The organism is Citrobacter sp. JUb117 (assembly GCF_024809055.1).
In the GTDB taxonomy this organism is placed as follows: Bacteria; Pseudomonadota; Gammaproteobacteria; order Enterobacterales; family Enterobacteriaceae; genus Citrobacter; species Citrobacter gillenii.
Map to the genome: position 1 here is coordinate 1 of NZ_JANUFB010000007.1, position 115,343 is coordinate 115,343.

Consider the following 115,343-nt stretch of genomic DNA (forward strand, 5'->3'; position numbering starts at 1 on the left):
TGACCCCATGCCGAACTCAGAAGTGAAACGCCGTAGCGCCGATGGTAGTGTGGGGTCTCCCCATGCGAGAGTAGGGAACTGCCAGGCATCAAATTGCAGTAAACCGGGATGAAAAATCCGGGTAGTGACAAAGAAATTCGGTGGAGCGGTAGTTCAGTTGGTTAGAATACCTGCCTGTCACGCAGGGGGTCGCGGGTTCGAGTCCCGTCCGTTCCGCCACTTATTGAAAGCCCTGAGTTAACGCTCAGGGCTTTTTCTTTTGCTGTCATTCAATTATTGCTAAATCTGCAAAAATCCTCTGCGTTATACGCTCTTTTTATCTACACGTTAGAAGGCCATACTCCTCCGACTAACGAAGACTGTGATTAAAAAGAGGAAATTTATGACTATCCCTGCATTCGGTTTAGGTACTTTTCGCCTGAAAGACGACGTCGTTATCGCTTCTGTTAAAACAGCTCTGGAACTGGGCTATCGGGCCGTCGACACCGCACAAATCTATGATAACGAAGCCGCGGTTGGTCAGGCGATTGCTGAAAGTGGTGTGCCGCGCAGTGAGCTGTATATCACCACCAAGATTTGGATTGAGAATCTCAGCGAAGAAAAACTGATCCCGAGCCTGAAAGAGAGTTTGAAGAAACTGCGTACCAATTACGTTGACCTGACGCTGATCCATTGGCCTTCACCAAACGATGCGGTTTCTGTTGAAGAATTTATGCATGCATTACTGGAAGCTAAAGCACAGGGCCTGACTCGCGAAATTGGTATCTCTAACTTTACCATTCCGCTAATGGAAAGAGCCATTGCTGCAGTGGGCGTAGAGAACATCGCGACCAACCAGATTGAGCTGTCCCCGTATCTGCAAAGCCGTCAGGTGGTTGACTGGGCCAAAGCGCACGGTATTCACATCACGTCTTACATGACGCTGGCATACGGTAAGGCACTGAAAGATGAAGTCATTGCCGGTATTGCCGCGAAACATAATGCGACACCGGCTCAGGTGATTCTGGCATGGGCGATGGGTGAGGGATACTCGGTGATCCCTTCTTCGACCAAGCGAGAAAACCTGGCCAGTAACCTGCTGGCGCTGGATCTGCGTCTGGATGCTGAAGACAACGCGGCGATCGCGGTGCTGGACTGCAACGATCGTCTGGTTAGCCCGGAAGGTCTGGCACCCGAGTGGGACTAATGACCTGACCCTGCGACCCCCTGTGCCCTTTAACCCTCTTTCACAGCTCCTGCGGGAGCTGTTCTTATATGTTCACTCAAAAAGTCGATAAATGCCCGAATGCGAGTACTTACTGCCCGATCGCTGTAGTAAACAGCGCTGAACGGCATCTCTACTGGCAGGCGTTTATCCGCCAACAATTCGACCAGTTCACCTCGTGCGATCTCCTTATCAATCATATAATCTGAAAGACAGGCAATACCGTTTCCGCTCAGACAAAGTTGTTTTAGCGTTTCGCCGCTGTTAGAAGATAGTCCGCATTCAGCCTCATGAAGCTGCCCATCGCTGCATGCAATCGGCCAGGTATTGAGTGAAACCGGTTCAGAAAAACCGAGACACAGGTGCTGCTTAAGCGCTTCGACGCTCTCTGGAACACCAAATTTCGCAATATAGTCAGGCGAAGCAATAATCTTACGATAGCTGGTAAACAATGGACGTGCGCGTAGGCTCGAGTCAGTCAGCGTGCCTGCACGTATAGCTACATCCACTTTTCGTTCAATAAGATTGATGAACGTTTCTGAAGAGACCAGCGACAGCGTCATCTCAGGATAGCGTTCGCGGAAGGGCTTGATGAGCGGAATCAGGAAATGCAGCATAACCGGCGTAGCGGCGTCAATGCGCAGCAAGCCACGCGGCGTATTGCGAGACTCCATAATTTCCGTCTCTGCGGCGGCCATTTCCTGCAAGATTAGCTGTACGCGCCTGAAGTAACGTTCACCTTCCTCGGTCAGGCTTAGCTGCCGGGTGGTCCGATTGAGCAAGCTGACGCCCAGTTTCATCTCCAGTTTTTTTACGGCCCGACTGACGGCAGAATTGGCCTGTCCCAACTGCTCTGCGGCGCGGCTAAAGCTACCGCTTTCCACAACAGCCACAAAAATCGCCAGTTCTTCTGAGGTTGCTTTCATTTTTGCACCTGAAGCAAAATTATATTGAGATTTTGAATATTTTTGTTATTAAAGCATCCCGGCATACTGCATGTCATCTGATTACTGATGATATGGAGTTTATTTATGCCACTCGCTTTATTCGCACTGACTATAAGTGCCTTCGCCATTGGCACGACCGAATTTGTGATTGTCGGCCTGGTACCGACTATTGCTGAACAACTGGCCATCTCTTTGCCTTCTGCGGGGATGCTGGTTTCAATTTATGCGCTGGGGGTGGCGATTGGCGCACCAGTGCTGACCGCTCTGACAGGGAGCCTGCCGCGTAAACAGCTGCTGGTTGCGCTGATGGTGCTGTTTACTGCCGGTAATTTGCTGGCTTGGCAGGCTCCGGGCTATATGACCTTAATTGTCGCCCGTCTGTTGACCGGTCTTGCACACGGCGTGTTCTTCTCGATTGGTTCAACCATTGCAACAAGTCTGGTGCCTAAAGAGAAAGCGGCTTCGGCCATCGCCATTATGTTTGGCGGTTTAACGGTGGCCCTGGTGACGGGCGTTCCGCTGGGCACATTTATCGGTCAGCATTTTGGTTGGCGTGAAACCTTCCTCGCAGTCTCAATGCTGGGCGTCATTGCGCTAATTAGCAGCCAGTTGCTGATCCCGGCGAATATTCCAGGTCGGGCTGCCGCCAGCATCCGCGATCAGGTGAAAGTCTTAACCCATCCTCGTCTGCTGTTGATTTATGCGGTTACGGCGCTGGGCTATGGTGGTGTCTTTACGGCGTTTACCTTCCTTGCACCGATGATGCAGGATCTGGCCGGATTCTCCCCGACAGCGGTAAGTTGGATCTTATTGGGATACGGCGTCTCTGTGGCTATCGGTAATATCTGGGGCGGTAAACTGGCGGATAAACATGGTGCAGTCCCTGCATTGAAGTTCATTTTTGCTGCACTGTTTGTTCTGCTGATGCTATTCCAGTTAACGGCATCCACGCAGTACGCGGCGCTGGCAACGATATTAGTGATGGGGATCTTTGCCTTCGGTAACGTACCGGGATTACAGGTTTATGTTGTGCAAAAAGCGGAACAATTTACCCCCAATGCAGTTGATGTCGCGTCCGGACTGAACATTGCGGCGTTTAACGTCGGTATTGCACTGGGTTCGGTGATTGGCGGGCAAACGGTAGAGCATTATGGCTTAGCGCAGACGCCGTGGATTGGCGCGCTTATCGTACTGGCTGCTTTCTTACTGATGGGCATCAGCGGTCGTCTTGATAAACCTGCGCGGATCACGCTGGGATAACTCATTGATGTAAGTACCCACTTACAAAACAAACTGCAATTGCTCGTTGAAAGTAAGCCCTAAAGTCCCTATAACTGAAGAACCAGTCCGGCTGCGGACTGGTTGACGTTACAGAGGTTTGAAAGTCTACAGTGCGAAAAAACACCTATGCTATGCGCTATGTTGCCGGACAACCCGTTGAGCGGATCTTACCGCCACGGTCGTTTGCGCATATTGGTCAGGCATTACCCGCCGGCGTTCCCTTAAGCAGTGAAGACCGTATTCGCGTGCTGGTGTGGAATATTTTTAAACAGCAGCGGGCAGAATGGTTGTCGGTGCTGAAGAACTTTGGCAAAGACGCGCATCTGGTGTTATTGCAGGAAGCCCAAACCACGCCGGAACTGGTGCAGTTTGCGACCGCTAACTATCTTGCTGCCGATCAGGTTCCCGCCTTTGTGCTGCCTCAGCACCCCTCTGGCGTCATGACGCTGTCGGCGGCACATCCTGTTTACTGCTGCCCTCTACGCGAACGTGAGCCTATTTTACGGCTGGCAAAGTCGGCGCTGGTGACGGTATATCCCCTGCCAGACTCACGTTTATTGATGGTGGTGAACATCCACGCGGTTAACTTCAGCCTCGGGGTGGATGTCTATAGTAAGCAGTTACTTCCCATTGGCGATCAGATTGCTCATCACAGCGGCCCGGTGATTATGGCCGGTGATTTCAACGCCTGGAGCCGTCGACGGATGAATGCGTTGTACCGTTTCGCCCGTGAAATGTCGCTACGCCAGGTGCGCTTTACCGACGATCAGCGCCGACGCGCGTTTGGCCGCCCGCTCGATTTTGTGTTCTATCGTGGTTTGAACGTCAGTGAAGCCTCTGTGCTGGTGACGCGCGCATCCGATCACAATCCACTACTCGTTGAATTTAGTCCCGGCAAGCCTGAACAATAAAGGTGTGTCAGGTCTGCCGTGGGGCAGGCCTGTTAGGGTGCTGTCCTTTATCTTTCACCACAACCGAAGGACAACACAATGACTACACGCTCTCATCATGACAACGTCGAAAAGCAGTTTGGCTCGCAAGCGAATGCCTATTTAACCAGCACGGTACACGCCTCTGGCCGTGATTTACAACGGCTGGCGGAAAGGCTGTCGGCATTTCCACAGGCCAGCGTTCTCGACATGGGATGCGGTGCGGGACACGCCAGCTTTGCGGCGGCACATCAGGTAAAACAGGTCGTGGCGTATGATTTATCGGCGCAGATGCTCGACGTGGTCGCGCTGGCGGCAAAAGAGAAGGGATTAGACAATATCGCTACCCGGCAAGGATATGCCGAAAGCCTGCCGTTTGAGGATGGCTCTTTTGATGTGGTGATTAGCCGCTATTCTGCGCATCACTGGCATGATGTCGGACGCGCGCTGCGAGAAGTGAATCGTGTATTGAAACCTGGCGGTGTGGTGATTGTGATGGATGTCATGTCACCTGGGCACCCGGTGCGGGACATCTGGCTGCAAACCGTTGAAGCGTTACGCGATACCTCACATGTGCGCAACTATTCCAGCGGTGAGTGGCTGTCATTGATGAATGATGCCAATCTGATTGCCGATACGGTGTTGACGGACCGCCTGCCGCTGGCGTTTAGCTCATGGGTCGCGCGGATGCGTACCCCGCAGGTGTTGATTGACGCGGTTCGTTTATATCAGCAGAGTGCGTCTGCCGAAGTGCAGGCCTACTTCGCGTTACAGCAGGACGGGTCGTTCACCAGTGACACGATTATGGTTGAGGCACATAAAGCGGCATAAATAAAAAAGGCACTGGGGGGAAACCAGTGCCTTAATGTTTAAGCTGCTATCAGGAGTCCGGCATACCGTTGTTTTTCACAAACAACGTCAGCTGATCGCCCGGCTGCAGATTGTCGGTATCGTTATTCCAGCGCATCACATCCTTGATGTTGACCCCGTGACGTTTAGCAATGCTCGAAAGCGAATCGCCCTTACGTACACGATAGGTAATGCTATCGCTGTTTTTAGCCAGTCGCTGCGCGCTGGTGCCTGCACCTACGGTCAAGCTTTGGCCCACTTTCAGAGTCGAACTACGCAGATTATTCCACTGCTTTAGCTCATTCGCATTCACGCCAAGACGTGAAGCGATGCCGGAAAGCGTATCGCCAGAGCGAACCTTGTAGCTACGGCTGTTCAGCGGCGTGTTATCCGCGACCAGCGTTGACTGTACGGCTGCAATTTCGCCTGACGCCAGGGACTCACGCAGTTTCTCCGCGTGCTTCTTTGGCACCATCACATATTGCGGGCCGCTGACACCCAACGTGGAGCCCTTCACGCCAGCATTGAAGGTCTTCAGCTTGCTGACGGAAATACCCGCCATATCGGCAACCTGAGCCATCTCAACCGGGCTGTTCAAGCGAACACGTGCCAACGCGCGGCTTTCGTCTGTGGTTGGCAGACGCACGCCATAACGCTTGCTGTTCTTGAGAATATCACTCAATGCCAGCATTTTGGGCACATACTGCTTCGTTTCCTGAGGCAGAGGAAGTGACCAAAAATCGGTGGGCTTGCCACGAGATTTGTTCGCTTTCATTGCCTTCATCACGCGACCTTCACCGCTATTATAAGCAGCAACGGTCAGCAGCCAGTCGCCATCAAACATCTTGTTCAGACGCTGCATCATGTCCAACGCGGCAGTGGTGGAAGCCACAATGTCGCGACGTGCATCATAATTGCGGGTCTGCTTTAAACCATAATTGCGCCCCGTGCTCGGAATGATCTGCCAAATGCCTGCGGCATTGGCGCCAGACGTTGCGTGAGGATCAAAAGCGCTCTCCACTATGGGTAGGAGTACCAGCTCCATCGGCATGTTACGTTTCTTAACTTGCCCGGCTATCCAGTACATATACGGCTCTGCCCGTAACGTTACATCGTGGAGATAGCTCTTATTGCGTAAATACTTCTGTTTCTGTTCGCGAATCCGGTTGTTTTCCGGAATTCCCATCTTTAGCTCGTCACCAATGAAAGCCCACAAATCCTGATCGGCGGCGATAGATGTCCCATCGTCCATCCAGCGCGCCTGGCTTGTAAACTTTCCTGCTTCCCCTTGACCAGCTGCAGAAAGGCTCTGTGCGTGTTGTTGGACGTTACCAGTATTCTGGCACCCAACAAGCAGGACAGAGGCGAGTAATATCGCTTTTGCCTTCATGTGTGTGTCAATAGTTGCTTAAAAGACGACCGATCATAACGGCGAAGTTTTCAAAAGGCAACCCGGAATTGTCAGAACGTATCTTTCTTTGACCTTAACCACGCAAAACGCGCTTCAGGTTGTTGCAATATTGTTTCTTTGTTGATTTCATTAATTAAATCAATATCTTCCGTTCTTAAAAAAATATTATTTCTGCGCTCATTTTTCAGAATTACGGGTAGTGTCATTTGGTTTTTTACGCGTAACTCATTAACTTTACGATAATAATCATTTATAGACGGATCGTGCGGGAGAATGCTTAAGGCAAACTTCATATTTGCTAAAGTGTACTCATGTGCGCAACAAATTAACGTATCATCCGGAAGGGCACTTATTTTTTTAAGTGATTGATACATTTGTAATGCTGTGCCTTCAAAAAGCCGGCCGCAGCCGCCGGAAAACAGCGTATCGCCGCAAAACAGATAAGGGTGGCTGAAGTAACAGATATGTCCTAAAGTGTGACCCGGCGTGGCAAATACGCCAAATTCATGCCCTAAAACGAGTGCGATATCACCCTCTTCGACTACACGTGTGGTTCCCTTATCTTGTGTTTCAGCAGGTCCATAGACCACTATTTGTGGAAAGCGCTGCACAAGTTCTTTCACGCCGCCAACGTGATCATGATGGTGGTGGGTAAGTAAAATAGCCTCTGGCACCCAGTTGTGCTCAGCAATGGCTTGTAGCACCGGAGCCGCCTCGCCAGGATCGACAATCAGGCAATGATTCTCATTATTGGTCAGGACCCAGATGTAATTGTCATCAAAGGCGGGAATACTGTTAAGATTCATAAATTACCTCTCAATGCGAAACGGAAGGTTGTGATGAAACCGGCAAGGCTCCCTCAAACTGTCGTAGCGCCCGTGAGCTGGGATGATTTACCCTGGGGCGAACACTATCGTGAGGCGCTGGAGTATCAGCTTAACCCGTGGTTTGCAAAAATGTACGGTTTTCATCTGCTTAAGATTGGTAATTTAAGCGCAGAAATCAATTCCGAAGCGTGCGCGGTTTCTCATCAGGTCAATGTTTCTTCGCAAGGCTCGCCGATGCAGGTGCTGGCGGATCCTCTGCATCTTCCCTTTGCCGATAAATCTGTTGATGTGTGCCTGCTGGCGCATACGCTGCCGTGGTGCTCCGATCCGCATCGCTTACTGCGCGAGGCCGATCGTGTGCTTATCGATGACGGCTGGTTAATACTGAGCGGATTCAACCCGGTCAGCCTGATGGGCCTGCGCAAGCTGGTACCGGTATTACGTAAAACATCACCTTACAACAGCCGGATGTTTACGCTGATGCGCCAGCTGGACTGGCTTTCGTTGCTGAATTTCGAAGTGCTGCACGTCAGCCGTTTTCACGTTTTGCCCTGGAAGAAGCACGGGGGAAAAATGTTAAGTGCGCATATTCCGGCGTTGGGATGTATGCAACTGGTGGTCGCGCGCAAGCGAACTATCCCGCTTACGCTTAACCCAATGAAACAAAACAAAAGCAAAGCGCGTATACGTCAGGCCGTTGGTGCAACCCGGCAATACCGTAAACCGGACGCTTAAGCTTCGGGTTGATACCCAACATCATCCTGTGTAGGACTCATCGCCGCGGCGCGGGCAAGCTCGTCGCAGCGTTCGTTTTCCGGGTGGCCAGCGTGGCCTTTGACCCATTCCCACTTGATTTGGTGCTGACCCAGCGCCGCATCCAGGCGTTTCCAGAGATCGACATTCTTGACCGGTTTTTTGTCTGCGGTTTTCCAGCCGCGTTTTTTCCAGTTGTGGATCCACTGGGTAATACCCTGGCGCACATACTGGCTGTCGGTACTGAGCACCACTTCACATTGTTCTTTAAGTGCTTCCAGCGCGACGATGGCCGCCATTAGCTCCATGCGATTATTGGTGGTGAGGTTGTATCCTTCGCTAAAGGTTTTTTCTCGCCCGCGAAAGCGTAAAATTGCCCCGTAGCCGCCTGGCCCTGGATTTCCCAGGCAAGAACCGTCGGTGAAAATTTCTACCTGTTTAAGCATCTCTGGTAGACTTCCTGTTTTAGAGATCGATATAAACGATAAGTCTGACATAAATGACCGCTATGAGCACTGGAATTACACGGCAGATCGTCCTCGATACCGAAACCACCGGTATGAACCAGATCGGTGCCCACTACGAAGGCCACAAGATTATTGAGATCGGTGCGGTTGAAGTGGTGAACCGACGCCTGACCGGCAATAACTTTCACGTTTACCTGAAGCCCGATCGGCTGGTGGACCCGGAAGCGTTTGGCGTACACGGCATCGCGGATGAATTCCTGCTCGATAAGCCCACTTTTGCTGATGTTGCCGATGAGTTTCTTGACTACATCCGCGGTGCGGAGCTGGTCATCCATAACGCATCGTTTGATATCGGCTTTATGGATTATGAGTTTGCAAAGCTCCATCGCGATATCCCGAAAACGAACACCTTCTGTAAAGTGACCGATAGCCTGGCGCTGGCGAGGAAGATGTTTCCTGGCAAGCGTAACAGCCTTGATGCACTATGCTCGCGTTATGAGATAGACAACAGCAAGCGTACCTTGCACGGCGCATTGCTCGATGCTCAGATTCTGGCCGACGTTTATCTGATGATGACCGGTGGGCAGACCACGATGGCATTTTCCATGGAAGGTGACAGCCAGCAGCAGAATGATACCGGGATCCAACGGATTGTGCGTCAGTCCGGCAAGTTACGTGTTGTTTTCGCCACTGATGAAGAGTTAGCGGCCCATGAGTCGCGCCTTGACCTGGTTCAGAAGAAGGGCGGAAGTTGCCTCTGGCGGGCATAGTTTGCGCGTTTACCGTGCAGAAATGGCTATTCGGGTGATTTTTGCAGCAAACGATTAAAAACGTGAGAAAAAGCGTTGACGAGGGGCGAGGCAATCCGTAATATTCGCCTCGTTCCCAAGCGGAACACAACGCGGAGTGGTAGTTCAGTTGGTTAGAATACCTGCCTGTCACGCAGGGGGTCGCGGGTTCGAGTCCCGTCCATTCCGCCACTATTCAGAAAGCCTGAATCAGCAATGATTCAGGCTTTCGTCGTTTTAATCCGCCCAAAATATCCATCCCCCCCTGGCTGGCTATCAGTCTCCCTGTCCTGTCGATTCCGGCAGCACATCAGGTCATCCTTAACCTGATGAATAGCGCAGTGTGCTTAACTGGAGAAGCGATTCATTACGCAGGCAAAGCGGGGTGAAAAATTATCGCCAATCAGAACCGTCTCTTTATTCAGGTGCTTCAACATATACAGTTTGTCAGTACGTTCGTAGGCATCGAAGAAGAGATAATCAACAGCATCCGTTGCGTTATCATCAGGCGATTTCTCACGTCCCTCGGGCGTTAGCATGAAGACCCCCGCGGTATGGCCGAGCGGCCGTACGTAACGGAAGAACAGTTTGCGGTTAACGCTGAACTCGCTTTCATCACTTTTTAATTTCCCTTGTACGGACAATGAGAGATGCCCGGAATTGTAGCTGGTTATCAGCAGGATCCCATTGAGCTCCTTTTTTGTATTATGGATGTCGAGTATCGACGTGAATTCCGAGGAACAGGAAAAACTGATTTCCTTTTTCTTGGCATCTCCGGCGACGACGAGAAAAGCGATAGCCGCCAGTCCGCAAATGGCAATCATGACGGACCACAATAATGGAGAGCGATCGCTTTCCTGTTTCATATTATTCCTCATGATGGCGATACTGGCTGATGCAATGGTAGTAGCCGAGGTTGAGCCCGCATTCTGCCGCAAACGACCAGTCAACCAGATTATGGTTGCTCGACCAGGTATTGAGATACAGCTCTTTTGGGGTTGAACAGTTCGGGTTAATGCCGACGGATTTAAAAATATCCAGCGCCTTCTTTTCAGTAATGGTGTCTGTGAGGGCATTCCCTAATATATGTACCCGGCATTGCTCGTAATCGATGGTACGCAAAATAGATGCATCGGTCATGGCAATTTCATTTGGTATCCACGTTAACCAGGCTGTTGCCAGTACGGCGATGCCGGTAATTAATGCGGTGATTGCTATAGGCCATCGGTTTTGTTTTTTTGTCTTTCGTACCGATGTAAAAGAAGCGGTACTGGTGAGGGGCTTTTTTTCTTCTTGCTGCTGAATATTGATATTGACGTCACCCATGCGAAATCCCGTACGCGGAATCGTTACGATATATTCTGCCGGGTGCCCCGTCGACGTTATTGCTTTGCGCAGAAATGAAATGTGCTGATTGAGATTAGCATCTGTCGCTCTGGCGCCATTATGCTGGAATACATTGAGTAGAATCTCGTCGCGCGTGGAGATATCTTTACCATTTTGCAACAAATACATCAGTAATTGTACTGCTACATTATTCAATGTGGCTATCTCACCAGATGAGATATCTTTTAGCGTATTTTTATGTGGTTTAAATACTAATCCATCACCAATAATTACGGATTTAATCTTATTTATTGGTATATGAGAAATCACGGATATCTCCTTTGATGCAACAAAGCATGGAATCTCACAGTCGAGTGGTTGAAGCAATAGCATAACATAATTTATTTATGAAAAATGACTGTGTTATTGAACGTTTTATTAATGTTTTTATAACAATATTTCAATGTTTATCTGAACGTGCGCTATTATCCTTTCCCATTTCTCCTATCTTATTGTCATTCCTCGTTTTTGATATCCATTGGCATTTTTACAAAACTTTCATAAATACATTGCTCCTCCTTTTTAAGCTAAATAAAAAAATATCCAATAGATAAAAACACTGTAAAAGATATAAATGATAGGTATTAACACTGGTTTTATTGCGATTTTAGGCGGTTTTTGCGCGATAGATCGGTGTGATAGCGGGGAGGCAACATGATTCCCTGAGTTTGATTGAAAGCACGATTTTTCGTTGTCTCATTTTATTGCCGATTTAATATAAGCCCCGAAACAGCGTGAACGGCTGCGGAGGGTATTTCGGATGAAATGCCAGTAACGTTCAAAATCAAGGGTGGTTCGAGAAGGAATGTTTGCAAGGTAATGCGCGTCTACCACCTGAAGACCCATATTTCCCAGGAAAAGTAGCCTGTGGAAATAGCACGTCAAAATAACCAGAACAGAAATAAGGTTTAGAAGTAATATGAAAATGAAAAATGTGGCCGTCGTCTGTGCACTGATGGCAGGAATGACTTTTACTGCCTCTTCTGCTTTCGCTGCAAAAAGTGTAGAGCCGACCAACGGTAAAATTCATTTCACCGGTTCACTGGTGAATTCAGCATGTGGCCTGGCACCGGAATCCAGCCCGGTACAGGTAAACTTTGGTGAAATCCCAACGTCTCAGTTAAAAGACAACCAGCGTGCTGGTGTTAAACACGCCAAAATCGTTCTGCAGGGCTGTGATACCACTGTCGCCAAAACCGCAACCGTAACATATACCCCAGCAACAATTGACCAGGACAATAGCGCGCTGGCTGCATTTACTTCAGGTACTGCACAGGGTGCGGGCATCGGTATGATTGATAGCGGCAACCAGGATGTAAAATGGGGTGAAGCTGCCTCTCAGGTTAATATTACCGATGGTGAAAGTGACATCGATTTTGTGGCTTACCTGCAGGCAAATAATGCCTCCGCAGCGGTCACACCGGGTGATTTTGAATCTACCGTTAATTTCCAGATTGACTACCAGTAATGGTCTGCAGCAGGCGCATTAATGCGCCTGCTTACGCCTTCCCGCGAATAAATGAAAGGAAATGCGGTTATGCCTGAATGGCGAACGTTACTGCTTTTTATCTTTATCTCGCCTGCGTGGGTCATGGCTGGCACTGCGCCTGTCGCCAGCACGCCCGGCAAAATGCGCATGCGGGGACATATTATTGAGGCTGCTTGCTATGTCGATCCGCGCGATCGTTCGTTGTTGGTTGAATTTAATGATATCTCCGCTCGGGATATATCCGGGAGACCAGAAAAAGTCTCTGCGCATGGTTTCAGTATTCATTTGCTGGGATGTTCATTAGGGGATTCTCGACATTCAGAGAATGTGTTTCAGCGCGCAAATATCACTTTTTCCGGCATGCCCGATCGCGACAACCCTGATTATCTGAGCGTGCAGTCGACGACTGAAGATTTAGCGATAGAAATATTTGATAGCACCGGACAGCAAATTCATCTGGGGGAGCCTTCTCCGGATTATGTCCTAAACCCTGGAAAAAATACGCTCAATTTTACAGCTTATTTAATCTCCCGCGACGGACGAATGACATCCGGCGAATTTACTGCGGTTACGCATTTTGTTGTGAATTATCTCTGAGCTGCTCCGGCAATTTGGGTATCTGAAGGTTTGCGAACGAAAATGATTACGCTGAAAACAGATAAAAAACGTCTGGCGCTTATTATTGCTCTGGTCTGCAGCGCTTCATGGGCTGAGGCGGATGAGGCTATTGAATTTAATACCGACGTCCTGGATGCCAGCGACAGGCAAAACGTAGATTTGCAGCGCTTTTCTGAAGGCAACTTTGTCACCCCCGGGGAATATTTGCTGGATGTTCGTATTAACGGGCAGGAGATCCCACAGCAGTCGATTCGCTATATCACCGATCCTGACAATAAACATAAATCTCTGGCGTGCCTGTCACCACTACAGCTCGAATTACTTGCGCTCAAAGAAGACGCATTGGCGCATATTCATCCGATTACCGCGACCTGTCATGACATATCCCGCCTGCCGGGCGTGGTGTTGAATAACAGTGCCGGACTTCTGGACATTACCGTGCCGCAGGCATGGATGAAATATACCGATCCTGACTGGACGCCGCCGGAACGTTGGGATAATGGCGTCGCGGGGCTGATTTTTGATTACAGCGTGTCGGGTCAGGCCACTCACTACGAACAAGGCGGAGGTCATTACCGCTCGCTGTCGGGCTATGGGCAAACGGGGTTCAACCTTGGTGGCTGGCGTTTTCGCGGGCAGTATCAGGCCGATTACTCTTCTGATAATCAGCACGGGCAGATTAACTGGGATCAGATCTACGCCTATCGTCCATTGCCCATGCAGGCTGCGAAGCTGACGGTGGGTGAAATCTATCTGAATTCTCAGGTCTTTGATTCTGTTCGCTTTACCGGGGTTAACCTCGCCAGCGACGAGCGTATGCTACCGCCAAATTTGCAAGGCTACGCGCCTGAAGTTCACGGCATTGCCCGCAGTAACGCCAAAGTGACCGTCAGCCAGCAGAAGCGCGTGATCTACCAAACGACCGTTCCTGCGGGGCCGTTTAATATTCAGGATCTGCATGCTTCGGTACGCGGCACGCTGGATGTGCGGGTAGAAGAGCAAGATGGCAGCGTGCAAACTTTTCAGGTCAATACCGCTGATATTCCTTACCTGACACGTCCGGGCTATGTTCGCTACAACACCGCCGTCGGTAAGCCTTCACTCTATAACCATGATGTCCAGGGGCCGGCATTTTACAGCGGTGATTTTTCATGGGGAGTGAGTAATGCCTGGTCCCTGTACGGCGGGGCACTGCTAACAGGTGAACGCTACAACGCTTGGTCGATGGGCATCGGGCGGGATCTGAGCTGGCTGGGTGCGTTGTCGGCTGATGCGACGCAATCCGTCAGCCGGGTGAAGCATCAGGACGAACAAAAAGGCATGTCCTTTAAGCTGAGCTATGCCAAAACCTTCGATGAATACAACAGCGCCATCACTTTTGCCGGTTATCGTTTTTCACAGCGTAGCTTCCGTTCTTTCTCGCAGTTTCTCGATGAGCAATATAAAAATAATAACAGCGCCGGGAACGAGAAAGAGATGTACACCATCACCGGTAATAAGACCTTCTTTGCAGACGATCCGCGCCTCTCCACGACGCTGTATCTGACCTATACCCACCAGAACTACTGGGATCGCCGTTCGCAGGATCGCTATGGGCTGTCGGTGGGTCATAGCTTTTCATTTGCAGGCATTCAGGGGATCAGCACCAACCTTGCCGCATATCGCTCCGAGTACCAGGGAAAACGGGATGACAGCCTCTCGCTCTCGCTGTCTATTCCGTGGAGCGATAGCCGCTCAATGGACTATGAGCTGCAGAACAACGGCAACCAAACCAGCCAGATGGTTTCGTATTCCGATAACCGTGACCGAAATAATCCGTGGCGCCTGCGCGCCGGACTCTCCGGCGAAGGCCATACCGCCTTTGACGGCTACTACCAGCACCGGAGCATGATGGCCGAGCTGGAATCTAATGTCAGCTGGCAGCAGTCACGCTACTTCTCCGTGGGCGGCACCTTGCGTGGTGGTTTTACTGCAACCCGTCACGGCGCGGCGCTCCACAATAGCCAGGCATCGATGAATACCGCCCGCGTAATGGTTGACACCGACGGCGTCGCTAACGTGCCGCTGAACGGCGAACAGGCACACTCGAACCGCTTTGGCATTGCCGTGGTACCGGATGTCGTGAGTTACCACAGCTTTGATACCCGTATCGACGTGGACACAATGGATGAGGATATTTCCGCAGCCAAAGCCATCGTCACCAACACCCTGACCGAAGGAGCGATTGGCTATCAGCGCTTTGCCGTCGCACAGGGGCTAAAAATGATGGCCCAACTGCGTATGAAAGATGGCTCGGTACCACCGTTTGGCGCCGAGGTGTTTAACGCCAACGGCGTGAGTGTCGCCATGGTGATGGAAAACGGTGAGGCCTGGATTGCTGGTGTGAAACCTGCCGAACGCCTTTCCGTTGCCTGGGGAGGGCGCGCGCAGTGCTATCTGGCGGTGCCTTTGCAACCTAACCCGGAAGGTAACGTCCTGTTGCCTTGTGAATAATATTAACTACCTGAATGAAGCGAACCATGAATAACCAAGCTATTTACTCCGTGCAGCGCTGGCTGAAGCCGGTCGCCTGCGGTTTGCTGTTTGCCGCGGACATCCATTCCGCGTGGGCGGGCATTGCGCTTGACCGTACCCGGCTGATCATCACCGGCGATGCGCGCTCTGTTAGTGCGAACTTAAGCAATACGAGCCCGAGCATTCCATTCCTCGCGCAGTCATGGGTGGAGGACGCGAGCGGGACAAAAATCACCTCGCCGCTGATGGTTTTGCCGCCGTTGCAGCGCATTAATGGCGGGCAAAAGGGCATTGCCCGGGTAACAAAAACCGGCGGCATTAATGCATTGCCGCAGGATCGCGAAAGCCTGTTCTATCTGAATGTTCGTGAGATTCCACCTAAGCCAGATAAGCCAAACGTGCTGCAACTGGCGATGCAGTCACGCATCAAACTGTTTTACCGTCCGTCGGCAATTGTGCCTGAAACACCCGGAGCGGTATGGCAAAACCAGCTGGTGTTCCACAAGCAGGGTGCCCGCTGGACCGTGAATAACCCGACGCCTTACTTCGTGACCTTAATTGGCTTGAGCCGCAAGCCGGAAGCGCAGGGCGGCGGCAGGCTGACTGACTTCCCCGGAATAATGATCTCGCCTAAGTCGTCTCTCGATTTCAGCGTGAAAGAGGGCGATGTCAGCCAGTTCAGCATGATGTACGTGAACGATTTTGGCGGCCATCCCGAACTGAAATACCGCTGTACAGGCAATGTGTGTCAGGCATTGCCGATGGAGCAACAGCCCCGGTAACAGGACTCGGTAAATGAAAAAAATGCTTTGCGCCCTGCTGATGCTGGGAGTGGCCGGGATGGTTCAGGCCAAAAGCGGCCGTCAGGATATGAGCCATGTGTCCGGCGAGTATGGCAACGTTCGCTTTCACGGTCGTGTTTATGTCTCACCGTGCGTGCTGGATATGGCATCGCGCGATCAAACCATCAACCTTGGCGATATTTCTGCCCGCCGGTTTCACCAGGGAGGCGATCGTAGCGATTCGGTGTTGGTCACGCTGTATCTGAACGACTGCTTAAAGGGCTCAGGTCATGCCCTGCAGGATTTTCCCGGGCAGGCCAGCGAAATGCCTAAGCTGGCGCACAGCACGGTGGAGCGTGGCGTCTCGCTGACGCTGATGGCCGACAGTTCTCCGGGAAACAGCGATCTGGCCCGGATCCATGGCAATGTGCGAGGAGCAGGCATTCGGCTGATGACCGAACGTCAGCAACCGATCCATCTAAGCCAACCGCAGCGCATGTGGATCCTCAAACCTGGAGATAACGCTATTCACTTTCTTGCCGCGCTGGAGTCTATCGGGCGCGAGGTCAGCGCTGGTGAATTTCGCGGTCTGGTGAGACTTAAGCTGGAGTATCTATGAGCGTTTGGCATAAAACGTTGTTCTGGACAGCGCTGGCTTGCTGTCCGCTGACGGCGCACGCATTTAGCCAGGGAGAGGGTGAACCAGAGGGCGGGGCACCGCATCAGTACGATATTGAACTGAGTTCGCTGGATGTCAGCAAAAACCACGTTGGTGGTCGAACGGAGCCGTTTCCATGGAATCTGGGGAGCTGGTATGTAGTGAATTTTTATTGCCAGCAGGCCGATATCTCACGAGAACCTATTTACTACACCACCACCACCACGATGCCACCTTCAAGTCAGGGGGCGAACCGTTTCCGACTCAATGAGTATCTGGATGTCGATGTTCAGGTATGGGTCGCCGGGGGCTATAAGAAATATGTCCAGGCTCCCTTTACCAATGTTTCAAACCGCAACAACAGCAACACCTGCAAAAAGCGAAAGGGCTACGTGCGCGCCAGTAATGTTGAAAGTGGTTCGAAAGGGAAAGTGACGTTTATTGTCACCAAACCCATTATTAACGGTATCAGTATCACTTCTCAGTCGTTGCTGGAGGTCGCCGGGCGCATGGGAAGCGGTGGACCCACACCCACAACGGCGATTTCCCGCGTGGTGATTAAATCCGGGCTGATTACCGTGCCGGATAAATGCACCTTTAACCGGGGCGATAAAATCAGTATCGAATTTGGCGATTTGCCCGGTTCTGCCGCCCGGCTCAATGGTTCCAATTTCAGCAAGTCGATCCCGATTCATGTGTCCTGCGAAGGCGGCAGTTTTGATCAAGGGGCGCTGAACATCAATTTGGGCGTACAAACCACCACGGCTTCAGGCACGGCGGGGTTTAACGATCATTTCCTCGGCACCCTCAGCAGCGGAGAAAAACGCGACGACCTCGGTATTGTCCTGAAGGATGAGAGTGGAAGCATTGTGGTGCCGAATCAGTTCTATAACGTCAAGGGCTTTTACCAGAATCAGGGCGACTGGAACCTCACCGCCGCGCCGGTAGCGAAGCCAGGCGTGGGTAGCGTTAAGGTGGGGGAGTTTGAAGCTTCGGCCACCGTTGTTGCGCAGTTTCAGTAAGGTAATGCCATGATATTCAGGACGTTAATCACGCTCAGCGCGCTGCTGATCGGCGGTACGGTGCAGGCCGACACCAAACTGGTCGGCGGCGATATGCACTTCCACGGCACCATCAGGGCGCTGGCCTGTAGTATTGCGCCGGGTGGCGACAAAATCGAGGTCGATTTCGGGCAAATCGCGACCCAGGATCTTTATCTTGCCGGGCGCGGTAAGCCGGAAAAATTCAGTATTCAGCTCCGTGATTGCGATCCTGATGTCTTTCGTGGGATCTCCGTGACCTTCGGCGGCACTGAAGATGCGGAACTGCCCGATCATCTGGCACTGGATAGTCACGAGCAGGGGGGCGCATCAGGGATCGGCATAGGGATGAGCGAAGAAGACGGCGCGGCAATCCGGCTTGATGAGAGTACGTCAGTGACAGACATTACCAAAGGATCGATGACGCTGAATTTTCTGGCGTGGGTCGAGGCCCAGCCGACAGCGTTGAAAAATCAGTCCCTTGAGTACGGTCCTTTTAGCGCCAGTGGGACCTGGACGCTGAACTATCAATAGTATGAAAAATACACTGAATCGCCTTGCCCCGCTGCCTGCGCAGAGAGTATTTCTCGGGCTCAGCCTGTTTTACTGGTGCGGGGCAATGCACCTTTACTGGCCGAATAATGGCGGCAGCGGCCTGTCGTTACCGCTCAATATTTTGGCCTGGATCTACGCAGTTGTATTAGCCGGCTGCGTATCCGTACGACCCCCTCGCCAGGTCTGGCGCGTCACCTTGCCTGCCGTCGGGTTTATCGCAGGCTCACTCATTCTGACGTTGCTCTGTCTGATGACGCCCGCAGTCTGGCAACCTGAGTCACTGTTGGTGGCTGGGGCGCTGTTGGGCGGTGTGCTGGTTTATCTGGTGGTGCTGCAAATTCCGCTGGCGGCGAACACCCTGACGACATTACTGGCGCTGTTATGGGGAGCCAGCCTTATCGAGTGCCTCGTCTTCGTCTATCAGTATTGGCATCTACCGGGCGTGGGCTACTGGGAGTTTGCCTGGTGGCGCAGTACGCGGCCCTACGGCATTTTTCAGCAGGTTAACCTGATGGCCAGCTTCACCGCCTGCGGCACCCTGCTGTCGGTAGTGTTGGCCCTGCGACTACGCGGCAGAAAGATAATCGCCATGGTGTTTGCCCTTGGTGTGATGGGGTTTGTGCTGCATGAATCACAGTCGCAAACCGGGTATTTGTCACTGGTCGTCGGTGAAGCGCTGCTGCTGATGATTTTCCCCGCCCGGCGGCGGACGTTACTGCTTCTTGTGCTGCCGCTGGTGGTCGGAATGCTAGCAGGAGCGGCCGCGCGCCATGTTATGTCCGTTGCGACGGTCGAGCACTTGACGTCATCGCAGGTGCGCTGGACGGTATTGAAAACGTCGCTGGCCCTGTTTATGGCGCGACCGTGGACGGGCTGGGGCATCGGCAGCTTTCCCGCTCTGTTTCTTGACCGCGCGGGCCATCTGGGACTGAGCAGCATGTCGCACCCGCACAACGAGCTGGTGCTATGGATGGTCGAAGGCGGCATGGTCGGACTGGCGGGCACGCTCTGTTTTATTGCCGGAGGGTTCTGGCTCTGGCGGCGTGGCGATCGCTGGCACCGCGCCTGCATGGTGGCGGCGCTGCCGGTGGCGATTCATATGCTGACTGAATATCCCGTCAGGCAGTCGACGCCTCACTGGCTGCTGCTGATCCTGCTGCTACGTTGTGCGGATCGCACGGAAAACGCGTATCGGCTGGCGCTGTCGGTGACGAAAGGGATGTGCGTGACCGCGTTTATTACATTTTTGCTTTTAACACCGGTATTGCTCCTCACGCTACAAACGCAGCAGCAGTTGACGATGGTGGAGCGGCGGGCAGAGCAGTGGCGACTGGCCAAATCGATCCCGGTAGGGGGCTGGTTGCTGGTCAGTCGCTACCGGTTTGATGTTGCAATGGGCGATGTGCAACGTTATCAGCGAACCCGGGATACCCGCTGGCTGGCGCACGTTCAACGCTGGGCGCCTGACTATGTACGTGTTCATCCTGACCCGAACGTCTCCTACATCCAAATCTTGCTGGCGCTCAAGCAGCGCGACATGCCCGCAGCACGTCGTCTGGCGGCACGCTTTTATCGTGAATACCCGAACGATCGCCGTATCCCCTGGCTGCAGGATGCCCGACGTCCTTTTAATCAAAAAATGGAATGACATGAACAGACCAAACGAACAGGCTCAATATCTACCCGCACGTCCCCGCAATGCCGAGCTGCTGCGGATAACCGGGATCCGTTTACAGCACATTCATTTTTTTGATGACGCCTCGCTGGATGTCCGTGAGGTGTTGAGTCAGGTTCGGACGTCGTTACCGCTGGATCTTTTTTTCAAGCACCTTTCCACAACCGCGAAGCAGCAACTCTTTCTTTGGCAAATGCAGCGGGTACTGGCGCTGCCGGGAAGCTACTCCCTGAATGTGTCTGTCCGGATGCTGACCTGCATGTCGTGGGTGACACGATTGATTAAACGGGCGCATCAAGGGCGTATTGTGATCGAAATTCAGGACCCAGGCACCATGATGCGTCTGGAAAAGTCAGAACAGCAGGCGGTGTGTATTGCGATAAGATCCCTGGTGCGCCACGGGTTCCGCGTCTGGCTGGATGATGTATCGCCCGAGCTATTTTTTGTCTGGCGACTGTCTGGGGTTCGGTTCGATGCCATCAAAATTGAAAGCGGAATGTTTCATCAGTTCAGAGAATCGGAGTGGCAGCTGAGAGTTCTCATCAACCAGTTTCGCGGGCTGGGCGAGCGGGTGGTGATCGAGGGGGTGGAAACGCCGGAGGATTATGCCATCTGTCGCGTAAGCGGTGCCGATGCCGTGCAGGGATTTCTGTTTGCGCAAGAAATAATGCCTGAGCTGACAGCCTGAACCATTGCTGGTTCAGGCTTATGCCATTACTCGCCCAGCGTCTGTGCGATATCTTTTTGCACCAGCTTACGCTGCTCTGGTGTGAGGACTTTGCTCAGGTCAAAGTAGTATTTCACGCGGTAGTAACGTGCCTGCTGTTCGATGTTGCTGAACGCGGCAAGCTGTTTCTTAACAGCGGCATCATCCCATTTTCCGGACTTGATCACGTCAATCAGCACGCCGTCTTTAACGTCGTTCACCGAAATCTGGCTGACATTGGTTTCCAGCTGTTGGTGCAGCTTTTTAATCTGCGCCACCTGGTCATTGCTCAGTTTCAGGTGCTGTACCACTGGATCCTGGGCCGGGGCCGGAACGTTGGATACGTTTGCTGCAAGTGTGCTAAAGGAGGCACCCGCTAGGGTAGCAGCCAGCAAAGTCATGCGTACAAATTTCTTCATTTTGATATCCTGATAAGGGAATTTACGTGTGATTATCATTTTCAGAATACGTTGCCTGAGGCATGTCGCCACGCGAATTTGTTTTGCGGTTAGTTACGGAGTGAAACAATCCCGCCACGAGGAAACCGTTCCGTAACGGGCGAGAAGAGATATCTCTATAGCGTAAACGGGTCGGCATCCTGCCAGGCCGGAAACTTCTCGCGATACTCCCGCAATGCTGTAAGCGACAGCTCAGCATCAATCCGCGTGGCCTGGTGCGCCTCGGCGGTGGCAATAATTTCCCCTTGCGGGTTAATTACCCGGCTGTCCCCGCGATAATGATGGCCATTGCCATCGCTACCAACCCGGTTACATCCTGCTACATAAGCCTGGTTCTCAATTGCCCGGGCGACCAGCAGCGCCTGCCAGTGCAGTGAGCGTGGTGCAGGCCAGTTTGCGACATATAATGCCAGGTCATAATCCTCGCGATTGCGTGACCATACCGGAAACCGCAGGTCATAACAGACCAGCGGTAAAATACGCCAGCCGCGCCATTGAACAATGACGCGTTCTTCTCCAGCCTGATAATACTGGTGCTCGTTCGCCATGCGGAACAGGTGGCGTTTATCATAAAAATGAACGCATCCTTCGGGTTCTACCAGTAAAAAACGATTTACCGGGCCACGTTCTGACTGTAACGCGGCGCTGCCGGCGATTAGCGCATTTGTCTGCTGCGCTTTGGCGTGCATCCAGCGAACAACCTCTTCCTGCGTAAGCGACGTGCTGGCCGCTTCCATCGCAAAGCCGCTGGTAAACATCTCGGGCAATACAATGACGTCTCGTCCGGTGATTGTTTCAAGCTGTCGGTCGAAATGGCGCAGGTTAGCCGGGCCATCCATCCAGATCAGTGGTTGTTGCAGTAGGGTAATTTTCAAACCAGGCACAATCGAGGCTCCTCGTTGAACAGCATTTTGACACTGTAGCATGAGCATTACCGAAAATGTGGCAATAAAAAGCCCCGCGTTAAGCGGGGCTGGAAGTCGTGCGCGATCGCTATGCCGCTTCGACTTTACGCACTTTCTCTGGCAACTTTACCGGTTGGGTCGCCAGCTCCTCAGGGTCAAAATCATCCACGTTGATGCTGCGCAGACGGCTCTCTTCCGCTTTCACCAGAATCGCGGCTTCGTCTTTATCAATCAACCCTTTTGCCAGCGCGTTACGCGCCAGTTCATCCAGGCGGGTAAACGGCAGGTTTTTACCCAGCTCTTTGCAGATACGCTGGTGGATAGGGTCGGCGGCAATCACGTCCAGCAACGCTTCTTCCAACAAGCCGACCGGATTGTATTGGCTTGGCGTCAGATACTGACCGCGACCGATGCGTGAACGGGTTGCGCTCGGCACCTGCAAAATCTTGGCAACTTTATGATCCAGTTTGTCAGAAGGCGCATGGTAGTGGCGACCGGTCGGGAAGATAACCACATTCAGCAGCCCGGAAACGAAACGGTTCGGGAAGTTTTGTAGCAGATCGTCCATCGCCTGTTCCGCTTTATACAACGCATCCTGTACGCCCCAGTGAACCAGCGGCAGGTCGGCTTCATGGCGGCCTTCGTCGTCATAACGCTTCAGCACGGCGGAAGCCAGATACAGCTGACTTAATACATCGCCCAGACGCGCGGAGATACGCTCGCGACGCTTCAGACTACCGCCCAGCACGGCCATGGAGACATCTGAGAGTAATGCCAGGTTGGCGCTCAGACGGTTCAGGTGCTGGTAGTAACGTTTGGTGGCATCACCGGTTGGCGTGCTGCTGGTAAGCCCGCGCGTCAGACCGAGCCAGAAACTGCGTACCTTATTGCTGCCGACGTGACCAATGTGCTTAAACAGCAGCTTATCGAACGCATTCACATCGTTGTTCTGCGCCGCCGCCATCTCTTCCAGCACGTACGGATGGCAACGAATTGCCCCCTGGCCGAAGATCATCATGCTACGGGTCAGAATATTGGCACCTTCAACGGTGATGGCGATCGGGGCGCCCTGGTAAGCACGCGCCAGGAAGTTGCTTTCGCCCAGCATAATGCCTTTACCGCCAGTGATATCCATCGCATCGATGATTGACTGCTGCCCGCGGTGGGTACAGTGATATTTCACGATGGCGGAAAGTACCGCTGGTTTTTCGCCGAGCATAATACCGTAGGTAATCAGCGACGCCGCGGCGTCCATCACGTAGGCGTTACCGGCAATACGCGCCAGCGGTTCTTCAATACCTTCCATCTTGCCGATAGAGATTTTGAACTGGCGACGAATATGCGCATAGGCACCTGTTGCCATGGCAACCGATTTCACGCCACCTGTCGAGTTAGATGGCAGCGTAATGCCGCGCCCCACAGACAGACATTCCACCAGCATACGCCAGCCCTGACCGGCCATCTTCGGGCCACCGATAATGTAATCAATCGGTACAAAAACATCTTTACCCAGCGTCGGACCGTTCTGGAACGGGACGTTCAGCGGGAAGTGGCGACGACCAATTTCTACACCCGGTGTTGAGGTGGGGATCAGCGCGCAGGTAATGCCCAGATCTTCTTCGCCGCCCAGCAGTTTTTCCGGGTCGGAGAGTTTAAACGCCAGGCCCAGCACGGTGGCGATAGGGGCCAGCGTGATATAGCGTTTGTTCCAGGTCAGGCGCATACCCAGCACCTGCTGACCCTGCCATTCACCCATGCAAACTACGCCGGTATCCGGAATCGCCCCTGCATCGGAGCCCGCTTCCGGGCTGGTCAGCGCAAAGCAAGGGATTTCCTGACCACGCGCCAGACGCGGCAAATAATGGTTTTTCTGTTCTTCGGTGCCGTAATGTTGCAGCAGTTCACCCGGGCCTAATGAGTTAGGTACGCCAACGGTGATCGCCAGGATCCCGGAGACGCCGGAGAGTTTTTGCAGTACGCGAGCCTGTGCATAAGCAGAGAATTCCAGACCGCCATACTCTTTCTTGATGATCATCGCGAAAAAGCGGTGCTCTTTCAGATACGCCCACAGTTCTGGCGGCAGATCCGCTAATTCATGGGTGATCTGGAAGTCGTTTGCCATGCGGCACGCTTCTTCGACCGGACCGTCAATAAAGGCCTGCTCTTCTGCCGTCAGGCGTGGCTGCGGATAGCTGTGCAATTTCTTCCAGTCCGGTTTGCCCTGGAACAGATCGCCTTCCCACCAGGTGGTACCGGCATCAATTGCTTCTTTCTCGGTGCGCGACATCGGCGGCATAACCTTACGGAAGCCGCGGAACACTGGCGCAGAGATCATGGATTTACGCATCGGCGTAAAGTTAAACGGCACCAGAATAATGGCCAGAGGAACCAGCAGCCAGACCGACCACAGGCCAGCTACGCCGAGCGCAGCCGTCCATGCGAGCAAAATTACGCTGCTGAGAAACAAGCTCACGCGGTGATAAAACAATACGCCGAGCAGAACAATCGTTGCGAGAATACTCAAAATCATCATATCGAAAAGCTCCCTTGCTTGTAGGAGGTCTGACCACTTGTGATGATATGGTTGTAGTGGATGTAAATTCTTTTAGCAATGTGTTTACAAAATAATTACAACAAAGCTCACATTGTTGTTGTTTTCACCGGCACAAAAAATCAAAAGCCACAGCCATTCCTGTGGCTTATGCTTCTCGCCTGTAGTGCTATCCGGTACACTGCATCTTGTCATTTACATTCATGCTGAAGGATATCCTCATGTACCAGGATCTTATTCGTAACGAACTGAGCGAAGCGGCGGAAACGCTGGCTAATTTTTTAAAAGATGACGCCAATATTCACGCTATTCAGCGCGCGGCGGTCCTGCTGGCAGACAGTTTTAAAGCGGGTGGCAAGGTACTTTCCTGCGGTAACGGCGGCTCCCATTGCGACGCAATGCACTTTGCTGAAGAGCTGACCGGGCGCTACCGTGAAAACCGTCCGGGCTATCCGGCGATCGCTATCTCTGATGTCAGCCATATCTCCTGCGTCAGCAATGATTTCGGTTACGATTATATTTTCTCTCGCTATGTTGAAGCGGTAGGGCGTGAAGGGGATGTCCTGTTAGGCATTTCGACCTCCGGTAACTCGGCAAACGTGATTAAAGCCATTGCCGCTGCGCGTGAGAAAGGAATGAAAGTCATCACCCTGACCGGGAAAGATGGCGGCAAAATGGCCGGCAGCGCCGACATTGAAATTCGCGTCCCGCACTTTGGCTATGCTGACCGTATTCAGGAAATTCACATTAAAGTGATTCATATTCTGATTCAGCTGATCGAAAAAGAGATGGTTAAGTAAGAAGGCTATTGCCGGATGGCGGCTGAAGCCTTATCCGGCCTACTTGCGTTTTGCGTAGGCCTGATAAGCGTAACGCCATCAGGCAGTTCAGCGTTTTAAGGTAGGTGATATATGTGCGAACTGCTCGGGATGAGCGCCAATGTGCCAACCGATATTTGCTTTAGCTTCACCGGGCTGGTTCAGCGCGGGGGAGGTACCGGGCCGCACAAAGACGGCTGGGGGATTACGTTTTATGAAGGTAAGGGTTGCCGTACATTTAAAGATCCGCAACCCAGCTTTAATTCGCCTATCGCCAAACTGGTACAAGACTATCCCATCAAATCCTGTTCCGTGATTGCTCATATTCGTCAGGCGAATCGGGGAGAAGTGGCGCTGGAAAATACCCATCCGTTCACGCGTGAACTGTGGGGGCGCAACTGGACCTATGCCCATAACGGACAGCTAAGCGGTTATAAATCGCTGGAAACCGGTAATTTTCGTCCGGTCGGAGAAACCGACAGCGAAAAAGCGTTCTGCTGGCTGCTACATAAGCTGGTTGAACGTTATCCGCGTACGCCGGGCAACATGACTGCGGTGTTTAAATATATTGCCGTCCTGGCCGGGGAACTGCGTGAGAAGGGCGTTTTCAACATGTTGTTGTCCGACGGGCGCTATGTGATGGCGTTCTGTTCGACCAATCTGTTCTGGATCACCCGCCGCGCACCTTTCGGCGTGGCGACGTTATTGGATCAGGATGTAGAAATCGACTTTAGCTCCGAGACCACACCCAATGATGTGGTCACCGTGATCGCGACGCAGCCGCTGACGGGCAATGAAACCTGGCAAAAGATTATGCCAGGTGAATGGGCGCTATTTTGTCTCGGGGAGCGTGTAGTTTGACGCCAGCTGTGGCTGAATCACTTCATGGCTCAACGGTTTGCTAACGACGTAACGACCATCGACCACGGAAACAGTCGGTGGCTTACGCGTCTGTTCAAAATAGTCGTATCCCGGTTTTAGCTGTGACCAGAACTCTTTGTAATACGAGTTCTGGTGGCGCTTCATGTTGGCATCGGTCATGCGGAACGGGTAAATGCTGACCTGCACGCTGGACTGGCCAAATACTAACGCCCCAGTGACAAACTGGAAAATCTCATCAATGCCGTTGTCGGTCATGGCATAGCAGCCGACAGAAACGCAGGCGCCGTGGATCATCAGGTATTTACCTTCGTACCCGTGCGCGCGGTCATAGGCGTTGGGAAAGCCAATATTAATCGCTTTATAGAAGCGGCTATCCGGTTTGAGCTGACCGCGCTGTACGCTGTAAAACCCTTCCGGGCTTTTAAAATCGCCCTGACGTTGCTTGGGTCCTAACCCGCCGGAATAGTTACAGATCTTGTAGCTGTCGAGCAATTGATACTGTTCGCCCATCTTGACGTACAGATCCAGCGTGCGTTCTTCTTTAAAGATCTGAATATAGACAGGAGATCCCATCAATTGCTGCTTATATTCTTTGCTGACAGGTGCAGTTGGACTGCTACTGCTCAGCAAACCGGCAAATGAAACGCACGGTAATAAAAGCATCGCAAGAAAAAATGCGATTTTACGCATACTGCTTATTCCTTGATAAAACGGTTACACACGCCAGGACGGCAAATAGAGTCGCCAAATCGGATAAATCTGGATTTGGAGCGCTCACATTAGCACCAAGAAAGTTTTTCGCAAGTCTCTCGTGCTGCGTTTACACTTTAGTTTCTCTTTATACGCAAAATTGGACTTAAAGGCAGTCAGACAGCGGCGTAATTTGTCGCTGCTATCCGTCCATTGCATAAGATTAATACTGACTTTCTAATCTATTGAATTTAAAAAATTAATCTATTAATAATCAAATATTAAAAAAGATATCCCGCCAATAGCAGTACACTGCGCCGAACGTGTTTGACCAGGTATTCTTTTTTCATGTCTTTTGCCACTGCACCCCGACGCCTTTTGCCGGGCCTGCTGTCTTTGTGTGTCGTGTTGTCATTACCGTGTATCGCCAAAGTTCAGCCTGTCTTATCAAATACCCCCTTAAACTATGCGGCGCAGTTGCGTATGCGTAATCGTGCCCGGTTACTAAAGCAGTATCATGTGCAGGTTAAAAAGCAGGCCAGCTACGTGGTAGAAGGTAATGCGGAAAGTAAAAAGGCACTGCGCCAGCAGAATCGCGTGCAGATTAAACAGCACCCGGAGTGGTTCCCAGGTCCGCTTAAAGCCAGCGATCATCGCTGGCAGGAACTCGCCGAAAATCCTCATTTTCTCAGTAGCGATCACCTGCACAACATCACCGAAGTGGCGATTCATCGCCTTGAGCAACAGTTAGGTAAACCGTATCTGTGGGGGGGAACCCGTCCGGATGAAGGCTTTGACTGCAGCGGGCTCGTTTTCTATGCCTACAATAAAATTCTGGCGGCGAAACTGCCCCGTACTGCCAATGAAATGTATCACTATCGGCGGGCGACAATTGTCTCTAATCGCGATTTACGTCGTGGTGATTTACTGTTTTTCCATATTCACAGCCGGGATATTGCCGATCATATGGGGGTCTATTTGGGGCAGGGGCAATTTATTGAGTCGCCACGTACCGGCGAAACGATCCGGGTCAGCACCTTGTCCGAACCTTTCTGGCAGGATCATTATCTCGGTGCCCGACGAATTCTGACGGAAAATACAATTCTGTAATAGTCAGGCGGTACTTTCAGCACCGCCTCATCACGCGTTAGCTCAACGCGCCCATAATTTTTAATTCCAGCTCATCCGGCACTTCATTATAAGACAGCACCTGTAGCCCTGGCGCGAACAGACGAGCATAGCGAGCGAGCAGCGGACGTAACTGTGGAGCGACCAACAATATCGGTTCTTTCCCCGCGGCTTTCATTTGTTCTTTTATCTGCGGCATATTGGTCTGGAACTGATTAAGCATATTCGGATCGACCGGTACGCTGTCGAGCATCACTTTGCCACTTTGCTGTGCCTGATTGACCACGTTTGCCAGTAAATTCTCCAGTTCACTATTGAGCGTGTAGACCGCCAGCTCATCTTTGCGTACAAACGGGTGAGTAATACTGCGACGCAGCGCAAGACGGACATCTGCCGTCAGCAGAATGGGATCTTTGGTGGTCGCGCTGCTGGCAACCAGCACGGTGGCAATGGTAACGATATCGCGTAATGAAACGCCTTCGATAAGCAGCGTCCGGTAAACCTTCAATAACTGGCTGTAATTCAGCGCTGCACTGAGATCTTCCGCCAGACGCGGTGCCATGGACGACAGGCGGTTATGTAACTGCGTAATATCATCGTAATTAAACAGATCGGGAATATAGCGACGAATAATCTTATTCACGTGCGTGGCAATGACGCTGGCGCTGTCAATAACCTGATACCCCATATTTAATGCCTTGGCTTTTTGCGCCGGCACAATCCAGGTAACGGGCATCCCGTAGGCCGGGTCGTTCCCTAACACGCCATCTATTTCGCCGTAAGTTTCGCTGGAGGGTAGCGCCATCAGCTTATCTGAGGGGATATCCGCCTCATCCGCTTTAATCCCATTGATGAAAATGGCGTACTGCGTGGGTTTCAGTCTGAAGTTTTCGCGGATACGAATTTCAGGCAGCAACACGCCGTTGCCGTCAGAAATCACCTGCCGCACGCCACGAATACGCTGGGTCAGCGGATTACCTTTCGATTTATCGACCAGCGCCACCAGCTTATAGCCCAGACTCAGGCTAATGGGCTCAATTAACGGAATGGTTTCCCAACTGACCTGCTGCTCGGTGGTTTCGGTGATGGTTTTGGTCAGCGTTTCGAGATTTTTCTCTTCAGTCTCGGCGACTTTCGGACGCTTGCTCATGCGCCAGGCGGTGAACCCTAACAGCGCCGTAAAAGCCAGGAACGGGAAATGTGGCATGCCCGGCACAACGGCCAGCACGAACATAATGCTGGTGGCGGTATAGAGCACCGAAGGGCTGGCCAGCAGCTGGCTACGTACGTCGGTAGCAATATCGCCGCTGTCGCTGACGCGCGTGACGATAATCGCCGCCGCCGTCGACAGCAGCAAAGACGGGATTTGCGCGACCAGGCCGTCACCGATGGTCATCAGCACGTATTGCTGGAACGCGGCCTCAGCGCTTAAATCGTATTTAAAGATCCCAATACAGACGCCGCCGATCAGGTTGATGGCCAGGATCATCATCCCGGCGATGGCGTCCCCACGCACGAACTTTGAAGCACCATCCATCGCACCGTAGAAATCTGCCTCACCCGCCACGTCTTTGCGTCGTGTTTGCGCCTGCGCCTGGTTGATCAACCCGGCATTCAGATCGGCATCAATCGCCATCTGTTTACCGGGCATCGCGTCCAGCGTAAAGCGGGCAGACACCTCGGAGATACGTTCAGCACCTTTAGTGACCACGATAAAGTTGATTGTCAACAGCGTCAGTAAATCCGATCGCGAAAATATCGTTGCGGCGCTGCACGGCCAGTCCATCTTCAACGGGGGAGGGCTCGCACCGTTAAATAAAATTGGCAAACAGCCGATTGCACCGGGGGCCAGCAGTAAAAATGTCACTCGCAGCAAGTCAGATAAACAAGCGCTACCGCAGGAAACGGCTAAAGTGACGGAAGAAACGGCCAAAAAAGTCATGGATGTGAATGAGAAGACGGCGTTGCTGAAGAAAAAGTCCGCGACTGAACTGGGAGAGCTGGCGACTAACATCAACACCATCGCTCGCAATGCGCATATGGAAACTAACCTGGAGATGGAGATCGTCCCTCAAGGGTTACGCGTGCTGATTAAAGATGACCAGAACCGCAATATGTTTGAACGCGGTAGCGCGCGGATCATGCCATTCTTCCGATCGTTACTGGTTGAACTGGCACCGGTTTTTGACACGCTGGACAATAAGATCATCATCACCGGTCACACGGATGCGATGGGCTATAAAAATAATATTTATAACAACTGGAATCTGTCTGGTGACAGGGCGCTCTCCGCCCGCCGCGTGCTGGAAGAAGCGGGGATGCCGCAGGATAAAGTCATGCAGGTCAGCGCCATGGCGGACCAGATGCTGCTGGATGCGAAAAATCCAGAGAGCGCGGGTAACCGCCGCATTGAGATTATGGTGTTGACGCAAAGTGCGTCTGACACGCTGTATCAATACTTTGGTCAGCACGGCGAGAAGGTCGTGCAGCCGTTGGTGGATAAGCTGGATAAACAAAAGCAGGTGACTTCCTTACGTCAACCCCCCGTTGTTGTGCCTCATTAATTCTGTTCTCTCGTCCCCCACGCAACGTGGGGGCATATTATTGCTAAGGAAGGTAATGTGATAGCTGTAACTCAAATTATTCCACTGAATATTCAATCAGATAATGTTACAGATGTGGCCTGTCAGGGCGCGCATTTCGATAATGTATCAGGGATCTGGTACACCGAGCCTGATGGGTTAAAGGAGGGGCTTTTGGACTATGCCTACATTATGGATAGTTACAACATCATTGCGCCCTACTATCTGGTCATTACCTCAAAGATGCACTGCTGGAACTGCCATCAAATCACCCGAATCCATGGGGTTATGTTTACCCGTTATATTAAAAAAATACAGGATGGTGAAGGCTGGCTGTCCGTCAGGCGGAATACGTTTCTGTTCCATATTAATGCGCTGCCAGAAGAGATAATGAAGAACATCAAGGCCAGCAATTACTACCTGGATAAGAGTAAAACCACCGGACTACGCTACTGGATGAACCATTGTGAAATTTGCGGCGAGCGTTTGGGAGACTATGAACTTTTCTGCGTTGAAAATGATGCCTTTCGCCGGATGACCATTGAAAATCTGCTTAAGGCGAATGTGCGAAAAGTGAATAAGCTGTTTGTCAGTACGGCGGGTAACCCTGCAGAGCATGCGTCAAAAGAGGTTGTGCGTTATCTGTGTGATGCCCGTTTCGTCATGAATGGACCCGCAGTACCGTAATACGTGTTCAGACTTCTCATTACATAAAGATACTGTATACTTAAACAGTGTTATGGGAGGGGCGATGCGTAAAATTATACATGTCGATATGGACTGCTTTTTCGCGGCGGTGGAAATGCGTGATAACCCCGCGCTGCGTGATATCCCGATCGCTATCGGTGGCAGCCGTGAACGCCGGGGGGTGATCAGCACCGCCAATTACCCGGCGCGGAAATTTGGCGTACGCAGCGCGATGCCCACGGGGATGGCGCTAAAACTGTGCCCGCATCTCACCTTATTACCCGGTCGTTATGAGGCGTATAAAGAAGCGTCTCGCCAGATTCAGGCGATCTTCGCACGCTACACCTCGCTTATCGAACCCCTTTCGCTGGATGAAGCCTATCTGGACGTCACCGACAGCACGCACTGTCACGGATCGGCCACACTGATTGCCCAGCAAATTCGCCAGACGATTTTTGACGAGCTACAGCTCACCGCCTCCGCGGGGATTGCACCGGTCAAGTTTCTGGCCAAGATCGCCTCCGATCTCAATAAGCCCAACGGGCAATATGTGATCACACCGGATGATGTGCCGGAATTTATCAGAACGCTCCCGCTGGGGAAAATCCCCGGCGTCGGCAAAGTTTCCGCCGCCAAGCTGGAATCCATGGGATTACGTACCTGTGAAGATGTACAACAGTGCGACCTGGCGATATTGCTTAAGCGTTTTGGTAAATTTGGTCGCGTGCTGTGGGAGCGCAGCCAGGGTATTGACGAGCGGGATGTGAATAACGACAGAATGCGCAAATCCGTCGGTGTTGAACGCACGCTGGCAGAGGATATTCATGAGTGGTCAGAATGTGAGGCGATTATCGAGCGGCTTTATCCGGAGCTGGAGCGGCGTCTGGCAAAGGTAAAACCGGATTTATGTATTGCTCGCCAGGGCATTAAATTAAAGTTTAATGACTTTCAGCAGACCACTCAGGAGCACGTCTGGCCGCGCTTAAGTAAAGACGATTTGATTACCACGGCGCGAAAAACCTGGGATGAGCGTCGGGGAGGACGTGGGGTCAGGCTGGTAGGATTACACGTCACGCTGCTGGATCCACAGCTGGAAAGGCAGTTGGTACTGGGGCTTTGAGTTGGATGTATTGCCGGATAGCGGCATAAATACCTTATCCGGCTTACCTACGCGATCGTAGGCCGGATAAGCAGCAGCGCCATCCGGCATTTATTGCTGGGACTTACTTCGCCGGAATAGACTTCAGCAGTTCAGTCAGCAGCGTCCAGTAATGGCCAACGCTTTCGATATGAACCTGCTCATCCGGGGAGTGCGGACCCGTGATGGTTGGCCCGATGGAAACCATGTCCATTTCCGGATACGGCTTCTTAAACAGACCGCATTCCAGACCCGCGTGGATAATCTGGATGTTTGGCGTCTTGTTGAACAGACGCTGATAGGTTTCGCGCACCAGGTGCATGACCGGCGAGTTCGCGTCCGGCTGCCAGCCCGGATACGCGCCTTTGGCTTCGGTTTTAGCGCCTGCCAGCTTGCCCAGAGAATCCAGCATGCTCACCACATAGTCTTTACCGCTGTCGATCAGCGAGCGAACCAGGCAGTGAATCTGCACGTTGTCGTCAGTCATGGTGACAACACCGACGTTCAGGGAGGTTTCCACCACGCCTTTTGCCACGTCTGAATTGCGGATCACGCCGTTTGGTGTCGCGTTCAGCAGACGAACAAAGGTATCGCGGGACTGAGCGGTCAGTGCGGCTTTGTCGTTAGAGACGGTATCCAGCAGCAGTGCCAGATTTTTCTCTTTTGCTGCCAGCTCGTTTTTCAGGATTTCCTGATAAGTGCTGACCAGCGCTTTTAACGCATCGACTTTATCTGCGGCAACAGCAAGGGTAGCAAAGGCTTCACGTGGGATCGCGTTACGCAGCGTACCACCGTTGAAATCAACCAGACGCAGATCCAGTTCTTCGGCGTGGCCAGCCAGGAAGCGTACCAGCAGCTTGTTGGCATTACCGAGGCCAACATGGATTTCGCCGCCGGAGTGACCGCCTTTCAGGCCTTTCAGCGTCAGCTTAAAGGTCTGGAAACCTGCAGGAATGGCTTCACGAGACAGCGGCAGATTGGCGGTGAAGTCGATCCCCCCAGCGCAACCCATGTAGATTTCACCTTCTTCTTCGGAGTCGGTGTTGATCAGAATATCTGCCTGCAGCCAGTTAGCCTGCAGACCAAACGCACCGTCCATGCCCGCTTCTTCGGTCATGGTCAGCAGAACTTCCAGCGGGCCGTGAACCACGCTGTCATCCGCCAGAACGGCCAGCGCAGAGGCCATACCGATACCGTTATCCGCACCCAGCGTGGTGCCACGGGCTTTCACCCATTCGCCGTCAATATAAGGCTGGATCGGATCTTTGGTGAAGTCGTGAACGGTATCGTTGTTTTTTTGCGGCACCATATCCAGGTGCGCCTGCAGAACAACCGGCTTGCGGTTTTCCATTCCTGCGGTAGCGGGTTTGCGAATCAGGATATTACCCACCTGATCGCGCTCGACGTGGAAACCTTTCTCTTGGGCCCAACTCAGAATATGTTCAGCGAGTTGCTCTTCATGGTAGGACGGATGAGGAATAGAACAGATTTTGGCAAAAATATCCCACAGCGGCTGCGGGGATAATTGAGACAGTTCAGACACGTTGAGTCTCCTTGGCGATGCCCTGCAAAATTGACTTACAGGCCACGGGGTTAGCAGAATTAAAAACACCACAAGTCAGGCTTGCGCGATGCAATTGAGAATACCACTTTCTCTGCTCACGGCTAGCAAAAAGCATGCAAAAAGAGGCCTGGATTCCGCTTAACACTGGTTTTTAGCGCGTCAGATCTCTATAATCTCGCGCAACCTATTTCCCCCTCGAACACTTTTTAAGCCGTAGATAAACAGGCTGGGACAACTTCACATGAGCGAAAAATACGTCGTCACCTGGGACATGTTGCAGATCCATGCACGTAAACTGGCAAGCCGCTTGATGCCTTCTGAACAATGGAAAGGCATCATTGCCGTTAGCCGTGGTGGTCTGGTGCCAGGCGCGCTGCTGGCGCGTGAATTGGGTATTCGTCATGTCGATACCGTATGCATCTCCAGCTACGATCACGACAATCAGCGCGAACTGACCGTTCTGAAACGTGCCGAAGGTGACGGTGAAGGTTTCATCGTAATCGATGACCTGGTTGACACCGGTGGTACCGCGGTTGCGATTCGCGAAATGTACCCTAAAGCGCATTTCGTCACCATCTTCGCTAAACCGGCAGGCCGTCCGCTGGTGAATGATTATGTTGTTGATATCCCTCAGGATACCTGGATCGAGCAGCCGTGGGATATGGGCGTCGTGTTCGTCCCGCCGATTTCAGGCCGCTAATCTAAATCGTTTTCAACGCCTGGCTATGCCGGGCGTTGTTCTTTTTGTGCCGTGTCAGGTTACACTATGCCTTAGTGAGTACTCATGGAGGCCGTAATTATGTCACAGGCTAACCTCAGCGAAGTCCTGTTTAAACCCCGCTTCAAACACCCTGAAACGTCAACGCTGGTTCGTCGATTTAATCACGGCGCGCAGCCGTCTGTGCAATCTGCCCTGGATGGCACAACCATCCCGCACTGGTACCGCATGGTGAATCGCCTGATGTGGATCTGGCGCGGCGTCGATCCGCGCGAAATCCTTGAGGTGCAGGCGCGTATCGTCATGAGCGAAGCAGAGCGCACGGATAAAGAGCTCTATGACACGGTTATTGGCTATCGTGGCGGGAACTGGATCTACGAGTGGGCGAAGCAGGCAATGGACTGGCAACAGAAGGCCATGGCAGAACAGGACCCACAAATTAGCGGACGCCACTGGCTGCACGCCTCTACGCTGTACAATATTGCGGCGTATCCGCATCTGAAAGGCGACGAGCTGGCTGAACAGGCGCAGGCTCTGGCGAATCGCGCGTATGAAGAGGCGGCTCAGCGCTTGCCCGGTAAGCTGCGCGAACTGGAATTCACGGTTCCCGGCGGTGCGCCGATCACCGGTTTTTTGCATATGCCAAAAGGTGACGGCCCGTTCCCGACGGTGCTGATGTGCGGGGGGCTGGATTCCATGCAAACGGATTACTACACCCTGTATGAACGCTATTTTGCCCCGCGTGGTATTGCCATGCTGACGCTGGACATGCCCTCGGTCGGTTTTTCGTCGAAATGGAAACTGACCCAGGATTCCAGCCTGCTGCATCAGCACGTATTAAAAGCACTGCCCAACATTCCCTGGGTCGATCACACCCGCGTGGCGGCATTTGGTTTTCGCTTTGGCGCCAACGTGGCGGTACGGTTGGCGTATCTCGAATCTTCGCGCCTGAAAGCGGTGGCGTGTCTGGGGCCGGTAGTGCATGCGCTGCTCAGCGACCCGCAGCGGCAGGCAAGCGTCCCGGAAATGTATCTTGATGTACTGGCCAGCCGTCTGGGTATGCACGACGCCTCCGATGACGCGCTGCGTGTCGAGCTCAATCGCTATTCATTAAAGGTACAAGGCCTGCTGGGCCGACGTTGTCCAACGCCGATGCTGTCGGGCTTCTGGAAAAACGATCCGTTTAGTCCGGAAGAGGAGTCTCGCTTAATCACATCGTCATCTTCTGACGGTAAGCTGATGGAGATCCCGTTCAACCCGGTGTATCGCAATTTTGATAAAGCGCTGCAAGAAATAACCGGATGGATCAATCATAGATTGTGTTAATAGATTGCTAAATTTTATTGATTTGGTAAAACAGTTGCTTCACCTAAGGAGATCGCAATGACGTTACCGAGTGGACACCCGAAAAGCAGATTGATCAAGAAATTCACCGCGCTTGGCCCCTACATCCGGGAAGGGCAGTGCGAAGATAATCGATTTTTTTTCGATTGTCTGGCTGTTTGCGTCAACGTGAAACCCGCGCCGGAGAAGCGTGAATTCTGGGGCTGGTGGATGGAGTTAGAAGCACAGGAAAAACGCTTCACGTACAGCTACCAGTTTGGTTTGTTTGATCAAGACGGCAACTGGACCGCCGTGCCCATCAAAGAGACTGAAGTGGTAGATCGACTGGAGTACACCTTACGTGAGTTTCATGAAAAATTGCGTGGGTTGCTAACGTCGCTGAATCTGGCGCTGGAACCTGCGGACGACTTTAAAGATCAGCCGGTTAAATTAACGGCATAGTGAACAGCAAAATGCCGGATGGCGGCGCAACCCCATCCGGCATTTTTTATGTTAGATCAGAACTGGTAGGTCATCCCCACTGCGACGATATCATCATTGTTGATGGCCAGCTTATTATCGCTATCCAACTGGTTGATTTTATAATCAACAAATGCTGACATATTCTTGTTGAAATAATAGGTCGCGCCAACGTCGATATAATTCACCAGATCTTCATTACCGATACCTTCAATATCTTTGCCTTTCGACAGCACATATCCCAGGGACGGACGCAGACCAAAATCAAACTGGTACTGAACCACTGCTTCGACGTTCTGTGTTTTATTGGCGAAGCCACCGGATATAGGCGTCATTTTGCGCGTTTCAGAGTACATCGTGGCAATATAAATATCGTTGGCATCGTATTTTAAACCGGTTGCCCAGGCTTCGGCTTTATCGCCCGCGCCACGGTTTTGCAGATTCTGCTGATTGGTACGATCGGAATTGGTATAGGCGCCGCTGATGGCGAAATCGCTGCCGCCAAAGTCATAGGTCACCGACGTACCAAAACCGTCGCCATTCTGTTTTTTCACATCGCGGTCTTCGTTTTTACCCTGGTATTGCAAGGTGAGATCCAGGCCATCAACGACGCCGAAGAAGTCGGTGTTACGGTACGTCGCCAGACCGCTGGCGCGTTTGGTCATGAAGTTATCGGTCTGCGCGGAAGAGTCCCCGCCGAACTCCGGGAACATATCGGTCCACGCTTCAACGTCGTACAGCGCACCCAGGTTACGACCGTAGTCGAAGGAACCGAGGTTTTTCAATTTCAGACCCGCGAAGGCCAGACGTGTTTTTTGCTGGTTAGAATCGCTTTCGGCTTTATTGCCTGCGAACTCTGCTTCCCAACGACCATAACCGGTCAGCTGATCGTTAATTTGAGTTTCGCCTTTAAAACCAAAACGGATATAGCTTTGGTCGCCGTCTTTGCTGTCATTATCGGTCATGTAGTGCATGGCTTTAACTTTGCCGTACACATCCAGTTTATTTCCGTTCTTATTATACACTTCCGCTGCCTGTATGGATGCCGATGCCATAATACCCATCACCACTAATGCCAGAGTGCTCTTTTTCATTTTCATTCCTGATTTAAAGTACGCGCGAATATTTACTGGGTGTGTTCCCCGTTCAAAGACAGGAGGGTTTTTAACGTCTGGCAATGAACGTTTTATGACAAAGTAAGAATATTTTTAAAAAAGAATGTTTATTTGTTTCTGTCATAAAAACGTCAAAACTTGCCGCTACGCTTGCTGATCCTGCGCAATAAAATTTCATGCTTTGTGCGCTGGCTGTTGGCAACCGGGGCCAGTCCTGCTAAAACGTTCGTTTGATATCATTTCCCCAATCTTGAATGGCAGAGAATCATGAGTGACAGCCAGACGCTGGTGGTAAAACTTGGCACCAGTGTGCTAACGGGCGGATCGCGCCGCCTGAACCGTGCCCACATCGTAGAACTGGTCCGCCAGTGCGCGCAGCTCCATGCCGCAGGGCATCGCATTGTTATTGTTACATCGGGCGCGATTGCCGCCGGGCGTGAGCATCTTGGTTACCCTGAACTCCCGGCAACGATCGCCTCTAAACAGCTGCTGGCGGCGGTAGGGCAGAGCCGACTGATTCAACTCTGGGAACAGTTGTTCTCCATTTATGGCATTCATGTCGGGCAGATGCTGCTGACGCGTGCGGATATGGAAGACAGAGAACGTTTCCTTAACGCTCGCGACACGTTACGTGCGCTGCTGGATAACAACATCGTTCCTGTCATCAATGAGAACGACGCGGTGGCAACCGCCGAAATCAAAGTCGGTGATAACGACAACCTGTCGGCGCTGGCGGCGATTCTGGCCGGGGCCGATAAGCTGCTGCTGCTCACCGATCAGCAGGGCCTGTTCACCGCTGACCCGCGTACCAATCCGCAGGCTGAGCTGATTAAAGATGTCTACGGGATTGATGACGCGCTGCGGTCTATCGCCGGAGACAGCGTCTCTGGCCTCGGCACCGGCGGTATGGGCACCAAACTGCAGGCGGCAGACGTGGCCTGCCGCGCCGGTATCGACACCATTATTGCCGCAGGCAGCAAGCCTGGCGTGATTGGTGATGTAATGGAAGGCGTGTCCGTGGGGACGCGTTTTCATGCTCAGGCTTCTCCGCTGGAGAACCGCAAACGCTGGATCTTCGGCGCACCGCCCGCCGGGGAAATCACCGTCGATGAAGGCGCAACCTCAGCCATTCTGGAACGCGGCAGTTCGTTATTGCCCAAAGGCATTAAAAGCGTGACAGGCAACTTCTCTCGTGGTGAAGTGATTCGTATCTGCAATCTTGAAGGGCGCGATATTGCCCACGGCGTCACTCGCTATAACAGCGACGCGCTGCGCCGTATTGCCGGACACCACTCTCAACAGATTGACGCGATCCTCGGCTATGAATATGGCCCGGTTGCCGTCCATCGCGATGACATGATCACCCGTTAAGGAGCAGGCATATGCTGGAAAAAATGGGCATTGCTGCCAAAGCAGCGTCGTATAAGCTGGCGCTACTCTCCAGCCGCGAAAAAAACCGTGTGCTGGAAAAGATTGCCGATGAACTGGAAGCACAAACCGAAAGCATCCTCAGCGCTAACGCACAAGACGTTGAGCAGGCGCGGGAAAACGGTCTGAGTGAAGCAATGCTTGACCGTCTGGCGCTGACCCCGGCACGTTTGAAAGCCATCGCCGACGACGTACGTCAGGTGTGCAACCTCGCCGACCCGGTCGGGCAGGTGATTGACGGCGGTCTGCTGGATAGCGGCCTGCGTCTGGAGCGTCGTCGCGTCCCGCTGGGCGTGATTGGCGTGATTTATGAAGCGCGTCCTAACGTCACCGTTGATGTCGCCTCCCTGTGCCTGAAAACCGGCAATGCGGCGATCCTGCGCGGGGGCAAAGAGACGTACCGGACAAATGCGGCAACCGTGGCAGTGATTCAGCAGGCGCTGGAGGCCTGTGGTTTACCGGCGGCCGCCGTTCAGTCGATTGATAATCCGGACCGCGCACTGGTCAGCGAAATGCTGCGCATGGATAAGTACATCGATATGCTGATCCCGCGCGGCGGCGCAGGCCTGCACAAACTGTGTCGCGAACAGTCGACTATTCCGGTGATCACCGGCGGTATTGGCGTTTGTCATATCTATGTGGATGAAAGCGCAGATATCATCGCCGCACTCCGGATTATCGTTAACGCCAAAACCCAACGCCCGAGCACCTGTAATACAGTCGAGACGCTGCTGGTGCACCAGAATATCGCCGGACGCTTCCTGCCCGTGCTGAGCCAGCAGATGGCGCAAAGCGGCGTCACGCTGCATGCTGATGAGGCCGCGCTGACTCAATTGCAGGCCGGTCCGGCCAACGTGGTGGCGGTAAAAGCACAAGAGTACGACGATGAGTTTCTGTCGCTGGATCTGAACGTAAAAATTGTCAGCGACTTGGATGAGGCCATCGGCCATATTCGCGAACATGGCACCCAGCATTCCGACGCGATCCTGACGCGCGATATGCACAACGCCAACCGCTTCGTTAACGAGGTGGATTCGTCTGCGGTGTACGTTAACGCCTCCACCCGTTTTACCGACGGCGGCCAGTTTGGACTGGGTGCGGAAGTGGCAGTCAGTACGCAGAAATTACACGCACGCGGACCGATGGGGCTGGAAGCACTGACCACGTACAAGTGGATCGGCTTCGGTGACGACACGATTCGTGCGTAATTGAAACCGGGTGATGCAAAAATAGGCGTTTGATTCGCAAGGCCATTGACGCGTCGCCCGGTTAGTTTTAACCTTCTACCCCGTGTTCACAATCGTGGGCATGTCTTTATCAGTGCCGATATAGCTCAGTTGGTAGAGCAGCGCATTCGTAATGCGAAGGTCGTAGGTTCGACTCCTATTATCGGCACCATTTCAAACTCTTCCCAGGTCTACCGAAATCAACTCAAAGTCCGTGTTTTTCCGCTTCTGACATGTTTCTAAAACTCCAGCGTTAATCGGCCTCAGCCGACATCACGTTCCTGTTGGTGGCATCAATGGGGGCATTCTGTGTTCGGTTCAGAAAGATGCCCCCAATGAAGATAAACGCACGCCTTTGCCGCTATTTCTCGTTCCTCTCTGGCCTATGACTCAGGGTGCCCGTCGATCGCGGCTTTAAGGTCGCGATATTCTTCGCATTGAGTGCCGCAGAGGGTTTTAATGGTGGCCAGTTCCGCTTTTGCCAGATCGGGGCGACCCTTAACCATCCATGCCTCACCGAGGTATTCGCGTACTTTGGCATAATGCGGATCAAGGGCAATCGAGCGTTGATAATAGCCAATCCCTTCATCCGTACGACCCAGTTTGCGGGTGGCATAACCCCGATAGTTCCAGGCCTCACGCGTATTGGGTTGCTGTAAGGTATCGAGTAAATTGATAGCGTCCTGATAGTGACCGGTTTTCGCCAGGTGATACGCATACTGTGTTTTATCCTGATCGTCGATCATACTGCTTTTTTCTGGTAAACAGTTTTTGGTTTTGTTGTCGTAAACTTGGCCCTTCGGGCAGGTTGGCGTCGTGGTATCGTCATTTCCCATGGCGTTTACCGAAGCTGAATAGAGCAGCCCGCTTGAGACCAGACAAATCAGCGGCAGATATTTTGTAGCGAATTGCATTTTCATGATCCCGTCCTGTGCGTGTGTGAAGGGAGATTCCGGCATGCCGGAACAGTACAGGGCATGCTTTTATTGATTATTGATGTCAAAAAATGACCTGCCGTTTATTTTTGTAGTACTTCACGAACGTTGCCCATCACCGTGTTCCAGAAATAAAAAAACGCACAGGGGGATCGCCCTGTGCGTCGGGTTTACAGCCCAAGAACTTAAACCCCAAGGCGATCGCGTAAGCTGTAATACGCCGCCCCCATGGCGGTAAACGGAATACGCAGGCTGCGTCCGCCCGGGAACGGGTAGTGGGGCAGTCTGGCGAATGCGTCAAAACGCTCGGCATCGCCGCGCAGCAGTTCGGAAATCAGGCGTCCTGCCAGATGGGTACAGGTCACGCCGTGACCGCTGTAACCCTGCATATAATAAATATTGTTATTGAGGCGGCCGAACTGCGGCATGCGCGATAGCGTCAACAAGAAATTCCCGGTCCAACGATAATCAATTTTCACCCCTTTCAATTGCGGGAAGGTCTTCAGCAGCTTCGGCATTAGCAGGCGTTCAATATCGTCCGGGTCGCGTGCGCCGTAGACCACGCCGCCACCGTACAGCAGGCGGTTATCGCCGGTCAGACGGTAGTAATCCAGCAGGTAGTTACAGTCTTCCACGCAGTAGTTTTTCGGGATCAGCGAGCGCGCCATCTCGGCGGACAGCGGTTCGGTGGTTAATACCTGCGTGCCGCACGGCATACTGCTTTTGGCAAGCGTCGGTTCCAGTTTGTCACCCAGATAGGCGTTGCCGGCAACAATTACATAGCGTGCCGTGACCTGACCTTGCTCTGTGCTGACCACCGCCGGGCTGGTGTGCTGAATACGGGTAACCGGTGACAGCTCGAAGACGCGTCCACCGTTTAAGCGGATGGCGTCGGCTTCACCAATCGCCAGGTTCAGCGGATGAATGTGGCCGCCGCTGTGGTCGAGCAGCGCGCCGACATAACAATCGCTGTTAACCTCACGACGAATTTCGCTGCTGTCCAGCAACTCGAGTTGCGTATTGCCGTAGCGCTCCCAGTTAGACTTCTGCTCCTCCAGCGTCTCCATCTGCTTGTGGTTTAGCGCTACAAACAGCCCACCGGGACGGTAGTCGCAGTCGATCTGATAGCGTTTGATCCGTTCGCGGATGATGTTACCGCCTTCAAACATCATGCTGCCGAGCATTTTGGCGGTGTCCGGGCCGTAGGTACGTTCGATGACGTCGATATCGCGACTGTAGGAGTTCACCAATTGGCCGCCGTTGCGCCCGCTGGCACCGAAACCAATCCGCGCGGACTCCAGCAGCACCACGTCATAGCCCATCTCGGCTAAATGTAGGGCAGAAGAGAGCCCGGTATAACCGCCTCCCACGACACAAACATCACAGCTGACCGACTCGGTGAGGGTAGGAAATGGTTCGTATTGATTGGCGCTTGCGGCGTAATAACTGCGAGTATGTTCAGTCATGATTAAGGCTCCAGGGAGATCCAAATAGTTTTCAGTTCGCTAAATTTTTCCAGTGCATGCAGGGATTTATCGCGCCCGTTGCCGCTTTGCTTGTAGCCACCAAACGGCACGGTCATATCACCGTCGTTGTAGTTGTTGACGAATACGGAGCCGGCTTTCAGGCGACGACTCATGCGGTGCGCGCGCGACAGATCCCGGGTCCAGACCGCCGCGCCAAGGCCGTAGTCGCTATCGTTGGCCAGCGCCAGAGCTTCGGCTTCGGTCTTGAAACGGGTGATGACCAGCACTGGACCGAAGATCTCATCGCGGCTGACATGGGCCTGTGCTGGGGTGTCGATAAAAATGGTTGGGCCAATAGCCGCAGGATGAACGTGACTGCGGCCATCCAGTGCAAGCGTTCCCTGCGTTTCACCGTCGCGAATAAAATTGTGCACGGTATCGGCATGTGCATTGTCGATAAGCGTTCCCATCGTGGTATCGGGATCAAGCGGGTTGCCTGGCTGCCAGTTTTTTGCCTGCTCTTTTAGCAGTGCAATGAACGCGTCGGCAATACTTTCCTCCAGCAGCAGACGCGTACCGGCGATACACACCTGGCCCTGGTTATAGAAGATACCTGCTGCCGTGGCGGCGGCGGCTTTCGCCAGATCCGGGCAGTCAGCAAATACGATGTTGGCGCTTTTGCCGCCGGCTTCCAGCCAGACGCGTTTCATGTTGCTGTCGCCAGCGTCTTTAAGTAGTTGCTTGCCGGTGCGGGTGGAACCGGTAAACGTAAGTACATCGACATCCGGATGTTGCGACAGCGCCTGGCCTGCTTCATGGCCGTACCCGCTAATGACGTTGAGGACGCCATCGGGTAAGCCCGCTTTTTTTGCCAGCGCGGCAAGGCGAATAGCAGTCAGCGGTGATTTCTCCGAAGGTTTCAGAATCACGCTGTTCCCCGCTGCCAGCGCCGGGCCGAGTTTCCAGCAGGCCAGCAGCAGGGGGAAATTCCATGGCACGATGGCGGCAATCACTCCTACCGGCTCGCGCACGATCAGCGCCAGATCGTTCACCGAGGTGGCGGCCACTTCGCCATACACTTTATCAATAGCTTCGGCGTACCAGCGGATGGCGCGTGCCGCACCGGGAATATCATCACGCAGGCTATGGCGAATAGGCTTACCGGTATCAAGTGTTTCCAGTAGCGCCAGCTCCTCGTGATGCTGCTCCATTAAATCCGCGAGCGTGTTCAGTACCGCCTTGCGCTGAGCAGGCGATGCCTGTGACCAGTCGCCGCGTTCAAATACCGTGCGGGCGGCGGTGACGGCGCGCTCCACATCCGCATGTTTACCGCGGGCGACTTTGGCAAGCGGGCGCTGTCCTGCCGGATCAAGCGTAATAAAGGTTTCGTTATCGGCGGCAGCGCAATATTCACCGTTAATAAATAAACGGGTTTCCGGTGAATAATGGCTGGCTTTCTCACGCCAATATTTTAAATTCTGAAAGTTCATAGCTACTCCTTTTATTTCAATAAGATAAAGTTCGTTGCTGATCTTTTTCAGGCAAAATCAGGCTGCACGATGCCCCAGGGATTAACCCTGTTAATACGCGTTATTTAAGAAGGCCTGAGAAACTCAGGCCGTAACTCTTTTAGAACGTGGTGGGCGTGTGGGCACTGATAATGCGGCAGATCCCCGCCGAGGTGTTGCTGAAGCTGTGGGGTATGCCGGTGTTAATGGCATAACTTTGTCCTTCAACAAGATGATACGTTTGACCGTTGATGGTCAGTATCACTTCACCTTCCAGTATTGTCCCAATCTCTTCACCCTGGTGTTTAATTCTCTCCCCGGTCGTCGTGCCTGGCTGATAGGTTTCAAAAATCATCGCCAGCGTACGATTAGGATTGCCGTTGTGAATCAGTTTCATGGATACCCCCTGACTGCCGATCTCAATCAGATCATCCTGATTGATAACCACCTGCGGTTCGTCAGGTTTTTCCGGGTCCGCGAAGAACTCGGAGAGCGACAGCCCATAGACTTTCAATAGCTTTTGCAGCGTACTGATAGCAGGACTGACTTTATCCTGCTCTATGGTGCTGATGGCGCTATGCGTTAATCCAGACAGTTCGGCGGCACGACGCTGCGAAAGACCCAATTGCTGGCGGATCTCTGACAGACGTTTACCCGGCGCCAGGCCGTCATCGCTCATAATTGCATTTCCTTAACAGTAGTGGTCAGAGACGCTGTTTTTCAGCGAGATGGTTCTGACATGCGGTGATAAAACCTTCAAGCAACAAACGCGACAGGGCGTATTCGCTACTGTTCCATTCCGGGTGCCACTGCACGCCGAGCGCGAAAGGATGGTCGTGAGCGCTAACGGCTTCGACCAGTCCATCCTGCGATCGTGCTTCTATACGTAGCTGCGGACCAAGGGTTTTTGCGCCCTGGCCATGTAAGGAGTTAACCCAAAACGTGTTGCAACCTGGTATTAACTGAGACAGCAATCCTCCCTGCTGAACCTGGACTTCATGAGATGGCGCATATTGCTGCTCCACCGGGAGTTCCGCGTCTTCACGATGCTCCAGGAACTGTGCGTGATCGCACAGGCGACGATACAGAGTCCCGCCGGTGGCGACAACTAATTCCTGTAAGCCCCGGCAGATGGCGAAAATGGGAATGCGCCTTTCGAGTCCGGCGGTAATTAGCGCCATGCTCAGAAGATCACGCCCAGGATCGGCGTCAGGCTCATCGCCATTTTCACCATACAGGTGCGGCTGCATATTGCTCGGGCTCCCTGGCAGAAAAATACCGTCCAGTTTAGGTAATAAAGCATTCAGTAACTCTGGCTCCGCCAGTGCATGCGGCAGGGCAATCGGTAATCCACCGGCATTCAATACCGCATTCAGGTACTTTTCTTGCAGAGTCTGGGTCTCATGACCCTTAAGCCTGTTCCTACACATCACGACACCAATAACTGGCTTGTCAAATATATTGCCCATGATCGACCTCACGTTTTGGAATAAATTATTGCCAAACGGTTCCTTGTTGTGCAATTTCGTTCAATATTTTCTCAATCTAGCAGCGGAATAACCTTCTAGCAAACTTAATTTAACATTTGACAAACAAATCCTTTGCATCCAGAGTCGAAGAGTGGACATTATATTTAACATTAAAAACGCAGATCAGCATCCATAGCAACGGCGGTGAATCATGGAAACCAATATCGTAGAAGTTGAGAATTTTGTGCAGCATTCTGAAGAGAGACGAAGTAGCGCGTTTGCGCGTGAAGTTAAGCAGTATCTGGAGCGTTATCCCAACACGCAGTTTGTCGATGTGCTGTTAACTGACCTGAACGGCAGCTTTCGCGGCAAACGTATCCCGGTATCGGGCTTGCATAAGCTGGAGAAGGGCTGTTATTTCCCGGCATCCGTGTTTGCGATGGATATTCTGGGCAATGTAGTAGAAGAAGCAGGATTAGGGCAGGAGCTGGGGGAGCCGGATCGCACGTGTGTGCCGGTGCCCGGTACGTTAACCCCATCGGCTGCCGATCCGGAATATATCGGGCAGATGATGCTGACGATGCTGGATGAAGATGGCGCTCCCTTTGACGTTGAGCCGCGGAACGTGCTGAACCGACTCTGGCAGAAACTTCGCCAGCGCGGCCTGTTCCCCGTCGTAGCGGTAGAGCTGGAGTTCTATTTACTCGATCGTCAGCGTGATTCCGAAGGCTATCTTCAGCCGCCCTGTGCGCCGGGCACTGGCGATCGCAACACCCAAAGCCAGGTTTACTCCGTAGATAACCTCAACCACTTTGCCGATGTACTGAATGATATTGATGAACTCGCCAAACTGCAGCTGATCCCGGCCGACGGCGCGGTGGCCGAGGCTTCTCCCGGACAGTTTGAAATCAACCTCTACCACACTGATAACGTGCTTGACGCCTGCGACGATGCGCTGGCGCTAAAACGCCTGGTGCGACTGGTGGCAGAGAAGCATAAGATGCACGCCACCTTTATGGCCAAACCTTATGAAGAGCATGCCGGCAGCGGGATGCATATCCACATCAGTATCCTGAATAATAAAGGCGAGAACGTGCTGGCCGAGGCGGACGGCGAAGATTCCGCGTTATTAAAGCGTGTGCTGGCCGGGATGATCGATCTGATGCCCGCGTCGATGGCGTTACTGGCACCGAATATGAACTCGTATCGCCGTTTCCAGCCGGGCATGTATGTGCCGACCCAAGCCTCCTGGGGGCATAACAATCGTACGGTGGCGTTGCGCATTCCGTGTGGCGATCGTGACAGCCACCGGGTTGAGTATCGTGTGGCCGGGGCGGACGCCAATCCGTATCTGGTTATGTCGACCATTCTTGCCGGGATCCTCCACGGTCTGGATAACGAGCTGCCGTTACAGGAAGAAGTGGAAGGCAACGGGCTGGAGCAGGACGGCGTGCCGTTCCCGATCCGCCAAAGCGATGCCCTGTGGGAGTTTATGCAAAACGACCCTTTGCGTGAATTACTCGGTGAGCGTTTTAGCCATGTTTATCACGCCTGTAAAAACGATGAGCTTATCCAGTTTGAACGTCTGATCACTGACACCGAAATTGAGTGGATGTTGAAAAACGCCTGATGATGTTGCTACTGCCCGGGGGACTATGTTGTCCGGGCCTGCAGCAATCGTGCGTGATTAAAAAATAGATGTCGCATCATGCGGTCTGCGCGGAGCCAGCCCGTACATATTGCAGGAATACTGCCATTTCCCGGCTGTCGCGTAATGGAGCGGATTGCGACAACGGGTCTTCAGATAACCGACAGAGTTTGTGACGAGGAAATGAGATGATGCCAATGTTTACACATCAGCCCGGCGCGAGCATCCAAGGCTCCCGCAGTCAGTACGGACCGCAGTTGTGCCGTGCCGCCGTATTGACACCTTTCTTGATGGGATCCACCCCGACGCGCCCCAGGTTTGCTGTACCGACGTTCCGAACGCAGACCTGGGCCCGTGTCGGGGAGGATCGTCATGACGACTAATTCCGCCGAGAATCTTTCTGCTCAGACGGGCAAAACACAGCTGCGTAAATCCCTCAAGCTGTGGCAAGTTGTGGTGATGGGGCTGGCCTATCTCACGCCAATGACAGTGTTTGATACCTTTGGTATTGTGTCGGGCATCAGCGATGGCCATGTTCCAGCCTCTTATCTGCTGGCGCTGGCGGGGGTATTGTTTACCGCGATCAGTTACGGCAAGCTGGTGCGCCAGTTTCCGCAGGCCGGTTCGGCCTATACTTACGCGCAAAAGGCGATTAACCCGCATGTCGGGTTTATGGTCGGCTGGTCGTCGCTACTTGACTACCTTTTCCTGCCGATGATTAACGTCCTGCTGGCCAAAATTTACCTGTCCGCCTTGTTTCCGGAGGTCGCCCCCTGGATTTGGGTGGTGATGTTCGTTGTTATCCTCACCGCGGCCAATTTAAAAAGTGTTAACCTGGTGGCGAACTTCAACGCGCTGTTCGTGCTGGTGCAGGTAGCGATTATTGCGGTGTTTATTTTTCTGGTGGTACAGGGGCTGCATAAAGGCGAAGGGGTAGGGACCGTCTGGTCGCTGCAACCGTTTATCAGCCAGAATGCGCATCTGATCCCGATTATCACCGGGGCGACCATTGTCTGTTTCTCGTTTCTCGGGTTTGATGCGGTGACCACGCTGTCTGAAGAGACACCGGATGCTGCACGTACCATCCCGAAAGCCATTTTCCTCACCGCCCTGTACGGTGGGCTAATCTTTATTTCGGCCTCGTTCTTTATGCAGCTGTTCTTCCCGGATATTAGCCGTTTTAAAGACCCTGACGCGGCGCTGCCGGAGATTGCGCTGTACGTCGGCGGTAAGCTGTTCCAGTCTATTTTTCTGTGTACGACCTTTGTGAATACGCTGGCGTCAGGCCTGGCGTCGCACGCCAGCGTCTCTCGTCTGCTGTATGTGATGGGGCGCGATAACGTCTTCCCGGAGAAATATTTCGGCTACGTGCATCCGAAATGGCGCACGCCTGCGCTGAACGTCATTATGGTCGGGATTGTGGCGCTGTCGGCGTTGTTTTTTGACCTGGTGACCGCCACGGCGCTGATTAACTTTGGTGCGCTGGTGGCATTTACCTTCGTCAATCTGTCGGTGTACAACCACTTTTGGCGGCGTGAAGGGCGTAAGCACACCTGGCAGGAAAAACTGCATTATTTGGTATTGCCCATGGTTGGCGCAGCGACGGTTGCCGTGCTGTGGATAAACCTGGAGGCGACGTCGCTGACGTTGGGGCTGGTGTGGGCAGGGTTAGGGCTGGTGTGGGCAGGGTTAGGGCTGGTGTATCTCGCGTACTTGACCCGGCGCTTTCGTAAGCCGCCGCCGCAGTTCGACGCCGCGAAAACCGAACGTGCCTGGGAGTGATGTTCCCTCTGATGGGGACCAACGGACAGCGTTGTAACATGCACTTGTTATAACAGGGGCGCGTCGTGAAGATGCGCCCCTGTTGCTGCATTTCTGTTGTCGGACAGAACACCTGGCAGGTAGGATTGGTCGTGTTATTTGTTGATTAAGTCGATAATACGATCGCCATCGGTATCTTCTTGTGACACCCGACTGAAAATACTGCTATCACTTTGCGTGCCTATCTTAATCGGTTCTTTACAGTCTTTGTGGAATACTTTTTTGCCATTTTTTGTGACGACAACGCCAGACATGTCACCGTGTTGTTCCTTGTTATAGACAATATATTCGTATGCTCCTTTTACGATTCGAATCCAGTATAAAGAACCTCCGGCGATCATTCCTGCGCTGTAATAGGCTGTGACCCCAGGCTGATTAGTCACAAGATTGAGTTCCGCCGTAGGGGATGCGTTGGTTCCCAACGCGTATCCTGCAGCATCCTGGGCAATAAAAGCGCTGGCGAATTTATTATTGGTTAATAAGCATTCAAGCGTTAATTGTTCCTGATCTTCTGCAGTATAAGATTCTGCAGAAACATTCTGGGCGGTGGCAAGATAGCATAAGGTAATTGCCGCTATTTTTAAGCTTAATTTCACGTTCTTCATTCCTTAATAAACATGTGTGTTTAATCACCGGTGTGAATTAGTTACCACTTTTAATTTGTTTGCAGGTTTCCAGCCAACCCGCGGTATCAATTTTTCCGTTTGCCAGGTATTTTTGCTGATTCTGCCAATGTGCGGCGAGGAAGGGCTTAAGCCCAGAGAGGCGTTTATTCAGGGTGAGCATTTGATCGAAAACGGTCACTTCCTGTTTTAGACCCTCTTGGCCATAAAGCGTGGCGGAGTCAACCAGACTGCTAGCGTAGTAACTGGTTAATTGCTGTAAGCGGTCAGTTTGTTCACCGAGTTTGGTTTTTCGGATTGCACAGTTTTTGTCACTACTGTCTTTGTCCTTGCACAGCAATTCATAGTTATGGTTCAGGAAGTCCAGGAAGCGGCCATCATCCTGCAACTTTGTGCACAGGAAGGAGCCTAAATTAAGGCTGGCACGAATCGATTGTGCACGCTCTTCTTGCTGCTGTTGATTGCTGGCGCGAAGCTGGTTTTCCAGATCCTTAAGTTTCTTTTTGAGCTCAGTATCTTCAACGCCGGATGCCAGGCTTCCCAGTGCTTTCGCGGTGTCTTTTGATTCGTCATTTTTCTTATTTACTCCCGGCTTTTCTTCACCGAGTGCGGCCCAGTTTTTCTCCAGCAACTTCACGCGGTCTGTCGATGTAACGACCGGGGACACCATGACCAGTCGCAGGCCAGTCGTTTTGCTGGTGAAAGGATGGGCATCATCGTAGTAGTTAATTTCTTTACGGGTGGCGCTACGGATATCAGACTCATTTGACATAACGCTGCCTCCACGCACGACAAAACCACCTGCCTGGCCGTGCAGCCGGTTGATCTTATTGAGATAAAATGGAGTAAACATCATCTCAGAAACGTTACCCAACATATCATACAGGCCGAGGGGGTTAGGGTTTAACAGGCCAACCAGCTGTACTTTGCTATTCGAGGACTGTGAGCCGGAATACCACTCGTAATTTTTCATATCATCCATCGGATAGTGAGAGTCGCGAAACTCTGCACTATTCACTTTCAGGCCGCCACGTGCCGCAAATTCCCATTCGACTTCTGTGGGCAGACGCAAAAATCCTGGATTACTCTCTTCCTTCGGCAGCTTGTCGAGAGCATTACTACGTAGCCATTGGTTATATTTATCGGCGAGGTTTACTGCATCAAACCAACTGATATTGGTTTGCGCGATGCTCAGCTTGCGTGATGGGGTCGGGCAGTTACTGCTGGTTAATGCTTGATATTGCAACGCCGTCAATTCATATTTGGCCATCAAATAGTAACGACCCTTACTTTTTTTTGATTCAGTAAAGCTACCGGCAATAAAAGTTGGATAACTGTGTTCGACAAAGCCCCATTCCCCGCCATCTTCCCCTAAAGTAACAGGAATATCATCAAGAGGGCCTGATACCGGGATCTCGACCCGACGGAATACCATCGAACCTTCGCAGGGCATTGGTAAAATAATGTCTTCGCTGTCGGGTTTAGGATTATAGGTTTTATCCGCCCACGGCTCTGCCAGCACGGGTGACATCTTCACAAGCAGGGCAAGCGCCAGCCAGCGAGATAATGTGGAAGGGGTAAGGGCCATGAACGATCTCCGCAAATGATAAATAGGGTTATACCTCGCGCAGGCTTTGCGCAGGCTCAATATTGATGGCGCGATAAGCGCCGATGCTGGCGACCAGTATGGCTACAACAAGAGTCAGTAACAGGGCCACGAGGCCGTGTAATGGCGTGATCTTGCAAAGCATCTGATCTGTTGCTTGTCCCCCGGCTAACGCCTGGTTAAATACCTGGCTGGCTAACAGATAAAGGCCAAAGCCGCCGACATAAGCCATCAGGCTGAGTAGACAGCCCTGGACAATGACATAGCCACCCACTGCCGGGCGAGTGAAACCAAGCAGACGGAGTACGGCAATATGCTTACGCTTACGATCGACATTCGCGATAAATGAGCCGACAAGCGAGGTTATACAGCCAACCAGTGCAGTAGCAGCGATGGTATTAAAAATAATGCCCAATACCCGGTTGATGCTTTTGACATTTTCAATATCCGCCAGGCGACTGGTTGTCTCGATACGCTGTGCCCTGAGATCGCGTTCCAGGCTAGCCACCTGGTCAATATCATGGGCATACAATCTGGCGCGGGCATAGCGCGGCGGTTTGCTATTGAGTTGAGCACCACTTATGCTTCCGAGTTCAGTTACCGCATAACCATCGCGGAAATGTTCAATAGCCAGTAATAATGAAGGCTGAGTAAAGATGGCGGCGCGGTTGAAATAGGTCGCAGGTAAAATGCCCACGATAGTGACGCTTTTACGACCCCATTCCCGGCGTTCGTCAAGCAACCGACTCACCCGTATATTGATGGTATCGCCCACCCTCGCTGCCAACTTTCGCGCGGCTTCCTGGGTAACGATCACGTCACTTTCCTGATGAATCTCCAACTTACCCAGTAAAGGATCACCTACGGATGTGGGAATAACTTCTGCATTTTCAATAAAGTGAGAGATATCAGTTTGCAAATCGGCGAGTGTGTTCAGCGATCGTGTTTGTCCGATAGCGAAGCCTACATCGGGACGTTGTTGCAGCTGTGTAATCCAGTTCTGATCATAGCTACCGCTACTCAGCATACGAATCTCAAGGTTGCGAGGGTCACGGGTGAGATCTTCTTGTAACTGGTCCACAATCCCAAAACGTAGGCCAAAAAGGAGGAGTAAAGGCGCAATGACGGCGACAAGAGAAGAAACGATGCAAAATGAGATGATGCGATCGTGCCACAGATCTTGCATGGCCAGGCGGCCTACTAGTCTGGCTCGGTTAAAAGACAAAGTAGGTTCCTCCCTGCTCATGTGTCGACGATGCTGTTAAAGGTTCTGACTGGGCGGTTAAACAGGGTAAATCGAAATGTTGCACCAGCGGCCAGTCATGGCAAACAACCAGCGCCATCATGCTTTCCTGGCGGACTAATTCAATAAACAGACTAAACAGATTCTGTGCATTGTGAGGGTCGAGTGCCGCAGTTGGTTCATCGGCAAGTACCAGCCCAGGGCGGTGTAATATGGCGCGAGCAAATGCCGTTCTCTGTCTTTCACCAAATGAGAGTTGGGTTGGATATTTAGCTAACAACGGCGAGAGTTTTAGTGCGTCAAGCACCCTGTTCAGCATGGATTTATCAGGTGTGATATCCAATAACTGGCAGGGCAGGAGAATGTTATCTTTAACGCTCAGATAGGGAAGAAGACCGCCATTTTGCAGTACAAAACCGAGCTGGCGGGCACGAATGTCCGCTAGCTCGCTATGTCGTTCGCCGTTCAGTAGCGTTGCAATATCACATTTCTGCGCGTTGTCGGTAAGCTCGAAGCGCCCAATATGGCTGGGCTGCAACAGTAACCCAATGGATTCCAGTAAGGTACTTTTTCCACATCCACTTTCCCCGGTTACCGCGACCACCTGACCTGGCTGCAGCGTGAGCTGCGGCAGATAAACCCGATGTGCCTGGCTTCCCTGACCTCGAATAACGCACAGCTCTTCAATGTGCAGCATCAGGGCATCATTTCCAACGGGATAGGATAAACACGATCGCGCGGATCGCTTCCTTTCGCCAGTTCGACCCAGCGATCAACGTCGGCATTGTATTTTTGGTAATGGCGTAGTTTGGACGACAGTGTGCGGATAAACTTCTCCTGCGACAGTCCATCCCAGCTTTTCCATGTCTCTTCGTCGAGGTTCAGGACATCGCTCTTGTAAGGAAGGTCGGTCAGGTATTCTCCGAGTACGCCAAGATCGCCAATGCGGGCATTATCCTGCTGCTTCAGTTGATTTGGATCTGTACCCATCGTTGCAGCAACGGTACGCAGTTGTTCAAACATCTTGGTCGGCGAGATCATCCCCTCATTTGCCGCTTTTAGGATCTGGCCGACAGCATCGCTTAAATCGCTAAGCTGCCCCTTGGTCAGAAGAACACGCACATCGGTGGTGGGAATATTTTGTTTAATCAGATCGCGATCGCTGATCCAGGCCTGGAAAACTAACGGTGCTTGGGTGCTGTTGCGTTTACCGAGATAGGCTAATTGCATGGCATGCCCAATCAACGCGGTGTCCTGAAGTAGCTTTTGTTCCGGCGTCAGTTTCTTTCCATCTTCCTTCGCATACAGGGCGCTACCAATTGCAGCATCCCCCATATAAGCCGACTTAACCTGCTCAGTAATGGCGGAAGCAAGGGCGTCAACTTGTTGACCGAATGTCTTGATATCACCGGCATTGACGGCCTGGTAAAGATTGGAATGGGTGCTATCAAAGTTGGAGAGATCGCGATATTGGCTCTCCGCTTTGGCATGGTTATCTTTACCGCCCGATGTTTTCAGGTGCAAGGTGTAAATAGCGATACCGCGGTTACCGGCCTCAAGACGAAGCTGGCTGGCATCAAGGCCAGAACCTGAAAGCTTATTGCTGCCGTCAATGGCACCTGCATCGGTAATCAGAACCATGTAACGTGCGCCGAATGGGCTCCAGTCAATATCATCAATGGCTGACAGTACGCCGGAATAGGCATCCTCGTCGTACAAGGAACTGGAAACCTTTGCCTCTTTAAGATCGGCTACCTTTTTCAGGAAATCTGCGCCATCTTTGACATGGTTAGGATCAGCGTAAATTTTTGTACGGTACTCAAGTCCCGGTACGGCTTTGGTGTTCGAACGATATGAGACCAGACCAAACTTGACCTGACCATCAAGGTGTTCTTGTTTGATCTTGTCATAGATCTTATTAACCGCTTCTTTGGTGCGTTCGATGTAAGGCCCCATTGAAATGGTTGAGTCAATGACGAAGACCACCGAAGCGTTAAAGCCTTTCAGTTGGTTGACGCTATCTTCTTGTTTTGGTTCTGCGTCGACTTTGCTAACAGAGGCGACGTTAAGCAGACGTGTGTAGAAGCCATCTTCGGTCATGACCTCTTCACCGCTCAGGATAGGCAGCAGATAGAACTGCTTTTGCAGATCGACAAAATATTCAGGTTCTTGCGCCTGAATGCCGTCAGCATGGCCGTCCCGTTTCAATTTGGCACGCAGTGGGGCGACCAATGAGACCGGGTCGGGGGCCGAGAGAATATCATCGAGACTTTTTTTCTCTTTGAAAAAGAGTAAGCGATCGCGGTTCGCTGGGTTGGTGAATGCCAGCGTTAGCTGCATTTTCCAGTCGACGGTGCATGACGTTGGTAACCAGCCGATGGTTTTACCGTAGCTGTCAGGTCCGACTTTGAGCCAACTTTGACCCTTCGCATCTTCCTTTTTATAAACGTACAGGCTGCTAAAGGCGGGTTGTATCTGTCCTTTATCATCACCTGCAGTTTCCGCGAGTTTACAGCCTGGTGTGGTGAGAACACGCTGATACAACGTTTTTTTCCCTTCCTGAAGCAGCGGTTTCTCGGCATCAGCGGCAAAAACATGCCCGCTGAGTACCAGACCACATAAAGGCAGGGCCAGACGGCTAAGGGTATTCCAGGTCATTTTCCTAACTCCTCAAGGCGTTGCTTGGCCGTTTGGTTGTTAGGTTCTGTTTGCAATACGGTTTCGTACCAATAGGCCGCGGTATCTTTATCCGCTTCTTTGAAGCATTCACTTGGTTGGTGGCCTTTAGGATCGTATTCACTGGCATAGGCGAGTGCGATTTTGGTGTCTCCCCCTTGTGCACGGTTCGCGTACAGGCGTTGCGCAACCCCACATTTCTTCGCCTCTTTTGCCGTCTGAATAATGGCCAGTAGTTTGTCGCTGTCGAGTTTTTCCTGTACGCAGCTTTGAACAAAATCAAGCTCGTTAAGGGTGTTTAAGCTTTCCTCTGAGCAACCGTTATGTGCAGGCGTCTGCGGCGCGGCGGCAGGCGTTTCTTGCTGCGCCTGAACAGCAGGAACAACGTCCGGCGCTTTATCCCGCCCTAAGAACCACCAAAGTGCGCCAGCAATGACCACCAGGGCCAGCGCTGCTGCGCCAATTAAGGGAAGGCGTGATGAGGTCGATTTCTGCTGTGGCCTCTCCTCGGCATGCATTATCGGCGCAACGGGTTCCGGTTCTGATTCAGCCACGGTTTCTGCCACCGAGACCGGCGCGGCGGGCGCTTCTGGGGTAGCCAGCAAGCTGCTGCCGCTGTAGCTCCCCGTCTCACCTCGTGCTTCTGAGGAGAGGAGTTCATCACGCACCAACTGCAGCGTAGTGTTACGTGTTTCCCCAGATGCCAGTTTGATCTGAATTTGCACCTGGCTTGCGGTTGCCAGCAGCGGGTCAAGCAAGGTTGAGCCAATACGAAAACCGCTGCCGTTAGCCAGTGGGTAACCGCCGTTTACGGTAAACCAATGCTGTGCCGGACTCCAGCTGCCATCGGGCTGCAGATAGTTCTGCTCATTATTGCAAAGAATAAAGGTCAAATTAGCGAGCAGTGCATTATCGCCGCGCAGGCGGACCATCAATTGTGCAGCGCCTGGCTCTGCGGGTTGGCAGGCGATGATTTTGGCTAGCATGGCATGTTCTCTTGTTTCAATTGGCTGATAATCTGGCCAAGTTGTCGATTATGTTCGAAGGAAATATCCCGCGTGGCGCTATGACCTGCGTTGTTCAGCACGACACTCATTAATGCGGAAAGCCAGTCTCCCAGATAGGAGACGCCTGGCTGTGGCGCGACGGCGGAGAGCTGAGGCAACTCATCGTTAGCGAGCGGTGCCTGGCGTAAAAACACTTTGTTTTTCTCACCAACATAGCTGTTGGGAACTTTTTCTGGCGGTAAAGTGAGATAGCCAAACCAGGCGATAAAATCCCGTATTGTCAGATGGGCGCGTAAAACCTGGCGTGCCATCAGATGTTCACGACGAGTCCCCGCCTGCTCCTGTCCTGCAAGGGCACGCTTCAATGAGCCTTCAAGATCCAAACGCGTGGCGGCGGTGATCAGTTCTTCACTGAGTTGATTAATCAGTTCAGTGCTCATGCCGAGTTGACGCCACGGTGATGTCTGTTGAGACAGTTCTCTCAGGTGTGCAACCCAGGCTTTAAAGATCTGATGAGCGAAATCATCATCCTGACCGACTCGTTCTGGCGATGAGGAGGAAGGGGCTTCGACAGCTGTCGCTTCAACCGGGGTGGTCGCGAAAGGATCGCTGGCAAAAGGATTATCGGCAAACGGGTTACCGCCAAATGGATTCGCAGCGAAGGCGTTTGAAGCCTGGTTTTCGCCGTCTGTTAGTGGCTCCTGATCGTGCTCACGAATACTCAGGTAGATGTTATTGAGTTCGCGGGTGGGCAGATCCAATCGATCGATCATCTCCCCCATGCTGTGGGAACATGCAGACAGCCCTTGCCATAATTCTTTAGCAATAGCCTGTTTTTTCACGATCTGCCCGTCACCATCTTTTTCGTACCAGCGGCCGAGGTGCCGATCGCCGGTTTCCAGACGGCACTGCAGAAGTTGTTGCTGTAAACGCTTTAGTTTGAAGTCAAGATGAGCGACCCCTCGCAGCGCCTTCGTCAAACGCGACATTCCGCCATCGTTGAGTTCGAGCATGGCTTGCCAGGCTGTTCTTGGCTCAGCAACGTGGGTATTCACGTTTTTACCGCAGACGAAAGTATTGCCCATGGTATCAAGCACGCTACGATAGCGATCGGCAATTTCCACTTCGTTGAGCCGTTCCTGACCAGCTTCACCTTCCAGTTTCAGGAAGGGGTTATCGAGACCAGGTTTGCGTACCAGAAAGCAGTTATTGAATGGCTGATTCGGCGCCCACTGTTGAAGCCATTCGTATTGCGAAAAACGCTCCAGCAGGGTCATATGCAGCATGCCTTCCCAGCCTTCTTTTAACTGATTTTCCGTATGTTGCAGACTGTTGTTGATACGCATATCACACATGGTGATTGCCCAGAAGAGTCCTGGTTTGCTGAGCCCGCGTTCTTCGGCGCTCTTACCCTGTGTTTTTTCTACCCATCGGTTCAATACTGGCCCAACATCGGCAACGTCACTCTGTTTGGCTGAGCTGGCGCATACCACAAGGGCATTCATCTCTTGGTTATCGGTGTAACGCTCAAATAAGTAGGCCACTTTTCCGCGAAGCAGTAGCTGTGAAATCGCGTTAAGTCCGTCTCTACCGGCTTGTTCGAGGGCAGTAATCTTGAGACGACCGCGATAGCCAGGAAAGTCGAGCAGATCGACTTGTTCCACGACGCTGTTGTCCTCGACTTCCGCTAAGGGAAAAATAAGCTCGGTGGTTAATGCCGCCAGCTCAGCCTGAGATAAGCTGGCACTGCCGATTTGTTGATCTTCTTTCCAGTAACGGATCTCGACGTTACGATCCTGACTGGAACCCAGCCGGTTAAGGCTGTCTACATTCATGATGCTGCCACTGCTGTGGTCGGTAAGCGTTTCCAGAGGGGCAAACACCATCCGGGCATGATTTAGCTTTGCCAGCACGTTGGCTAATGAACGATAGGTTTCAGTGAGGGCTGGTTGCTCTCCCCACAGCAGGGAAAAAAGCTCCGCACGTTCAGTTGGGCTTAATGCTGGGGCGATTTTCAGTACCTGCGGCCAATAAGCGTGTTCAAGTTTCTCAACCGACTTTTTAAACGAGGCGTTAAGGTAGTCCCACAGGGCAACGACATCTTCCTGGCTAACGCCGTTATACCCTTGGTTTTGTACGGTACGCTGAAGGAAAGGGCGCAGGCGTTCTTCAATCCGACTTTGATCGAGCTGATAGCTCAATTGTTCATGGTTAAAATCGTTGAACCAGGCATTTGCCAGAATCTTAGCCAGGTCAATTTCACTGAACAAGCGCAGCGGCACCGGGTAACCGGCGGGGGCGGCCGGAGCCTGACGGGTAAAGCGGGTGACTAACCCGGTGGCCTCCTTACCGCCGCCTACCGGGTTAACCTCTTTGATAAAATCGACGCGCTGCTCGCCGTACATTGCTTCCAGCGAACCGTTACTGCCCGCCGCCAACGCTGAAATGAGATACGATTTTCCGGCTTGAGAAATACCGAAAAAACCAACGGTCATCGGCGTTCTGGCAACTTGAGTCAGACTATTTGCCAGATTACGTGTGCGCAGTAAAGCCAGACTGAGTTTGTCGGCTTCGTTGTCCAGACGACGTGAGCCGGGGCGTACGTTATCGACCCAACCGAGCGCGTCAAGACAACCTTGAGCGATAGCTGCCCAACCCTGGGTGAGAGATTTTTGCTCGCTATTCATTATTTTTTAACACTCCCGCTATCGAGCCAGTGTCGGCTATCAATAAGCCCGGTATCCGGCATGGTATTGAGTTCCAGGTCTAAATCACGTTTGCTAAAGGACTTATCGGTGTTGCTGCTGACATCGGCGATCGTCAGGCGATCGCTAATCAAACCGAGCTGGCGCGCCCGGTTTCCCTTGTCGATAGTCAATCTGACTTTAAGGTATGGAGAGCCGCTGTCCGTAGAGGTTGCCGCGGAGAATTTCTTACGCCCCTCTTCGCTAAAACGGAGGGTGTAGAGTGGTGCCGCCGCCCAGCGTTCGGCATCCAGTTGGCGATAACCCAGACGCAGATCGCCGCGCATAATGATACTTTGCGTGGTTTTCTCGCCGTTTTCATCGGTGATTGCCGGGAGTTTGATCTGCCCATTCTCCGATTCTATGTGGCGGTAAACGATATCGGCGTCACGGATCAGGTTGTCCATATCAATTGTGCCGATATGACGAATGGTGGAGTAGGGTTTCAGCGCCGAGGTTCGGAAATGGAAGTTCGGGATACTGTGGTTTGCGCACAACTGCGTCAGCATAGCACCGACGGAAGCTGTGCTTTTTGGATCGTCAATATGACCGTTTTTATGGAACGGATACCAGGTTCCGGTCTGATAACCATGTAACGGTAAAATACGTCCTGGGGGGAGCGGAAGATTGCGGCGAATTATCGCCTGAATCCCCGGTAGCTGAGAAGGGCGACCGGTCAGCAGCAGTAGATCGCAATGATAACAAGACAGTACTTCACATAATGCGGTAAGCACTTTATCGATGTTGAATTTACCGGAGCAGAGATCGCTATGCAGTTTGGTCAGCGGAAGATTAAGCAAAATATCCGCCAACTTGAAATCGGTTGGCCCCCCGGCTTTTTGGACTTCACGGCGGACAAACCCCTCAACTTCATCTCGAATACAGCCAGCCGGTAGCAGCTCGCCGACACGCTGATTAATCAGGGTGTGTGTTTGTTCATCCAGCGGATCGTATTGCTCGTATTCACCCAGGATATGCAGCGCGAGTGGGACGAACAGTTGCAAGCTGAGTTGCTGGCGAAGAACAGCTTCAGCAGCGCTAATATTCTGGGAACCACACAGTTGAGACATCAGTGTTTCAACGGACATCACACCCGCTTCCCGTAGCGTCTGTTCAAACGCAGGGAGGACATAAGACTGAATCACATCCAGCAGAATGTCATCGCCGGCGATCTTAAAGCTGTCGCGGAAACGTTGGTGGGGGATGATATGCGCGTTGGCGCCGCCACCGGAAAGGCCATTTCGGTCGAGATGGTAATCGGTGATTACCAGGTCTGTGGTACCGCCGCCAATATCGATAGAGGCAATGGTTATGCTTTCACGATCGGTGCGGTCAGGCCGGCCAATGGCATCGAAAAATTCTTCCGGATGACCGGCAAAATTCTGATTAATCTCGGTATAGAGATACACCAGTTGAGCGCAGGAAGCTTCATCCCATTCAACCCTGATTTTGGGCAGAGGGATCTTGATATTGCTCTGACTGTGTTCCTCTTGCTCGTCCTCATACGGATCGTTCTCTCCGTTGTGCCAGCGCAGTGATTTCCAGACCAGGCCAACCGCCTGACGCATCCGCTCATCAAGCACGCAGCGTTCAGCCATTGGCATACCGGGTGGCACAGTGAGAATAATATGACGTAGCTGGCGTGGGATCCCCGCATGCCCCTGACGGATCCGCTGCTCTGGGCTGTTGATCTGGCTGATAGCCTGGGTTAACACTTCGGCGAGCATGAAGGTCATCAGCGAGCTACGTGAGTAGCGCGGCGTAAAGACAGGGATGCGATCCATCTCATCTTCAATAGTGTGCAGCGCCTCGCCTCTTTCATCAATGAGGTTGGCAAATGGCGCAGCAGTCGCTAAGGGGTTGCTGTCCTGCACGTAGCTGCCATTAAAACGCCAGCCCTGACCATAAAATTTCTCATCCCAAAGATAACGTTTAGGGCTGGATAATCCGGTTGATCCTTCGCTACCTTTCCGACGCGCAGCTAAGCGACTGGCTTCGCCGCCAATACGGGCAATAGTCGGCCATTGAAATGCGTCGTGGCGACCACTGCGCACTGAGCAGTGATCTTTGCCAAAGAAGGCTTGTGAAAATTCGACCCTACTTTCAAAGGGATCAATATATACATGCTCCGGCGCGCTGAGATCGCGGAGTTTGAGGACATAGTTTTGCCTCATGCCTGAACCAGATTGGCCATGGTCCTCAATAAGAATACCGCAGGTACGTGAATTGCCGACGTCCAGGATCAGATCGACCGCAATAGGCTTGATGGCGTTGGTTTCCCGATTGGCAATCACCCTGAACTGCGGCAATTCAATGACTGGAGCGGTCTGGCTTTGCAGACCTTCTACCGGAATAGCCATCAAAGAAAGAAGGTTGAGGTAATGCGCCAGGGGATATTGTTGCGCAAGCTCTTGTTCACGCTCATCAATGTCCCGGCCTTTGCTTGCCTCTTTAAACACTTCCTTGAGCCAATCTGTTATCCACTCCTGTGTGAGGTACCAGTTGAGGGCATAGGTGGCCGTTGCGACGGCAAAGGTCGCCCCTGCATTCACATCTTCCTGGTTTGGGCTAAGATCGGCGGCAGCTTGCTGTTTAGCCATTACGCGCGTGTCGATAGCCAATGTCATGCGATGACTATGCCCATCCATATCCGGCTCAGCCAGTTTGACTAGACGAAAACGCGCCCAGTTCAGAGGCCCTTCCTGGTACACATTGGGCGGGCTAAAACGAAGCAGGGGAAGCGGTAGCCAGACACCGTCAAACAACTTAAGGCTTTGCTCCACGGGAATATCATACTGGCTTTTTGCCTTTTCAATATTCTCGGGGGTCGGCTGATAGAAATAATAGTCGCGCTGTTCGTTATAGATTAAACGGGTCAGGACACCGTTCGCGAGTTTGACAAACTCGCCAGCAGGTAAGCGACCAAGGGATAAACCAAAATCCATAAACTGGATCCCGGAGTCGCCCACCAGGGTAATTTGACGATCGAAAGATACAATCTCAGGTAACATAGTTATCTCGTCCCTGTTCAGGAATTAGGTTGAAGCATGCGAATAGGGAACGTTTTTTCCCCATTATTGCTGCCAAGACAATCGGCGTGGCCAGCTGCCGGGGATTTGCACTCGATTGTCGGCACAATAAAGTTTGAACCGTCGCTACATTTCATTTGCTCTGGATTGGTAATGCTAAGGGCGCCCTGTTGCACATTGCCGCTGGCCGGGCCGCTGCAGGTTACGCCGTTAGATTGGCGGACGCTGACAGTGCCATTGCCTTGGGCAAAGTTGTATTGCAACTGCAGAGGACGCCCGGAAAGTTTGTCCTGAATACCACCGTTCACGCGCCATTCACCGTTGAGAAACTGCGCCGGACCATTGGGGAGGGTGGCAGGGAGCGTCAACGGTTCACCCTGTGCTGGAATAGCCGGTGGTGTGGTGACGGGTTCAACAGCAGGCAGCGTTTGGGCATCTACCGCGTCGGGTACGGCAGGAGGAACCTGAGCTGATGGCTGGCCAACGGCTGTGTCGTTGGCGACAGGCTGCGGGAGCTTGGCGTCACTGCCTACCTCTGTAGTTGGTATGTCTGACGGGCGGGTTGATGGAGTTGATTCCAGAGTTTGATGCTCACCTACAGCAGCCCTTTCCGTGATGCCGGGGACGGCACGCGTTCCGACGACGGTATCTGTCGTTGCCCGGGAAACCTGAGTGACTACGCCTGAGGTATTTACCGATGGCCGTTCGGCCACAGGATCCGTCACGACGGCAGTTTTATCCGAGGAAAAAGTGGGGAGGCCGGGGAGCGAAAGAGAAGGTACGCATCCGCGCAGCAACCCTAATAACAGCGCTAACAACAGTAACGCCAGCAGCAACCATAGTAGCCAACGCCAACTCCAGCGTCGGGTTCGACCTACGGTTTCGACAACAGGCGCGATCGCCGGAGTCACGATAGTGTCAGCTTGCGCCAGTGGCGTTGTGGCCGCGAGGGATGTTGCAGGTACTGATGACGGGCTCAGCCAATGCATCGGATTGCGCTGTTCACCTTCAGAGTGAACAAATCCCCAAAAGGTGATCACGAGGATCCCATTAACGAGATAAACAAAATCGTAATCGGGGAAATTCACCACGGATTTCAGAAGTTGGGCAAAGACGCGGCGGTCGCCGCCGGTTCCACTTTGCTCTGCGTTAAGCAACTGTTCGCTGAGTGACTGCACCGCCATCTGAAACGCAGTAAACTGTTGGCGTGCTGATTCTCGCTCTGCCTCGCTTGCACCGCTCCATGGAATAACATCGCCAGGGAAGCTGCTGTACCAGTCGGTTCGGTCTCCACCCTGATCGTTTTGTGGAATCGCCAAATGTCGGGCCAGATCGCGTCCGGCATCAAGGCGATAGATAGCTTCGCGTAACTGGAAGGCCATCTTGAAAACCGGGTAGCCGGTTTCACCCAGCGCCTTAAATGAGGAGTTATGCCCGGAACGCAGCAGTGGTCCCTGAATCGAATTTCGCATTATCTAAACCTTTTAAGGCTGTGATTTAACAAGAGCCACTGTGATGCAGGCTAATTTTTGCTTGCGCCAGGCGTCCATTCAAAACCCCAGCCATAGTGCTTATCCAGCGACTTCCGGTCGGGATAGAAACGGTCAAGCCGTTCAACTTTGATATTGCCATCGACGTTTTTAAGTCTGGCGATTGCCGCAACGTTATTGATCTGATTGCTATCCGTTAGCGTGGATTTAATCGGTGGCTGATTGGGGACATAGATAGTGATAGTGGCATTCGTTCCTTGCCAGTTATCAGCGCCGCCATAAATGAAGCTATAAACCAGGACTTCATCAATCTCCTGCCAGTGGCTACCGTTAATGAAGAGCCACTCACCATCCTGGTCGTTACCTTCGCGCAGATCTTTTTGCAGTAACAGATAAGGGGGTTTGTCATAATCCCCGAGGAATTTACTCAGGGCTTCGGCACCACTTATCTTGCCGTTTTTAAAACGGATAAAGGCGGCGATATCGAGATCGATTGGCTCTTTGTGATTACCTTGTTGCCAGGTCAGGTTAATTTTGATACGCCCGAAATCTTTACGTTTTTCCAGGTTAATACTGGGGTTAGCCTGGGTTAATTCCGTACTGACTGGCGTGGCAACGGCGGCCTCGTGGTGGGCGGGGAGAGGTGGCTCGGCAGGGATCTTTTTAGACCACCACCAGGCTAAGGCAATCAGCAACAGTACCAGCAAAAGTAAAAGCCACGGAAGAAAGCGTCGCCACCAGGGAACAACCACGACGGGAACCGGAGCCACATTATTGACAATGGCCCAGTTGATTAACACGGGTTCACCGCCCACGCTGTAACAGTCGAGGTCGTGTGAATGCGTTAACAGCGTTTGCAACGCCTGCGCTGAGTGTTCTTCACCGCGGGTAACCAGTTGGTCGATTAAACTCTTCAGGATATCCTGGTACTGTTGACGTTTACCCTGAACGAAGAGTTGTTCCGTCTCACTCAGTGCTGAAAAAGGTTTTGCCAGCCCCTGGCGCTCAGTCCACCATTCGAGGTAGCCATCTGAGCTACGGCGAGCGGTGGCATAGAGTAGTGCCAAAGACGGAGGCAGGTGACGGTGTATGATAGCAACCGTCTCCTCATAAATTTTCAGAGTCGCTTCATCAATAGGCGCAGCAGTTGTTAATCGTTGCATAACCAAAATCATTGTTATTGTGGATTATTTGCGTGTTATGCGAACAATCGCATATCAGCACGCCAGGGCTGTTATCGTCAGCGGGCAGAAAAAGTGGCCACGTAACAGGTGCCACTTTTATCGCACCTTTAGCGAAGCGTGTTTGCTTCCTCAAGGATTTTGATTTTCTGCTTGGCTTCTGCGACTTTCTTTTCAATTTCTGCAATTTCGCTGGCGCTACTGGCGTGCTGAGATTGTCGCTGTAGTTCCTGAAGTTGTCGTATTTCTTTCTGGCTTTCACTGCTCTTCAGTTTGCTTGATTTCAGTTGTGCGAGGGTCTGCGACAGGTCTGAACGCACAGCGTCCAACCTTGCTTGTTCATCTGCTAACGTTTTATTGACGTTTTGCTGTCTGTTTTGGGTATAAGCCTGCTGCTGCTTCGCCGATTCATTTTCATATTGGCTGAGCCGAACTTGCTGTTCTTTCTGATCAACCTGCTGGCGATAACCACCAGAGGTGGCGCAGCTCAGTTTGGTTATAAAACTCGGATCCTGTGCATGTAAGTCGCAGTCCTGCGGTGATGTGGCACAACCGGTTAGGACGAGAGAGGCGAGAAGTAGGTATTTTCTCATCGAAGAGTCCATAAATAGAGTCAAGTAACGACGGCTTACACAGTAAAGCCGTCTTAAAAAAGGCCGATAAGGTTATCGGCCTAAAGTTGTTAGCCCAGAGAGATAGCCTGACGCTGTTCGTACAGCTCGTTTGTTTCTTTTTCCAGGTCATTGATCTTGCTGTTTAAACCAGAATATTCTTTATTCAACGTCGCCAGTTTATTTTTATCGGCAGGGGTTGTGGTTGTTTGTCCCTGCAGAGCAACTTTGTAGGCAGCGTCTTTTTCCTTCATGCCTTTCATCGTGTCTTTCATCTTGCTGATGTTGGCATCGATTTGCGCGAGCTGGGTTTTAGCACCCGCTTTATCAAACCCTGCTTTATCTTTTTGAATGCTAATTTTGGTTAAGGTCGCCTGGTTTTCGCTGATAACTTGTTTCATGGCGAGAGTCGATTTTTCTACTGCCGCAGTGTCTTTGCTGATGTCCGTATCCATGGCCTGCAGACGATCGGAGGTTGAGGCATAATCTTTTTTCAGACCATCAAGATAGTAGTTTGCAGTCATACCGGCTGCACATCCTGCAGCGCCCCCGATCGCAGCGCCTGCAAGCGCTTGCTTAGTATCACCTGCCAGGGCACCCACCAGGGCACCGAGAGCAGCACCGGATACTGCACCAACACCACAACCCTGTGCACCGGATGCGCTAAAGAACTTGGATTGTTCAGTGGTTGTCAGGCGGGGATCCGGTTTTGTCCCTGACAACAAAGAGCTTCCCGTATTGGCGCAGCCGCTGAGCAGCAAGGTTGCGGAGACCAGAAGGCATGCAGTATTTCGGTTAAATGCGTTCACTATTTTTTTCCTTAAAACAAGAATTAAGCAACGATAAAAGGCTGTGTGGTAAATAAATTTCGTATAAGAAATGTTTTTATATGGGCAGAGTGGATTTCTGCATTTTTATAAAGTGAATAACAGTTACCTGGCTGGTCTGCAAAATAATAAGTAATGGATTAATTCCGCGCTGTTACTATTAGCGGGGAAGTAACGGTTACGTATGTGAGTTATTTTTTTCTTATAATGCGAGTTATTCGTTTTTTATATCATTTTGCTATGTGCTTGTAACGTGTTTTGTTGACGACACATACGGCATAAATCGTCATAAAATGCCCAGCGGTAAGGTCGACAGAACACGATTTCTGCTTACGCAGCATAAAATGCGTGGCTCGATTATACCTTATTTATTCGTGATGTGAATTCAACTTAACGCGATGTGACGGGGGTAGATGGCACTAAGTTATTGATCACGAAGATTGATTTTAGTCAATAACAAAATAGCCCTTAAGATTGGTAGTTGCTATAACTGCATCCGCAGGTTGTTTTTTCACCTTTTAAGCTATGGTCGTTAGTCTGAACTTAACGATTATCTTTACTTAACTCATATTAATTATGGATTTATTCGTGGTTCTGCTCTGAGTAGCTTTTAATTATCATTTTTTCGCCAAATATTGTCAGCTTTCATTTTTCGTTAGTATCTCTTTCGAATAATGAAAGTATACTTTAACTGCGCTTTTTTATGATTATTCCCCAGCTATTCGTTGGTGTTAACCAGAATGGAAAATAGCGTCATGGTTAAATATTTAGGGGTAAGTTTGCCGTGCATCAGCTGGCTGAGTTCGTCGTGACGCGTAAGATATCCCGAAAACGTATAGCGCGTGAACTATAGTAAAAAGGGCCGTTATTTCTGCACTTAATCGCTATGGGCGGGGACATTGATGAAAAAAATACTGATGCTGGTCGGAGATTATGTCGAAGATTATGAAACGATGGTGCCTTTTCAGGCGCTGAAAATGTTAGGTCACCGCGTGGACGCCGTCTGCCCGGATAAACGTGAAGGGGACTATGTTCAGACCGCCATTCATGATTTTGACGGGGCGCAGACCTACAGCGAAAAACCAGGACATCGTTTTACCCTGAATGCGAATTTTGCTGACGCGCGGGCGGCCGATTATGACGCGCTGCTGATCCCCGGTGGACGCGCCCCGGAGTATCTCCGGCTGAACCCGGATGTTATTCAACTGGTTCAGGACTTCAACGCGGCGGGCAAACCGATTGCCGCCGTCTGTCATGGTCCACAGCTGTTAGCCGCGGCCGGCGTGTTAGAAAACCGCACCTGTAGCGCCTATCCAGCCTGCGCGCCTGAAATTCGCCTGAGTGGCGGGCATTACGCGGATATCGGCATTGACCAGGCTCACGTTGACGGCAATCTGGTCACCGCACCGGCATGGCCTGCACATCCTGAATGGCTGGCCAAATTTGTTGATGTATTAATGAAGTAACTGACCGGTAAATCTGCACGTCGGTATAACCGCTTCGGCTATACCGACGGTAGGGCGGTCAACCTTAGCGGTATCTCTCAGCCTTATCTTTAAGATTATTATTGATAATAATTCTCATTATTATTGTTGCATTCTGTAGGTAATGGTAATGTTGCCACCAACCCGAAATAGCGAACCCCATTCCCTGTGCAGAAAACTGTATGAACAACACCACCGGCCAAAATACAGCCGCACGGCTGGCACGAACCTTCTCCGTCAGTGAGTTTATGGATTTTGGTGAGCGTTACGGCATTGATTACCGCTTTCCGCAGCTTTCGCAACAGCTGGATTTCCCCCATGCCAGCCCCGTGCTACAGGGCAAAGTCGAAGAGATGACGCTGCCCTGCGGGATGTGTGTTACCCACTCCGATGTGCAGGTGCTGCAACCCTACGAAACTACCTCCCGCCACAGCACTCCCCTGTATATGCTGGTAGTGCTGGAAGGTTGTGTGACATTGACTCTCAATGGGCAGCAGCATGTGGTGCGTTCCGGCATGGCGTTTAGTTCTCGCCTCAGCGAACATCAGACCATGAGCGCCCGTCACCCTGCGGACTGCAAGCTGCGAACGTTATCGTTGGGACTGTATCCGGACGGTGCGTGGCGCACGGGGTTGCTGGAGTCGTTAATGGTTGAATGGGAAAGATGCCAGACGCCAACGCTTATCTGGCAAGTGCCGGGCTTTTTGCTCAGTGGATTACAGTACGCCCAGCAGAGCACGCTCAGTAATGTATCCCGCCAGCTGATGCTGGAAGGGCTTATTTTGCAACTGTTCGGCCACGGTCTCAGCGTCTGTCAGGTGGAGAGCAGCAGACGCCAGGCTGCCAGCGGCGAACAGCAACGCCTCGAGATTGTGCGCCGTTTGCTGGAACAGACGCCGGAAAATGACTACACCCTCAGCGAACTGGCCCAGCGTGCGGCGATGAGCCCCAGCAGCCTGCGCAGCAAGTTTCGTGCGGCGTATGGTTGCTCCGTATTTGACTACCTGCGCGACTGCCGTCTGGAACGGGCGCGGGGGTATTTATTAGAAGGGTACAGCGTACAGCAGGCGGCATGGATGTCGGGCTACCAGCACGCCACCAACTTTTCGACCGCCTTTCGTCGCCGCTACGGTTTCTCGCCTGGCGATATCCTCAAACCTTGCTAATCCATTTCTCCGTTTTATGCGCGCGTCTGAATCGCATTTTGGCGCTGCGCATACGTAACCTGGCATCCGGCATAGCTATCTCTGGCATAAAAAGCGCAATAATTCTCATTTACAATTAGAAATGCCTTGGGAGATGTTCATGTTCGCGAAGACTCGGTTGGCGCTGCTGGTGGGATGGGTGACCGGCAGCGTGGCTTTTCCTCTGCTGGCGCAGGAAACAACAAAAAACGATACGGTGGTGGTCACCTCGCAAATGCAGAGCGGCGCCACCAAGCTTGCCACGCCGGATATTGAAACCCCGCAGTCGGTGTCCATCATTACTCGTGAACAGTTTGAAGAGCAGGGAGCCACCAGCGTGCGCCAGGCCGTCAGCTACACGCCAGGGGTGTACAGCAATCAGATTGGTGCCTCTAACCGCTTTGACTATATTGTGCTGCGTGGTTTCTCCGACGGCAGCCTCGATAACGTCTATCTCGATGGCCTGAAGATGATGAGCGATACCAACTCGCACAGCTCACTGGTGGTCGATCCGTGGTTCCTCGACAATATTGAAGTGGTGCGCGGTCCGGCTTCGGTGCTGTATGGCCGTTCTTCACCGGGTGGCATTGTGGCGCTGACCTCACGTAAACCGTCGTTTGATGCGGGTGGTGAAGTGAAGCTGTTTGCCGGCAATAACAACCAGCGTGGCGCCGCCTTTGACGTCACCGGCGCACTGGACGATAACGATCGCGTGGCGGCGCGTCTGAGCGGGATGACGCGCTATGCGGACTCGCAGTTTGGTCCGCTGAAGGAAGAACGCTACGCGCTGATGCCCAGCCTGACCTGGCGTATCACCGACCAGACGCGTCTCGACCTGATGGCCTACCTGCACCGCGATCCGGAAGGTGGCAGCCACTCGGGTCTGCCATATGATGGCACCGTGGTGCCGCACGACGGGCAAAAGATTTCCAATACCTTCTTTGAAGGTGAGGATGACTACGACAAATACGATCGTCGCGAGAACATGGTGGGCTACAACATCGAGCACATGTTCGATAACGGTTGGTCGGTACGACAAAAGCTGCGCTATCTGCATACCGATGTTGAACTTAATCAGGTGTATGCGGCGGGCTGGCTGAATGACACTGAACTCAACCGCGGCTATTCCGGCTCCGATGAGAATATGTCGGCCATTACGCTGGATAACCAACTCGACGGCAGCGTGGATACCTGGCAGGTGAACCACCGCCTGCTGGTGGGCATTGACTATCAGAGTCGCAGCAACAACACCACCGGCTATTACGGTGCTTTCCCGCCGATTGACGCCTTTAACCCGGTGTACGGCGCGAAGCCGGATTACATCAACATGTACGCGCGTGAAAAACACAAGCTGCGCCAGACGGGCTACTATTTGCAGGATCAGATGTCATGGGAGCGCTGGCGCATTACGCTCGGTGGCCGTTACGATCAGGTCAGCGTGTCGAACATTGATAAGATAAACGATACCCGCAGCGATCTGGATAAAAACAACTTCAGCACTCGTGCCGCGCTGCTCTATCTGTTCGATAACGGTTTTGCGCCGTACATCAGTTACTCCACCGCGTTCACACCGACCAGCTTTGCCGACGAAAACGGCAACCTGTTGGAGCCAATGAAAGGCAAGCAGTGGGAAGCCGGGTTGAAGTATGAGCCGGAGGGGCTGAACAGCCAGTTTAGCGCATCGGTATTCCGTATCAATCAGACCAATATCGCCACCAAAGAAGAACCGACCGACCCGTACCGCTCAATTGGCGAAATTGAATCGGAAGGGGTCGAGCTGGAGGCGATCAGCCAACTGACGGAGAGCTTCCGCCTGCAGGCGGCATACACCTATACCGACATTCGCTACAAGAAGAGCAGTCCGGAGGAGCAGGGTAAGCGTGCGGTGTACGCCCCGCGTAATCAGGCCAGCACCTGGTTGAGCTACGATGTGAAAAGTGGTCCGCTGGACGGCCTGACGCTGGGATCTGGCGTGCGCTACGTCAACGGGATCACCAGCGATCGCCTGAATACCCATACTCTGCCGTCGTACACGTTGGTGGATATGGCGGTAGGCTACGACTTAACGAATATTGGGATTAAGGGTTTGAGTGCGCAACTGAACGTCAACAACCTGACCGATAAACGCTATGTGGCGGCCTGTAACTCGCTCTCGTATTGCTACTTCGGTGCGGAGCGCAGTATCGTTGGCAGCGTGTCGTGGAAATTCTGATGTTAACCATCGGTTTTTAGCCGGATGGCGGCGCTGGCGCCTTATCCGGCCTACGGGGTGCACACTCATGTAGGCCTGATAAGCGAAGCGCCATCAGGCATTGATGGCCCGTTGATGACCAGACCGGTTATTGCGTAAAGCCGTTCTGGATACAAATCTGGGCGCTGGTTCTCAGGGTAAAGGCGAGCTTGTCCGGGTACTGGCTGTAATAGTTATGCTCCTCTTCCAGCCCTTTCGCCTGTGCCAGACGCACTGTTTCCAGCGAGCAGGTACGATAAATCAAATCCCTGTTCATATTAGTTTGCTTCTCGCGCTGCTTATCGGCGGGTAACGCCTGCCAGCTTTCTGACAGCGAGTAATCGTAGACCACCCGATTTCCCTTCGCCTGCACGTTCTCAATGGTAATGAAGTTGTCTATTTTCAGCCGCGGCTGTCCGCGCATTTTCTTCTTGTCTTCTGTGGCGGCATATTGCGCCAGTGCATTAATGTCCATACTGGCTATTTTTTGCTTATAGACCTCAACATAAGCCGTCGGCTGCTGATAATGCTGAGCGTAGGCGTTTCTTAACTCCCCGTCGCTCATTGAACAGCCAGCCAGAAAAAGAGGTAATAACAGTGCCAGTTTCATTTTAGTCATGGTTTTATTCCCGCGCATTATTGAGGTCCCTTATTGCCGAACATGAAATAAAAATAGAATTATTCCAGAGGCTATTTAAGGTTGTATAAACGGGACGCCGATGGCACAAGTTCATTAATCTTAAAATGGTCGAAAAAGGCGGAAACCCTGCCAGAATTGGCAGGGTGTTTGATGGTCTGCAAGGCGGTAAACGTTAATGCCCGATCATTCTGGCTTTCGGTATCAGTTGGAAATACATATGCTCCGGTACCGGTGTCTGCCAGACGTTGGCATACATCGCATAGCCAATGACGGCAAATAGAATACCGAGCAGCAGTAGCGTCATTCCCCATCCAGGTAAAGCGACGCGTTGCCACCACGGTTTGGGTGCGGCGTTGCCGGTCGGTCTCTGCAGTGAAAACGTCAGCGTTGAGGCGACCGGGCATGATTCAACGCAGGTCATGCAGCCGGTACATTCAACGGTGCGAACCTGAATAAGCTTGTCCACCGGAATGTTTGACGGGCAGTTCTTCGCGCATTTTCCGCAGTCGATGCAGCTGTCTGCATTACGCCGGATTTTAAATGGAGAGAGCAGGGAGAAGAGGCCGAGCAGGGCACCATACGGGCATAAATAGCGACACCAGGCGTTTCGAATAAACAGGCTCATGATGCTGATAATCGCCACGAAAACCAGCGTCGCCGTGCCAATGTGGCGGAAGAAATCGAGCATCTTGACGTCGATAATCATGCCGTAGGCCGACATCAAAAAGTACTGGATCCCCTGCGCGGGCATCGACAGGGCAATATACAGAAAGAAGCTCAGCAGCAGATACTTCAGGCTCAGCAGCGGCAGATCCAGCCAGCGCGGCAGTGTGAAATGGCGGCCAACGAGTTTTTTACCCAGATTACCAATCAACTCTGACAGCGTCCCCACCGGACAGAGCCACGAGCAGAATGATTTTTTTAACAGCAGACTTATCAGTATAAACGCGACGAGCAGCAGCATGGAAGCGGCGTGGATCGGCGGAAGGTATCCGGTTTCCAGCGTATACCTGATGTTCATCAGCCCGGCGATAGGCAGCCACCCTTCAATCCCTCCCGGTCTGGGAATATACACGCTGGTGCCGCCGGTCTCAAAATAGCAGACCCAGTAATAAAAGGTCACGCCAATATAGATATTAATCGCCAGCAGAAGAAACTGGGTGGCTCTTCGCCAGGTGCTGGCATTCCGCCAGTCATTCCATGGCAGTTTTCCTCCGGTGGTGCCTGGACGGCGCTGCCAGCGTGTTCTCTTATTCCCGTTCATGATTTTATTATCCCTCATCGTTTCCTTCCCGCATTCAGGAGGACGCATCACCGGGATATGCTAACGCGATAAAGATATCATGTATTTGATTTGCATCTTATTCGGCGGCTGTTATTTTTGCGTCAGGCAAAAGCCCTATTAAAAATAACAGCACGAGTATTAACACGGGTCAGATAAATACCCTGAAGGGGGTATTTATTTCTGCGGAAAGGGAAAAGTTATTCCTGATAGGTTTCGACGCGGTTACGGCCACGGCTTTTTGCCAGATACAGTGCGCGGTCGGCTTTATCCACCAACTGTTTGTAGTCCGGATGGTAGTCATATTCGGCGATACCGATACTGACGGTAATCGAGAAGGATTCCGTCGCCGAGGCCGCCATGCGCAGGTCGGCAATCTTTTTACGCAGGGTTTCCAGAATAATACTGGCCTGTGAAACCTCTGACTCGACCAGCAGGATCATAAACTCTTCACCGCCGTAGCGGAAAACGTAGTCGCTGCTGCGGATATGCTCATAAATCACCGCCGCCACGCTTTTCAGCGCCATGTCGCCGGTGTTATGCCCATAGCTGTCGTTGATTTGTTTGAAGTAATCAATATCTAACATGGCCAGGGTGAACGGCTTGCGCGCATGTAATGCCAGCGAAATTTCGCGCCGCATAATGGTTGGAATAAAGCGGCGGTTAAGCAGTTGGGTCAGCGAGTCTTTACCGTTTTCCTGTTTGACCAGCGCTTCAAACATCGAGGCCAGAAGGTAATGGATTTTTGCCGACAGCTGGCGGACATCCTGCAATAAACTCATCCGTACGGCTTCTGCAGGTTGCTGTAGATTCAACAGTGTCTGGGTCAGACGGTTATCAATTTCTGCAATCACAGATTCCATTTCGGCAAGCAGATTGCTGTTACCGAATATATGTTTTCCCTTATGGGAGAACCACATACCAAAATCGGAGTTCGCCAGAAAGACCAGTTCCCCAACGGGTAATCCGGTGGCAATGTTGTAGATAAACTGATTTTCCCAGTCGGTAAACGAGCGGATTTGCCGCTCGCGCTCGACGTTGACGTCGTCATAAATCGTTTGCAGGCGATACTGTTCTTGCGTGTTCAGGGAGTTTTGATAGCTTGGCGAATAGGAGACGGTCATCGCCTCCAGTGCGGTATCCATTGCCAGGCTGCTAAAGCAGATGGCGTCACTCAACAGGTGAGGTGGGTAGTCTGCTTTCTTTTTCAGCACCCGATACAACTCATCTTTCAGCTTGCGCGCGCTGCGATTGACCAGATCGATGGGCAGGCCGATACGCGCATGGACCACGCCGATTTCGCGTTGTTTGAGCAGCAACTGTGAGAGGTCTTCCTGCGCGCTACCCAGCACGCTGCGCAGCCAGTTAAACATGCTGCCGCTGAGCCGCGTGCTGACTTGTTCAGTATTCAGGAACAATGCGCTCTCGGCATGGGAGAGCATGTAGTCATAAAACACGGTCACTAAATGGCGGATCTCCTCATCGCTTAACGAAGTCAGGATCGTATGGACGTCAGGAGACGTCTGGCGCAGCAGCGCCTGCCATTCAGTCAGTAGTAATGTGTCGTTTGCGGGGGCAACCTGTTCCATCTCACAGCCACTCAAAAATACGTTTAAAAATCCAGGCGGTATTACGGACAATTACGTCACGATGGTCAAGCGAAACTGTGTTTCAGGTGCGTTAACGATGGGTGATGCCTTCGTAAATCAGCCTCAGGGCGAAGGCTCCGATAATGGCACCAATCACCCGACTGGCAATCCGGTGGATCCGCCCATATGCGCGGCGAACTGCAGGTAAAGAAAATGCCTGACTGAGAAAAATACGCCAGATAACGGAAGACAACACAATCCCCGCCCACGCCATCATCCTTGCCCATGTCGGCGTGTCTGCACTCAGCGTGACCGAGAAAATACTAATAAAAAACAGCACGGTTTGTGGATTGGATAAATCCGTTAACAGCCCGCGCCGGAAGAAGACGTACCAGGGCGCGGAAATCGGCTGCTGTAACGTTGGCATTTGTGGTGTCGCCTGATGCCGAATGCTGTTCCACGCGAACCACAGTAAATACGCGCCGCCGACAATTTTAATCAGTGAGAATACGCCTTCACACTGGGTGATAAGTGTCGCCATGCCAAACAACCCGAGGACAGAATAGAACGCATCGCCTAGCGCCACCCCCAGACCGGTCATCACGCCCGCCCGGCGTCCCGATGCCAGACTGGTTTGCACCACCACGAACAGATTTGCACCGGGATTAAAAAAGGTTAACACGAACAAACTGACGGTCAGTACGACGGCGTGTAGAGGTTCCATAAACAACGATTCCATCAGTGAGAATAGAGGGGTATGTGATGCGCAGCCTGGATTAAGACTATTCTGCGTCGTCAGCTACTCTACGTTTTCAGCGTACATTTTTCTGAGGATTTACTCACACTGTATTATGAAACAATAGCGCTGTTGCAAGCGGGTATGTCAGGCGATTATTCGCGGCCAGGTGCGGCGGGGAACGCAACGGCGTAGGATCGTCGGTTATCTCCGTTTCGCAAAATCTCTTTATATTTCCGTTAGCTCTGGATTTTTTGAACAAGCTGAACTACTTATTAATCATCCTTGACTCGCACTATCGATGTTCAGGGGTCGATGATGGCGTAAAAACATAAAAATTGGAGCTTTTATATGAAAACTGGATATAAGGTATTAATTGGTGCGTTAGCTTTTGTCGTTTCCAACGCCTATGCCGCGGAACTGATGATGAAGGTCGATTTTGATAAGGTTGAGTCTCAGTACACCAAGATTGGCACGATTTCTACCAGCAATGAAATGTCTGCCGCAGATGCTAAAGCAGACCTGATTAAGAAAGCCGATGAGAAAGGCGCAGACGTCCTGGTATTAACCTCCGGTCAAACGGACAATAAAATCCATGGCACGGCTAATATTTACAAGAAAAAATAACGCGCTGAACTGAAAGACAAACAACCCGCTGGTCATCGGACCGGCGGGTTATTGTTTTAATCGCCGCCAGAATGTGGTTCTACTGATACCTAAATACCGCGCGGCTGCGGTTTTATCGCCATTACATTGCGCCAGCACCTGCTGCGGTGTCAGTGATGACGCCACCTGAGGAGCTTCGGAGGTAACGGCTAACTCCGGTAACAACTGCTGCAAAAAATGGATGTTCAGTTCAGGTTGCGGTTCCACGCTCAAAAACAGCGCCAGACGCTCCATCATATTACGCAGCTCGCGAATATTTCCCGGCCAGCCATAATTGAGCAGCGTCTGCTGGCTCAGCCCGAGTCCCTTACGCACCGTATCAGAAAACGGCGCGTCGAGTTCCGCCAGTGACTGTTTTAAAAACCCTTCTGCCAGCGGCAGGATATCGGGCAGGCGCTCGCGCAGTGGCGGCAGTGTGAGGCGCAGAATGCTCAGGCGATAAAACAGATCGGTTCGAAACTGGCCCTGTTTCATCTCCTGCTCGAGATGACAGTGGGTGGCGCTGATCACCCGCACATCGACCGGGATCGGCTGATGCCCGCCCACCCGAGTGACCTCTTTTTCTTCCAGCACGCGCAGCAGTCGGGTTTGTAACGGCAGCGGCATTTCACCGATCTCGTCGAGAAACAGCGTCCCGCCGTGGGCAATTTCAAACAGGCCCGCGCGACCGCCCCGACGAGAGCCGGTAAACGCGCCATCTTCATAGCCAAACAGCTCCGCTTCCAACAATGATTCGGTAATAGCCCCGCAGTTAACGGCGACAAATGGCGCTGAGGGCTTGCCACGTCGAGAGTCCTGACGGGTGAAATATTCCCGATGAATCGCCTGCGCCGCCAGCTCTTTCCCCGTCCCGGTTTCACCCTGAATCAGCACCGGTGCGCGCGAGCGGGCGTACAGCATGATGGTGTGGCGAACCTGCTCCATCTGCGGCGAATGACCGCGCATATCACCCAGCGTATAGCGGGTGCGTAGCGTATCGCCGCTGGCGTATTGCCCGTTGCGTCGGAGCGTCAGGCGGGTCATATCCAGCGCATCGCTAAAGGCCTGACGTACGGTGGCCGCCGAATAGATAAAGATCCCGGTCATCCCCGCTTCTTCCGCCAGATCGGTAATCAAGCCCGCGCCAACCACCGCTTGCGTTCCGCCGGCTTTCAGCTCGTTGATCTGCCCGCGCGCATCCTCTTCGGTGATATAGCTGCGCTGCTCAAGGCGCAAATTGAACGTCTTTTGAAAGGCGGTTAATGCGGGCAGTGTTTCCTGATAGGTGACGACGCCAATCGACGAGGTTAGCTTACCGGCTTTCGCCAGTGCCTGTAGCACGTCGAATCCGCTGGGTTTTATCAGGATCACCGGAATCGACAGGCGGCTTTTCAGATACGCGCCGTTGGAACCCGCGGCGATGATGGCATCGCAACGTTCGCTGGCGAGCTTCTTGCGGATATAGGCCACTGCTTTTTCAAAACCCAACTGAATAGGGGTAATGGTTGCGAGGTGATCAAACTCCAGGCTGATGTCGCGAAACAGGTCGAACAGGCGCGTGACGGAGACCGTCCAGATAACCGGTTTGTCGTCATTCATGCGTGGTGGAAGATGTGTCTCAGCCATCGCTAACCCCAAAATTAAAGAACCGAATATTGGGTTTAGTTGTGTTTCATAAATGTTGCAATGAAACGTTCAGGCCGGTTTCATGAAACGTGTGCTGACACGCTTTTGTGCGACAAAAACGCAGAGTAAAATTGTAATTAATTGTTTTAAAAGAGGTAAGTAAAAATAACGCACTCAATAAAGGCGTTGGCATACCCCTTGCTTTAGGTTAATCAACGAACGATAACAAGTTGATAACAAGAGGATGGGATATGTCTCTGCACTCTCCGGGGCTGGCGTTTCGCGCCGCGCTCACTAAAGAAAATCCATTACAAATTGTTGGCACCATCAATGCAAACCACGCTCTGCTGGCCCAGCGCGCTGGGTATCAGGCGATTTATCTCTCTGGTGGCGGCGTGGCTGCCGGGTCGTTAGGGTTACCGGATCTCGGTATCTCTACCCTCGATGATGTACTGACCGATATCCGCCGTATCACCGATGTCTGCCCGCTGCCGCTGCTGGTGGATGCCGATATTGGGTTCGGATCATCCGCGTTTAACGTGGCACGCACTGTGAAATCGATGATCAAAGCCGGGGCCGCTGCGCTGCACATTGAAGATCAGATCGGCGCCAAGCGCTGTGGGCATCGTCCGAACAAGGCGATCGTATCGAAAGAAGAGATGGTCGACAGGATCCGTGCGGCGGTGGATGCGCGTACCGATCCGAACTTTGTTGTCATGGCGCGTACCGATGCGCTGGCGGTGGAAGGGTTAGACGCCGCTATCGATCGTGCGCAGGCGTATGTCGAAGCGGGCGCTGACATGCTGTTCCCGGAAGCCATTACGGAGCTGGCAATGTACCGCCAATTTGCCGATGCCGTGCAGGTACCGATCCTTGCCAACATTACTGAATTTGGCGCAACGCCGCTGTTCACTACCGATGAGTTGCGCAGTGCGAACGTGGCAATGGCGCTGTATCCGCTGTCGGCATTTCGCGCCATGAACCGCGCCGCCGAGCAGGTGTACAACGTGCTGCGCCAGGAAGGCACGCAGAAGAACGTTATCGACATCATGCAGACGCGCAACGAGCTGTACGAAAGCATCAACTACTACCAGTTCGAAGAGAAACTCGACGCGTTGTACGCCACGAAGCCGTAGGCCTGATAAGGCGCAGCCGCCATCAGGCAATGCCGGATGGCACTACGTTTATCCGGCCTACAACGTACGACGCGATGCATACCCTCAATACCCTATATATAAAAATAACGAGGACAACATGAGCGACACAACGATCCTGCAAAATAGTACGAATGTTATTAAGCCGAAAAAATCGGTCGCGCTGTCCGGCGTGACCGCCGGCAATACCGCCCTGTGCACCGTTGGTAAAAGCGGTAACGATTTACACTATCGTGGCTACGATATTCTCGACCTCGCGCAACAGTGCGAATTTGAAGAAGTGGCGCACCTGCTGATCCACGGAAAATTACCCACCCGCGATGAACTCAACGCCTACAAGGTTAAATTAAAAGCGCTGCGTGGCCTCCCGGCAAACGTGCGTACCGTTCTGGAAGCGTTGCCTGCCGCTTCGCATCCGATGGACGTGATGCGTACCGGCGTTTCTGCGTTGGGCTGCACGCTGCCGGAAAAAGAGGGGCATACCGTCTCCGGCGCGCGCGACATTGCCGATAAACTGTTGGCCTCGCTCAGCTCGATCCTGCTGTACTGGTATCACTACAGCCACAACGGTGAGCGTATCCAGCCGGAAACCGATGACGATTCCATTGGCGGTCATTTCCTGCACCTGCTGCACGGCGAAAAACCGTCGGCCAGTTGGGAAAAAGCGATGCACATCTCGCTGGTGCTGTATGCCGAACACGAATTCAATGCCTCGACCTTTACCGGACGGGTGATTGCGGGAACCGGCTCGGATATGTATTCCGCGATTATCGGCGCCATTGGCGCGCTGCGAGGTCCGAAACACGGCGGGGCGAACGAAGTGTCGCTGGAAATTCAGCAGCGCTACGAAACGCCGGATGAAGCCGAAGCTGATATCCGTAAACGTGTAGAAAACAAAGAGGTGGTGATTGGCTTTGGTCACCCGGTCTACACCCTTGCTGACCCGAGGCATCAGGTGATCAAGCGCGTGGCGAAGCAGCTTTCCCAGGAAGGCGGCTCGCTGAAAATGTACAACATCGCCGACCGTCTGGAAGAGGTAATGTGGGATACCAAAAAGATGTTCCCGAACCTCGACTGGTTCTCGGCGGTTTCCTACAACATGATGGGCGTCCCGACCGAAATGTTCACCCCGCTGTTTGTCATCGCCCGCGTCACCGGCTGGGCGGCGCACATCATTGAACAGCGCCAGGATAATAAAATCATCCGGCCTTCCGCCAACTACACCGGCCCGGAAGATCGCGTATTTGTCGCTATTGAAAAGCGTTGCTAATGCAAAACCTCTAAAGATAAAAAACAGGAAACGTACCCTATGTCCGCTCATATTTCGAATGTTCGCCCTGAATTTGACCGTGAAATCGTTGATATCGTTGATTACGTGATGAATTACGCCATCACCTCGACGGTGGCGTATGACACCGCGCATTATTGTCTGCTCGACACCCTCGGCTGCGGGCTGGAAGCGCTGGAATATCCGGCCTGTAAAAAACTGCTGGGGCCGATTGTCCCGGGGACGGTGGTGCCGAACGGTGTTCGCGTGCCGGGCACCCAGTTTCAGCTCGACCCGGTGCAGGCGGCGTTTAACATTGGCGCGATGATCCGCTGGCTGGACTTCAACGACACCTGGCTTGCCGCGGAATGGGGCCATCCTTCCGATAACCTTGGCGGGATTCTGGCCACCGCTGACTGGCTGTCGCGCAATGCGGTAGCAGCGGGTAAAGCGCCGCTGACTATGAAAACCGTGCTGACCGGTATGATCAAGGCCCATGAAATTCAGGGCTGTATCGCGCTGGAAAACTCCTTTAACCGCGTCGGCCTGGACCACGTTCTGCTGGTGAAAGTGGCCTCGACCGCCGTAGTCGCCGAGATGCTGGGACTGACCCGCGATGAGATCCTCAACGCGGTTTCGCTGGCGTGGGTCGACGGACAGTCGCTGCGAACCTATCGTCATGCGCCGAATACCGGTACGCGTAAATCCTGGGCGGCGGGGGATGCCACATCCCGGGCGGTACGTCTGGCGCTGATGGCCAAAACCGGCGAGATGGGGTATCCGTCTGCGCTGACGGCGAAAACCTGGGGCTTCTATGATGTCTCCTTCAAAGGAGAAGCGTTCCGCTTCCAGCGTCCGTACGGCTCTTACGTGATGGAAAACGTGCTGTTTAAAATCTCCTTCCCGGCTGAGTTCCACTCCCAGACCGCAGTAGAAGCCGCCATGACGCTGCATGAAAAACTGCTGGCTGCCGGTAAGACGGCTGCCGATATCGAAAAAGTGACGATTCGTACACACGAAGCCTGCATTCGCATCATCGACAAAAAAGGCCCGCTGGATAACCCGGCGGATCGCGACCACTGCATCCAGTACATGGTGGCGGTCCCGCTGCTGTTCGGACGCCTGACGGCGGCTGATTATGAAGACGGTGTGGCGCAGGATAAACGCATCGACGCGCTGCGAGAGAAGATTAACTGCTTCGAAGATCCGGCCTTTACCGCCGATTATCACAACCCGGAAAAACGCGCCATCGCCAACGCTATCACCCTGGAGTTTACCGACGGCTCCCGTTTTGACGAAGAGGTGGTGGAATACCCGATCGGCCACGCGCGTCGTCGGACTGACGGCATGCCGAAGCTGGTTGAGAAATTCAAAATCAACCTGGCGCGCCAGTTCCCGACCCGCCAACAACAGCGCATTCTGGATGTTTCCCTGGACAGAACTCGCCTGGAACAGATGCCGGTTAATGAGTACATGGATTTGTTCATTATCTAAAACCTGACTCATTAGGCGTAAGTTCAACAGGAGAGCATTATGTCTTTTAGCGAGTTTTATCAACGATCTATCACTCAACCTGAGTCATTCTGGGCCGAGCAGGCCCAGCGTATTGACTGGCAGCAGCCGTTCACTCAGGTGCTGGACCATAGCCATCCGCCGTTTGCGCGCTGGTTTTGCGGTGGGACGACCAATCTGTGCCATAACGCCATTGACCGTTGGCTGGAGAAGCAGCCCGATGCGCTGGCGCTGATTGCTGTTTCCTCGGAAACCGAAGAAGAGCGCACGTTTACCTTTCGTCAGCTGTATGACGAAGTCAACGTGACGGCCGCTATTCTGCTGTCGCTTGGCGTGCAGCGTGGCGATCGGGTGCTGGTATATATGCCGATGATCGCCGAGGCACACATTACACTGCTGGCCTGTGCACGCATTGGCGCGATCCACTCGGTGGTGTTCGGTGGCTTCGCCTCGCACAGCGTGGCGGCGCGAATCGACGATGCCCGACCGAAGGTCATCGTCTCGGCGGATGCCGGGGCGCGCGGGGGCAAGATCCTGCCGTATAAAAAGCTGCTCGATGAGGCCATTGACCAGGCGCAGCATCAGCCGCACCACGTGGTACTGGTCGATCGTGGGTTGGCGAAAATGGCGCGGGTCGAGGGGCGCGATCTCGATTTTGCCGCACTGCGCCAGCAGCATCTCGGGGCGCGTGTGCCGGTGGTGTGGCTGGAGTCGAACGAAACCTCCTGCATACTTTACACTTCCGGCACGACCGGCAAGCCGAAGGGCGTGCAACGTGACGTTGGCGGCTATGCGGTGGCGCTGGCGACGTCGATGGAGACCATCTTTGGCGGCAAAGCGGGCGGCGTGTTCTTCTGCGCCTCGGATATCGGCTGGGTGGTCGGACACTCCTACATCGTTTATGCCCCGCTGCTGGCGGGGATGGCGACGGTGGTGTACGAAGGGCTGCCGACGTACCCGGACTGCGGCGTGTGGTGGAAGATAGTCGAAAAATATCAGGTCAGCAGAATGTTCTCAGCGCCGACCGCCATTCGCGTGCTGAAGAAGTTCCCGACCGCGCAGATCCGCAATCACGATCTCTCCTCACTGGAGGTGCTGTATCTGGCGGGCGAGCCGCTGGATGAACCCACTGCGAGTTGGGTAACCCAAACACTGGGCGTGCCGGTGATCGACAACTACTGGCAGACTGAATCCGGTTGGCCGATTATGGCAATTGCCCGTGGCGTGGACGACAGGCCGTCTCGTCTGGGCAGCCCCGGTGTGCCGATGTATGGCTACAACGTGCAGTTGCTCAACGAAGTGACCGGTGAACCCTGCGAAGCGAACGAAAAGGGTATGCTGGTGATTGAAGGGCCGCTGCCACCGGGCTGTATTCAGACCATCTGGGGCGATGACGAACGGTTTGTGAACACCTACTGGTCGCTGTTCTCCCGCCAGGTTTACGCCACCTTCGACTGGGGGATCCGCGACGTAGACGGCTATTACTTCATCTTAGGCCGTACCGATGATGTGATAAACGTGGCCGGACACCGGCTGGGCACCCGTGAGATAGAGGAGAGTATTTCCAGCTATCCGAACGTCGCGGAAGTGGCGGTGGTCGGCGTGAAAGATGCGCTGAAAGGGCAGGTGGCGGTGGCGTTTGTTATCCCGAAACAGAGTGACAGTCTGGAAGACCGCGACATTGCGCATTCAGAAGAGAAGGCGATTATGGCGCTGGTGGACAGCCAGATTGGTAACTTTGGCCGTCCGGCACATGTCTGGTTTGTGTCACAATTGCCGAAGACGCGATCGGGCAAGATGCTAAGGCGTACGATCCAGGCGATCTGTGAAGGCCGCGATCCCGGCGATCTGACCACCATCGACGATCCCGCGTCGTTGCAGCAAATTCGCCAGGCAATCGAAGAATAATCCCCGTTAAACGGCCCGGTAGCGCGATGCTTACCGGGCTTGTTATTACACCCTCTGGCAAACCCCGCGTTATAGCGCCGGGCTTTCCCGGCGACGCAGCAGAGACAACGGCCCCGGCCCGCTCAGTGTGAACACCGAAATCAGCGTAAAAGTCAGCGCAATAATACCCAGCACCAGATACGCGCCATGGAAGCCAATGCTTTCGTACATATTGCCCGCCAGCACCGACATAAAAATCATCGCCAGCTGTTTGAAGAAACAGAAGCACACGAGGTAAATGGTGGCAGAAAACCGTACCTCAAACTGGCTGGTAATGTATTTGAAACAGCCGACGATCAGGAACGGGATTTCAAACATATGCAGCGTTTTGAGGATGATGACCTCCAGCGCCGAGGTGGCGAATGATGAGCCGATAATACGTACCGACATAATCGCCCCGGCCAGCAGTAGAGCGTTCTTCCCACCAATACGGTTTACGATCAACGGCGCAAAGAACATGATCGAGGCGTTGAGTAATTCCCCCATGGTGGTGACATAGCCAAATACCCGCGTGCCTTGTTCACCGGTTGCAAAGAACGAGGTAAAGAAATTGGCAAACTGCTGGTCAAACACATCGTAGGTGCAGGACACGCCAACCACGTACAGCGACAGGAACCACAGCTTTGGCTGCTTAAATAATTCCAGCGCCAGCTTCAGGCTAAAGGCAGAGTGGTTTGCGCCGACGGCATTGGCGACCTCTGCTGATGACGAGGTATCGGTGCGCGAGAAGAACAGCAGCAGGGCGAGGACTACCGCACAGCCAGAACCCAGCCAGAAGACAAATTCATTGTTGATGGTAAACATAATGCCGACAATGGATGCGCACAATGCCCAGCCAACGCAGCCAAACATTCGCGCCCGGCCAAATTCAAAATTGCTGCGGCGACTGACTTTCTCAATATAAGCTTCAATCGCAGGCGCCCCGGCATTATAAATAAAGCCCAGGTAGATGCCACCGACAATCGAGCCTACTAAAATATTGAACTGTAATAATGGCCCAAACACGTAAATAAAGAACGGGGCAAACATCACCAGCATACCAGTGATTATCCACAGCAGATGCTTACGCAGGCCGAGTTTATCAGATAGCAGACCAAATACCGGTTGGAACAGCAACGAAAACAGCGATATACAGGCGAAGATAATGCCGGTATCGCCTTTACTGATATGGTTGATATCATGTAACCAAATCGGGAAGAAAGGGAAATAAGCACCCATAATAAAAAAGTAAAAGAAGAAGAAAAAACCGAACATCCAGAAGTTAGTGTTTTTTAAATAATACATAATAGACTTCCTCAGGCAAAATAAGGGCAGGTCGTAACCTGCCCATTATTATTATGTTTAGCCCCAGATAACCTGGTAGTGATAACGCCCTGCGCTCAGCAGAAACTCCGGGGAAACGGAAGGGCTCCACGAATCATCCCCGCCGACGCCCATATGGAAGCCGTCAATATTGAGCCAGGTTCCCGCCTCCGGCGACAGCAGATGGCGATGGCTGGTTTCCATTAACTGTTTTTGGCTGTAGCGGCTGATGTTGAACTGGAAGTCACCACACCACTGATGTGCCCCGTAGCGCAGCTCGCGCGTACCGCAGCGCAGGCCGTTTTCGCTCGGGAAGACGTAAGGGGTGTACATCTCATCCAGCGACAGATCCCAACGGTCAAAACAGGCCGCGCTCAGGCGATCCGGGTAGTTCTCATGCGGGCCGAGACCTAACCAGTTTACGCGTTCGGCAACCTGCGCCAGTTGGCAGCTGAGGCCGATACGTGCCGGGTGCGGCGTTCCGTTGGCGACATCGACATCCACCGTGATGTGCATCTTGCCATGGCCGTCGATACGGTAGGACTTGCGGCTGATAAACAGCGTTTCGCCCTGATACTGCCAGGCGTGCGCGGTGGTAATCAGCACGCTTTCCGACAGGGATTCGGCTTCGCACAACACCTGCTGAGGCTCTGCGCGATAGTGGCCGGCGGCTTTCCAGCGTTCGACCCAGGCGTTAGGGTCGATGCGCGTCACTTCGCTGACGCCAATGTCGTTATCCAGCGGCGCGCGGGTGAACTGGTCAATGAGCGGGCTTAACAGTTGCGCGTCGCCGCCCAGCCAGTATTGCGTCAGCAATCCTGATTGACGGCAGAATTCCCAACGTTTATCGCTGACGGTCACCGCGAATGTATCGTCACTGACGGTGAGCTGTGGCATGGCGCTGGCGCGTGGGGGGAGCGTCAGGCTGAGTTTCTCTTCCAGCTTCCATTGCTGCCAGGCGCTGATATGCCCGGCGTCTGACCACGCGGTGGCCTGAGGTTGTTCCACGCGCACGGTCAGCCACAGCTGACCGGCGGTGTCCGGCATGGGGAGATCCGGCAGGGTAACCCGCTGACAACCCTGCGGGGCGATATCCAGCATGACCTCGCCGGTGGCCAGCAGATTGCCGTCTTGGGCGACAGACCAGTGCAGGATTTCGTTATCGCTGCGGCGGAACAGGTATTCGCTGCGCACTTCAATCTGGCGTTCGTCGCCCGGCAACAGCGTAAACTGGAAAAACTGCTGCGCGTGTTTGGCTTCATACAGCGACGGATGCGGCGTGCGATCGGCAAATACCAGCCCGTCCATGCAGAACTGACGGTCATTCGGCGTGTCGCCAAAATCGCCGCCGTAGGCTGACCACGGGTTGCCGTTGTCGTCATATTTTGTCAGCGACTGATCGACCCAATCCCAGACAAATCCACCCTGCAGACGCGGATACTGGCGGAATGCCTGCCAGTATTTGGCGTAACCCCCGAGACTGTTCCCCATCGCGTGGGCGTATTCGCAGAGGATCAGCGGGCGCTGCTCGCCGGGCATCGACAGCCATTTTTTGATAGACCATTTCGGTACCGCCGGGAAGGGTTGGTCCTGGTCAACGCGGGCATACATTGGGCAAATAATGTCGGTCGCAGCGGTATCCGCCCCGCCGCCTTCATACTGCACCGGGCGGGACGGGTCTTCGGATTTCAGCCAACGGTAGAGAGCGTCGTGATTTGCGCCGTGCCCGGATTCGTTGCCCAGTGACCAGATAATAATGCTCGGATGGTTGCGGTCGCGCTGCACCATGCGCGTCACGCGCTGGCTCATCGCCGGAAGCCAGGTGGGGTCATCGCTCAGGCGGTTCATCGGCACCATGCCGTGGGTTTCGATATTGGCTTCATCCACCACGTACAGGCCGTAGCGGTCGCACAGGGTGTACCACAACGGATGATTTGGATAATGCGAGCAGCGCACGGCGTTAAAGTTGTTTTGCTTCATCAGGACGATGTCCTGCACCATCGTTTCTTCATCCATCACCTGACCGTTTTGTGGGTGATGTTCATGACGGTTGGCGCCGCGGATCAGCAGCGGCTGCCCATTGAGCAACAGCAGACCGTTTTCAATGCTGACCTGGCGGAAGCCAACGTCGCAGGCTTCGGCTTCAATCAACGTGCCGTCGGCGGTATGTAGCAGCACTACCGCGCGGTACAGATTCGGGGTTTCAGCGCTCCACAGCGCCGGACGTTCAACGTTCAGGCGCAGAGTGGTGCGATCGGCATACGCGCCGCGCTCATCAATAATCTCACTACCAAAAGGCGAAGTGGCTTCACCGGTCAGCGTATCGCCTTGCCACAGTTGCAGCGTCACACGTAAATCATCGCGCGGCTCGCCCGCCATTCTGACGTCGGCTTCCAGCACCGCGCGGCTGAAATCATCGTTAAAACGGGTGTGGATACGCAGGTCGCGGATCTGCGTGTCCGGCTTATGCAGCAGCGAGACGTCGCGGAAGATACCGCTCATGCGCCACATGTCCTGATCTTCCAGATAGCTGCCGTCGCTCCAGCGCAGCACCATCACCGTCAGACGGTTTTCGCCGTCGCTCAGGAAATCACTGAGATCAAACTCGGACGGCAGGCGGCTGTCCTGCCCGTAGCCGACCCAGCGGCCATTGCACCACAGATGAAACGCTGAGTTCACGCCATCAAAAATAATGCGCGTCTGTCCCGTCTGTCGCCACGCGGCATCCACTTTGAATGTGAGCGAGTAACATCCTGTCGGATTCTCCGTTGGAACGTGCGGCGGATTGACCGGGAACGGGTAGGTAATGTTGGAGTAGATCGGCGCATCGTAACCGTCCATTTGCCAGTTAGACGGTACGGTTACGCTATCGGCCTGCGGCAAATCGCCCGCAAGCCAGCTTTCCGGCACCGCTTCAGGTGAGGCAAACCAGGCAAACTTCCACTCGCCGTTCAGTGACTGTAACTGTGCCGAACGCTGGTTGTTACGGGCGTCCTGCGCAGAGCGCCAGCTGCAAAACGGCGGGTGCGCTTCAAGACGATTAAGCTGAGTGACGCCGGGGTTTTCCCAGTCGCGACGTGCCAGTACGGCGGCGAGTGAATCCGTGTTCAGGGTCATGGCAGTATCCTGTGTAAATTTGTTATCCGCTCACAATTTAATTGAACATACGAGGATTGAGATTATCCTGTAAAGGATGGGGTGGGTAATCAGTGAGCTGACTCACAGTAATTCAGCTCAGTAACAGCAGATGTGAGCGCTCGCTGTGGAGACGTTACAGCCGAGAAACCTGACGTGCCAGCTGCATCAGCGACTCCGCCAGCGCCTGCGGCGTTGCCTGTTGTCTGTTCGGGGGCAGCACCGTTTTACGCTCGACCAGCGTCACCGGCAGGAGTTGATTGCCGAGGCTCTCACCCCCCTGTGAAAGCTGCAGCAGTTTATCGACGCTGGTTTGCCCGAGCGTCGGAAAATCCTGCTTGATGGTCGTGAGTGGCGGGATATAACAGGAGCTGTCTTCGGTATCGTCGTAGCCAATCACCGAGATATCGGTCGCCACCCGCAGGCCGGACTCGCTGATGGCCCGCATCGCGCCCAGCGCCATTTGATCGTTGGCAACCAGCATGGCGGTCGGGATGACGCCGTCGTTCAGCATCTGCATGGTTTGTGTAAAGCCGGACATTGCGCTCCAGTCGCCTTCCAGTTCCGCGACGGGTTGCTGCTGATAGTGCGCCAGATACTTATGCCAGCCCGCATGCCGTAACCGCGCCGAGACTGAGCTGTGCGGTCCGGCCAGCAGGGCGATACGCTGATGCCCGTGCTGGATCAGGTGCTCAACGCCGAGGCGTGCGCCGTCATCATGGGAGAAAATCACGCTGTTAACCGGCGACTGGTCAGAGACGTCCAGAAACAGCACCGGTACCGTACCGCAGGCGGCGGCGACGGCAATTGCGTCGTCTTCATCCAGCGGATAGTTGATGATAAGCCCGGTCACCCGCTGGGAGAGCAGGTTATGCACCGCTGCTTTGCAGGCGTCTACGCCGCTACGCTCGACCATGGCGATCACCACGCTGGCCCCGGACTGGTCGGCGCGGGATTTTATAGCCGCAACGATTTGCGAGGGCGCGTGCAGGGCAAGGTTCGCCGTCGCCACACCAATCAATGGCGTTTGTTTACCGGCCAACTGCTGGGCAACGCGGTTGGGGATGTAATTGAGCTCCGCCATCGCGGCCTCAACTTTCTGACGGGTTTTGGCGGAAACGTGGCTGGCCTGATTCACGACGCGCGAGACGGTCTGGTAAGAGACACCTGCATGGTCTGCCACATCGTATAGCGTTACCGGTTTCACATTCTTCACCCTTCATTACGTTATCTACGCGCTATCATGCCACAGCACGTAGGGTTTTGGCGTATTTGTGGTTGGGTTCTGCGAGGCGCATTCCAGGGCCAGTGACGCGTGATAGCGGGCATGGCGTCTTTATGCTTAACATGATGGCAGAACGAGTAAAACAGTGAGGAAATCGTGAGCGACTCTGCGGCCCAGAACATTCTGTCTATCTACCGACGCCATGCTGATGCCTTTGCCAGCCAGCGTTCACGCACGCTGTTTGAGAAACCGTGGCTGGATAAGTTCATCGCGGTACTGGGCGGGAAGGGCAGTATTGTGGATATCGGCTGTGGGAATGGTCAGCCGATTGCCGGGTATTTTATCCGGCAAGGCTTTCACCTAACTGGAGTGGATGGTTCCGCGGCGATGCTGGCGCGCGCCCGGCAATCTTTTCCCGACCAGTGCTGGCTGGAGCAGGATATGCGTGAGCTCGCGCTTGATGACACCTTTGATGGCCTGATTGCGTGGGACAGCTTTTTCCATTTACCCCAGCAGGACCAACACAGGATGTTTCCGATCTTTGACCAGCTCAGTCATCCCGGCAGCGCGCTGATGTTCACCAGCGGTACCGGAAACGGCATCGCAATGGGGCAATTTGAAGGTGAGCCGCTGTTTCATGCAAGCCTGGCGCCCGACGAATACCGTGCATTGTTGTCCGCGCACGGCTTTGAGGTCATTGACGTGATCATGGAAGACCCACAGTGCACCGGGCATACGGTGTGGCTGGCGCAAAAAAGAGGCTGAGCCTGTTTACGCTGCGCCGCGGAAGGTCTTGCGCCATTCAGCCGGGCTGACGCCGAAGTGGGCTTTAAAATGCTGGCGCCAGGTGACCGGAGAGAGAAAACCGACCTGTTCAGCAATACGTTCGACGGGTAACGAACTGGACTCCAGCAGCTCCTGGCTGCGTCGCAGGCGCTCGGTAATAAGCCATTCAGCCACGCTTGACCCGGTGGCCTTCATAAAATGGCGGGTTAGGGTGCGACGGCTCATCATCACCCGCTGCGCCAGCGTGTCGAGGTTATGCTGCTCGTGGAGGTGCTGGCGTAAATAATCGAGCAGGGTGTTAATGCGCTGATCCTGGGTATTTTTCGCCACCGGCTGCTCAATAAACTGCGCCTGTCCCCCTTCGCGGTGCGGTGGCACAATCATCCGTCGGGCAATCTGGTTCGCTACCGTGCTGCCAAAGTGCTGGCGGATGACGTACAAGCAGCAATCCAGTGCGGCGGCGGTACCTGCCGAGGTAATAATACCGTCGTCATCAACGTACAGGGCGTTGATATCCAGACGCGCCGCCGGGAAGCGCGTCTGAAAATCTTGCTCAAATTCCCAGTGCGTCGCGGCCCGCTTTCCGTCTAACAGGCCCGCGTAGCCGAGGACAAACGCGCCCAGACACAGCCCGACAATCTGTGCGCCGTTTTGCCGTGCGCAATTAAGGGCATTGAGCAGACCCTGCGGCGGGCGATGCCCGGTAGTGCCCCAGTAGGGGACCACCACAATATCGGCTGCCGTCACCGCCTCATAACCGTGAGAGGCGGTGACGGAGAAGCCATCCTGCGAAGAGACGATGCCGGGATTTTCGGCGCATATCTGCACCTCAAAGCGCTTTTTCGCCGCCATTTTGTCACTGAAAATTATGCACGGCACCGAAAAATGAAACGGGCTGAAATCTTCCACGGCGACAATGGCGACGGTAAGCGGGCGCATACGATTCCTCTGTTGGCATTAAAAGGTCAGGGTTTCCCCATCTTCCGGCACGTTGACGAATTGCGCAATCTGGTTGTCGAACGCATATTCTTTCAGCGCCGCGCGCGTCAGCAGGCAGTGGTTAATGGCTTCCATATGGGTCGCCACAATCTGCGCTTCAGGCAGCACAAAGTGGGTTTTTAGCACATCTTCCGCGCCCATAATGATCGGCCCAAAGCCGATGACGTGGGCAAAACCGGCGTTCAGTACCACGACATCAGGCTGGAAGGTCTGCATATTGGCCTCTACCTCATCGCGCCAGATAGTATCGCCAACCAGATACAGCGTTTTTTCTGCTGCATGCTGGAAGTTAACTCCGCAGGCGTCACCCAGGCGTTCTGCCATTTGCGGCACGGCGTAGGCGCGATCCGACCCGTGCTGGCCGCCGGTTTTACGCAGGGTGATGTCCCCCAGCGCGGTATTTTCTGTCAATACGCTCAGTTGGGTGAACCCCTGTCCTCGCAGCACCTGCGCATCCTGATCATTTTGTACGTAGATCGGCTTGTCTTTCGGCACAACGCGCGCGGCAACCTCGTCCCAGTGATCTTCATGCAGATGGGTGACGATCAGCGCATCGACGTTAAGCAGGGTGTCGATGTCAACGGGCAGCTCCACGGTCGGATTGCGGATCTCTGCGCGCGCCGTTCCGGCAAAACCCGGATACGCACCTTTCGGGGCCAGCATTGGATCAACGAGGAAGGTCTTGCCGCCAAAGGTGATGTGCAGTGTGGCATTACGGATTTGCGTGATGTTCATGGTGTTTGCTCCACGTGTTGGGTCAGTGGTGTCATCCTGGAGTGTTGTCCAGAAGATGAATGTGGGCAAATGGGCGACTAGCGATGGGATTGGGCCAATCGCTGACCCTTATTGCTGGTGATATCATAATTAATTATTTTTCGGCTACTGCCGATAATCTGTAGTCGGTATATTTCTGCAGGACTGACAGAGACGTACTCAAAAAAACAGGGAGTATGACGAATGATTAAAGGCTTAAGTATTTTATTAACGACCATGGTTCTGACGGGATGTAGCGTTGATTTTTCTGATACGCTACCCGATTATACCGGCAGTGATGCGGCTTACATACGTGTTGAAAATACGTTGCAACCTACGCCGTACAGAATAGAAAAACAGATCCCTGCCGGGAACTGTTGGAAGTCAGAAAAAGCGTATGGAATAACATCGAAAGTTGCCATTGTTGGTATTAAAGTCAGAACCTCTAAGGCTGTTAATGGTATTGCGCCGCCTTCCGCTGATTTTGCGGCCAAAAGCTATCAGGAATATACCATCCAACCTGGGTTCACCTATAAAGTATGGTGGAAGCGGGAAGAGCGCAGCATGCATGGTATCGACCTGGGACAAACCTATTCAGGTTCGTTCCTTGCTAATAAAGGTCATACGTACGAAATTAGTAATGACAATAACGACGTTCGAATTGTTGATCTGAGTAAAGACACCTCTCCGGAAATGAAATCTTTACCGGAGTGCAACTACAATCGAGATCTGTTAGGGAAAAAACAGTATCTCTGACATGCGTAGTTGTGTACGGGCCGGATACAGGGCTTGCTCGTCATCCGGCTACGAGCCACGGCCTGATGGCGCTTCGCTTATCAGGCCTATAGAGGAATCGTTATTTATATTAACCACGTTAACTCCTATAAGGTAACCCGATAATTCTCTCGTGTATTTTGATATAATAACAATGCAATCTTTCATTACTGGTGTTCTATTGATATTTCCGCAATAGCCTCATCGTTGGATGACCACTTATCACCTTCGTACAACTCGAATTATTGAGAGTGTTAGACTTAAAATAATCTGATTGTCCCTGCGTTACTACACTATTTTACCTGCGAATATATGAAACATATTGCAGTCAATAAAACAGATCGCTAACGGTGAAATAAGAATGCTATCATTCACCTCAGACGCGGCAGACAACTGCTGGCACACGCATTCACCCCGGAGCACCTGATGAACAACGACATTCCGCTAAAATATTATGATATCGCCGACGAGTACGCGACCGAGGCCGCAAAGCCGGTTAGCGACGCGGAACGCGACGCGCTGGCGCACTACTTCCAACAGCTGATAGTCCGTTTGATGAACAACGAAGAGATCGGCGAAGACGCGCAGCAGGAGATGGCAACCGTTGCCGGGATCGACGAACAGCGTATAGATGATATCGCCGAGTTCCTCAACCGCTGGGGCAACGAGTAGCCAAAGACGTGGCCGATGTTTTACACTGCGCGCAAATTTTACGAGTATGACGTTTTAATCAGGCGGAAACAGCAATGAACGGAACAATCACAACGTGGTTTAAAGATAAAGGCTTTGGATTTATCAAAGATGAAAACGGCGATAACCGCTATTTTCATGTGATTAAGGTTGCTAATCCTGAGCTGATCAAGAAAGACGCGGCGGTGACCTTCGAGCCGACCACTAACAACAAAGGCCTGTCAGCCTATGCGGTGAAAGTGGTGCCCGACAGCAAATACATCTATATTGCGGGTGAGCGCCTGAAACTCACGGCGATCAAGTCCTGGGTGGTGTATAGCGAAGAAGTGCCGGTTGAAACCCGCATTGATAAAGAAAATGCGGTGCTGTCCGTCGGCGCGCTGATGAACAGCATCAAGCCGAAGTCAGACGTCAAGCCTGGCGAAATGCGTTCGCTGAAAAAGCTGGCCATTACTACCTTCCAGGGTACGACGCTGATCTTCTCGGAAGATGAGATAGATATCGAAGAAACGGTAAAGCTGCTTAAAGTCTAAAGCGCTTCAGGCTGAACGTGTGCCGAAATTCTGCTCATTTTATGAGCGGGGTTTCGGTTTTTTTTTGCCTGCATGGTGGCAGGCGGACAATGCCTGGGCTCTTAAACAATATAAAAATGGAGTGATGGTTAACCTGTTGATTTTAATGATTTAAAATATGAGTAGGTTTATTGCACCAATAATATCCAGGCAGCATATGTAAATAGCATTATAACTAAATTATAATTCGTTTACATCCGGTCGGCAGGCGAGGTTAAAATGCGATTAATTGTTATGTTGTTAAGCTTTGTCGTCTCCACACAGCTCTGGGCAGGTGAACTTTCTAAACCTGCCGGTAAAGCCCTTTTAACGCTGTCCGGTAATATAGAAAATACAAATGAAGACGGGAAAGCCGTTTTTGATATTGCCAGCCTTGAGAAACTGGGCATGGTCAGTTTCCAGACCACCTCGCCCTGGTATAATGGACGCACTACTTTTACGGGTATTCCACTGCAAAAGCTCATGGATTATGTTGGCGCGAAAGGTTCTGTGGTTAAGGTCACCGCGCTCAATGACTACACCACGATTATCCCACTCAGTGATTTCAAAAAATATAATGTTATCCTTGCTGTAAAAATCAACGAAAAATACATTCGCGTCCGTGATAAAGGTCCCTTATTCATTGTGTACCCCTATGACAGCATGCCTGAACTGAATAATCAGGTTTTTTATGCACGCTCAGCATGGCAGGTCAGCAGAATGAATATTGAGTAGGAGTTCAGAAGAACATCATGAACAGAATACTGGCGGGCATCATATTTTCTCTTTTTATATCTACCGGGTATATCTCTTACCTCGTGCATGAACGGCAACAAGAGTTACAGAAACTGACTCACTACACCGATTCATGGTCCGCTGCACAACTGGTATCAGAATACTACCGTTTTGAGTCATGGCTTGGTCTTTACACTATCGATGATTCTATGAACCTCGATGATGTACGTCTGCGCCTCGACATCATGCTCAGCCAGAATGATTTAATGAAAGAAGGTGAGTTGGGACATTATATACAAAATAATGAAGCGCATGGTGAACTGGCTTTACAACTGGAAAACACACTTAATTATCTGGATGTTCATCTTGAGAAAATGAATCGTTCAGAGCTCCAGACATACTTGAAAAAAATGCATGCGCTGGATGCGCCGCTAGGCCGTCTTTCATCCGGTGCGCTAAATAAAGATGTTAACTCGATTAATAGTACAAACCTCAAAATTCAAGCGCTGTACTATATTTATTCAGCGATCTCAGTACTGCTGATCATACTGAGTGCGATACTGGGCGTGCTGATATTCTATCAGAACAGAAATATTTTGCAGGCGCATCTTCAGGTTAAGCGTCTTGCTGAAGAATTGCAGAAATCTAAAGAAAAACTGCAAATCCAGAATACAAAACTGGAATATGACGTCTACCATGATTCTCTTACCGAGATGAATAACCGCCAGCTTTTTTGGGAAGATTTAAATAAAACCATCGAGACGGCAGGAAAGAATAATAGTTCTGTGACAGTGATGTTGTTTGATTTAGACCGATTCAAAGAGGTCAATGATACGTATGGCCATGATGTCGGTGATTCATTGTTACGTCAGATATCCCATCGCCTGGTTTCGATGAGCCTGACTTCAGATACGCTTTATCGCTTAGGTGGGGATGAGTTTGCGTTTCTCTCGACGGGTCTGACTGAGAGTCATGCTGTTTCTCGCGCGCAAAAAATATGTGAATTTATCAACCAGCCCTACACGATTTATAACACGATTATCAACATTACCACCTGCGTTGGCATTGTTATTTCCGAAACTGAACGCCGCTCCGACTATCTATATAAATTTGCCGATCTGGCCCTATATGAAGCCAAAAAAGAAGGTTCTGGTAAGATAAAAGTCTTCCGGCAACGCATGTTAGATAAGTTGCAAGAAAGCAGAACCCTTGAGCATGATATGGCGATGGCAATAGCGAATAAAGAATTCGTGGTTTATTACCAGCCGATTGTAGATTCTTTCAGCAGGGAAATTTACAGCTATGAAGCCCTTATCCGCTGGATACATCCTCTTAAAGGCCTGCTGTCGCCGGATAGCTTTATTCCTGTTGCTGAAAAGACAGGAATGATTAATGAAATGGGGAAATCGGTGCTTGAAATGGCCTGCAGGGAAGCGGCTTCCTGGGCGGTTCCGGCTAAAATTTCAGTCAATGTCTCGCCTGTCCAGCTAAGCAGCAAAGCCTTTGCCGGAATAGTGTTGTCTATTCTGAAAGAAACAGGACTTCCGGCTGACCGTCTTGAACTGGAAGTGACGGAATCCTCTCTCTTTACTGACAGCAATACGCCGATGAATACGCTTAACAGGCTCAGAGCCCTGGGCGTGAAAATCTCCATTGATGATTTTGGTACGGGATACTCTTCGCTTTCGCGGCTGAGCAGGCTTGCCTTCGACAAAATCAAAATAGACAAGTCCTTTGTGCATTCGATATCTACACAGGAAGACGCCCTTAACATCATCAAACTTATCACCGGTATGGCGAAATCTCTCAATATGAAGGCGGTTGCAGAAGGGGTTGAAACGCAGGAACAACTGGAAAGTCTTCAGGCTCTGGGCTGCGATTTCGCACAAGGCTATCTGTTTGGTAAACCTCAACCTGGTATTGATGGAAAAATCAGAAACGGTAAATCGCGAACGTCTCTGCTGGCAGATAACGACGACACATTGCGCAGTGAACGTGGCTCTTAATCAGAGGGGGAGGGGAAATGTGATCCATCTCACCTCCCGGCAACCAAAATCTCCTGCGACGCCACGCCGTCTTCGATCTGCTTCGCCACTTTTTGTAAGGCCGGAAGGTGTTTTTCCGCGGCCTGTTCGATGGACATCGCACTGGCCATATACACCAGGTTCAGGCAGCCGATCACCCGCTGTTCGCTGCGGATTGGCACGGCGATAGAGGCGATTTTCTCCTCCTGATCCCAGCCGCGATAGTTCTGTCCAAAACCGTCTTTGCGCGCGCGGGTCAGGATGGCGTCCAGCTTCAGCGGTTCGCGCGCCAGCTGGAATTCTTCTCCCGGTCGCGATGCCAGTATTTCGATCAGCTCCTGACGTTCATTCTCCGGACAAAACGCCAGCCAGGTCAGGCCGGAGGCGGTTTTCAGCAACGGTAGACGACGCCCGACCATCGCCCGGTGAAATGACAGGCGGCTGAAGCGGTGGGTGGTTTCACGCACCACCATGGCATCGACGTCGAGCGTGGAAACGTCGGTCGGCCAGATGACCTCGCGCAGTAAATCCCCCAGCAGCGGCGCGGCCAGCGCGGAAATCCACTGCTCGTCACGAAATCCCTCGCTGAGCTGGCGAACTTTGATGGTTAAGCGAAAGCTGTCATCGGACAGGCTGCGCCGGACGTAACCCTCATCCTGCAACGTTTCCAGCAGTCGTCTGACCGTGGTGCGGTGCAGGCCGCTCAGCTCTGCCAGCAGACCAACGCTGGCCCCACCGTCGAGCCGGTTTAACATATTTAATAACATTAACCCGCGGGTTAATCCGCGCACGGTTTTGTATTCGGTACTCTCGTCACTTTTCATATTCGTTGACAAATCTACAGATAAAACAACGTAGTGCACTAAGTGCACATCCAGGTATGTTTTGATTGTAGCGCAAAAACACCCTCCTATACTGACCGCACAATAAAAAACTATTCACATATTTTTAACAAAGTAAGGGCATCTCTCCAGAGGCTGCCATGACGTTTTGTCCGCGTAGTGAGGTTCTGAAATGACAACGATAAACCCGGATATCCAACCCGCTGTGCAACACACCGTGCAGGTGGCGATTGCCGGAGCCGGTCCGGTGGGGCTGATGATGGCGAACTATCTCGGCCAGATGGGCATTGAGGTGCTGGTGGTGGAGAAGCTCGATGCGCTGATCGACTATCCGCGCGCCATCGGCATTGACGATGAAGCGCTGCGCACCCTGCAGTCCGTCGGTCTGGTCGATAACGTGCTGCCGCACACCACGCCATGGCATGCGATGCGCTTTCTTACCCCCAAGGGCCGCTGCTTTGCTGATATCCAGCCGATGACCGACGAGTTTGGCTGGTCGCGCCGTAATGCGTTTATTCAGCCGCAGGTAGACGCGGTGATGCTGGAAGGGCTGTCGCGGTTTCCCAACGTGCGTTGCCTGTTCTCTCGCGAGCTGGAGGCGTTCAGTCAGAAGGATGGCGAAGTGACGCTGAACCTGAAGGCACCGGACGGTCAGCGTGAAACGGTGCAGGCCCAGTGGCTGGTGGCCTGCGACGGCGGCGGCAGCGTCGTCAGGCGCTCGCTGAATGTGCCATTCGAAGGTAAAACCGCGCCAAATCAGTGGATTGTGGTGGATATCGCCAACGATCCGCTCAGCACCCCACACGTGTATCTGTGCTGCGATCCGGTGCGTCCGTATGTCTCCGCCGCACTGCCGCACGCGGTGCGCCGCTTTGAATTTATGGTGATGCCGGGGGAAACCGAAGCGCAGCTTAGCGAGTCGCAGAATATGCGCCAGTTGCTGAGCAAAGTGCTGCCGAACCCGGACAACGTTGAGCTGATCCGCCAGCGCGTGTATACCCATAACGCCCGTCTGGCCGAACGTTTTCGTATTGACCGCGTGCTGCTGGCGGGCGATGCCGCACACATTATGCCGGTCTGGCAGGGGCAGGGGTACAACAGCGGCATGCGCGATGCCTTCAACCTGGCGTGGAAACTGGCGCTGGTCATTGAGGGCAAAGCCGGTGATGCGCTGCTGGACACCTACCAGCAGGAACGCCGCGATCACGCCAAAGCCATGATTGATTTGTCTGTGACTGCGGGTAACGTGCTGGCACCGCCGAAACGCTGGCATGGCGCGGTGCGTGACGGCATTTCCTGGCTGCTGAACTACATTCCGCCGGTCAAACGCTACTTCCTCGAAATGCGCTTCAAGCCGATGCCGCAATATCACGTCGGGGCGCTGGTGCGTGAAGGCGACGCGAAAGCCTCCCCGGTCGGCAAGATGTTTATTCAGCCAAAGGTGACGCTGGAAACGGGTGACGTGACGCTGCTCGACAACGTCATCGGGCCGAATTTTGCGGTGGTTGGCTGGGGCTGTAATCCGCTGTGGGGTATGAGTGACGAGCAAATCCAGCTGTGGCGCGCGCTCGGCACGCGGTTTATCCAGGTGGTGCCGGACACGCAGATCAATACCTCACAGGATAACCACGACGGGGTTATCCGTATTGGTGATACGCAAAATCGCCTGCGCGCGTGGTTTTCCCAACATAACGCCGCGCTGGTGGTGATGCGTCCGGATCGCTTCGTTGCTGCGGTTGCCATTCCGCAAACCCTGGGCAGCACCCTGAATAAACTGGCGTCGGTGATGACGCTCACCCGCACTCATGTCGCGGTTCCTGTCGAAAAGGTCGCCTGATATGCACGCTTATCTTCACTGTCTTTCCCACTCGCCGCTGGTGGGCTATGTCGACCCGGCACAGGCCGTGCTCGACGAGGTCAACGGGGTGATCGCCAGCGCCCGTGCGCGCATTGCGGCGTTCGATCCCGAACTGGTGGTGCTGTTTGCCCCCGATCACTACAACGGTTTTTTCTACGATGTGATGCCGCCGTTTTGCTTAGGCATTGGCGCCACGGCGATCGGTGATTTTGGCAGCGCGGCGGGAGAACTGCCGGTACCGGCGGATCTCGCGGAAGCCTGCGCCCACGCGGTGATGAAAAGCGGCATCGATCTTGCCGTGTCGTACAACATGCAGGTCGATCACGGCTTTGCTCAGCCGCTGGAGTTTTTGCTCGGCGGGCTGGATAAGGTCCCGGTATTGCCGGTGTTTATTAACGGTGTCGCTACGCCGCTGCCGGGCTTCCAGCGCACTCGCCTGCTCGGCGAGGCGATTGGTCGGTTCACCAGCTCACTGAATAAACGCGTGCTGTTTATAGGCTCCGGTGGGCTGTCGCACCAGCCGCCGGTGCCCGAGCTGGCGAAGGCCGACGCCCACATGCGCGACCGTCTGCTTGGCAGCGGTAAGCAGTTGCCAGAAAACGAACGCCAGCTACGCCAGCAGCGGGTGATCAGCGCCGCCGAAAAGTTTGTTGAAGATCAGAACACGCTGCACCCGCTCAACCCCGTCTGGGATAACCGCTTTATGACTCTGCTTGAGCAGGGGCGTCTGGCGGAACTGGACGGCGTCAGCAACGAAGAGCTGTCCGCGATGGCGGGCAAATCGACGCACGAAGTGAAAACCTGGGTTGCCGCCTTCGCCGCTATTTCTGCTTTTGGTCACTGGCGCAGCGAAGGCCGTTACTACCGTCCGATCCCGGAGTGGATCGCCGGATTTGGCTCGTTGAGCGCCGCCACACAGAACTGAAACAGAACTGAACATGCAGGAGAACATCATGACTTACCAACCGCAAACCGAAGCCGCCAGCAGCCGTTTTCTTGAGGTGCAGGAAGCTGGCGAAACCCTACGCGTACATGTCAATGACTGTGGGCAGGGCGAAGAGACCGTTGTGCTGCTGCACGGATCCGGCCCGGGCGCCACGGGCTGGGCCAACTTCAGCCGCAATATCGATCCGCTGGTTGAGGCCGGTTACCGGGTGATCCTGTTGGATTGCCCGGGCTGGGGGAAAAGCGATGGGATCGTTAACCGCGGGTCGCGATCAGATCTGAACGCCCGCATCCTGAAAAGTGTGGTCGATCAGCTGGATCTTCAGCAAGTCCACTTACTGGGCAACTCGATGGGTGGCCACAGCGCCGTGGCGTTCACCCTGAGCTGGCCGGAGCGCGTGGGCAAGCTGGTGCTGATGGGCGGTGGGACGGGCGGTATGAGCCTGTTTACGCCGATGCCAACTGAAGGCATCAAGCGCCTGAACCAGCTGTATCGCGAGCCGACCATCGAGAATCTGAAGTTGATGATGGACATCTTTGTGTTCGACACCAGCGACCTGACCGACGCGCTGTTTGAGGCACGACTCAATAACATGCTGTCGCGTCGCGATCACCTGGAAAACTTTGTCCAGAGCCTGGAAGCCAATCCAAAACAGTTCCCGGACTTTAGTCCGCGTCTGGCGGAGATCAAAGCCCAGACTCTGATTGTCTGGGGACGCAACGATCGCTTCGTGCCGATGGACGCCGGGCTGCGCCTGCTCGCCGGAATTGCGGGTTCAGAGCTGCACATTTACCGCGACTGCGGGCACTGGGCGCAGTGGGAACATGCGGACGCCTTTAATCAGCTGGTGCTGAACTTCCTCGCACGACCTTAAGGAACGGAAATGACGAATCGTAATCTTGAACAGTTAGCCGCTGATTTACGCCAGGCACAGGAGCAGGGTGTCGCGATTGCCCCGCTGCGCGAATTGATTGGTGTGGACAACGCCGAGGCGGCCTACGCCATTCAGCACATCAACGTGCAGCACGACGTGGCGCAGGGGCGTCGCGTGGTTGGGCGCAAGGTGGGGCTGACGCACCCGAAAGTCCAGCAGCAACTGGGGGTCAGTCAGCCCGACTTCGGCACGCTGTTTGCCGACATGTGTTACGGCGATAACGATACCATCCCGTTTGAGCGCGTGCTGCAACCGCGGATTGAAGCGGAGATTGCGCTGGTGCTGAACCGCGACCTGCCTGCGACCGACACCACGTTTGATGAGCTGGTTAACGCCATCGAGTGGGTGCTGCCCGCAATGGAAGTGGTCGGCAGCCGTATTCGCGACTGGTCGATTCAATTTGTTGATACCGTGGCGGATAACGCCTCCTGCGGCGTGTACGTGGTTGGCGGCCCGGCGCAGCGCCCGGCGGGGTTAGATCTGAAAAACTGCACGATGAAAATGACGCGTAATAACGAGGAGGTTTCCAGCGGGCGCGGTAGCGAATGTCTGGGGCATCCGATCAACGCCGCCGTTTGGCTGGCGCGCAAAATGGCCAGCCTCGGCGAGCCGCTACGTGCCGGAGACATCATTCTCACCGGGGCGTTAGGCCCGATGGTCGCGGTAAATGCGGGCGATCGTTTTGAGGCCCATATCGAGGGTATTGGTTCAGTCGCCGCCACGTTCTCTGCAGCGGTTACAAAAGGAAGTCAGTCATGAGTAAGCGTAAAGTCGCCATTATCGGCTCCGGTAACATCGGCACCGATTTGATGATTAAAATTCTGCGTCACGGCAAGCAGCTTGAGATGGCGGTGATGGTCGGTATCGACCCGGGATCCGACGGTCTGGCGCGCGCCAGACGCATGGGCGTCGCCACCACCCATGAAGGGGTAACGGGGCTGATGGCAATGCCGGAATTTGCCGATATCGACATCGTGTTTGACGCCACCAGCGCGGGTGCGCACGTGAAAAATGACGCCGCCTTACGCGCGGTTAAGCCGGGGATCCGCCTGATCGACCTGACGCCGGCGGCGATTGGCCCGTACTGCGTGCCAGTAGTGAATCTCGAGGCCAATGTGGATCGGCTGAACGTCAATATGGTGACCTGCGGCGGCCAGGCGACCATCCCGATGGTGGCGGCGGTGTCCCGCGTGGCGCGGGTGTATTACGCCGAGATTATCGCCTCTATAGCCAGCAAGTCCGCGGGGCCGGGCACGCGCGCCAATATTGATGAATTTACCGAAACCACCTCGAAGGCGATTGAAGTGGTGGGCGGTGCCGAGAAAGGCAAAGCGATTATTGTGCTCAACCCAGCGGAGCCGCCGCTGATGATGCGCGACACGGTGTATGTGCTGAGCGAAGAGGCTTCTCAGGCAGAAATTGAGGCGTCGATTAACCAAATGGCAGCGGCGGTACACGCGTACGTGCCGGGCTACCGCCTGAAACAGCGCGTGCAGTTTGAGGTCATCCCACAGGATAAACCGGTGAATCTGCCGGGTATTGGCCAGTTCTCCGGCCTGAAAACTGCGGTGTATCTGGAAGTGGAAGGTGCGGCGCACTACCTGCCAGCCTACGCGGGCAATCTCGATATTATGACCTCCAGCGCGCTGGCGACCGCTGAAAAGATGGCACAGTCACTCGCGCGTCAGGCAGGAGAAGCAGCATGAACGGTAAAAAACTCTATATCTCTGACGTGACCTTGCGTGACGGCATGCACGCTATTCGTCATCAATATTCGCTGGAAAACGTCCGCCAAATCGCTAAAGCACTGGACGATGCGCGTGTCGATTCCATTGAGGTGGCGCACGGCGACGGGTTACAGGGCTCCAGCTTTAACTACGGCTTTGGCGCGCACAGCGATCTGGAATGGATTGAAGCGGCGGCGGACGTGGTGGAGCACGCCAAAATCGCCACGCTGTTGCTGCCGGGTATCGGCACGATTCATGACCTGAAAAACGCATACCAGGCCGGTGCGCGGGTGGTGCGCGTGGCGACCCACTGCACCGAAGCGGACGTGTCGGCCCAGCATATTCAGTATGCGCGCGAGCTGGGTATGGACACCGTCGGCTTTCTGATGATGAGCCACATGACCACGCCGGAGAAACTGGCGCAGCAGGCGAAGCTGATGGAAAACTACGGTGCGACCTGTATCTATGTGGTCGATTCCGGCGGGGCAATGAACATGACGGACATTCGCGATCGCTTCCGCGCCCTGAAAGCGGTGCTGAAGCCGGAAACGGAAACCGGGATGCATGCTCACCACAACCTGAGCCTCGGTGTGGCGAACTCCCTGGCGGCAGTAGAAGAGGGTTGTGACCGTATTGATGCCAGCCTGGCGGGCATGGGCGCAGGGGCGGGCAACGCGCCGCTGGAGGTGTTTATCGCCGCTGCGGATAAGCTCGGCTGGCAGCACGGCACCGACCTTTACCCGCTGATGGATGCCGCCGACGATTTAGTCCGTCCGCTGCAGGACCGCCCGGTGCGGGTGGATCGCGAAACGCTGGCGCTGGGTTATGCCGGGGTCTATTCCAGCTTCCTGCGTCATTGCGAAGTGGCGGCGGCGCGCTATGGTCTGAGCGCGGTGGATATTCTGGTTGAACTGGGCAAACGCCGAATGGTGGGCGGCCAGGAAGATATGATCGTCGACGTGGCGCTGGATCTGCGCAACAGCAAATAAAAATAATGACGCGGCTGGCAACGTATCAGCCGCGCTTCACCTGCATCGTGACCTCAGAGGTACACCTCATGACAACCCGTACCCCCGCATCCTCCTCCCGTCTGACGCTGACCGTCGGGCTGTGTTTTTTAGTCGCCCTGATGGAAGGGCTGGATTTACAGGCCGCCGGTATCGCTGCCGTCGGCATCGCCCAGGCTTTTGCGTTAGATAAAATGCAGATGGGCTGGATCTTCAGCGCCGGTATTCTGGGATTACTGCCCGGCGCGCTGGTGGGCGGTATGCTGGCTGACCGCTATGGGCGCAAGCGGATCCTTATTGGCTCCGTGGCGCTGTTTGGCCTGTTTTCGCTGGCGACGGCGATATCCTGGGATTTCTCGTCGCTGGTGTTTGCCCGCCTGATGACCGGTGTTGGGTTGGGGGCGGCGTTGCCGAACCTGATCGCGCTGACCTCCGAAGCCGCAGGCCCGCGCTTTCGCGGCACCGCGGTGAGCCTGATGTACTGCGGGGTGCCGATTGGCGCAGCGCTGGCGGCGGCGCTGGGTTTTAGCGGTGTGGCCTCCGCCTGGCAAACTGTGTTCTGGGTTGGTGGGGTGATCCCGCTGCTGCTGGTGCCGTTGCTGATGTGTTGGCTACCGGAATCACATGTGTATGCCCAGCAAACGCAGGCCGCCGCCGCACCGTTGCGTGCGCTGTTTGCCCCTGCCACCGCGACCGCCACGTTGCTGCTGTGGCTGTGTTATTTCTTCACCCTGTTGGTGGTGTATATGCTGATCAACTGGCTGCCGATGCTGCTGGTTGAACAGGGCTTTCGTCCCTCACAGGCGGCGGGCGTGATGTTTGCCCTGCAAATCGGCGCGGCCAGCGGGACGTTAATCCTCGGTGCATTGATGGATAAACTGCGCCCGGTGGTGATGTCGCTACTGATTTACACTGGGATGCTGGCTTCACTGCTGGCGCTCGGTACGGTGTCGTCATTGAGCGGTATGCTGGTGGCCGGATTTGTCGCAGGGATGTTTGCCACCGGCGGCCAAAGCGTGCTGTATGCGCTGGCTCCGCTGTTTTACAGCACCCCCATCCGCGCCACCGGCGTAGGCACCGCGGTGGCCGTTGGGCGCCTCGGGGCGATGAGTGGTCCACTGTTGGCGGGGAAAATGCTGGCGCTGGGCACCGGAACGGTAGGCGTGATGGCGGCCTCCGCACCGGGTATTTTGCTGGCCGGGCTGGCGGTGTTTGTGCTGATGAGCCGTAAATCACAGATACAGGTTCAAGCCAGCGACTCCTGACCGTGCGCTCATCCGGACGTATGAGGTGTGACGCGCGGTTCCTACTTTCGGGGGAACGTCATTGGACGTCTCCGTTGCCAGAGTTGAATAAACCCTGATAGCGGAGGCGTTATGGCCTGGCGACCTTTTTTGTATCTTATTGTTAATCCTCGTCCTGTGTTGAGCGCCCGGCGCGGGCATCTGCGTCTGGTGCAGGGCTAACTTTGCATTGTGTTTACAAACGCGGTATAACAAACCTTCTTTGGATGTTTAGATGTCCATACGTTTAGAAGGTCATATGCAAACAACACAACAAAATGCGCCACTGAAGCGCACAATGAAAACGCGTCACCTGATTATGCTCTCTTTAGGTGGCGTGATTGGCACAGGGTTATTCTTTAATACCGGGTACATCATCTCCACCACCGGGGCTGCGGGGACGCTGCTGGCCTATTTGATTGGCGCGCTGGTGGTCTGGCTAGTGATGCAATGTCTGGGTGAACTGTCGGTGGCGATGCCGGAAACCGGCGCGTTTCACGTTTATGCCGCGCGTTACCTCGGCCCGGCGACGGGTTACACCGTAGCCTGGCTCTACTGGCTGACCTGGACCGTGGCGCTTGGCTCCAGCTTTACCGCCGCTGGTTTCTGCATGCAGTACTGGTTCCCACAGGTGCCGGTGTGGATCTGGTGCGTGGTTTTCTGCGTCGTTATCTTTGGCCTGAACGTCATTTCTACGCGCTTTTTTGCCGAAGGGGAATTCTGGTTCTCGCTGGTAAAAGTCATCACCATCATCGCCTTTATTATCCTCGGCGGGGCGGCCATTTTTGGCTTTATCCCGATGCAGGATGGTTCACCCGCGCCGGGGCTGAGCAATCTCACCGCAGAAGGCTGGTTTCCACATGGCGGCCTTCCGATCCTGATGACCATGGTGGCGGTGAACTTTGCTTTCTCGGGAACCGAGCTTATCGGCATCGCGGCAGGCGAAACGGAAAACCCACGCAAGGTGATTCCGGTGGCGATTCGTACCACTATCGCACGACTGATTATTTTCTTTATTGGCACCGTGTTTGTGCTGGCGGCATTGATCCCGATGCAGCAGGCGGGAGTGGAGAAAAGCCCGTTTGTGCTGGTGTTTGAGAAGGTGGGGATTCCATATGCGGCGGATATTTTTAACGTCGTGATCCTGACGGCCATTCTTTCGGCTGCGAATTCAGGACTGTATGCTTCCGGGCGCATGCTGTGGTCGCTGTCGAATGAACGTACGCTGCCCGCCTGTTTTGCGCGGGTAACCAAAAACGGCGTGCCGCTGACAGCCATATCGGTCAGCATGCTCGGCGGCGTGTTGGCGCTGTTTTCCAGCGTGATCGCCCCGGATACGGTATTTGTGGCGCTGTCGGCGATCTCCGGGTTTGCGGTGGTGGCGGTGTGGCTGAGCATCTGCGCTTCGCATTTTGTTTTTCGCCGCCGTCACTTACAGCAAGGAAAGGCTGTGAGTGAATTGCATTATCGTGCGCCGTGGTATCCGCTGGTTCCCGTATTGGGGTTTGTGCTGTGCCTGGTGGCCTGTGTCGGCCTGGCCTTCGATCCCGCGCAGAGAATTGCGTTGTGGTGCGGGTTACCGTTTGTGGCGTTGTGCTATGGTGCTTATTTCCTTACTCAACCCCGTAAAGTAAAACAGGAGCCACACCATGTCGCAGAATAATCCGTTACGTACCCTTCTTGAGAAACAGGATTTCCTGTTGCTGGATGGTGCGATGGCGACGGAACTGGAGGCGCGCGGCTGTAACCTGGCCGATAGCCTGTGGTCAGCGAAAGTGCTGGTAGAAAACCCGCAGCTTATCCGCGAAGTCCATCTAGATTACTACCGGGCGGGTGCTCAATGTGCGATCACCGCCAGCTATCAGGCCACGCCGGCAGGTTTTGCCGCCCGAGGTCTGGATGAGGCGCAGTCGAAGGCACTGATTGGCAAAAGTGTGGAGCTGGCGCGTAAAGCGCGCGAGGCGTATCTGGCGGAAAACCCGCAGGCGGGTACATTGCTGGTGGCCGGGTCTGTGGGACCGTATGGCGCGTATCTGGCGGATGGCTCGGAATACCGTGGCGATTACGTGCGCAGCAAAGACGAGTTTCAGGGGTTTCACCGACCGCGCGTTGAAGCGCTGCTGGACGCCGGAGCTGACCTGTTAGCCTGCGAAACGCTGCCGAATTTTACTGAGATTAAGGCGCTGGCTGAACTGCTGGCGGAATACCCGCGTGCGCGTGCGTGGTTCTCGTTTACCCTACGTGACAGCGAACACCTGAGCGACGGCACGCCGCTGCGCGAAGTGGTGGCGTTACTGGCAAACTACCCGCAGGTGCTGGCTATTGGTATCAACTGCATTGCGCTGGAAAACACTACCGAGGCGTTGCAGCATTTACACGGCTTAACGGCGCTGCCGCTGGTGGTCTATCCCAACTCCGGCGAGCATTACGATGCGCAGAGCAAAACCTGGCACACTCACGGTGAAGCGTGTAAAACGCTGGCGGATTATTTACCCCAGTGGCGTGCGGCGGGCGCCCGGTTGATTGGCGGGTGCTGTCGCACCACGCCTGCGGATATTGCTGAATTGAACGTCCAGCGCTGAATTTGTGCCGGGTGGCGGCTGATGCCTTACCCGGCCTACAATGTGTGCCACCCGGCATCAATCACACGGTATCTGCTAACACAAACATGCCGTACGGGTGGATTTCGAGGTAATACTGCTCGCCAGCGTTTGGCTGTAAGCGCGTGGCGTTGACCTGCAATAGAATTTCCTGCCCGTGCCACTCTACCGTGACCTCATACTGCGGCCCCATATAGGCGACGTGCTGGATCACACAGCGCTGGCTCTCCTCGCCGCGATCGCTGAGCGTAATTGCCTCCGGACGCACGCCAACCGTACCTTCTCCCTGGGTGGCGAAATGCAGCGGCCTTGGCAGGCGATAACCGTAAATATCGACAAACGCCTCGCTGAACGCGGCCGGGAACAGGTTGGCATCGCCCATAAAGTTCGCCATAAAGCGCGAGGCGGGCTGGCGGTACAGATCCTGCGGTGAGCCGATCTGCATGATGTGTCCCTTGCTCATCACCAGTACGGTGTCGGACACCGTGAAAGCTTCGCTCTGATCGTGGGTCACTTACAGCGAGGTAAGATCAAACTGGATCATTTTCTTGCTCTCTTGTCTGACAATGGCGTCTATGATTCCTGCCCGCATTACGCTGGCAATCACCGGGATGCTGTTATGTAACGAATGTAACAAAATCGCAATAATTTGCAGGTGTTGTAGGCCGGGTAAGGCGCTTGCGCCGCCATCCGGCAACAGTGCCTGATGGCGCTGCGCTTATCAGGCCTACGAATTCCATCTGTCATGAGCGAAATAGCTAACTATTGCCGCTTTTTTTCTAAAAACGCTTTGTTCTTAGCCAGAATTTTTAATTCCTTTATCAAAGTGTGCCGTAACGAAATACTGCCCCACATAACAAGACAGGGGAGCAGACAATCATGGCTATATCATCGCGTAATACACTCCTTGCCGTACTGGCAGTGGTTGCATTTCAGGCGCAGGCGGTGAACGTCACCGTCGCGTATCAGACCTCCGCTGAACCGGCCAAAGTGGCGCAGGCGGACAACACGTTTGCTAAAGAGAGCGGGGCCACCGTTGACTGGCGTAAGTTCGACAGCGGGGCGAGCATCGTCCGGGCGCTGGCGTCTGGCGACGTACAAATTGGCAATCTTGGCTCCAGCCCGTTGGCGGTTGCGGCCAGCCAACAGGTACCGATTGAGGTGTTCCTGCTGGCGTCCAAACTCGGTAACTCCGAGGCGCTGGTGGTGAAGAAAAGCATCAACAAACCTGAGGATTTGATCGGTAAACGTATTGCCGTGCCGTTTATCTCCACCACCCATTACAGCCTGCTGGCCGCGTTAAAACACTGGGGCATCAAGCCCGGTCAGGTGGAGATTGTGAACCTGCAGCCGCCAGCGATTATTGCCGCCTGGCAGCGCGGGGATATTGACGGCGCCTACGTCTGGGCACCGGCGGTGAACGCGCTGGAAAAAGACGGCAAGGTGTTAACCGACTCGGAAAAAGTAGGTGAGTGGGGCGCGCCGACGCTGGACGTGTGGGTCGTGCGCAAAGATTTTGCCGAGCAGCATCCTGAGGTGGTGAAGGCCTTTGCCAAAAGCGCGATTGATGCCCAACAGCCCTATATTACTGATCCCGATGAATGGCTAAAGCAGCCGGACAACATCAGCAAGCTGTCGCGCTTAAGCGGCGTGCCGGAAGCGGATATTCCGGGACTGGTAAAAGGTAACACCTACCTGACACCGCAGCAGCAAACCGCCGAGCTGACCGGACCGGTGAATAAAGCGATTATCGACACTGCGCAGTTCCTCAAAGAGCAGGGCAAAGTGCCCGCTGTGGCGACGGATTACAGCCAGTACGTTACCGATCGCTTCGTGCAATAAGGGGGCGCTGATGCTGCAAATCTCTCATCTTGCCGCCCGCTATGACGGAAAGCCGGTGCTGGACGACATCAACCTGACGCTCGACGGCGGTGAACTGCTGGTGGTGCTCGGGCCTTCCGGCTGCGGCAAAACCACGCTGCTGAATCTGATTGCCGGGTTTGTGCCGTATCAGCACGGCAGCATCGTGCTGGCGGGTAAAAAAGTGACAGGCCCGGGGGCCGAGCGCGGCGTGGTGTTCCAGAACGAAGGCTTGCTGCCGTGGCGTAACGTGCAGGATAACGTCGGATTAGGCCTGCAACTGGCCGGTGTAGAGAAGTCACAGCGTCAACGCATCGCGCAGGATATGCTGAAGAAGGTTGGGCTGGAAGGCGCGGAAAAGCGCTTTATCTGGCAGCTTTCCGGTGGTCAGCGTCAGCGCGTCGGCATTGCCCGGGCGCTGGCGGCAAATCCGCAACTGTTGCTGTTGGATGAACCCTTTGGCGCGCTGGATGCTTTTACCCGCGAGCAGATGCAAACCCTGCTGTTGACGCTGTGGCAGGAGACCGGCAAACAGGTGCTGCTGATTACCCACGATATCGAAGAGGCGGTGTTTATGGCGACCGAACTGGTGCTGTTGTCTCCGGGACCGGGCCGGGTGCTGGAACGCTTACCGCTAAATTTCGCCCGCCGCTTTGTGGCCGGGGAGCCGAGTCGCAGCATTAAATCCGATCCCCAGTTTATTGCCATGCGTGAATACGTGCTAGGCCGCGTTTTCGCGCAACGGGAGGCGTTCTCATGAGCGTGGTGATTAACGACAAACCCCGTCCGCGTGCGTTGCGCTGGCGCTGGCCGCTTTCACGTCAGATGACGTTAAGTGTTGGCACATTGGGCGTGTTTCTGGTGGTGTGGTGGGCAGTGGCGGCACTGCAATTCATCAGCCCGCTGTTTTTACCGCCGCCGGGGCAGGTACTGCAAAAACTTATCGTCATTGCCGGACCGCAGGGCTTTATGGATGCCACGCTGTGGCAGCATCTGGCCGCCAGCCTGACGCGTATCGTCATTGCTCTGCTGGCCGCGGTGCTGCTCGGCGTGCCGGTGGGGATCGCGATGGGGCTGAGTCCGACGGTACGCGGGATCGTCGATCCGATCATCGAACTGTATCGTCCGGTACCGCCGCTGGCCTATTTGCCACTGATGGTTATTTGGTTTGGCATCGGCGAAACCTCGAAGATCCTGCTGATCTATCTGGCGATTTTTGCCCCTGTGGCGATGTCTGCGCTGGCGGGCGTCAAAAGTGTGCAGCAGGTGCGGGTGCGGGCCGCTCAGTCGCTGGGGGCCAGCCGCGCACAGGTATTGTGGTTTGTAATTTTACCGGGTGCTTTGCCGGAAATTCTTACCGGGCTGCGGATTGGACTGGGTGTGGGGTGGTCGACATTAGTGGCGGCGGAGCTGATTGCCGCGACGCGAGGTCTGGGGTTTATGGTGCAGTCAGCGGGTGAGTTTTTGGCAACGGATGTGGTGCTGGCGGGAATTATGGTGATTGCCGTGATCGCCTTTATTTTAGAATTGGGTTTGCGTGCGCTTCAGCGCCGTCTGACGCCCTGGCATGGAGAAGTACAATGAGTGAACGTCTGAGCATTATCCCGCTGGGGCCCTATATAGGTGCGCAGGTCACCGGGGCGGATTTGACGCGACCGCTGAGCGATAACCAGTTTGAACAGTTGTACCACGCGGTACTTCGTCATCAGGTGGTGTTCCTGCGCGAGCAGGCGATCACACCACAGCAGCAGCGGGCGCTGGCGTTGCGTTTTGGCGACTTGCATATCCATCCGGTTTACCCGCATGCGCAGGGCGTTGAGGAGATCATCGTCCTCGATACTCACAACGACAATCCGCCGGATAACGACAACTGGCACACCGATGTAACCTTTATTGAGACGCCACCTGCCGGGGCGATTCTGGCGGCAAAAGAGCTGCCATCAACAGGTGGCGATACGCTGTGGACCAGCGGCATTGCCGCTTTTGAAGCGCTTTCAGAACCTTTCCGCCAACTGCTGAGCGGCCTGCGGGCCGAACATGATTTCCGTAAATCGTTTCAGGAGTTCAAATACCGTAATACCGAAGAAGAGCATCAGCGTTGGCTGGAGGCGGTGACAAAGCACCCACCGTTGCTGCATCCGGTAGTGCGAACGCATCCGGTGAGCGGCAAACAGGCGCTGTTTGTGAATGAAGGGTTCACGACACGAATTGTCGATGTGACGGAAAAAGAGAGTGAGGCGCTGCTCGGATTTCTGTTTGCCCACATCACCAAACCGGAGTTTCAGGTACGCTGGCGCTGGCAGCCTGACGATGTGGCGATTTGGGATAACCGCGTGACGCAGCATTATGCCAATGCAGACTACCTGCCGCAGCGGCGCATTATGCACCGGGCGACGATTCTCGGAGACAAACCTTACTATCGTGCGAGCTAACGTGCCCGATGGCGCTTTGCCCACCGGGCCCCGGCGTGCAGGCCGGACAGGGCGAAGCCGCCATCCGGCAACACCGCGTCATTAACGCAGAATTTTTTTCTCAGCCAGATCCAGGGCAAAGTAACTGAAGATCAGATCCGCGCCTGCGCGTTTGATCGAGCCTAAACTTTCCAGCACGACTTTCTCTTCATCTATTGCCCCTGCCAGGGCAGCGAATTTGATCATCGCGTATTCGCCGCTGACCTGGTAGGCGCCAATCGGCAGTTCGGTGCGTTCGCGAATATCACGCAGAATATCCAGGTATGCACCGGCCGGTTTCACCATCAGGCAGTCTGCACCCTGGGCTTCGTCCAGCAGTGATTCGCGAATGGCTTCACGACGGTTCATCGGGTTCATTTGGTAGGTTTTACGATCGCCTTTCAGCGCGGTGCCCGCGGCTTCGCGGAATGGGCCGTAGAAGGAGGAGGCGAACTTGGTGGAGTAGGACATGATCGCGGTATCAGTGAAGCCCGCGGCGTCCAGCGCCTGGCGAATAGCCTGCACCTGACCGTCCATGGCGGCGGACGGTGCGATAAAGTCGGCGCCCGCCGCGGCGGCAACCACTGCCTGTTTACCGAGGTTCGCGAGGGTTAAATCGTTATCTACGCCGTGGTCACACAATACGCCGCAGTGACCGTGCGAGGTATATTCGCAGAAGCAGGTGTCGGACATGACGATCATCTCCGGCACGGTTTGCTTGCAAATGCGTGACATGCGCGCCACCAGTCCGTCTTCTTTCCAGGCATCGCTGCCGGTGTCATCGGTATGGTGGGAAATACCAAAGGTCATCACCGAGCGGATACCGGCGTTGGCAATGCGTTCGATTTCGCGTGCCAGATGTTTCTCTGGAATGCGCATCACGCCGGGCATGGCCTCGATGGCTTTGTAATCGTCGAGTTCTTCTTCAACAAAGATCGGCAACACCAGGTCATTTAAGCTGAGTGTTGTCTCTTCAAACATGGCGCGCAGCGCAGGGGATTTGCGCAGGCGGCGAGGGCGTTGGATTAGGTCTGTCATGGTATGCCTGATGTTTGTGGAATCGAAGGCCGTAGTATACCTCAACCTGTGTGTGGGTGTTTTACGAAAGTTGGCCTTATGCGAGTGAAACCCGCGTACCGTATTTTTAAAAATTTAATATGCGCTATTTATACTTTATTGAATTTATCATTTTTAATATCAATAGGTTTTGCTGTGGGTTTGATTTTGTTTAATCGTTGATTAAATACCTTTCATTGTGCGTGTGTTTATTTGCTGTCCTTGTGGTTTTGTTTTTAATTATCATTGTATTGTATGGTTTATTTTATTAATTTTCCCATAATTTACTGAAAGTAAAGGGTTTATGCTTTTTTTGTTTGTATTTCGTTTATTGTCCGCATTCGGACTTAAAGTAAAGAATAATTGAACCTTTTATCTATGACGCCGCATAATCTTTCGGCGAAACATAATATGTTTACTATGCATTAATAATTGATGGATCAACTATATTACGTCCCTGAGGAGGGATGACAAATGCACACTTGGAAAAAGAAACTCGTAGTCTCACAATTAGCATTAGCCTGCACATTGGCAATCACTTCTCAGGCGAATGCTTCAACTGATATCTCTGGAACTACCTATACCACGTTCAATCATTACAATGATGCTTCCTACAGCGATGGTGTTTACTATGATGGATATGTTGGCTGGAATAACTACGACACGGATAGTATTTATAACGGTGATATTTACCCAGTAATTAATAACTCCACCGTTAATGGTGTCATTTCGACTTACTATCTGGATGATGGTCTTTCGACTAACAGTAATACCAATAGTCTGACGATTAAAAACAGCACTATTCACGGTATGGTAACGTCCGAATGTATGACGACGGATTGTACTAACCGTAGTGGTACCGATTATTACTACGATCGTCTGGCGATGAGCGTTATCAACTCAACTATCGATGACAATTACGAACATTATACCTACAACGGTAGCTATAATGACGCAGTTGATTCACACGTTGTAGATGTTTACAACCTGGGTACGGCTATCACCCTGGATCAAGAAGTTGATCTGTCTATCTCCAATAACTCTCATGTCGCAGGTATTACCCTGACTCAGGGTTATGAGTGGGAAGATACTGACGATAACACCGTCAGCACTGGCGTAAACAGCAGCGAAGTGTTTAACAATACGATCACTGTGACTGATTCTACTGTGACCTCAGGTTCATGGTCTGATGAAGGAACCTCCGGCTGGTTTGGCAACACCAGCAATGCGAGCGACTACAATGGTAACGGTTGGAACGCTAATGATGTAGCATTAGCGGTTATTGCAAATCCAAATGCAGATAACGCGATGCAGACCACTGCCACGTTTAATAATTCTACGCTGATGGGTGACGTGCTGTTCTCTAGCAACTTTGATGAGAACTTCTTCCCGAACGGCGCAGATACTTACCGTGATACTGATGCCGACCTGGATACCAACGGTTGGGATGGTACTGACCGTCTGGATCTGACCCTGAACAACGGCAGCAAGTGGGTTGGTGCGGCAATGTCCGTACACCAGGTGGATTCCGATGGTGATGGTGTTTATGACAGCTACTCTGCGGGCACTGAAGCTACCGCTACGCTGATCGACATCACCGCCAACAGCCTGTGGCCTGATTCAACCTACGGTGTCGATAGTGACACGACCTCTTATGACGAAAATGGTCATGTGGTTGGCAACTCTGTCTACCAGAGCGGTCTGTTTAACGTCACGCTGAACGGCGCTTCACAGTGGGATACCACTAAAACTTCTCTGATTGATACTCTGAGCATCAACAGCGGTTCCGTTGTGAACGTGGGTGATTCTACGCTGATTTCTGACACCATCTCTCTGACCGGTGCTTCAGCACTGAACATCAACGAAGATGGGCATGTTGCGACGGATACGCTGTCTATTGACAACAGTACCGTAACGATTGCTGATGATGTTGCTGCTGGCTGGAGTGTAGGTAGTGCTGCGCTGTATGCCAATACCATTAACGTTACCAACAACGGTGTTCTGGATGTCGGCAACAGCACGGGCGATGCACTGCAAGTTGATACACTGAACCT

96 protein-coding genes, 3 tRNA genes, 1 rRNA gene and 3 pseudogenes (1 of these 103 running past the window's edge) are annotated in these 115,343 nt (G+C 53.3%); 60 read left to right on the forward strand and 43 right to left on the reverse strand.

Features of this window, described 5'->3' with window-relative positions:
* From rrf to dkgB, 3 genes are all read left to right on the forward strand, one after another.
* Window positions 1-87: ribosomal RNA gene (gene rrf, locus M2374_RS16455) — 5S ribosomal RNA — on the forward strand; the annotation flags it as partial.
* 55 nt (window positions 88-142) lie between these two features.
* Window positions 143-219 (forward strand) — tRNA-Asp (locus M2374_RS16460).
* Between the two features lie 163 nt (window positions 220-382).
* Window positions 383-1,186, forward strand: coding sequence for a 2,5-didehydrogluconate reductase DkgB (gene dkgB, locus M2374_RS16465; protein WP_137400451.1), 804 nt, complete (start codon window positions 383-385; stop codon window positions 1,184-1,186).
* Between the two features lie 29 nt (window positions 1,187-1,215).
* Here the strand turns inward: dkgB and yafC are convergent, their stop codons facing one another.
* Window positions 1,216-2,130: a DNA-binding transcriptional regulator YafC gene (yafC, locus tag M2374_RS16470; RefSeq protein WP_096758211.1), complete on the reverse strand. Its 915-nt coding sequence runs from the start codon at window positions 2,128-2,130 to the stop codon at window positions 1,216-1,218.
* A 105-nt stretch (window positions 2,131-2,235) separates the two neighbouring features.
* Between yafC and M2374_RS16475 the strand changes: the two genes are divergently transcribed.
* The 3 genes from M2374_RS16475 (at window position 2,236) to M2374_RS16485 (ending at window position 5,192) form a co-directional block, all read left to right on the forward strand.
* A complete protein-coding gene (locus M2374_RS16475; RefSeq protein WP_115259373.1) occupies window positions 2,236-3,411 on the forward strand; it encodes an MFS transporter in 1,176 nt (391 codons plus the stop codon).
* 131 nt (window positions 3,412-3,542) lie between these two features.
* Entirely contained in the window at window positions 3,543-4,343 is an 801-nt protein-coding gene (locus M2374_RS16480; protein ID WP_115259371.1) for an endonuclease/exonuclease/phosphatase family protein, read from the forward strand.
* Window positions 4,344-4,421: 78 nt separating this feature from the next.
* Window positions 4,422-5,192, forward strand: a complete 771-nt coding sequence (locus tag M2374_RS16485) for a class I SAM-dependent methyltransferase (protein ID WP_135912554.1) — start codon at window positions 4,422-4,424, stop codon at window positions 5,190-5,192.
* Window positions 5,193-5,241: 49 nt separating this feature from the next.
* Here M2374_RS16485 and mltD read toward each other — a convergent pair whose 3' ends face one another.
* The gene (gene mltD, locus M2374_RS16490; protein ID WP_096758207.1) at window positions 5,242-6,600 is read right to left on the reverse strand and encodes a murein transglycosylase D; all 1,359 of its coding nucleotides are present in this window, start codon (window positions 6,598-6,600) and stop codon (window positions 5,242-5,244) included.
* A gap of 71 nt (window positions 6,601-6,671) precedes the next feature.
* Window positions 6,672-7,427 carry a hydroxyacylglutathione hydrolase gene (gloB, locus tag M2374_RS16495; protein ID WP_135912553.1) on the reverse strand — a complete coding sequence of 252 codons (756 nt, stop codon included), beginning with the start codon at window positions 7,425-7,427 and terminating at the stop codon, window positions 6,672-6,674.
* 33 nt (window positions 7,428-7,460) lie between these two features.
* On the opposite strand from gloB, the gene M2374_RS16500 reads away from it, so the two are divergent.
* Window positions 7,461-8,183, forward strand: coding sequence for a class I SAM-dependent methyltransferase (locus M2374_RS16500; protein ID WP_115259365.1), 723 nt, complete (start codon window positions 7,461-7,463; stop codon window positions 8,181-8,183).
* On the opposite strand, the pseudogene rnhA reads toward M2374_RS16500, so the two are convergent.
* A pseudogene (gene rnhA, locus M2374_RS16505) lies at window positions 8,180-8,756 on the reverse strand (ribonuclease HI). The gene M2374_RS16500 and the pseudogene rnhA sit on opposite strands and share 4 nt — an antisense overlap.
* Between rnhA and dnaQ the strand changes: the two are divergent.
* Both dnaQ and M2374_RS16515 read left to right on the forward strand, forming a co-directional pair.
* The gene (gene dnaQ / locus M2374_RS16510) at window positions 8,710-9,438 is read left to right on the forward strand and encodes a DNA polymerase III subunit epsilon (protein WP_197737705.1); all 729 of its coding nucleotides are present in this window, start codon (window positions 8,710-8,712) and stop codon (window positions 9,436-9,438) included. The pseudogene rnhA and the gene dnaQ overlap by 47 nt on opposite strands.
* A gap of 133 nt (window positions 9,439-9,571) precedes the next feature.
* Window positions 9,572-9,648 (forward strand) — tRNA-Asp (locus M2374_RS16515).
* Window positions 9,649-9,803: 155 nt separating this feature from the next.
* Here the strand turns inward: M2374_RS16515 and M2374_RS16520 are convergent.
* Together M2374_RS16520 and M2374_RS16525 are read right to left on the reverse strand one after the other, a co-directional pair.
* Window positions 9,804-10,322 carry a hypothetical protein gene (locus M2374_RS16520; protein ID WP_181688452.1) on the reverse strand — a complete coding sequence of 173 codons (519 nt, stop codon included), beginning with the start codon at window positions 10,320-10,322 and terminating at the stop codon, window positions 9,804-9,806.
* A gap of 1 nt (window position 10,323) precedes the next feature.
* A complete protein-coding gene (locus tag M2374_RS16525) occupies window positions 10,324-11,112 on the reverse strand; it encodes a winged helix-turn-helix domain-containing protein (protein ID WP_117341992.1) in 789 nt (262 codons plus the stop codon).
* Between the two features lie 649 nt (window positions 11,113-11,761).
* Between M2374_RS16525 and M2374_RS16530 the strand changes: the two genes are divergently transcribed.
* The 9 genes from M2374_RS16530 to M2374_RS16570 all read left to right on the forward strand — a co-directional run bounded on the left by M2374_RS16530 (window position 11,762) and on the right by M2374_RS16570 (window position 20,861).
* Window positions 11,762-12,310, forward strand: a complete 549-nt coding sequence (locus tag M2374_RS16530; RefSeq protein ID WP_117341993.1) for a fimbrial protein — start codon at window positions 11,762-11,764, stop codon at window positions 12,308-12,310.
* Window positions 12,311-12,379: 69 nt separating this feature from the next.
* Window positions 12,380-12,928 carry a fimbrial protein gene (locus M2374_RS16535; protein WP_117341994.1) on the forward strand — a complete coding sequence of 183 codons (549 nt, stop codon included), beginning with the start codon at window positions 12,380-12,382 and terminating at the stop codon, window positions 12,926-12,928.
* Between the two features lie 42 nt (window positions 12,929-12,970).
* Window positions 12,971-15,442, forward strand: a complete 2,472-nt coding sequence (locus M2374_RS16540) for a fimbria/pilus outer membrane usher protein (RefSeq protein ID WP_174360526.1) — start codon at window positions 12,971-12,973, stop codon at window positions 15,440-15,442.
* A 26-nt stretch (window positions 15,443-15,468) separates the two neighbouring features.
* Window positions 15,469-16,245 (forward strand): molecular chaperone, encoded by a 777-nt coding sequence (locus M2374_RS16545; RefSeq protein ID WP_153879462.1) that lies wholly within the window; start codon window positions 15,469-15,471, stop codon window positions 16,243-16,245.
* 13 nt (window positions 16,246-16,258) lie between these two features.
* Window positions 16,259-16,864, forward strand: coding sequence for a fimbrial protein (locus M2374_RS16550; protein WP_117341997.1), 606 nt, complete (start codon window positions 16,259-16,261; stop codon window positions 16,862-16,864).
* Window positions 16,861-17,925 (forward strand): fimbrial protein, encoded by a 1,065-nt coding sequence (locus M2374_RS16555; RefSeq protein ID WP_117341998.1) that lies wholly within the window; start codon window positions 16,861-16,863, stop codon window positions 17,923-17,925. Before M2374_RS16550 ends, M2374_RS16555 begins: the two co-directional genes overlap by 4 nt.
* 9 nt (window positions 17,926-17,934) lie before the next feature.
* The gene (locus M2374_RS16560) at window positions 17,935-18,477 is read left to right on the forward strand and encodes a fimbrial protein (protein ID WP_117341999.1); all 543 of its coding nucleotides are present in this window, start codon (window positions 17,935-17,937) and stop codon (window positions 18,475-18,477) included.
* A gap of 1 nt (window position 18,478) precedes the next feature.
* Window positions 18,479-20,146 (forward strand): O-antigen ligase, encoded by a 1,668-nt coding sequence (locus tag M2374_RS16565; protein ID WP_146717506.1) that lies wholly within the window; start codon window positions 18,479-18,481, stop codon window positions 20,144-20,146.
* A 1-nt stretch (window position 20,147) separates the two neighbouring features.
* Entirely contained in the window at window positions 20,148-20,861 is a 714-nt protein-coding gene (locus tag M2374_RS16570) for an EAL domain-containing protein (RefSeq protein WP_228758121.1), read from the forward strand.
* Window positions 20,862-20,887: 26 nt separating this feature from the next.
* Here M2374_RS16570 and M2374_RS16575 read toward each other — a convergent pair whose 3' ends face one another.
* From M2374_RS16575 to fadE, 3 genes are all read right to left on the reverse strand, one after another.
* Window positions 20,888-21,298, reverse strand: a complete 411-nt coding sequence (locus M2374_RS16575) for a Spy/CpxP family protein refolding chaperone (RefSeq protein WP_096758202.1) — start codon at window positions 21,296-21,298, stop codon at window positions 20,888-20,890.
* 155 nt (window positions 21,299-21,453) lie between these two features.
* The gene (locus M2374_RS16580) at window positions 21,454-22,221 is read right to left on the reverse strand and encodes an amidohydrolase (RefSeq protein WP_115259360.1); all 768 of its coding nucleotides are present in this window, start codon (window positions 22,219-22,221) and stop codon (window positions 21,454-21,456) included.
* A 109-nt stretch (window positions 22,222-22,330) separates the two neighbouring features.
* Window positions 22,331-24,775, reverse strand: a complete 2,445-nt coding sequence (fadE, locus tag M2374_RS16585; protein ID WP_181688451.1) for an acyl-CoA dehydrogenase FadE — start codon at window positions 24,773-24,775, stop codon at window positions 22,331-22,333.
* 239 nt (window positions 24,776-25,014) lie between these two features.
* Between fadE and lpcA the strand changes: the two genes are divergently transcribed.
* Entirely contained in the window at window positions 25,015-25,593 is a 579-nt protein-coding gene (gene lpcA / locus M2374_RS16590) for a D-sedoheptulose 7-phosphate isomerase (protein ID WP_096758199.1), read from the forward strand.
* Window positions 25,594-25,704: 111 nt separating this feature from the next.
* A complete protein-coding gene (locus M2374_RS16595) occupies window positions 25,705-26,472 on the forward strand; it encodes a class II glutamine amidotransferase (protein ID WP_115259356.1) in 768 nt (255 codons plus the stop codon).
* Here M2374_RS16595 and dpaA read toward each other — a convergent pair.
* Window positions 26,443-27,183, reverse strand: a complete 741-nt coding sequence (gene dpaA / locus M2374_RS16600) for a peptidoglycan meso-diaminopimelic acid protein amidase (protein ID WP_117342003.1) — start codon at window positions 27,181-27,183, stop codon at window positions 26,443-26,445. The genes M2374_RS16595 and dpaA overlap by 30 nt on opposite strands.
* Window positions 27,184-27,531: 348 nt before the next feature.
* Here dpaA and M2374_RS16605 point away from each other — a divergent pair, with 348 nt between their 5' ends.
* A complete protein-coding gene (locus tag M2374_RS16605) occupies window positions 27,532-28,293 on the forward strand; it encodes a C40 family peptidase (protein ID WP_096758196.1) in 762 nt (253 codons plus the stop codon).
* 37 nt (window positions 28,294-28,330) lie between these two features.
* Here M2374_RS16605 and M2374_RS16610 read toward each other — a convergent pair.
* Window positions 28,331-30,049 (reverse strand): annotated as a pseudogene (locus M2374_RS16610) (flagellar biosynthesis protein FlhA); the annotation flags it as partial.
* On the opposite strand from M2374_RS16610, the gene lafU reads away from it, so the two are divergent.
* The 3 genes from lafU to dinB all read left to right on the forward strand — a co-directional run bounded on the left by lafU (window position 30,015) and on the right by dinB (window position 32,700).
* Complete coding sequence (gene lafU / locus M2374_RS16615) at window positions 30,015-30,875, forward strand: putative lateral flagellar export/assembly protein LafU (RefSeq protein WP_181540021.1); 861 nt, start codon at window positions 30,015-30,017, stop codon at window positions 30,873-30,875. The pseudogene M2374_RS16610 and the gene lafU overlap by 35 nt on opposite strands.
* A gap of 57 nt (window positions 30,876-30,932) precedes the next feature.
* A complete protein-coding gene (locus M2374_RS16620; RefSeq protein ID WP_135912520.1) occupies window positions 30,933-31,580 on the forward strand; it encodes a DNA primase in 648 nt (215 codons plus the stop codon).
* A 64-nt stretch (window positions 31,581-31,644) separates the two neighbouring features.
* A complete protein-coding gene (gene dinB, locus M2374_RS16625) occupies window positions 31,645-32,700 on the forward strand; it encodes a DNA polymerase IV (protein ID WP_137363208.1) in 1,056 nt (351 codons plus the stop codon).
* 103 nt (window positions 32,701-32,803) lie between these two features.
* On the opposite strand, the gene pepD is transcribed toward dinB, so the two are convergent.
* The gene (pepD, locus tag M2374_RS16630; protein WP_117342051.1) at window positions 32,804-34,261 is read right to left on the reverse strand and encodes a cytosol nonspecific dipeptidase; all 1,458 of its coding nucleotides are present in this window, start codon (window positions 34,259-34,261) and stop codon (window positions 32,804-32,806) included.
* 262 nt (window positions 34,262-34,523) lie between these two features.
* On the opposite strand from pepD, the gene gpt reads away from it, so the two are divergent.
* The 3 genes from gpt to crl all read left to right on the forward strand — a co-directional run bounded on the left by gpt (window position 34,524) and on the right by crl (window position 36,785).
* Window positions 34,524-34,982, forward strand: a complete 459-nt coding sequence (gene gpt / locus M2374_RS16635) for a xanthine phosphoribosyltransferase (protein ID WP_115259349.1) — start codon at window positions 34,524-34,526, stop codon at window positions 34,980-34,982.
* 99 nt (window positions 34,983-35,081) lie between these two features.
* Entirely contained in the window at window positions 35,082-36,326 is a 1,245-nt protein-coding gene (gene frsA / locus M2374_RS16640) for an esterase FrsA (protein WP_096758191.1), read from the forward strand.
* 57 nt (window positions 36,327-36,383) lie between these two features.
* Window positions 36,384-36,785 carry a sigma factor-binding protein Crl gene (crl, locus tag M2374_RS16645; protein WP_096758190.1) on the forward strand — a complete coding sequence of 134 codons (402 nt, stop codon included), beginning with the start codon at window positions 36,384-36,386 and terminating at the stop codon, window positions 36,783-36,785.
* A gap of 56 nt (window positions 36,786-36,841) precedes the next feature.
* Here the strand turns inward: crl and phoE are convergent, their stop codons facing one another.
* Complete coding sequence (phoE, locus tag M2374_RS16650; protein ID WP_181688450.1) at window positions 36,842-37,897, reverse strand: phosphoporin PhoE; 1,056 nt, start codon at window positions 37,895-37,897, stop codon at window positions 36,842-36,844.
* 288 nt (window positions 37,898-38,185) lie between these two features.
* Between phoE and proB the strand changes: the two genes are divergently transcribed.
* The 3 genes from proB to M2374_RS16665 all read left to right on the forward strand — a co-directional run bounded on the left by proB (window position 38,186) and on the right by M2374_RS16665 (window position 40,744).
* Window positions 38,186-39,289: a glutamate 5-kinase gene (gene proB / locus M2374_RS16655; protein WP_096758188.1), complete on the forward strand. Its 1,104-nt coding sequence runs from the start codon at window positions 38,186-38,188 to the stop codon at window positions 39,287-39,289.
* 11 nt (window positions 39,290-39,300) lie between these two features.
* Entirely contained in the window at window positions 39,301-40,554 is a 1,254-nt protein-coding gene (proA, locus tag M2374_RS16660; RefSeq protein ID WP_181688449.1) for a glutamate-5-semialdehyde dehydrogenase, read from the forward strand.
* A gap of 114 nt (window positions 40,555-40,668) precedes the next feature.
* Window positions 40,669-40,744: transfer RNA gene (locus tag M2374_RS16665), tRNA-Thr, on the forward strand.
* 211 nt (window positions 40,745-40,955) lie between these two features.
* Here the strand turns inward: M2374_RS16665 and M2374_RS16670 are convergent.
* From M2374_RS16670 to puuD, 5 genes are all read right to left on the reverse strand, one after another.
* Entirely contained in the window at window positions 40,956-41,492 is a 537-nt protein-coding gene (locus M2374_RS16670) for a M48 family metallopeptidase (RefSeq protein WP_135912505.1), read from the reverse strand.
* Between the two features lie 200 nt (window positions 41,493-41,692).
* Entirely contained in the window at window positions 41,693-42,973 is a 1,281-nt protein-coding gene (locus M2374_RS16675; protein ID WP_181688448.1) for an FAD-binding oxidoreductase, read from the reverse strand.
* A gap of 2 nt (window positions 42,974-42,975) precedes the next feature.
* A complete protein-coding gene (gene puuC, locus M2374_RS16680; RefSeq protein WP_153879437.1) occupies window positions 42,976-44,463 on the reverse strand; it encodes an aldehyde dehydrogenase PuuC in 1,488 nt (495 codons plus the stop codon).
* 139 nt (window positions 44,464-44,602) lie between these two features.
* Complete coding sequence (puuR, locus tag M2374_RS16685) at window positions 44,603-45,160, reverse strand: HTH-type transcriptional regulator PuuR (protein WP_117342057.1); 558 nt, start codon at window positions 45,158-45,160, stop codon at window positions 44,603-44,605.
* A gap of 25 nt (window positions 45,161-45,185) precedes the next feature.
* The gene (gene puuD / locus M2374_RS16690; protein WP_117342058.1) at window positions 45,186-45,950 is read right to left on the reverse strand and encodes a gamma-glutamyl-gamma-aminobutyrate hydrolase; all 765 of its coding nucleotides are present in this window, start codon (window positions 45,948-45,950) and stop codon (window positions 45,186-45,188) included.
* Between the two features lie 211 nt (window positions 45,951-46,161).
* On the opposite strand from puuD, the gene M2374_RS16695 reads away from it, so the two are divergent.
* Both M2374_RS16695 and M2374_RS16700 read left to right on the forward strand, forming a co-directional pair.
* A complete protein-coding gene (locus tag M2374_RS16695; protein WP_117342059.1) occupies window positions 46,162-47,580 on the forward strand; it encodes a glutamine synthetase family protein in 1,419 nt (472 codons plus the stop codon).
* Window positions 47,581-47,970: 390 nt separating this feature from the next.
* Complete coding sequence (locus tag M2374_RS16700; protein ID WP_259155277.1) at window positions 47,971-49,380, forward strand: APC family permease; 1,410 nt, start codon at window positions 47,971-47,973, stop codon at window positions 49,378-49,380.
* Window positions 49,381-49,514: 134 nt separating this feature from the next.
* On the opposite strand, the gene M2374_RS16705 is transcribed toward M2374_RS16700, so the two are convergent.
* The 12 genes from M2374_RS16705 to M2374_RS16760 all read right to left on the reverse strand — a co-directional run bounded on the left by M2374_RS16705 (window position 49,515) and on the right by M2374_RS16760 (window position 66,438).
* Window positions 49,515-50,024 (reverse strand): hypothetical protein, encoded by a 510-nt coding sequence (locus M2374_RS16705; protein ID WP_249418289.1) that lies wholly within the window; start codon window positions 50,022-50,024, stop codon window positions 49,515-49,517.
* A 37-nt stretch (window positions 50,025-50,061) separates the two neighbouring features.
* Window positions 50,062-51,630: an SUMF1/EgtB/PvdO family nonheme iron enzyme gene (locus M2374_RS16710; protein WP_117342062.1), complete on the reverse strand. Its 1,569-nt coding sequence runs from the start codon at window positions 51,628-51,630 to the stop codon at window positions 50,062-50,064.
* Between the two features lie 28 nt (window positions 51,631-51,658).
* Window positions 51,659-52,834, reverse strand: a complete 1,176-nt coding sequence (locus tag M2374_RS16715) for an ABC transporter permease (RefSeq protein ID WP_181688446.1) — start codon at window positions 52,832-52,834, stop codon at window positions 51,659-51,661.
* A 28-nt stretch (window positions 52,835-52,862) separates the two neighbouring features.
* Window positions 52,863-53,588: an ABC transporter ATP-binding protein gene (locus tag M2374_RS16720; RefSeq protein WP_117342064.1), complete on the reverse strand. Its 726-nt coding sequence runs from the start codon at window positions 53,586-53,588 to the stop codon at window positions 52,863-52,865.
* Complete coding sequence (locus M2374_RS16725) at window positions 53,588-55,549, reverse strand: vWA domain-containing protein (protein WP_135912501.1); 1,962 nt, start codon at window positions 55,547-55,549, stop codon at window positions 53,588-53,590. Before M2374_RS16725 ends, M2374_RS16720 begins: the two co-directional genes overlap by 1 nt.
* Window positions 55,546-56,553: a hypothetical protein gene (locus M2374_RS16730; RefSeq protein ID WP_249414504.1), complete on the reverse strand. Its 1,008-nt coding sequence runs from the start codon at window positions 56,551-56,553 to the stop codon at window positions 55,546-55,548. The genes M2374_RS16725 and M2374_RS16730 overlap by 4 nt, the downstream gene beginning before the upstream one ends.
* Complete coding sequence (locus M2374_RS16735) at window positions 56,547-59,261, reverse strand: virulence factor SrfC family protein (protein ID WP_181688445.1); 2,715 nt, start codon at window positions 59,259-59,261, stop codon at window positions 56,547-56,549. The genes M2374_RS16730 and M2374_RS16735 overlap by 7 nt, the downstream gene beginning before the upstream one ends.
* On the reverse strand, window positions 59,261-62,329 hold the full coding sequence (locus tag M2374_RS16740) for a virulence factor SrfB (protein WP_181688444.1): 3,069 nt from the start codon (window positions 62,327-62,329) through the stop codon (window positions 59,261-59,263). The genes M2374_RS16735 and M2374_RS16740 overlap by 1 nt, the downstream gene beginning before the upstream one ends.
* A 17-nt stretch (window positions 62,330-62,346) precedes the next feature.
* The gene (locus M2374_RS16745; RefSeq protein ID WP_181688443.1) at window positions 62,347-63,819 is read right to left on the reverse strand and encodes an SrfA family protein; all 1,473 of its coding nucleotides are present in this window, start codon (window positions 63,817-63,819) and stop codon (window positions 62,347-62,349) included.
* A gap of 50 nt (window positions 63,820-63,869) precedes the next feature.
* Window positions 63,870-65,000, reverse strand: a complete 1,131-nt coding sequence (locus M2374_RS16750; protein WP_137399583.1) for a tellurite resistance domain protein — start codon at window positions 64,998-65,000, stop codon at window positions 63,870-63,872.
* Window positions 65,001-65,128: 128 nt separating this feature from the next.
* Complete coding sequence (locus M2374_RS16755) at window positions 65,129-65,611, reverse strand: hypothetical protein (protein ID WP_181688442.1); 483 nt, start codon at window positions 65,609-65,611, stop codon at window positions 65,129-65,131.
* An 89-nt stretch (window positions 65,612-65,700) separates the two neighbouring features.
* On the reverse strand, window positions 65,701-66,438 hold the full coding sequence (locus M2374_RS16760; protein WP_117342071.1) for a glycine zipper domain-containing protein: 738 nt from the start codon (window positions 66,436-66,438) through the stop codon (window positions 65,701-65,703).
* 920 nt (window positions 66,439-67,358) lie between these two features.
* On the opposite strand from M2374_RS16760, the gene M2374_RS16765 reads away from it, so the two are divergent.
* From M2374_RS16765 to foxA, 3 genes are all read left to right on the forward strand, one after another.
* A complete protein-coding gene (locus M2374_RS16765) occupies window positions 67,359-67,922 on the forward strand; it encodes a DJ-1/PfpI family protein (RefSeq protein ID WP_181219028.1) in 564 nt (187 codons plus the stop codon).
* 200 nt (window positions 67,923-68,122) lie between these two features.
* On the forward strand, window positions 68,123-69,106 hold the full coding sequence (locus M2374_RS16770; protein ID WP_115259335.1) for a helix-turn-helix transcriptional regulator: 984 nt from the start codon (window positions 68,123-68,125) through the stop codon (window positions 69,104-69,106).
* Window positions 69,107-69,227: 121 nt separating this feature from the next.
* On the forward strand, window positions 69,228-71,336 hold the full coding sequence (foxA, locus tag M2374_RS16775) for a ferrioxamine B receptor FoxA (protein WP_259155279.1): 2,109 nt from the start codon (window positions 69,228-69,230) through the stop codon (window positions 71,334-71,336).
* 127 nt (window positions 71,337-71,463) lie between these two features.
* Here foxA and M2374_RS16780 read toward each other — a convergent pair whose 3' ends face one another.
* From M2374_RS16780 to M2374_RS16795, 4 genes are all read right to left on the reverse strand, one after another.
* On the reverse strand, window positions 71,464-71,973 hold the full coding sequence (locus M2374_RS16780; protein ID WP_115259990.1) for a hypothetical protein: 510 nt from the start codon (window positions 71,971-71,973) through the stop codon (window positions 71,464-71,466).
* Window positions 71,974-72,166: 193 nt separating this feature from the next.
* Window positions 72,167-73,258, reverse strand: coding sequence for a 4Fe-4S binding protein (locus M2374_RS16785; RefSeq protein WP_181689142.1), 1,092 nt, complete (start codon window positions 73,256-73,258; stop codon window positions 72,167-72,169).
* A gap of 218 nt (window positions 73,259-73,476) precedes the next feature.
* Complete coding sequence (locus tag M2374_RS16790; protein WP_259155280.1) at window positions 73,477-74,865, reverse strand: diguanylate cyclase; 1,389 nt, start codon at window positions 74,863-74,865, stop codon at window positions 73,477-73,479.
* 91 nt (window positions 74,866-74,956) lie between these two features.
* Entirely contained in the window at window positions 74,957-75,589 is a 633-nt protein-coding gene (locus tag M2374_RS16795) for a LysE family transporter (protein ID WP_181688440.1), read from the reverse strand.
* A 363-nt stretch (window positions 75,590-75,952) separates the two neighbouring features.
* Here M2374_RS16795 and yahO point away from each other — a divergent pair, with 363 nt between their 5' ends.
* Window positions 75,953-76,228: a DUF1471 family periplasmic protein YahO gene (gene yahO / locus M2374_RS16800; RefSeq protein WP_115259327.1), complete on the forward strand. Its 276-nt coding sequence runs from the start codon at window positions 75,953-75,955 to the stop codon at window positions 76,226-76,228.
* A gap of 48 nt (window positions 76,229-76,276) precedes the next feature.
* Here yahO and prpR read toward each other — a convergent pair whose 3' ends face one another.
* Window positions 76,277-77,872 carry a propionate catabolism operon regulatory protein PrpR gene (prpR, locus tag M2374_RS16805; protein WP_137362696.1) on the reverse strand — a complete coding sequence of 532 codons (1,596 nt, stop codon included), beginning with the start codon at window positions 77,870-77,872 and terminating at the stop codon, window positions 76,277-76,279.
* A 251-nt stretch (window positions 77,873-78,123) separates the two neighbouring features.
* Here prpR and prpB point away from each other — a divergent pair, with 251 nt between their 5' ends.
* The 4 genes from prpB (at window position 78,124) to prpE (ending at window position 83,713) form a co-directional block, all read left to right on the forward strand.
* On the forward strand, window positions 78,124-79,008 hold the full coding sequence (prpB, locus tag M2374_RS16810) for a methylisocitrate lyase (protein ID WP_115259323.1): 885 nt from the start codon (window positions 78,124-78,126) through the stop codon (window positions 79,006-79,008).
* A 118-nt stretch (window positions 79,009-79,126) separates the two neighbouring features.
* Window positions 79,127-80,296 (forward strand): 2-methylcitrate synthase, encoded by a 1,170-nt coding sequence (gene prpC / locus M2374_RS16815; protein ID WP_115259321.1) that lies wholly within the window; start codon window positions 79,127-79,129, stop codon window positions 80,294-80,296.
* Window positions 80,297-80,335: 39 nt separating this feature from the next.
* Window positions 80,336-81,787 carry a bifunctional 2-methylcitrate dehydratase/aconitate hydratase gene (locus M2374_RS16820; RefSeq protein WP_115259319.1) on the forward strand — a complete coding sequence of 484 codons (1,452 nt, stop codon included), beginning with the start codon at window positions 80,336-80,338 and terminating at the stop codon, window positions 81,785-81,787.
* A gap of 39 nt (window positions 81,788-81,826) precedes the next feature.
* Window positions 81,827-83,713, forward strand: coding sequence for a propionate--CoA ligase (prpE, locus tag M2374_RS16825; RefSeq protein ID WP_181688439.1), 1,887 nt, complete (start codon window positions 81,827-81,829; stop codon window positions 83,711-83,713).
* 69 nt (window positions 83,714-83,782) lie between these two features.
* On the opposite strand, the gene M2374_RS16830 is transcribed toward prpE, so the two are convergent.
* The 3 genes from M2374_RS16830 to M2374_RS16840 form a co-directional block, all read right to left on the reverse strand.
* Entirely contained in the window at window positions 83,783-85,036 is a 1,254-nt protein-coding gene (locus M2374_RS16830; protein WP_117342077.1) for an MFS transporter, read from the reverse strand.
* A 57-nt stretch (window positions 85,037-85,093) separates the two neighbouring features.
* Window positions 85,094-88,171 carry a beta-galactosidase gene (locus tag M2374_RS16835; RefSeq protein WP_181688438.1) on the reverse strand — a complete coding sequence of 1,026 codons (3,078 nt, stop codon included), beginning with the start codon at window positions 88,169-88,171 and terminating at the stop codon, window positions 85,094-85,096.
* Between the two features lie 154 nt (window positions 88,172-88,325).
* Window positions 88,326-89,396 carry a LacI family DNA-binding transcriptional regulator gene (locus M2374_RS16840; RefSeq protein ID WP_181517492.1) on the reverse strand — a complete coding sequence of 357 codons (1,071 nt, stop codon included), beginning with the start codon at window positions 89,394-89,396 and terminating at the stop codon, window positions 88,326-88,328.
* Between the two features lie 174 nt (window positions 89,397-89,570).
* Here M2374_RS16840 and M2374_RS16845 point away from each other — a divergent pair, with 174 nt between their 5' ends.
* The gene (locus M2374_RS16845; RefSeq protein WP_181688437.1) at window positions 89,571-90,179 is read left to right on the forward strand and encodes a class I SAM-dependent methyltransferase; all 609 of its coding nucleotides are present in this window, start codon (window positions 89,571-89,573) and stop codon (window positions 90,177-90,179) included.
* 6 nt (window positions 90,180-90,185) lie between these two features.
* Here M2374_RS16845 and M2374_RS16850 read toward each other — a convergent pair whose 3' ends face one another.
* Together M2374_RS16850 and M2374_RS16855 are read right to left on the reverse strand one after the other, a co-directional pair.
* Complete coding sequence (locus tag M2374_RS16850; RefSeq protein ID WP_115259309.1) at window positions 90,186-91,139, reverse strand: GlxA family transcriptional regulator; 954 nt, start codon at window positions 91,137-91,139, stop codon at window positions 90,186-90,188.
* Window positions 91,140-91,157: 18 nt separating this feature from the next.
* Window positions 91,158-91,934, reverse strand: a complete 777-nt coding sequence (locus M2374_RS16855; protein ID WP_181688436.1) for an MBL fold metallo-hydrolase — start codon at window positions 91,932-91,934, stop codon at window positions 91,158-91,160.
* A 222-nt stretch (window positions 91,935-92,156) separates the two neighbouring features.
* Here M2374_RS16855 and M2374_RS16860 point away from each other — a divergent pair, with 222 nt between their 5' ends.
* From M2374_RS16860 to M2374_RS16880, 5 genes are all read left to right on the forward strand, one after another.
* Window positions 92,157-92,708: a hypothetical protein gene (locus tag M2374_RS16860; protein ID WP_135912490.1), complete on the forward strand. Its 552-nt coding sequence runs from the start codon at window positions 92,157-92,159 to the stop codon at window positions 92,706-92,708.
* 444 nt (window positions 92,709-93,152) lie between these two features.
* Window positions 93,153-93,398 carry a YmjA family protein gene (locus M2374_RS16865; RefSeq protein ID WP_135912489.1) on the forward strand — a complete coding sequence of 82 codons (246 nt, stop codon included), beginning with the start codon at window positions 93,153-93,155 and terminating at the stop codon, window positions 93,396-93,398.
* A gap of 74 nt (window positions 93,399-93,472) precedes the next feature.
* Window positions 93,473-93,949 carry a cold-shock protein gene (locus tag M2374_RS16870; RefSeq protein WP_096758143.1) on the forward strand — a complete coding sequence of 159 codons (477 nt, stop codon included), beginning with the start codon at window positions 93,473-93,475 and terminating at the stop codon, window positions 93,947-93,949.
* A gap of 258 nt (window positions 93,950-94,207) precedes the next feature.
* Window positions 94,208-94,702, forward strand: coding sequence for a molybdopterin-dependent oxidoreductase (locus tag M2374_RS16875; RefSeq protein ID WP_181595804.1), 495 nt, complete (start codon window positions 94,208-94,210; stop codon window positions 94,700-94,702).
* A 17-nt stretch (window positions 94,703-94,719) separates the two neighbouring features.
* Window positions 94,720-96,708 (forward strand): bifunctional diguanylate cyclase/phosphodiesterase, encoded by a 1,989-nt coding sequence (locus M2374_RS16880; RefSeq protein WP_115259296.1) that lies wholly within the window; start codon window positions 94,720-94,722, stop codon window positions 96,706-96,708.
* Between the two features lie 29 nt (window positions 96,709-96,737).
* Here M2374_RS16880 and M2374_RS16885 read toward each other — a convergent pair whose 3' ends face one another.
* Window positions 96,738-97,550, reverse strand: coding sequence for a DNA-binding transcriptional regulator (locus tag M2374_RS16885; protein WP_181688435.1), 813 nt, complete (start codon window positions 97,548-97,550; stop codon window positions 96,738-96,740).
* Window positions 97,551-97,740: 190 nt separating this feature from the next.
* On the opposite strand from M2374_RS16885, the gene M2374_RS16890 reads away from it, so the two are divergent.
* From M2374_RS16890 to mmuM, 9 genes are all read left to right on the forward strand, one after another.
* Window positions 97,741-99,405 carry a bifunctional 3-(3-hydroxy-phenyl)propionate/3-hydroxycinnamic acid hydroxylase gene (locus M2374_RS16890; RefSeq protein ID WP_181688434.1) on the forward strand — a complete coding sequence of 555 codons (1,665 nt, stop codon included), beginning with the start codon at window positions 97,741-97,743 and terminating at the stop codon, window positions 99,403-99,405.
* A 1-nt stretch (window position 99,406) separates the two neighbouring features.
* A complete protein-coding gene (gene mhpB / locus M2374_RS16895; protein ID WP_096758138.1) occupies window positions 99,407-100,351 on the forward strand; it encodes a 2,3-dihydroxyphenylpropionate/2,3-dihydroxicinnamic acid 1,2-dioxygenase in 945 nt (314 codons plus the stop codon).
* Between the two features lie 28 nt (window positions 100,352-100,379).
* Window positions 100,380-101,246 (forward strand): 2-hydroxy-6-oxonona-2,4-dienedioate hydrolase, encoded by an 867-nt coding sequence (gene mhpC / locus M2374_RS16900; RefSeq protein ID WP_096758137.1) that lies wholly within the window; start codon window positions 100,380-100,382, stop codon window positions 101,244-101,246.
* A gap of 9 nt (window positions 101,247-101,255) precedes the next feature.
* Window positions 101,256-102,065, forward strand: coding sequence for a 2-keto-4-pentenoate hydratase (gene mhpD, locus M2374_RS16905; protein WP_115259290.1), 810 nt, complete (start codon window positions 101,256-101,258; stop codon window positions 102,063-102,065).
* A complete protein-coding gene (gene mhpF / locus M2374_RS16910) occupies window positions 102,062-103,012 on the forward strand; it encodes an acetaldehyde dehydrogenase (RefSeq protein WP_096758135.1) in 951 nt (316 codons plus the stop codon). The genes mhpD and mhpF overlap by 4 nt, the downstream gene beginning before the upstream one ends.
* Complete coding sequence (gene mhpE, locus M2374_RS16915; protein WP_181688433.1) at window positions 103,009-104,022, forward strand: 4-hydroxy-2-oxovalerate aldolase; 1,014 nt, start codon at window positions 103,009-103,011, stop codon at window positions 104,020-104,022. The genes mhpF and mhpE overlap by 4 nt, the downstream gene beginning before the upstream one ends.
* Window positions 104,023-104,090: 68 nt before the next feature.
* Window positions 104,091-105,305 carry a 3-(3-hydroxy-phenyl)propionate transporter MhpT gene (gene mhpT, locus M2374_RS16920; protein WP_181688432.1) on the forward strand — a complete coding sequence of 405 codons (1,215 nt, stop codon included), beginning with the start codon at window positions 104,091-104,093 and terminating at the stop codon, window positions 105,303-105,305.
* Window positions 105,306-105,582: 277 nt separating this feature from the next.
* Window positions 105,583-106,986: an S-methylmethionine permease gene (mmuP, locus tag M2374_RS16925; protein ID WP_117342092.1), complete on the forward strand. Its 1,404-nt coding sequence runs from the start codon at window positions 105,583-105,585 to the stop codon at window positions 106,984-106,986.
* Window positions 106,973-107,905, forward strand: a complete 933-nt coding sequence (gene mmuM, locus M2374_RS16930) for a homocysteine S-methyltransferase (protein ID WP_181595799.1) — start codon at window positions 106,973-106,975, stop codon at window positions 107,903-107,905. Before mmuP ends, mmuM begins: the two co-directional genes overlap by 14 nt.
* A 61-nt stretch (window positions 107,906-107,966) precedes the next feature.
* Here mmuM and M2374_RS16935 read toward each other — a convergent pair.
* Window positions 107,967-108,461 (reverse strand): annotated as a pseudogene (locus M2374_RS16935) (TOBE domain-containing protein); the annotation flags it as partial.
* Window positions 108,462-108,802: 341 nt separating this feature from the next.
* On the opposite strand from M2374_RS16935, the gene tauA reads away from it, so the two are divergent.
* From tauA to tauD, 4 genes are read left to right on the forward strand one after another with little or no spacing between them, the layout of a single operon-like run.
* Window positions 108,803-109,765, forward strand: a complete 963-nt coding sequence (gene tauA / locus M2374_RS16940) for a taurine ABC transporter substrate-binding protein (RefSeq protein WP_096758125.1) — start codon at window positions 108,803-108,805, stop codon at window positions 109,763-109,765.
* Between the two features lie 10 nt (window positions 109,766-109,775).
* A complete protein-coding gene (gene tauB / locus M2374_RS16945) occupies window positions 109,776-110,543 on the forward strand; it encodes a taurine ABC transporter ATP-binding subunit (protein WP_115259269.1) in 768 nt (255 codons plus the stop codon).
* Window positions 110,540-111,367, forward strand: a complete 828-nt coding sequence (gene tauC / locus M2374_RS16950) for a taurine ABC transporter permease TauC (protein WP_117342098.1) — start codon at window positions 110,540-110,542, stop codon at window positions 111,365-111,367. The genes tauB and tauC overlap by 4 nt, the downstream gene beginning before the upstream one ends.
* The gene (gene tauD, locus M2374_RS16955; protein ID WP_146717450.1) at window positions 111,364-112,215 is read left to right on the forward strand and encodes a taurine dioxygenase; all 852 of its coding nucleotides are present in this window, start codon (window positions 111,364-111,366) and stop codon (window positions 112,213-112,215) included. The genes tauC and tauD overlap by 4 nt, the downstream gene beginning before the upstream one ends.
* A gap of 81 nt (window positions 112,216-112,296) precedes the next feature.
* Here tauD and hemB read toward each other — a convergent pair whose 3' ends face one another.
* A complete protein-coding gene (gene hemB / locus M2374_RS16960; protein ID WP_117342100.1) occupies window positions 112,297-113,271 on the reverse strand; it encodes a porphobilinogen synthase in 975 nt (324 codons plus the stop codon).
* 492 nt (window positions 113,272-113,763) lie between these two features.
* On the opposite strand from hemB, the gene ehaB reads away from it, so the two are divergent.
* Window positions 113,764-115,343, forward strand: the 5' portion of a protein-coding gene (ehaB, locus tag M2374_RS16965; protein ID WP_135912481.1) for an autotransporter adhesin EhaB. 1,345 nt of this gene lie beyond the right edge of the window; only the first 1,580 of its 2,925 coding nucleotides appear in the window; it begins with the start codon at window positions 113,764-113,766; its stop codon lies off the right edge, out of view.

Bases quoted from the DNA above. Each gene is read 5' to 3' on its own strand.
- dkgB (WP_137400451.1), top strand. From the start codon at position 383: ATGACTATCCCTGCATTCGGTTTAGGTACTTTTCGCCTGAAAGACGAC.
- yafC (WP_096758211.1), bottom strand. From the start codon at position 2,130: ATGAAAGCAACCTCAGAAGAACTGGCGATTTTTGTGGCTGTTGTGGAA.
- M2374_RS16475 (WP_115259373.1), top strand. From the start codon at position 2,236: ATGCCACTCGCTTTATTCGCACTGACTATAAGTGCCTTCGCCATTGGC.
- M2374_RS16485 (WP_135912554.1), top strand. From the start codon at position 4,422: ATGACTACACGCTCTCATCATGACAACGTCGAAAAGCAGTTTGGCTCG.
- mltD (WP_096758207.1), bottom strand. From the start codon at position 6,600: ATGAAGGCAAAAGCGATATTACTCGCCTCTGTCCTGCTTGTTGGGTGC.
- gloB (WP_135912553.1), bottom strand. From the start codon at position 7,427: ATGAATCTTAACAGTATTCCCGCCTTTGATGACAATTACATCTGGGTC.
- M2374_RS16500 (WP_115259365.1), top strand. From the start codon at position 7,461: ATGAAACCGGCAAGGCTCCCTCAAACTGTCGTAGCGCCCGTGAGCTGG.
- dnaQ (WP_197737705.1), top strand. From the start codon at position 8,710: ATGAGCACTGGAATTACACGGCAGATCGTCCTCGATACCGAAACCACC.
- M2374_RS16520 (WP_181688452.1), bottom strand. From the start codon at position 10,322: ATGAAACAGGAAAGCGATCGCTCTCCATTATTGTGGTCCGTCATGATT.
- M2374_RS16530 (WP_117341993.1), top strand. From the start codon at position 11,762: ATGAAAATGAAAAATGTGGCCGTCGTCTGTGCACTGATGGCAGGAATG.
- M2374_RS16535 (WP_117341994.1), top strand. From the start codon at position 12,380: ATGCCTGAATGGCGAACGTTACTGCTTTTTATCTTTATCTCGCCTGCG.
- M2374_RS16540 (WP_174360526.1), top strand. From the start codon at position 12,971: ATGATTACGCTGAAAACAGATAAAAAACGTCTGGCGCTTATTATTGCT.
- M2374_RS16545 (WP_153879462.1), top strand. From the start codon at position 15,469: ATGAATAACCAAGCTATTTACTCCGTGCAGCGCTGGCTGAAGCCGGTC.
- M2374_RS16550 (WP_117341997.1), top strand. From the start codon at position 16,259: ATGAAAAAAATGCTTTGCGCCCTGCTGATGCTGGGAGTGGCCGGGATG.
- M2374_RS16555 (WP_117341998.1), top strand. From the start codon at position 16,861: ATGAGCGTTTGGCATAAAACGTTGTTCTGGACAGCGCTGGCTTGCTGT.
- M2374_RS16560 (WP_117341999.1), top strand. From the start codon at position 17,935: ATGATATTCAGGACGTTAATCACGCTCAGCGCGCTGCTGATCGGCGGT.
- M2374_RS16565 (WP_146717506.1), top strand. From the start codon at position 18,479: ATGAAAAATACACTGAATCGCCTTGCCCCGCTGCCTGCGCAGAGAGTA.
- M2374_RS16570 (WP_228758121.1), top strand. From the start codon at position 20,148: ATGAACAGACCAAACGAACAGGCTCAATATCTACCCGCACGTCCCCGC.
- M2374_RS16575 (WP_096758202.1), bottom strand. From the start codon at position 21,298: ATGAAGAAATTTGTACGCATGACTTTGCTGGCTGCTACCCTAGCGGGT.
- fadE (WP_181688451.1), bottom strand. From the start codon at position 24,775: ATGATGATTTTGAGTATTCTCGCAACGATTGTTCTGCTCGGCGTATTG.
- lpcA (WP_096758199.1), top strand. From the start codon at position 25,015: ATGTACCAGGATCTTATTCGTAACGAACTGAGCGAAGCGGCGGAAACG.
- M2374_RS16595 (WP_115259356.1), top strand. From the start codon at position 25,705: ATGTGCGAACTGCTCGGGATGAGCGCCAATGTGCCAACCGATATTTGC.
- dpaA (WP_117342003.1), bottom strand. From the start codon at position 27,183: ATGCGTAAAATCGCATTTTTTCTTGCGATGCTTTTATTACCGTGCGTT.
- M2374_RS16605 (WP_096758196.1), top strand. From the start codon at position 27,532: ATGTCTTTTGCCACTGCACCCCGACGCCTTTTGCCGGGCCTGCTGTCT.
- dinB (WP_137363208.1), top strand. From the start codon at position 31,645: ATGCGTAAAATTATACATGTCGATATGGACTGCTTTTTCGCGGCGGTG.
- gpt (WP_115259349.1), top strand. From the start codon at position 34,524: ATGAGCGAAAAATACGTCGTCACCTGGGACATGTTGCAGATCCATGCA.
- frsA (WP_096758191.1), top strand. From the start codon at position 35,082: ATGTCACAGGCTAACCTCAGCGAAGTCCTGTTTAAACCCCGCTTCAAA.
- crl (WP_096758190.1), top strand. From the start codon at position 36,384: ATGACGTTACCGAGTGGACACCCGAAAAGCAGATTGATCAAGAAATTC.
- phoE (WP_181688450.1), bottom strand. From the start codon at position 37,897: ATGAAAAAGAGCACTCTGGCATTAGTGGTGATGGGTATTATGGCATCG.
- proB (WP_096758188.1), top strand. From the start codon at position 38,186: ATGAGTGACAGCCAGACGCTGGTGGTAAAACTTGGCACCAGTGTGCTA.
- proA (WP_181688449.1), top strand. From the start codon at position 39,301: ATGCTGGAAAAAATGGGCATTGCTGCCAAAGCAGCGTCGTATAAGCTG.
- M2374_RS16670 (WP_135912505.1), bottom strand. From the start codon at position 41,492: ATGAAAATGCAATTCGCTACAAAATATCTGCCGCTGATTTGTCTGGTC.
- M2374_RS16675 (WP_181688448.1), bottom strand. From the start codon at position 42,973: ATGACTGAACATACTCGCAGTTATTACGCCGCAAGCGCCAATCAATAC.
- puuC (WP_153879437.1), bottom strand. From the start codon at position 44,463: ATGAACTTTCAGAATTTAAAATATTGGCGTGAGAAAGCCAGCCATTAT.
- puuR (WP_117342057.1), bottom strand. From the start codon at position 45,160: ATGAGCGATGACGGCCTGGCGCCGGGTAAACGTCTGTCAGAGATCCGC.
- puuD (WP_117342058.1), bottom strand. From the start codon at position 45,950: ATGGGCAATATATTTGACAAGCCAGTTATTGGTGTCGTGATGTGTAGG.
- M2374_RS16695 (WP_117342059.1), top strand. From the start codon at position 46,162: ATGGAAACCAATATCGTAGAAGTTGAGAATTTTGTGCAGCATTCTGAA.
- M2374_RS16700 (WP_259155277.1), top strand. From the start codon at position 47,971: ATGACGACTAATTCCGCCGAGAATCTTTCTGCTCAGACGGGCAAAACA.
- M2374_RS16705 (WP_249418289.1), bottom strand. From the start codon at position 50,024: ATGAAGAACGTGAAATTAAGCTTAAAAATAGCGGCAATTACCTTATGC.
- M2374_RS16710 (WP_117342062.1), bottom strand. From the start codon at position 51,630: ATGGCCCTTACCCCTTCCACATTATCTCGCTGGCTGGCGCTTGCCCTG.
- M2374_RS16715 (WP_181688446.1), bottom strand. From the start codon at position 52,834: ATGCAAGATCTGTGGCACGATCGCATCATCTCATTTTGCATCGTTTCT.
- M2374_RS16720 (WP_117342064.1), bottom strand. From the start codon at position 53,588: ATGCTGCACATTGAAGAGCTGTGCGTTATTCGAGGTCAGGGAAGCCAG.
- M2374_RS16725 (WP_135912501.1), bottom strand. From the start codon at position 55,549: ATGACCTGGAATACCCTTAGCCGTCTGGCCCTGCCTTTATGTGGTCTG.
- M2374_RS16730 (WP_249414504.1), bottom strand. From the start codon at position 56,553: ATGCTAGCCAAAATCATCGCCTGCCAACCCGCAGAGCCAGGCGCTGCA.
- M2374_RS16735 (WP_181688445.1), bottom strand. From the start codon at position 59,261: ATGAATAGCGAGCAAAAATCTCTCACCCAGGGTTGGGCAGCTATCGCT.
- M2374_RS16740 (WP_181688444.1), bottom strand. From the start codon at position 62,329: ATGTTACCTGAGATTGTATCTTTCGATCGTCAAATTACCCTGGTGGGC.
- M2374_RS16745 (WP_181688443.1), bottom strand. From the start codon at position 63,819: ATGCGAAATTCGATTCAGGGACCACTGCTGCGTTCCGGGCATAACTCC.
- M2374_RS16750 (WP_137399583.1), bottom strand. From the start codon at position 65,000: ATGCAACGATTAACAACTGCTGCGCCTATTGATGAAGCGACTCTGAAA.
- M2374_RS16755 (WP_181688442.1), bottom strand. From the start codon at position 65,611: ATGAGAAAATACCTACTTCTCGCCTCTCTCGTCCTAACCGGTTGTGCC.
- M2374_RS16765 (WP_181219028.1), top strand. From the start codon at position 67,359: ATGAAAAAAATACTGATGCTGGTCGGAGATTATGTCGAAGATTATGAA.
- M2374_RS16770 (WP_115259335.1), top strand. From the start codon at position 68,123: ATGAACAACACCACCGGCCAAAATACAGCCGCACGGCTGGCACGAACC.
- foxA (WP_259155279.1), top strand. From the start codon at position 69,228: ATGCCTTGGGAGATGTTCATGTTCGCGAAGACTCGGTTGGCGCTGCTG.
- M2374_RS16780 (WP_115259990.1), bottom strand. From the start codon at position 71,973: ATGACTAAAATGAAACTGGCACTGTTATTACCTCTTTTTCTGGCTGGC.
- M2374_RS16785 (WP_181689142.1), bottom strand. From the start codon at position 73,258: ATGAACGGGAATAAGAGAACACGCTGGCAGCGCCGTCCAGGCACCACC.
- M2374_RS16790 (WP_259155280.1), bottom strand. From the start codon at position 74,865: ATGGAACAGGTTGCCCCCGCAAACGACACATTACTACTGACTGAATGG.
- M2374_RS16795 (WP_181688440.1), bottom strand. From the start codon at position 75,589: ATGGAACCTCTACACGCCGTCGTACTGACCGTCAGTTTGTTCGTGTTA.
- yahO (WP_115259327.1), top strand. From the start codon at position 75,953: ATGAAAACTGGATATAAGGTATTAATTGGTGCGTTAGCTTTTGTCGTT.
- prpR (WP_137362696.1), bottom strand. From the start codon at position 77,872: ATGGCTGAGACACATCTTCCACCACGCATGAATGACGACAAACCGGTT.
- prpB (WP_115259323.1), top strand. From the start codon at position 78,124: ATGTCTCTGCACTCTCCGGGGCTGGCGTTTCGCGCCGCGCTCACTAAA.
- prpC (WP_115259321.1), top strand. From the start codon at position 79,127: ATGAGCGACACAACGATCCTGCAAAATAGTACGAATGTTATTAAGCCG.
- M2374_RS16820 (WP_115259319.1), top strand. From the start codon at position 80,336: ATGTCCGCTCATATTTCGAATGTTCGCCCTGAATTTGACCGTGAAATC.
- prpE (WP_181688439.1), top strand. From the start codon at position 81,827: ATGTCTTTTAGCGAGTTTTATCAACGATCTATCACTCAACCTGAGTCA.
- M2374_RS16830 (WP_117342077.1), bottom strand. From the start codon at position 85,036: ATGTATTATTTAAAAAACACTAACTTCTGGATGTTCGGTTTTTTCTTC.
- M2374_RS16835 (WP_181688438.1), bottom strand. From the start codon at position 88,171: ATGACCCTGAACACGGATTCACTCGCCGCCGTACTGGCACGTCGCGAC.
- M2374_RS16850 (WP_115259309.1), bottom strand. From the start codon at position 91,139: ATGCGCCCGCTTACCGTCGCCATTGTCGCCGTGGAAGATTTCAGCCCG.
- M2374_RS16855 (WP_181688436.1), bottom strand. From the start codon at position 91,934: ATGAACATCACGCAAATCCGTAATGCCACACTGCACATCACCTTTGGC.
- M2374_RS16860 (WP_135912490.1), top strand. From the start codon at position 92,157: ATGATTAAAGGCTTAAGTATTTTATTAACGACCATGGTTCTGACGGGA.
- M2374_RS16865 (WP_135912489.1), top strand. From the start codon at position 93,153: ATGAACAACGACATTCCGCTAAAATATTATGATATCGCCGACGAGTAC.
- M2374_RS16870 (WP_096758143.1), top strand. From the start codon at position 93,473: ATGAACGGAACAATCACAACGTGGTTTAAAGATAAAGGCTTTGGATTT.
- M2374_RS16875 (WP_181595804.1), top strand. From the start codon at position 94,208: ATGCGATTAATTGTTATGTTGTTAAGCTTTGTCGTCTCCACACAGCTC.
- M2374_RS16880 (WP_115259296.1), top strand. From the start codon at position 94,720: ATGAACAGAATACTGGCGGGCATCATATTTTCTCTTTTTATATCTACC.
- M2374_RS16885 (WP_181688435.1), bottom strand. From the start codon at position 97,550: ATGAAAAGTGACGAGAGTACCGAATACAAAACCGTGCGCGGATTAACC.
- M2374_RS16890 (WP_181688434.1), top strand. From the start codon at position 97,741: ATGACAACGATAAACCCGGATATCCAACCCGCTGTGCAACACACCGTG.
- mhpB (WP_096758138.1), top strand. From the start codon at position 99,407: ATGCACGCTTATCTTCACTGTCTTTCCCACTCGCCGCTGGTGGGCTAT.
- mhpC (WP_096758137.1), top strand. From the start codon at position 100,380: ATGACTTACCAACCGCAAACCGAAGCCGCCAGCAGCCGTTTTCTTGAG.
- mhpD (WP_115259290.1), top strand. From the start codon at position 101,256: ATGACGAATCGTAATCTTGAACAGTTAGCCGCTGATTTACGCCAGGCA.
- mhpF (WP_096758135.1), top strand. From the start codon at position 102,062: ATGAGTAAGCGTAAAGTCGCCATTATCGGCTCCGGTAACATCGGCACC.
- mhpE (WP_181688433.1), top strand. From the start codon at position 103,009: ATGAACGGTAAAAAACTCTATATCTCTGACGTGACCTTGCGTGACGGC.
- mhpT (WP_181688432.1), top strand. From the start codon at position 104,091: ATGACAACCCGTACCCCCGCATCCTCCTCCCGTCTGACGCTGACCGTC.
- mmuP (WP_117342092.1), top strand. From the start codon at position 105,583: ATGCAAACAACACAACAAAATGCGCCACTGAAGCGCACAATGAAAACG.
- mmuM (WP_181595799.1), top strand. From the start codon at position 106,973: ATGTCGCAGAATAATCCGTTACGTACCCTTCTTGAGAAACAGGATTTC.
- tauA (WP_096758125.1), top strand. From the start codon at position 108,803: ATGGCTATATCATCGCGTAATACACTCCTTGCCGTACTGGCAGTGGTT.
- tauB (WP_115259269.1), top strand. From the start codon at position 109,776: ATGCTGCAAATCTCTCATCTTGCCGCCCGCTATGACGGAAAGCCGGTG.
- tauC (WP_117342098.1), top strand. From the start codon at position 110,540: ATGAGCGTGGTGATTAACGACAAACCCCGTCCGCGTGCGTTGCGCTGG.
- tauD (WP_146717450.1), top strand. From the start codon at position 111,364: ATGAGTGAACGTCTGAGCATTATCCCGCTGGGGCCCTATATAGGTGCG.
- hemB (WP_117342100.1), bottom strand. From the start codon at position 113,271: ATGACAGACCTAATCCAACGCCCTCGCCGCCTGCGCAAATCCCCTGCG.